Origin of the sequence: Streptococcus mitis subsp. hohhotensis, from assembly GCF_000722775.1 — a bacterium.
Taxonomy (GTDB): domain Bacteria; phylum Bacillota; class Bacilli; order Lactobacillales; family Streptococcaceae; genus Streptococcus; species Streptococcus carlssonii.
The window spans coordinates 172,530-287,872 of the sequence record NZ_JPFZ01000009.1; the positions used below are offsets into that span (position 1 = coordinate 172,530).

Consider the following 115,343-nt stretch of genomic DNA (forward strand, 5'->3'; position numbering starts at 1 on the left):
AGAATAAACAAAAATGGCATATTTATGCGGGACAATATCTAGGCACAGGCTTACTTGTAGGGGCGAGTTTAGTTGCTGCTTATGTCGTTAATTTCGTGCCTGAAGAATGGATGGTTGGATTGCTTGGTTTAATCCCTATCTATTTAGGGATTCGCTTTGCAATTGTTGGAGAAGGTGAGGAAGAAGAGGAAGAAGAGGAAGAAATTATTGAAAGATTAGAACAAAGCAAGGCAAATCAACTGTTTTGGACAGTTACATTGCTGACAATTGCGTCTGGCGGAGATAATTTAGGTATCTATATACCTTATTTTGCTTCGTTAGATTGGTCACAGACCCTCGTGGCCTTGCTTGTGTTTGTAATCGGCATAATTATCTTATGCGAGATTAGTCGGGTGTTATCCTCTATTCCGTTAATATTCGAGACAATTGAAAAATACGAGCGAATCATTGTGCCCTTAGTATTCATTCTACTTGGACTATACATCATGTATGAAAATGGCACGATAGAGACTTTTCTGACCGTGTAGATTTTTTTGTTTCACTAGGATTTTAGCCCTAGCTCAAATCAGCTCTCTGATTTTCAGAGGGCTTTTTACGTTGTCACCTTACCTCGATATACTCAAGTATTATCTTTACTTACGGTTCCTAGCACTATAAAACCAACTATATTCATTTGTTCTCATCTTGTTCCATTGTTGAAAATATGGTATACTTTTCATGAGAATTTTCTAAATTTTTAATATTCTATCAAAGGAGGTTTGCATGCTTTCCAAATTTTCTGGAAGCCGACAAGACCAGCAATTTGTGTTACTTTTAGTTATTTTGCTAGGTATTTTAGGGATTTCTCTCTTTCTAGCAGTTTCAATGGGATCTGTTGCGATTGATCTAGGAGATACCTATCGGATTATTTTGAGAAGGTTGGGATTTCCTCTTGAGATAGGAGAGGTGCCAAAGTCCACTCTTGCCATTGTATGGAACATGAGATTCCCCCGAGTATTGCTAGGCTTAATAGTGGGGGCTGGTCTTTCTATGTGTGGTAGCGTGATGCAGTCCACAGTGAACAATCCCATCGCTGAGCCCTATGTCTTAGGAATCTCTGCTGGTGCAACTCTAGGAGCAACCCTAAGCATTATTCTTGGTTTAAAAGTGATGATTAGCCTCGGCGCTTTTATTGGCGCTATTTTGGCAACAATTGCTGTCCTTATCATTGCCTCTATGCAGGGAAGGATGACGACTTCCAGTCTGATCTTATCAGGAACGGTGGTCAACGCTCTCTTTCTGGCTTTTTCCAACTTTATTATCTCAGTTGGCGCTAATGCGGATAGTGTGATGACCATTAAGTTTTGGACCATGGGCTCGCTCGCTGGGACTTCCTGGGCAGACTTGGTCCTGCCAACTATAGTAGTAGGAATAGCCTTTCTATTTTTCTCTACTCAGTATCGTGTTTTCAATGCGATGATGATGGGAGATGAGGCTGCTTTAACTTTGGGGATACCCTTACGCTTTTATTGGTATCTTTATGTGACCATGGTGGCTGTACTGACAGCTATTTTGGTGGCTACTTGTGGGATTATTGGATTTGTAGGTCTGATTACTCCACATTTAGCTCGAGGGTTAGTAGGAACGAGTTACAAGAGACTTTTTCCTGTTGCAACCTTGCTAGGTGCCCTCTTTGTCATTTGGGCAGACGTACTCTCTCGTATCATCATTCCAAACGCAGAGCTTCCTATTGGTATTTTCACAGCCTTAGTAGGTGCTCCCTTCTTTATCTACATTGTTGGAGGTAGGCGAAGGGAGGTGAGGGTCTGACATGGACTTGATTTGTAAGGATATCCATTTTGGATTAGGAGAGAAAAAAATCCTCAAAGGAGTCTCTCTTAAGGTTGAAGGGAATCAATTTCACACGATATTAGGACCAAATGGAAGTGGAAAAACCAGTCTACTTAAACTCCTTTATCGTCAGGAAAAGGTGGACAAAGGCTTGATAAGCCTAGATGGAAAGCTGCTGGAGCATTGGACGCTCAAAGAAACAGCCAAGCAAATGGCGGTCGTGACCCAGTTTAATCAATTGCAGTTTGATTGTACAGTTGAAGAAATCGTCTTGTTGGGAAGAACTCCCCACCTCTCTTTTTTACAGAAGGAAAAGGAAATAGATTATACCCTCGTTCAAGATGCCCTCGTCAAGGTGGATATGCTTGAGAAGAAAACTCGTCTCTATTCGTCTCTGTCAGGGGGAGAGAAACAGCGAGTCTTACTAGCCCGCGCCTTAGCTCAAGAACCGACTCTCTTACTCCTAGACGAACCAACCAATCACCTGGATATCAAGTATCAGTTAGACTTGTTGGCCATTGTGAAGGAGCTAAAGGTCAATGTTCTAGCTGTCCTGCATGATATTCAACTTGCTTGTCGCTATTCTGATTATCTCTATCTAATGAAAGAGGGAGAAATCCTTTACCAAGGGACTCCAAAGGAGACCATCACCCCTGAGTCATTGCAAACTGTATACGGAGTTCAAAGTCAGGTTACTTGGACCGAGGATCAGCAAGCCATGATTCACTATTTATAAGAATGAAAAGGAAAACAATATGAAAAAAACACTAGGCATTTTACTCGTAACAGTAGCTACCTTAACTTTGGCAGCTTGTGGTAACACTACTACAGAAAAAACTACCACACAGTCTAGTACAGAAACAAGTCAAAAGGCTAACGCAGAGACGACTTATCCGCTAACTATCAAAACTTATGATGCTAAAGGAAATGAAGTCGAACAAGTCTTTGACAAGGCACCTGAAAATGTTATCACCAATAATCTTTCAACCACGGAAATCTTATTGGAGTTGGGGTTGAAGGATAAAATTGTTGGCATGCTCAATCCAGACAATGCTGTGACGGACAAATACAAGGACGCGATTGCGACTATTCCTCAAATTGGGGATAAAAAAACAGTCTCACAAGAGGCAGTCCTCTCTTATGAGCCAGATGCTGTGATGGGTCGAAACATGATGTTTTCTGAAAAATCCTTGGGGACAGTTAGCACTTGGAATGAAAATAAAATCCCAGTTTATACGCAAAAAGCTTCTCTCTCAACAATTCAGCAAGATTTGGGGAATATCGTAGAAGATGTAAAAAATCTTGGAATGATTTTTAATGTGCAGGACAAGGCCAATGAATACGCAGCCCAATTACAAGCTAAAATTGACGCTGTTAAGAAAGCAAACCCAGCAAGCCAAGGTGAAAAGAAAAAGGCTTTGATTATGGTTGCTTATAATGATCAAACCTTCGGTGCCTACAAGTCTGCTTTGCAAGAAAGTTTGCTGAACCAACTTGGTTATACCAACGTTGCTACGGGGACATCAGGCTTGACCTTGGAAAATCTCGTGTCAATGGATCCTGAATTGATTATCTATGTAACCAGCGACCGCAATAAAAAATTGGATGAAAAAGCAGTAGAGTTGATGAAGGCAAATGCTGTTTTGGAAAGCGTTCCTGCTATTAAGAATCAAAAAATTATGACCATCTCTTACGATGAATTGATGGACTATGGTCCAGCAGTGATTGATTCCCTTGAGAAAATCAATGACTTTATCAATAAATAATGAGTTTGATTGGGAAGGAATTCAAGTCAAAATCAGCCTTCCTTCTAACTACGACCCCAATCAAACCTATCCGGCTATTTTATTGAATGATGGAAACTTGGATTTCTTATCGTCCCTTTCCGAATCTGTGATTTTAGTGGGCTTGATCTCTAAAGATCGCCTAGATGACTACACTCCATGGAAGGCGGCTGCTCTGAGAGATGGAGCTCCAGATTTTGGCGGTCAGGCCAGCGCCTATCATGATCATTTGTTTGGAGGTCTTTTAGACAAGTTGCAGTCGCTTTATCGGCTGGACGAAACTCGCTTTGCTTATGGAGGCTACTCACTAGGTGGTTTGGCGGCAGTTTACAGTCTTTTCAGCTTTGACAAGGTTTCCTGTGTCTTCTCCATCTGCGGTTCCTTTTGGTATCCTGATTTTGTGACTTACTGCAAGGAAGAAAATGTGGAAAATTTGGACTGTTTGCTGTATTTACAGAACGGTCAAACAGAAGGGGTCAATCATAGCAATCGCTTGGCTCAAGCACCAGTCTATGCTGAGAAAATCCATACCAGTCTTCAGAAACGCTATCCGAACAGCCAGTTTGTCTTTGATCCTTATGGACACCATGAACAAGTAGCTGAACGATTTCTAGCTTTTTCCAGCTGGTTGGCCCAAAAATGGAAAATCGAATAAAAAATTTATCCCTTGGCTTTTGCCAAGGGATTGTTGTATTTATTTAACCAAGTTTTTCTCTCTTTTTATCTGGATTCCAGACGAAGCTTGCGATAAAGCTAAAGATGATGGTTAGGATAGCGAGGATAATGGCAAGGATGAGGGCAGGGATGCGGATAAACCACCAGAGTGGGTTTGGTTTTTTATCATTGTGCCATTGTTTCGTTTCTTGGTCCAAGCGTTGAAATTCTGCTTGGATGCGATTGGCGACTGTTTCAATGCCTTCGTCATTCATTTTCTTGATATCTGAGATATCAATTGGATTTCCAAAGTTCATATCGACACGCTCACGGCTAACCAAACCTTTCAAGGTCATGGGACCTGTATAGGTAACCGGCATGATACGGACCTTGGCCATTTTGGCAATCAGGGCAACTCCACCCTTGACATCGTTTGAGTGACGGCTCCCACTTGGAAACATGATGAGAGAGCGGTCACTTTTTTTGAGAACATTGATAGGATATTTGATGGCAGAAGCGCTAGGATTTTCCCGGTCGATAGGAAAGGCGCCACACATACGAATCCACCAACCAAAGATACGGTTGGTAAAGAGTTCTTTTTTAGCCATAAAGATGAACTGTTTTGGCTTGGTCGCAAAGGCCATGTAAACAGGATCCCACCAGGTACGGTGAGGCGCAACCAAAATATAATTTTCATCTTGATTAGGAATTTTATCAGTATTATGATAGTGGGCATTGCCATTGATGGACCATAGGAGCAAGACAACCAATCCACGTAAATAAGTATAAAACATGCGATCTCCTTCGATTATTTTCTTGTTATTATTATACCTTATCAAAGGAGGGCTGGCAAACTTTTCCCTTGACCAGGTCCATATTTGGGATGAAATTAGAATTCTTTTAGAAAAAATGGTATGATAGAATTTATGGATAAAAATAAGATTATGGGATTAACCCAAATAGAAGTCAAGGAAAGACAGGCTAAGGGCTTGGTCAATGATTTTACTGCTTCGGCCAGTACCAGCACTTGGCAAATCGTTAAACGAAATGTCTTTACTCTTTTTAACGCTTTGAACTTTGCCATTGCTTTGGCCCTTGCCTTTGTGCAGGCTTGGAGCAATTTGGTCTTTTTTGCTGTTATCTGCTTTAACGCTTTTTCTGGAATTGTGACCGAGCTGCGGGCTAAACACATGGTGGACAAGCTCAATCTCATGACCAAGGAAAAGGTCAAAACCATTCGTGATGGCCAAGAAGTGACTCTGAATCCAGAAGAATTGGTGTTGGGAGATGTCATTCGTTTGTCTGCTGGAGAGCAGATTCCCAGTGATGCCCTGGTTCTGGAAGGTTTTGCGGAAGTCAATGAAGCCATGTTGACGGGGGAAAGTGATTTGGTGCAAAAGGAAGTTGATACCTTGCTTTTGTCAGGGAGTTTCTTGGCTAGTGGATCAGTTTTAGCTCGTGTCCATCATGTCGGTGCAGACAACTATGCTGCCAAACTCATGCTGGAAGCCAAGACCGTTAAACCAATCAACTCTCGTATCATGAAATCGCTGGACAAGTTAGCAGGTTTTACTGGAAAAATTATCATTCCTTTTGGTCTGGCTCTCTTGCTGGAAGCCTTGCTTTTAAAAGGCCTGCCTCTCAAGTCGTCCGTTGTAAATTCGTCGACAGCCCTTCTGGGAATGTTGCCCAAGGGAATTGCCCTTTTGACCATTACTTCGCTCTTGACTGCGGTGATTAAGCTAGGATTGAAAAAGGTCTTGGTACAGGAGATGTACTCTGTTGAGACCTTGGCACGCGTGGATATGCTCTGTTTGGACAAGACGGGCACCATCACCCAAGGAAAGATGCAGGTGGAGGCTGTTCTTCCACTGACGGCAACTTATGGTGAAGAGACTATTGCCAGCATTTTGGCCAGCTACATGGCCCACAGTGAGGATAAAAATCCAACTGCCCAAGCTATTCGCCAGCGATTCCAAGGCCAAGTAGCCTATCCTATGCTCTCTAATCTTCCCTTCTCCAGCGACCGCAAGTGGGGAGCTATGGAATTGGAAGGTTTGGGGACAGTTTTCTTAGGTGCGCCTGAGATGTTGCTGGACTCTGAAGCCCCAGAAGCCAGGGAGGCCTTGGAGAGAGGGTCACGTGTCTTGGTCTTAGCTCTCAGTCAGGAGAAATTAGACCATCACAAACCACAGAAACCATCTGATATTCAGGCTCTAGCCTTGCTAGAAATCTTGGACCCGATACGAGAAGGAGCAGCTGAGACGCTGGACTATCTCCGTTCTCAGGAAGTGGGGCTCAAGATTATCTCTGGTGACAATCCAGTTACGGTATCCAGCATTGCTCAGAAGGCTGGTTTTGCGGACTACCACAGCTATGTAGATTGCTCAAAAATTACGGATGAGGAATTGGTTGCTATGGCTGAGGAGACAGCTATTTTCGGACGTGTTTCCCCTCATCAAAAGAAACTCATCATCCAAACGCTGAAAAAAGCGGGTCATACAACGGCTATGACAGGGGACGGGGTTAATGATATCTTGGCTCTTCGTGAGGCGGATTGTTCTATCGTAATGGCTGAGGGAGATCCTGCGACTCGTCAGATTGCCAATCTGGTTCTCTTGAACTCTGACTTCAATGATGTTCCTGAGATTCTCTTTGAAGGTCGTCGCGTGGTCAATAACATTGCCCATATAGCCCCGATTTTCTTGATAAAGACCATCTATTCATTCTTGCTCGCAGTCATCTGTATTGCCAGTGCTCTTCTGGGACGGTCTGAATGGATCTTGATTTTCCCCTTTATTCCAATTCAGATTACCATGATTGACCAGTTTGTGGAAGGTTTCCCACCATTCGTTCTGACTTTTGAGAGAAATATCAAACCTGTTGAGCCAAATTTCCTCAGAAGATCCATGCTTCGTGCTCTACCAAGTGCACTGATGATCGTGTTCAGCGTACTCTTTGTGAAAATATTTGGAAGTAGCCAAGGTTGGTCTGAGTTAGAAATCTCAACTCTACTCTATTATCTCTTGGGATCAATTGGTTTCTTATCCGTATTTAGAGCCTGCATGCCATTTACCCTATGGCGTGTCCTCTTGATTGTTTGGTCAGTAGGAGGCTTCCTAGCCACAGCTCTCTTCCCAAGAATCCAAAAACTACTTGAAATTTCAACCTTAACAGGACAAACATTACCTGTTTATGGTGTCATGATGTTGGTCTTTACCGTAATTTTCATCCTGACAAGTCGCTATCAAGCCAGAAAATAAAGAAAGACTGCAATCTGTGGATTGCGGTTTTTTTAGGTGCAAGATTGCTAGCTGAAATGTGGTATAATAAGAGGTAATAGAGTTTTGGAAAGAGAGAGAAGATGATTTCAAAGAGATTAGAGTTAGTGGCTTCCTTTGTGCCACAGGGAGCCATTTTACTAGATGTGGGGAGTGACCATGCTTATCTGCCTATCGAGTTGGTCGAAAGAGGCCAAATCAAAAGTGCTATTGCGGGTGAGGTGGTGGAAGGTCCTTACCAATCTGCAGTCAAAAATGTTGAAAGTCACGGGTTAAAGGAGAAAATTCAAGTCCGTTTAGCAAATGGCTTGGCAGCCTTTGAAGAGGCAGACCAAGTGTCTGTCATTACCATTGCAGGTATGGGCGGCCGTTTGATTGCTAGGATTTTAGAAGAAGGCTTGGACAAGCTAGCTAATGTAGAACGTTTGATTCTCCAGCCCAATAATCGTGAAGACGACTTGCGTATCTGGTTACAAGACAATGGTTTTCAGATTGTAGCAGAAAGCATCCTAGAAGAAGCTGGCAAGTTTTATGAAATTCTAGTTGTGGGAACGGGACAAATGAAGCTATCAGCCAGTGATGTTCGCTTTGGTCCCTTCTTGTCCAAAGAGCTCAGTCCGTTTTTTGTACAAAAATGGCAAAAAGAAGCTGAGAAGCTAGAGTTTGCCCTCGGACAAATTCCAGAAAAAAATCTGGAGGAACGTCAAGTTCTAGTAGATAAAATTCAAGCCATCAAGGAGGTTCTCCATGCTAGCAAGTGAAGTAATTAACGTGTATGAAGCCTTTTGCCCTCAGGAATTTTCCATGGAGGGAGACAGTCGTGGTCTGCAAATTGGCACTTTGGACAAGGAAATCCAAAGGGTCATGGTGGCTCTCGATATTCGTGAAGAAACGGTGGCTGAAGCCATTGAAAAGGGTGTAGACTTGATTATTGTCAAGCACGCGCCAATTTTCCGCCCCATCAAGGACTTGGTATCTAGTCGTCCACAAAATCAGATTTACATCGACCTCATCAAGCATGACATCGCAGTTTATGTCAGCCATACCAATATTGATATCGTTGAAAATGGTCTCAATGACTGGTTCTGTCAGATGCTAGGCATTGAGGAGACGACTTATCTACAGGAGACAGGTCCTGAACGTGGAATTGGACGTATTGGGAATGTTCAGCCTCAGAATTTTGGGGATTTCGCCCAACATGTCAAGCAAGTCTTTGGATTAGATAGTCTTCGATTGGTGCATTATCAAGAGAGTGATTTGCAGAAGTCTATTTCAAGAGTGGCCATCTGTGGTGGTAGCGGGCAGTCTTTCTATAAGGATGCTTTAGCTAAGGGAGCTGATGTCTATATCACTGGTGACATTTACTACCACACTGCCCAGGATATGCTGTCTGATGGCTTGCTAGCATTGGACCCAGGTCACTATATTGAAGTGCTTTTTGTGGAAAAAATCGCAGCACTCCTTAATCAATGGAAAGAGGAAAAAGGCTGGGAACTAGAGATTTTACCTAGTCAAGCATCGACCAATCCTTTCCACCATATCTAGTTAGAAAGTGAAAACAATGAAAAAAGTTGCCATTATCGGAGCAGGGATTGTAGGTGCAACAGCTGCCTACTACCTCTCGCAAGAAAGTGACCTAGAGGTGACCGTCTTTGACCATGGACAAGGTCAGGCTACCAAGGCCGCAGCAGGAATTATCAGCCCTTGGTTTTCCAAACGCCGTAATAAGGCCTGGTACAAGATGGCGCGCTTGGGGGCTGACTTTTATGTGGATTTGTTGGCTGATTTAGAAAAGTCAGGACAAGAAATCGACTTTTATCAGCGTTCGGGAGTCTTTCTCCTGAAAAAGGATGAATCCAAGTTGGAAGAACTCTATCAACTAGCCTTAGAGCGCAGAGAAGAATCTCCCTTGATAGGCCAGTTAGCCATTCTAGACCAAGCATCAGCTAATGAATTATTCTCTGGCTTGCAGGGATTTGATCGCTTGCTCTATGCTTCTGGTGGAGCGAGAGTAGATGGTCAACTATTAGTGACTCGTTTGCTAGAAGCCAGTCAGGTCAAGCTGGTCAAAGAAAAAGTGACTCTGACACCTTTAGCATCAGGTTACCAGATTGACAAAGAGGTGTTTGATCAGGTTATTTTGGCGACGGGAGCTTGGTTGGGACACCTGTTAGAGCCTTTAGGTTATGAAGTAGATGTTCGTCCTCAAAAAGGGCAACTCCGAGATTATCAACTTGCCCAAGACATGGAAGATTCCCCTGTTGTTATGCCAGAAGGGGAGTGGGATTTGATTCCTTTTGCAGGTGGGAAATTATCCCTAGGTGCTACCCATGAAAATGACATGGGATTTGATTTGACGGTAGATGAAACCTTACTCCAACAAATGGAGGAGGCAGCCCTGCCTTGCTATCCTAGTTTAGTAGAAGCTACCAGAGCTGGTGAGCGTGCGGGAATCCGTGCCTATACCAGTGATTTCTCACCTTTCTTTGGGCAGGTGCCAGAATTGGCAGGTGTCTATGCAGCCAGTGGACTAGGTTCATCAGGCCTCACAACTGGTCCTATCATTGGTTACCACCTAGCACAACTGGTACAAAGCAGGGAAATGACCTTAGACCCTCTAAACTACCCAATTGAAAACTATGTCAAACGAGTAAAAAGCGAATAATACTCAATGAAAATCAAAGAGCAAACTAGGAAACTAGCCGCGGGCTGCTCAAAGCACTGCTTTGAGGTTGTGGATAGAACTGACGAAGTCAGTAACCATACCCATGGCAAGGCGAAGCTGACGTTGTTTGAAGAGATTTTCGAAGAGTATAAGCATTTTACTGAAATTTTATCCTACCCCCTAGGATTGTAAATGACATTCCCTATCAAAAATGGTAAAATAAGAAAAAATCTGAGAATCGAGGAAAGAAGATGCAAGAAAAGATGATGCAAGAAAAGATTTTGGTAACGGGTGGAGCAGGTTTTATCGGAACCCACACAGTTATTGAGTTAATCCAAGCAGGTCATCAGGTTGTTGTGGTGGATAACCTTGTTAACAGCAATCGAAAAAGTTTAGAAGTTGTTGAAAGAATTACAGGAGTTGAAGTGCCTTTTTATGAGGCGGATATCCGTGATACAGACACCCTCAGAGACATTTTCACACAAGAAGAACCAACAGGGGTCATTCACTTTGCTGGTTTGAAGGCTGTTGGAGAATCTACCCGTATCCCTCTTGCCTATTATGACAACAATATCGCAGGAACTGTTAGCCTTTTGAAAGTCATGGAAGAAAACAACTGTAAAAATATCATTTTCAGTTCTTCTGCGACAGTTTATGGAGATCCTCATACAGTGCCAATCTTGGAAGATTTCCCACTTTCAGTGACTAATCCATATGGTCGCACTAAGCTTATGCTAGAGGAAATTTTGACGGATATTTACAAAGCAGACTCAGAATGGAATGTAGTCTTGCTTCGTTACTTTAACCCAATCGGAGCGCATGAGAGTGGAGAGTTGGGAGAAAATCCAAACGGTATTCCAAACAACCTCTTGCCATATGTGACTCAAGTAGCCGTTGGAAAACTAGAGCAAGTGCAAGTGTTTGGAGATGATTACGATACGGAAGACGGAACGGGTGTTCGTGACTATATCCACGTTGTCGATTTGGCTAAAGGTCACGTTGCAGCTCTGAAAAAAATCCAAAAATGCTCAGGTCTAAACATTTATAACCTTGGAACAGGGAAAGGCTACTCAGTTCTTGAAATTATCCAAAACATGGAAAAAGCAGTGGGACGCCCAATTCCTTACCGTATCGTAGACCGTCGCCCAGGTGACATCGCAGCCTGCTATTCAGATCCTGCAAAAGCCAAAGCAGAACTCGGCTGGGAAGCGGAACTCGACATCACCCAAATGTGTGAAGACGCATGGCGTTGGCAAAGCAAGCATCCAAATGGATTCGAAGACTAAGATGGTGATATCAATCATTGTCCCCTGTTTAAACGAAGAGGAAGTACTTCCTCTTTTTTATCAGGCTTTGGAAGCGTTACTTCCAGATTTGGAAACAGAAATCGAGTATGTCTTTGTCGATGATGGATCAAGTGATGGAACCTTGAAACTCTTAAAGGCCTATCGGGAACAAAATCCGGCAGTGCATTATATTTCTTTCTCACGAAATTTTGGCAAAGAAGCTGCTCTATATGCAGGCTTGCAGCATGCGACTGGAGACCTAGTGGTGGTGATGGATGCAGACCTCCAAGATCCCCCTAGTATGTTGCTTGAGATGAAAAACTTACTAGACCAGAATGCAGATTTAGACTGTGTTGGAACACGAAGAACCAGTCGGGAGGGAGAACCCTTCTTTCGTAGTTTCTGTGCTGATATCTTTTACCGCCTTATGCAAAAAATTAGTCCAGTAGCCCTGCCGTCAGGTGTTCGTGATTTTCGTATGATGAGAAGGTCTGTAGTCGATGCCATTTTAAGTTTGACCGAGTCCAATCGTTTTTCTAAGGGACTATTTGCCTGGGTCGGCTTTAAAACCCACTATCTGGACTATCCAAATGTCAAAAGGCAGGCTGGCAAGACTAGTTGGAGTTTTAGGCAACTCTTTTTTTACTCCATTGAAGGGATTGTTAACTTTTCAGATTTTCCCTTGATTATCGCCTTTGCGGCTGGTCTCCTATCTTGTTTTATTTCTCTGCTTATGACCTTTTTTGTTGTGGTGCGGACTCTCATTTTGGGCAATCCGACATCAGGTTGGACCTCTCTGATGGCTGTTATTCTCTTTCTTGGAGGCATTCAACTCTTGACCATTGGGATTCTCGGCAAGTACATCAGTAAGATTTATCTAGAGACTAAAAAAAGACCACTTTATCTTATCAAAGAAAAAAGCGACCTTCCTTATTTTACAGAAAAAAATAAAGTGAAAAGACTATAATTTTACATGGAAATGTGCTAAACTAGAGGGAGTGGATTATCGCCATTGATTTAGGCTTCCTGGTTTCCAATCAGGGCACGAGTTGGGCAATTTTTAACAGCCTCTAAGACATCCTGACTAGGAGAAATTTCTTTTTCCAGTTGGTCGGGGTCATCGTAAAAACGCACGATTCCATTATCGTGGTAATCAAATAAATCAGAATAAGTTTGGCAAAGCCCACAGGCGATGCATCGTTCAGGTATAAGTGTGATTTTCATATTTATATTGTAATAAGAAAAGTAAAAAAAAACAAGGAGTAAGGTATGGCAAAAGAACCGTGGCAAGAAGATATTTATGAAAATCAAGAAGAAACAAGATCAGAACGTCGTAAGAGAACTCAAGGTAGAGATGTAGTGGCCAATCGTGTCTTGACGATCCTAGCCAGTATTTTCTTTGTAATTGTGGTGGTAATGATTATTGTTCTCATCTATCTATCATCGGGTGGGAGTAATCGCACAGCAGCCTTGAAAGATTTTCATGATTCTGATGCAAATGTAGTACAGATTTCATCTTCTAGTAGTTCCCATCCTGAACAGAGTTCAGAATCTTCTTCTGAACACTCGGAGGAAGCTACAGATCCAGAAGGGACGACAAAAGTCTTAGCTGGAGAAGGAGAAGCAGCCATTGCCGCTCGCGCTGGGATTTCGATTGCTCAGTTAGAAGCCTTAAATCCTAGTCATATGGCTACAGGGTCTTGGTTTGCTAATCCAGGTGACGTTGTTAAAATCAAATAGGAGCTGATATGAAAACAATTCAAATTGCTATTGATGGTCCTGCTTCCAGCGGTAAGAGCACAGTCGCAAAGATTATTGCCAAGGATTTTGGTTATACTTACCTAGATACAGGTGCCATGTATCGTGCGGCGACCTATATGGCTCTAAAACATCAATTAGATATTGAAAAAGTGGAGCAATTGTTGGAACTTCTTGACCAGCATCCAATCAGTTTTGGGCGCTCAGAAACTGGAGAACAGCTTGTCTTTGTAGGAGATGTGGATATTACCCATCCTATCCGTGAAAATGAAGTGACCAATCATGTTTCAGCTATTGCAGCAATTCCTGAAGTTCGTGAGAAACTAGTTTCCCTCCAACAAGAGATTGCCCAGCAAGGTGGGATTGTCATGGATGGTCGCGATATTGGAACGGTTGTATTGCCACAAGCAGAATTGAAAATTTTCCTAGTAGCTTCTGTTGATGAGAGAGCAGAGCGCCGTTACAAGGAAAATATTGCCAAGGGAATTGAAACAGACCTTGAAACCCTAAAAGAGGAAATTGCTGCGCGTGACTACAAGGATAGTCATCGTGAGACTTCGCCTCTCAAACAAGCAGAGGATGCTGTCTACCTTGATACAACTGGCTTGAACATTCAAGAAGTAGTTGAAAAAATCAAAGCAGAAGCTAAAAAAAGAATGTAGATGTAGAAAAGCCGATAGATTGATATCGGTTTTTTCTAAATTTGTCAAAATACTGATTTTAAGGTATAATAGTTGCTGTTCGAGAAATTTTGATTTTCAAAGAATAGTGAATGATGATAAGGAGAAAACATGAACAACCTACCAAATTGCCCAAAATGTAACTCAGAGTATGTCTACGAAGACGGTGCCCTACTGGTTTGCCCAGAGTGTGCTTATGAGTGGAATCCTGCTGAAGTTGCAGATGTAGAAGAGGGCCTTGTTGCTGTCGATGCCAACGGAAATAAATTGGCTGACGGTGATACTGTTACCCTCATCAAGGACTTGAAAGTAAAAGGTGCGCCAAAAGATTTGAAACAAGGGACGCGCGTGAAGAATATCCGCATCGTAGAAGGCGACCACAATATCGACTGTAAAATTGATGGCTTTGGTGCCATGAAACTTAAATCAGAGTTTGTGAAGAAAATTTAAGCATGTCAAAACACTATAAACTTGTATTTTATAGCCGTATCTTCTTGTTTCTAGCGGCTTTTACGGGAGTTTATCTTGAAATCGCCAAGCATGGTGGATTTGGGATGTTACTCTATTATACGGTTCTGTCAAATCTGTTAGTAGCGATTTTTACGCTCTATCTCCTAAAGGTTATGAGCCGTTTAGGTGAAAATTGGCAAAGGCCAAGTCTCTTGCGCTTAAAAGGTGGGCTCACCATGAGTATCATGATTACCTGTGTGATTTACCATTTCCTCTTAGCGCCCATTGCGACTAATTTCTATACTCTGGAAAATTTCCTTTGCCACTATATCGTTCCCCTTTGGTTTTTAGCGGATACCCTCTTTTTTGACAAACAGGGTCAATACAAGATTTGGGATCCAGTTGTGTGGACGATTTTACCCTTGCTGTATATGATTTTTGCTCTTTTCAATGGTTTGGTACTGAAACTTGATGTTCCTAATTCTAAGGTCAGTCCCTTCCCTTACTTCTTTTTGAATGTGAACAAGGGTTGGGATGTCGTGTTCAAGTGGTGTCTGATTATCTTTGTTGCCTATATGGTAGCAGGATTTATCTTCTACTTTATCAAGCAAATCAAGAGAAAGTCATCCTAATACTCTTCGAAAATCAAATTCAAACCACGTCAGTTTCGCCTTGCCGTACTCAAGTACAGCCTGCGGCTAGCTTCCTAGTTTGCTCTTTGATTTTCATTGAGTATAAGACACAAGGGATTCATTTTCGAGTTTAAGAAGGAGTCTATACACCAAAGAGGCTTCTTCTTTTCTTACTTGTTTGATAACTATCAAAAGAGACAGAAGATTAAGAGAAAATATAGAAAGAGATTTCATGAAACAATTTTTAGAACGGGCCAGTATTTTGGCTCTCTCCCTCGTTTTGATTACATCCTTTTCCATCTCGAGTGCCCTGCCAGCCATGTTTGACTATTATCAAGGCTATCCTAAGGAACAAATTGAGCTCTTGGCGAGCTTGCCTTCCTTTGGAATCATGATTATGTTATTACTAAATGGTTTCTTAGAAAAAATCTTTCCTGAGCGCTTACAAATTAGTTTGGGATTGCTGATTTTATCACTGAGTGGAACAGCACCCTTTTGGTATCAAGCCTATCCTTTTGTATTTGGAACACGGATTCTTTTTGGTTTGGGAGTTGGGATGATCAATGCCAAGGCTATTTCTATCATCAGTGAGCGTTATCAAGGGAAAACGCGGATTCAGATGTTAGGGCTACGCGGTTCTGCAGAGGTCGTTGGGGCCTCTCTCATTACCTTGGCAGTCGGCCAGTTGTTGGCCTTTGGTTGGACAGCTACTTTCTTAGCCTATAGTGCTGGATTTTTGGTGCTGACCCTTTATCTGCTCTTTGTCCCTTATGGAAAATCAAAGAAAGAAGTCAAGAAAAAAGCGAAGGAAGCAAGTCGCTTAACTCGGGAAATGAAAGGCTTGATTTTTATCCTAGCTATTGAAGCAGCAGTTGTAGTTTGTACCAATACGGCTATTACTATTCGTATTCCAAGTTTGATGGTGGAAAGAGGACTTGGAGATGCCCAGTTATCTAGTTTTGTTCTTAGTGTCATGCAGTTAATCGGGATTGTGGCTGGTGTGAGTTTCTCTTTCTTGATTTCTATCTTTAAAGAGAAACTGCTCCTCTGGTCTGGTATTACCTTTGGCTTAGGGCAAATTGTGATTGCCCTGTCTCCATCTTTGTGGATGGTGGTGGCAGGAAGCATTCTTGCTGGTTTTGCCTACAGTGTAGCCTTGACGACAGTTTTTCAACTTGTCTCTGAAAGAATTCCAGCTAAACTCCTCAATCAAGCAACTTCATTTGCTGTATTAGGCTGTAGTTTCGGAGCCTTTACGACCCCATTTGTTCTAGGTGCAATTGGCTTACTAACTCACAATGGGATGTTGGTCTTTGCTATCTTAGGATCTTGGTTGATTGTAACCTCTGTCTTTGTCATGTACCTACTCCAAAAGAGAGCTTAGGATTGGTTTCCTAGGTTTTTCTTTTGAGTTTTTTGTACCCAGACAATATTTATTTTAGAACCTTGTCTACAGATTAATTTCTTGATAAAATAGAAGTTATGACGAGATATAAAGCAACTATTTCCTACGATGGTTATGCCTTTGCTGGTTTTCAGCGCCAGCCCCATGCGCGTAGCGTTCAGGAAGAAATTGAAAAAACCTTGACCAGGTTAAATAAGGGGCAAGGTATTACTGTTCACGGTGCTGGTAGGACAGATAGTGGGGTTCATGCCCTGGGACAGGTGATTCATTTTGACCTGCCTTATCAAATGAATGAGGAGAAACTTCGCTTTGCTCTTGACACCCAGTCCTCTGAAGATATTGATGTGATTTCAATTGAGCTTGTGTCAGATGATTTTCATTGTCGTTATGCCAAGCATAGCAAGACCTATGAGTTTATCGTGGATAGGGGCCGTCCCAAGGACCCTATGCGCCGTCACTATGCCACTCACTTTCCCTACCCACTCGATGTGGAACGCATGCAGATTGCAATCAAAAAGCTAGAAGGAACCCATGATTTCACTGGCTTTACAGCCTCTGGGACTAGTGTAGAAGATAAGGTTCGTACTATTACAGAAGCTAGTCTTAGGGTTGATGAGACAGGCCAATTTTTGACCTTTACCTTTTCAGGAAATGGTTTCTTGTATAAGCAGATTCGTAATATGGTGGGGACACTGCTCAAAATCGGAAATAATCGAATGCCAGTAGAGCAGATTGACTTGATTTTGGAGAAAAAGGACAGGCAACTTGCAGGTCCCACTGCAGCACCAAATGGTTTATATTTAAAGGAGATTCGTTATGAAGAATAATCGTATTTTAGCACTTTCTGGAAATGATATTTTTAGTGGTGGTGGTTTGTCAGCTGATTTGGCTACTTATACCTTGAACGGCTTGCATGGCTTTGTAGCAGTGACTTGTTTGACAGCCTTGACAGAAAAAGGATTTGAAGTCTTTCCAACTGACGATACCATTTTTCAACATGAATTAGATAGCTTGCGTGATGTGGAATTTGCAGGGATTAAGATTGGTCTTTTACCAACTGTCAGTGTGGCTGAGAAGGCATTGGACTTTATCAAGAAACGCCCAGGAGTGCCTGTGGTTCTGGATCCTGTCTTGGTATGCAAGGAAACGCACGACGTAGCAGTTAGTGAACTCTGCCAAGAGTTGATTCGCTTTTTCCCTCATGTTAGTGTAATTACGCCTAATCTTCCTGAAGCAGAATTACTAGCAGATCAAGAGATTAAAACCCTTGAAGATATGAAAACTGCAGCACAGAAATTGCATGACTTAGGAGCGCCAGCAGTCATTATCAAGGGAGGCAATCGCCTTAGTCAGGACAAGGCTATGGATGTCTTTTATGACGGACAAACCTTTACAGTCCTAGAAAATCCCGTCATTCAAGGGCAAAATGCTGGTGCAGGTTGTACCTTTGCCTCTAGCATTGCCAGTCACCTAGTCAAAGGTGATGAACTTTTACCAGCAGTAGAAAGCTCTAAGGCTTTCGTTTACCGTGCCATTGCACAAGCAGATCAGTATGGAGTAAGACAATATGAAGCAAACCAAAACAACTAAAATCGCCCTTGTATCCCTATTAACCACCCTCTCTGTGGTTCTAGGCTATTTCTTAAAAATTCCGACACCGACAGGCATTTTAACTCTTTTAGATGCGGGTGTCTTCTTTGCGGCCTTCTACTTTGGTAGTCGTGAAGGAGCGGTAGTCGGAGGATTAGCAGGTTTCTTGATTGACCTCTTATCAGGCTATCCTCAGTGGATGTTCTTTAGCTTGATCAACCATGGCTTGCAGGGATTTTTCGCAGGATTTAAAGGAAAAACTCAGTGGTTAGGGCTTATCTTAGCAACGATTGCCATGGTAGGGGGCTACGCCTTGGGTTCAACTTTGATGAATGGCTGGGCAGCAGCTCTACCAGAAATCCTACCAAATTTCATGCAAAATATGGTAGGGATGATTGTAGGATTTATCCTTAGTCAAAGTATCAAGAAGATTAAGTAAAGAGGCTGAGTCAAAAGTCTTTCAAATAAGAAAAACGCATAGTATCAGGTGTTCAATACTATGCGTTTTATTGTGGGAAGATTTTATACTCTTCGAAAATCTCTTCAAACCGCGTCAACGTCGCCTTGCCATAGATATGGTTACTGACTTCGTCAGTTCTATCCACAACCTCAAAACAGTGTTTTGAGCTGACTTCATCAGTCTTATATGCAACCTCAAAACAGTGTTTTGAGCAACCTGCGGCTAGCTTCCTAGTTTGCACTTTGATTTTCATTGAGTATTAGATGAATATTAATCAAAATAAAGCAAGTCTTTGCTGGTACTTGTAAAGAGGTCAAAGCCATCCTTGGTAACAACACCGCAGTCTTCAATACGGACACCAACTTTACCAGGGATATAGATACCTGGTTCAACAGAGAAGCACATGCCTTCTTCGATGACCATGTCGTTTCCTTCCATGATAGATGGGAATTCATGGACATCCATACCGATACCGTGACCGAGACGGTGGTTGAAGTATTCACCGTAACCAGCTTTTTCGATGACCTCACGGGCAGCGCGGTCCACTTCATGGGCAGTCACACCTGGTTTGATAAAGTCAAGAGCAGCTTGTTGGGCTTCAAGAGTCAAGTTATAAATATCTTTCTTGAATTGGTCTGGTTTACCAACAGCGACTGTACGAGTCATATCTGAAGCATAGCCGTTGACCAGAACACCGAGGTCAAAGAGGAGAAGAGCATCATTTTCAACCTTATTAGCTGCTGGAATACCGTGTGGATTTGCAGCATTATCACCAGTCAAGACCATGGTATCAAAACTCATTTCATAGCCTTCACGTTTCATGGCAAAGTCGATTTGGGCGATGATATCTGTCTCAGTCTTATCAAGAGAAATATTGTCAAACCCCACTTTAACAGCCTTGTCCGCATAGAGACCTGCAACCATCATTTTTTGCACTTCGTCAGCTGATTTGATGAGGCGCATGCGTTGGATATGAGGTGTGAGATTTTCAAACTCAGCAGTTTCAAAAACGGTTTTTAAACCATGATATTTTGTCAAGATGAGATTGTCAAACTCAACAGCGACACGTTTGAAGTCAAGTTGTGGAAGAGCATGTTTCATTTTTTGCCATGGATTTTCAGAATCCACATAGCCCACAACTGGGAAGGAAACAGTGCTAGTAGCACGCTCCACTTCAAGGGCTGGGACAAAGAGGAGGGGTTCCTGATCCGCTAGGACAAAAAGGAACATCTGGCGTTCATGGGGATCACTGTAAAAGCCAGTGAGGTAATTGATTGTGACGGGGTCAGATACGACAGCGACGTCTAGTTTTTCTGATTCAAGATATGTTACGATTTGTTGTAATTTAGACATATGCTACCTTCTTTCTACCCCTCTATTTTGGCAAAAAAAGAGAGAAAATGCAAGAGAGAAGGGTAAAAGAAAAGACAAAAAGAACTCCGACATGATGGCGGAGTTCTTTGATAGAGTTTTCCTTGGTTTAAGAAAAGTCAGCCTTGCTTTTGACATCACTGTATTCTTCAGCGATTTCTTGGCTGAGAATATCTTCATAGGCAGGGAGTTGGATGTCCTGACCATATTTCTTCTTGAGGGCAGTAGTGACTAGGCGATAAGCTAGATTGGCATTACGAGAGAGGATAGGCCCGTGGAAGTAAGAACCAAAGACATTCTTATAATGAACCCCTTCGCCGACCTTTTCTTCGTTGTTTCCATTTCCATAGACAACCTGACCCAGTGGTTTTTGGTCATCTGAGAGGAAGGTACGGCCCTGATGATTCTCAAATCCATAGTAGGTTTCATTGAAATCTTCATTGTGAATCTTGATGTCACCGATAAAACGGTTATTGGTCTGGTTGAGGGTGTAGTGGCCCATGACACCTAGCCCTTCGATGCGTTTGCCTGAAGCTTCAATATAATATTGGCCCAATAGTTGGAAACCACCGCAGATAGCCAGAACCACACCGTCGTTTTGGATGTAGTTGTCAATGTTTTCTTTTTTAGCAGGTAGGTCGTCTGCAATAATACTTTGTTCAAAGTCTTGACCGCCACCGAAAAAGGCAATGTCGTAGTGATTTTCATCAAAGTCATCATGGAGAGAAACAATGTCAACCGTTACATAGGCTCCTAGTTTTTCAGCCACATACTTGAGCATGAGAATGTTTCCATTGTCCCCGTAGGTATTCATGAGATTTCCGTAGAGGTGGGCAATATTGAGCTGATAGGGGTAATTGCCAGCTTTTGAGGAAAGTGAAGTATAAACCATTAGTTCATCTCCTTTCTAACAATCTGACGACTAGCCAGGAGTTCGCGGAATTCAAGCATAGCAGTATAGGTAGCCAGAATATAAGCATGCTTGCAGTCTTGGTTCTCAATGGTTTTAAGAACTTGTTCCAGACTACTTGTTTCAGTAATTTTATCAGCTGGATAGCCAGTTACTCGTAGACGACGTGCGATTTCAGAATGGCGAACACCGCCAGCGTTGATTTCAGGGATGTCCATGTCAGTGATTTGTTCAAAATCAGCATCCCAGATCCAGCTGGTATCAATACCGTCAGCGTAGTTGGCATTGAGGAGAACAGATAGGCTAAATGGATAAGGAGCTAGTTTGATCATTTCGATAGCTTGGGTTGCACCGACTGGATTTTTAATCAAAACAAGGATGCATTCCTTGTCACCGATATGGAAGGTTTCTTGGCGTCCAAAGACTGCACGGCTCTTATCAAATCCTTGCTTGATTAGTTGTGAATCTGCACCAAGGAAACGGGCGATGGCAACCGCAGCTAGGGCGTTGTAGATATTGTAGAGACCACCGATTTGAATACCGTATTCTTGTCCGTCAATGACAAAGCGAGAGCGATTGTTGGTCAACTCAACTAGTTCTGTCAAACGATAGTCGAGATCAGGACGTTTACATCCGCAGCCTTCACAGATATAGGCACCCAAGTTTGCATAGGTATTATGCTCGTATTTGAGGATGCCTTGACAGTCAGGACAGAGAATCCCTTCTGTATTATAGTGAGCCAGCTGGGCTGGTCCTTTCTCCAAGTCAAAACCAAAATACTCTACAGGATTTGGAATAGCTGGCTTGTAGAAAAGTGGACTGTCTCCATTAAGGAGAACAGTGGCAGTAGGCACCTTACGAATAGCATCCAAAATCATCTTGTAAGTTGTGTAAATCTCACCATAGCGGTCCATCTGGTCGCGGAAGATATTCGTGATGACAAAAAGGCTTGGCTGGATATAGTCACAGATACGAGATAGACTGGCTTCGTCAATTTCAAGGACGGCAATATTTTTCCCAGTTTTAGAAGATTTGGCTGTTAAGAAGGTTGTCGCAATTCCTGTAATCATGTTGGCACCGCTTGGGTTGGTCAGAACTTGACCATAAACCTCTTTTAAAATGCCGACAGTGAGGGCAGTTGTCAGGGTTTTTCCGTTGGTTCCAGTGACCACGACAATCTCGTAGTTCTTAGCTAGTTTTTTTAAAATATCTTTATCAAATTGAAGGGCGAGTTTTCCTGGGAGCGTACTTCCACGGCCAAGACGGCTTAAAATGAAGTGGGAAGAACGCCCGGCAAGAAGGCCAAAAGTAGTTTTTAATTTCATGTTTCTATTATATCATAAAAGAGGGAAAAGACAGATTTGATACTCAATGAAAATCAAAGAGCAAACTAGGAAGCTAGCCGCAGGCTGTACTTGAGTACGGCAAGGTGAAGCTGACGTGGTTTGAATTTGATTTTCGAAGAGTATGAGATTTCGTAGAAATGAAAACAGCCCTCAGAGGGCTGTTCGATATGATTAAATCTCAACTTAAATCGCAAACAAGTCATTCAAGTTCTCAGCCAAGGTTGGGTGAGTGAAGATTTGTTTTGTAAAGTAAGTGTAAGGAATCTTGTTGTCCATAGCAACAGTGATGATGTTGATGATTTCTTGAGAACCTTCTGAGAAGATGCTTGCTCCAAGAATTTCTTTTGTTTCAGTATTAACAACAGCTTTGAAAGCTCCACGAAGGTCTCCATTTACGTGACCACGAGGCATTGCTGCAACAGGGATTTCCTTAACAGCGTATGGAAGTTTCAAATCAGCTGCTTGGCTTTCAGTCAAACCAACTTGTGAAAGTGCAGGTGTGATGAACATAGTGTTTGGTACATTGAGACGGTCTTCAAGTGTGTAGCTGCCATCTCCAGCAAGGTAGCTGTAGACAACACGGAAGTCATCAAGTGAAATGTAAGTAAATTGAAGGCCACCGTTGACATCCCCAACTGCAAAGACACCAGGAACGTTTGTTTGACAATGTTTGTCTACTTTAATAGCACCACGTTCAGTTAGTTCAATATCTGTATTTTCAAGTTGAAGTGGTTCTACATTTGGTTTGCGTCCAGTTGCGTAGAGAAGGGCATCGAAACGGTAAGTTTCGTTTTCAGTTACGACAAGGACTTGGTCACCGTCATTTTTGATTTCAGTAGTACGGATATTTTGAAGCAATTCAATACCGTCTTCTTCCATGTATTGTTTAGCAAGAGCTGCGATGGAAGGTTCTGCACGAGGAAGGAAAGTATCCAAGGCATCTAGGACTGTGACCTTGCTTCCAAGTTTGTTGTAAAGGCCAGCAAATTCAAGACCGATGTTTCCGCCACCAAGGACACCAAGGTTTTCAGGCAATTTGTCCAAGTTTTGGATACCTGTTGAGTCAAAGACGTTTTTGCTTGTAGCAAGTCCAGGGATTGGCAAGACGTTTGAAACAGCACCAGTGTTGATGACGATTGTTTCAGCAGTCAGTTCTTTCTTTTCATCACCAGCTTGGATTTCGATGACTTTATTTGAAAGGAAGTGAGCTTCCGCATCAAAGATATCTACGCCTGTACTAGCAACAGTAGCATAGTTTTTACCGTTGAGGCGACCAGTGATAGTGTTTTTGGTAGCAATCACTTCTTCAAAAGACAAGTCTTTCTCAGCAGCAACTAGCAAAGTTTTAGTTGGGATACAACCAATGTTGATACAAGTTCCACCGTACATATCTTTGCTACGTTCAACGAGGGCAACTTTTTTGCCAGCTGAAGCCAATTTACCTGCTAGTGTTTTACCAGCTTTACCAAATCCGATAACGATTAAATCATAAGTTAACATTTAGAGTTCCTCCTATTCGAATTTCATTCTAGCACAAGAAAAAAACTTTTGCACAATTCTGCTACGCTTTAAAAAAGTTTATGAAATAGTGGAAATTATAGCCTTACTTTCTCAGAAAAATCGTTTACATGATATTATCGATGGATTGGGCTATCTTTTGCTCTGTTCTTGTGTTATACTAGATAGGTTGCAAAGAAAACAGTACTTTTCTTTTGTGGAAAAGAAGCAACACGATTTTATATCCAGTATATGAAAATACGTCATAAAAAGAAAAGTATAAACTAAGCCCTATAGGGTGGCTTCGCACCACCTTTAGAAAGAAGAATAACGTGAAATTTAATGAATTAAACTTGTCTGCTGATTTGCTAGCAGAGATTGAAAAAGCTGGTTTTGTAGAAGCCAGTCCTATCCAAGAACAAACCATTCCATTGGCTCTTGAAGGTAAGGACGTTATCGGTCAAGCTCAGACTGGTACAGGAAAAACTGCAGCCTTTGGCTTGCCTACCCTTGAAAAAATCCGTACAGAAGAAGCGACCATCCAAGCTTTGGTTATCGCTCCAACACGTGAACTCGCTGTCCAAAGTCAAGAAGAACTCTTCCGCTTTGGTCGCAGTAAGGGAGTCAAGGTTCGCTCAGTATATGGTGGATCAAGCATTGAAAAACAAATTAAGGCTCTTAAATCTGGTGCCCATATCGTGGTGGGAACACCTGGTCGCCTTTTGGACTTGATTAAACGAAAGGCCTTGAAATTACAAGATATTGAAACTCTTATCCTTGACGAAGCGGATGAAATGCTCAACATGGGCTTCCTTGAAGACATTGAAGCTATCATCTCCCGTGTCCCTGAAAGCCGTCAAACCTTACTTTTCTCAGCAACTATGCCAGATGCCATCAAACGTATCGGCGTTAAGTTTATGAAAGAACCTGAACATGTCAAGATTGCTGCTAAGGAATTGACAACAGAATTGGTTGACCAATACTATATTCGTGTTAAAGAACAAGAAAAATTTGATACCATGACTCGTCTTATGGATGTGGAACAGCCTGAACTTGCTATCGTATTTGGGCGTACAAAACGCCGTGTAGATGAATTGACTCGTGGTTTGAAAATCCGTGGCTTCCGTGCAGAAGGAATTCATGGAGATTTAGACCAAAACAAACGTCTTCGTGTCCTTCGTGACTTTAAAAATGGTAATCTTGATGTTTTGGTTGCGACAGACGTTGCAGCGCGTGGTTTGGATATTTCAGGTGTGACCCATGTCTATAACTACGATATTCCACAAGATCCTGAAAGTTATGTTCACCGTATCGGTCGTACAGGTCGTGCTGGTAAGTCAGGTCAGTCGATTACTTTCGTTTCACCAAATGAAATGGGCTACCTCCAAATCATTGAGAATTTGACCAAGAAACGCATGAAAGGCCTCAAACCTGCAAGTGCAGAAGAAGCCTTCCAAGCTAAAAAACACGTAGCTCTCAAGAAAATTGAACGTGATTTTGCAGATGAGACTATCCGTGCCAACTTTGAGAAATTTGATAAGGATGCTCGTAAGCTAGCTGCCGAATTTACTCCAGAAGAATTGGCAATGTATATCTTGAGTCTGACTGTTCAAGACCCAGATAGTCTTCCTGAAGTGGAGATTGCACGTGAAAAACCACTGCCATTTAAGCCATCAGGTAATGGATTCGGTGGTAAAGCTAAGGGAGGTCGTGGAGGCCGTCGTGGGGATGACCGTCGAGACCGTGATCGCCGTGGCAATGGTCGTCGTGATGATTTCAAAAAAGGAAGTCGTGGCAATGATCGTTTTGATAAGGAAAAACGTTACCGTAAGGATAATAAAAAACCACGCACTACTTCAAGTGAAAAGCAAACAGGCTTTGTTATTCGTAACAAGGGCGATAAATAAGAAAAAGCGGTTCAAAATGAATCGCTTTTTTATATAAGGAGACCAAGGGTGAAAGAAGATGGTGATAGCAAAGGATAGGTGAAATGGAAAGGTATTATCCATCTATCTTATTATGACAATATAATATCAAAAATAAATTAGTTTGTCAATGATAAAAATATATTTTTCTAAAATATTTCAGCTAGTCTAAATTGCAATTAAATAAGCAATTTTCAGATAATAATTGAAAATTCAAGCTTTTTATGTTATAATGATAGCGATTAAATTCGAGGTGAAAAATGGCACATTTATTAGAAAAAACTAGAAAAATTACTTCTATCCTGAAGCGCTCAGAGGAGCAGTTGCAGGAAGAACTTCCATACAATGCGATTACCCGTCAATTGGCAGATATTATTGACTGTAACGCCTGTATCGTCAATAGCAAGGGACGTCTCCTTGGTTATTTCATGCGTTACAAAACCAATACAGATCGTGTAGAGCAGTTCTTCCAAACTAAGATTTTCCCAGATGACTACATTCAAGGTGCGAATATGATCTACGATACAGAAGCCAATCTGACAGTTGATCATGATTTGAGTATTTTCCCTGTAGAGAGTCGTTCGGATTTTCCAGATGGCTTGACAACCATTGCACCGATTCATGTATCAGGTATTCGCCTTGGTTCTTTGATTATTTGGCGCAATGATAAAAAATTCGAAGATGAGGATTTGATCCTTGTTGAGATTGCCAGTACCGTTGTTGGGATTCAGCTTCTTAACTTCCAACGAGAAGAAGATGAGAAAAATATCCGTCGCCGTACTGCCGTCACCATGGCGGTTAATACCCTTTCTTACTCCGAACTCCGTGCTGTTTCAGCAATTTTAGGGGAATTAAATGGAAATGAAGGGCAGTTGACTGCGTCAGTGATTGCAGACCGTATCGGAATCACCCGTTCTGTGATTGTCAATGCCCTTCGTAAACTTGAGTCCGCAGGGATTATTGAAAGTCGCTCACTTGGAATGAAGGGAACCTACCTTAAGGTCTTGATTTCAGATATTTTTGAAGAAGTGAAGAAAAGAGATTACTAATGACTAAGGCTTTAATTTCGATTGATTATACAGAAGATTTTGTTGCTGATAGTGGGAAGCTGACAGCAGGTGCTCCAGCTCAGGCGATTTCGGATGCCATCAGCAAGGTAACTCGATTAGCTTTTGAACGAGGAGATTACATCTTCTTTACCATTGATGCTCACGAAGAAAACGATTGTTTTCATCCAGAAAGTAAACTATTTCCTCCTCATAATTTGATTGGGACTAGTGGACGGAATTTATACGGAGATTTGGGGACCTTTTATCAAGAACATGGTTCAGACAGCCGTGTCTTTTGGATGGATAAACGCCATTACTCAGCTTTTTCAGGGACTGACCTGGATATCCGTTTGAGAGAACGTCGAATTTCTACAGTTATCTTAACAGGAGTCTTGACGGATATTTGTGTCCTGCATACAGCTATAGATGCCTATAATCTAGGATATGATATCGAGATTGTTAAACCAGCTGTTGCTTCCATCTGGCCTGAAAATCATCAATTTGCCCTAGGTCATTTCAAAAATACACTCGGAGCTAAGTTAGTAGATGAAACTCTAAATGAAATTTCAGAGTAATTTGGTTGATGAAATGAAAAAAATTGAAAAAAAGTGTTGACAAGCATCCTAAAAGTTGATATACTAGTAAAGTAATCGACGCGGGGATGGCGGAATTGGCAGACGCGCAGGACTAAGGATCCTGTGACCGCTTTAGGTCGTGAGGGTTCAAGTCCCTCTCTCCGCATAGGATAAGAGTTAGCTTAGGCTAGCTCTCTTTTTATCTAATTCAAGTAGAGCAAAAAATGTTTGCTCTTTGTCAACTGTAGTGGGTTGATGAAAAGCTAAGATCGAGAAAGGACAAATTTCGTCCTTTCTTTTTTGATATTTAGAGCGATGAAAATCCGTTTTTTGAAGTTTTCAAAGTTCCGAAATCCAAAGGCATTGCGCTTGATAAGTTTGATGAGATTATTGGTGGCTTCCAGTTTGGCGTTGGAATAGGGTAGTTGGAGGGCGTTGGCAATTTTCTCTTTATCCTTGAGGAAGGTTTTAAAGACAGTCTGAAAAAGAGGATGAACCTGCTTTAGATTGTCCTCAATGAGCCCGAAAAATTTATCCGGTTCCTTATTCTGAAAGTGAAAAAGCAAGAGTTGATAGAGATGGTAGTGATGTTTCAAGTCCTCTGAATGGCTCAAAAGCATGTCAAGAATCTCTTTATTGGTCAAGTGCGTACGAAAAGTAGGGCGATAAAAACGTTTATCGCTGAGTTTACGACTATCCTGCTGGATGAGCTTCCAGTAGCGCTTGATAGCCTTGTATTCATAGGATTTTCGCTCAAACTGATTCATGATTTGGACACGCACACGACTCATAGCACGACTTAAGTGTTGAACAATGTGAAAGCGATCAAGAACGATTTTAGCACACGGAAAAAGCTGTTTAGCCAAGTCATAGTAAGGGCTAAACATATCCATAGTAATGATTTTGACGCGACATCGGACGGCTCTATCGTATCGAAGAAAGTGATTTCGGATGACAGCCTGTGTTCTACCTTCAAGAACAGTGATGATATTGAGGTTATCAAAATCTTGTGCAATGAAGTTCATTTTTCCCTTTGTAAAGGCATATTCGTCCCAGGACATAATCTTAGGCAGACGAGAAAAATCATGCTTAAAACGGAAGTCATTGAGCTTGCGAATAACAGTTGAAGTTGAAATGGCCAGCTGATGAGCGATATCGGTCATAGAAGACTTTTCAATCAATTTTTGCGCAATTTTTTGGTTGATAATACGAGGGATTTGATGATTCTTCTTGACGAGAGAGGTTTCGGCAACCATCACTTTCGAGCAATGATAGCACTTGAAACGACGCTTTTTCAGAAGAATTCTAGTAGGCATACCAGTCGTTTTGAGGTAAGGAATCTTAGACGGTTTTTGAAAGTCATATTTTTTCATTTGACTTCCACAATAAGGACAAGATGGAGCATCGTAGTCTAGTTTTGCGATGATTTCTTTGTATGTATCCCTATTGATGATATCCATAAATTGGATATTAGGGTCTTTGATATCGAGTAGTTTTGTGATAAAATGTAATTGTTCCATATGATTCTTTCTAATGAGTTGTTTGATCGCTTTTCATTATAGGTCATATGGGACTTTTTTTCTACACAAAATAGGCTCCATAATATCCATAGGGGGTTACCCACTACAAATATTATAGAGCCAAAATTTTTGCTCTTTTTCGTATTTCATAAACATTTCATATTTGGGTTTTATAATAGTCTTACAAATATGGAGGTGACAAATGAATCCAATCCAAAGAGCTTGGGCTTATGTCAGCAGAAAACGACTGAGAAGTTTTATTTTATTTCTGATTTTATTGGTCCTATTGGCCGGAATTTCAGCCTGTTTGACGCTGATGAAGTCCAACAAAACAGTGGAAACCAATCTTTACAAATCACTCAATACATCTTTTTCGATTAAGAAGATAGAAAATGGGCAGACATTCAAGTTGTCAGACCTAGCATCTGTAAGCAAGATTAAGGGACTGGAAAATGTCTCTCCTGAACTCGAGACTATCGCAAAATTAAAAGAAAAGGAAGCAGTGAGTGGCGAGCAGAGCGTTGAACGTGATGATTTGTCAGCTACGGACAAGAACCTGGTTAGCTTAACGGCTCTGGATGATTCATCTAAGGATGTGACCTTTACCAGCTCGGCTTTCAATCTAAAAGAAGGGCGACACCTTCAAAAAGGAGATTCAAAGAAAATTCTCATCCACGAAGAGTTGGCTAAGAAGAACGGTCTTTCGCTTCATGACAAGATTCGCTTGGATGCTGGTCAGTCAGAAGCTGGAAAAGGGCAAACAGTTGAGTTTGAAATTGTCGGCATCTTTTCTGGTAAAAAACAAGAGAAATTCACGGGCTTGTCTTCCGACTTCAGTGAAAACCAGGTCTTTACAGACTATGAAAGTTGCCAAAGCCTTTTGGGAAATAGTGAAGCTCAAGTCAGTGCAGCACGCTTCTATGTAGAAAATCCTAAGGAAATGGACGGACTCATGAAGCAGGTAGAAAACTTGGCCTTGGAAAATCAAGGATATCAAGTTGAGAAGGAGAACAAGGCTTTTGAACAAATCAAAGACTCAGTTGCTACCTTCCAAACCTTTCTGACCATCTTCCTTTATGGGATGTTGATAGCAGGAGCAGGGGCCTTAATTCTTGTTTTGTCTCTCTGGTTGAGAGAAAGGGTCTACGAAGTGGGAATTTTACTGGCACTTGGAAAAGGAAAGAGCTCGATTTTCCTACAATTCTGTTTAGAGGTAGTTTTGGTATCTCTCGGTGCTTTGCTTCCAGCATTTATTGCAGGAAACACAATCACATCTTACCTACTCCAAACACTACTAGCAAGTGGAGATCAGGCAGCCCTACAAGACACTCTAGCTAAAGCAAGCAGTTTATCAACCAGTATCTTATCTTTTGCAGAATCCTATGTTTTTCTAGTTCTGCTTAGTTGCTTATCTGTAGCTCTTTGTTTCCTATTCTTATTTAGAAAATCGCCTAAAGAAATTTTATCATCTATTAGTTAAGAAGGAGAAATCATGACTTTATTACAATTACAAGATGTTACCTACCGTTATAAGAACACTGCTGAGGCAGTCCTATATCAGATCAATTATAATTTTGAACCCGGGAAATTTTACAGTATTATTGGTGAGTCAGGAGCAGGAAAATCCACACTCTTGTCTCTACTGGCTGGTCTAGATAGTCCTGTTGAAGGTTCTATCCTTTTCCAAGGAGAGGACATTCGTAAGAAGGGCTATTCTTATCATCGTATGCACCATATTTCCCTGGTCTTTCAAAATTATAACTTGATAGATTATCTTTCTCCACTGGAAAATATCCGCTTGGTCAATAAAAAGGCAAGTAAGGATACGCTGCTTGAGCTTGGTTTGGATGAAAGTCAGATCAAGCGGAATGTTCTCCAGTTATCAGGTGGTCAACAACAACGTGTTGCCATTGCTCGTAGTTTGGTCTCAGAAGCTCCAGTTATTCTAGCTGATGAACCAACAGGAAATCTAGACCCTAAAACTGCTGGAGATATTGTTGAACTGCTCAAATCACTTGCCCAGAAAACAGGTAAATGTGTGATCGTCGTCACCCACAGCAAAGAAGTGGCACAAGCGTCAGATATTACACTTGAATTGAAGGATAAGAAACTGACTGAAACTCGCAATACTACAAAATAAGATGAGCTTGTTTTGATAGAATTATAAAACAAAATCTAGAAAGGGAACCTATGTTACACAACGCATTTGCCTATGTTACAAGGAAGTTTTTCAAATCGATTGTCATCTTCCTGATTATTCTCCTCATGGCGAGCTTGAGTTTAGTCGGCTTGTCAATCAAGGGTGCAACTACCAGAGCTTCTCAGGAGACTTTTAAAAATATCACCAACAGTTTCTCCATGCAAATCAATCGTCGCGTCAATCAAGGGACGCCACGTGGTGCTGGGAATATTAAGGGTGAGGACATCAAAAAAATCACCGAAAACAAGGCCATTGAGTCTTATGTGAAACGTATCAACGCTATCGGAGATTTGACTGGATATGAACTTATCGAAACGCCAGAAACCAAGAAAAATCTGACACCTGACCGTGCCAAACATTTTGGAAGTAGCTTGATGATTACAGGTGTCAATGACTCTTCTAAAGAAGACAAGTTTGTCTCTGGTTCTTATAAGCTGGTCGAAGGTGAGCACCTAACAAACGACGACAAGGACAAGATCCTCATGCACAAGGACTTGGCAGCCAAACACGGCTGGAAAGTAGGGGACAAGGTCAAACTAGACTCTAATATCTACGATGCAGACAATGAAAAAGGAGCCAAGGAAACAGTCGAAGTGACAATCAAGGGACTCTTTGATGGTCATAATAAGTCAGCAGTAACCTACTCACAAGAACTCTATGAAAATACAGCTATCACAGACATTCACACTGCTGCAAAGCTTTATGGCTACACAGAAGACACAGCTATTTATGGGGACGCAACCTTCTTTGTAACAGCGGACAAGAACTTGGATGATGTTATGAAAGAGTTGAATGGTATCAGTGGCATCAACTGGAAGAGCTATACACTCGTTAAGAGCTCCTCTAACTACCCAGCTCTTGAGCAATCCATCTCTGGTATGTACAAGATGGCTAACCTCCTCTTCTGGGGCAGCTTGAGCTTCTCGGTCCTTCTCCTTGCCCTCTTGCTCAGCCTTTGGATCAATGCCCGTCGCAAGGAAGTGGGTATTCTCCTCTCTATCGGTCTCAAGCAGGCAAGTATCTTGGGTCAATTCATCACTGAATCCATCTTGATTGCCATCCCTGCTCTTGTTTCTGCTTACTTCTTAGCTACTTACACAGCGCGTGCAATCGGAAATACTGTTCTTGCCAATGTCACTTCAGGTGTTGCCAAGCAAGCTAGCAAGGCTGCTCAAGCCTCTAACCTTGGTGGTGGTGCAGAGGTAGATGGCTTTAGCAAGACCTTGTCGAGCCTAGATATTTCCATTCAGACATCAGACTTTATCATCGTCTTTGTCCTTGCCTTGGTTCTAGTGGTTCTCGTTATGGCGCTGGCTTCAAGCAATCTCCTAAGAAAACAACCAAAAGAGCTCTTGCTGGATAGTGAATAAATTTGAAAAAATTAGTCTAAAATAGAGACTACATCTTATTTTTCTATTCAAGAATGGTGGATAGAGAATGGCTATTTAACAATTCAAAATAGAGCCGAAAGCAGTGGTAAAAATCATTGCTTTCAGTTGCTTTCTTTGTACTTTTGATGGTTGATGTGATATACTAAAATCGTTGAATTCAGTGGAAGGATAATTTGCAATTTCTATATTCAAATATGCATAAAAATTTATCCATAATTTGTTTTTAAATAAATAGAAAACTTGTAGACACCTATCCATACTGCAAAGGTAGATGAGCCTGCTGTGGCTGACTTTGCCTTTTACAAATATAAAATAGTGAGGAAAACAATGAGACAAACAAATGTTAGAGGGACATTATCCCTACGTGGCTTTAGAAAATTGAGAACCGGTGCAATTGTTGCGACAGGTGTGATTTTATTGGGGCTGGGCTTTTTAGCTCCAACTGTTTCAGCTAATGAACAAGATGGTGTTTGGGTAGCCAGAACAGTTGCAGAAGTAAAAGCTGATATTCAAAATATAAACAATTTGTCACACTACACAATTAAGTGGGGAGATACACTAAGTGCTATTAGTGGAGCAACGGGGCTATCTGTTGATAGTTTGGTTGAGATAAATCGTATTGCAAATAGAGATTTGATTTTTGCTAATAATAAATTGTATTTTAGCGAAGAAGCTTTTCTAAAAGATGGAAATACAGAAGTCAAAAGACAGCGAGTGTCGATTGATAATTCTGGTAGCTGTCAAAGTTATGAAATTGAAACAAAGACAGATATTGTGACTGGGGAGCAAAGGACTACTGTTAAACAAACGACACCAGTAGTTGTGGAAACACCAGCAGTATCAGTACCGAAATCAGAAACCTCAGTCTCAGTTGCGCCAAAAGCGGAAGAGCCAGCAACACCGGCACCGAAAGAAGAGAAGCCAGCAACACCAGCGCCAAAAGTGGAAGAGCCAGCGACTCCAGCACCAAAAGCGGAAGAGCCAGCGACACCGGCACCGAAAGAAGAGAAGCCAGCAACACCAGCGCCAAAAGTGGAAGAGCCAGCGGCACCAGCGCCAAAAGCAGACGAGCCAGTGACACCAGCGCCAAAATCAGAAGAGCCAACGACACCAGCACCGAAAGTGGAGGAGCTAGCGGCTCCAGCACCGAAAGCAGAAGAACCAGCGACACCCGCACCAAAAGTGGAGGAGCCAGCGACACCAGCACCGAAAGCAGAAGAACCAGCGACTCCAACACCAAAAGCGGAAGAACCAGCGTCTCCAGCACCGAAAGCAGAAGAACCAGCTACACCGGCACCAAAAGTGGAAGAACCAGCTACACCAGCACCAAAAGTAGAGGAGCCAGCGGCACCAGCTCCAAAAGCAGACGAGCCAGTGACACCAGCGCCAAAATCAGAAGAACCAGTGACTCCAGTGCCAAAATCAGAAGAACCAGCGACTCCAGCACCAAAAGTGGAGGAGCCAGCTACACCGGCACCAAAAGTAGAGGAACCAGCGACTCCAGCACCAAAATCAGAAGAACCAGCGTCTTCAGCGCCAAAAGTAGATGATCCAGCTACACCGGCGCCGAAAACAGAAGAACCAGCGTCTTCAGCACCAAAAGTAGATGATCCAGCTACACCCGCACCAAAAGTAGATGATCCAGCTACACCGGCGCCGAAAACAGAAGAACCAGCGTCTTCAGCGCCAAAAGTAGAGGAGCCAGCTACACCGGCGCCGAAAACAGAAGAACCAGCGTCTTCAGCACCAAAAGTAGATGATCCAGCTACACCGGCGCCAAAAACAGAAGAACCAGCTGCACCCGCACCGAAAGCAGAGGAGCCAGTGGCACCCGCACCAAAAGCAGAGGAATCGGCGGTGCCAGCACCAAAGGTGGGTGAGTCAGTATCTCCAGCACCGGTAACCCCAAGTGAAGAAACACCGGTTGCCTCAGGTGAGTCCAATTCTACTACACAGCCAGCTGGAGAAACAGGTAAATCTGAAACAACTGCAGAACCTTCCAATACTCCATCTGCAGATGCTACAAATGAATCAGGGAATTCAGAGTCATCAAGTTCAGTAACAGATGATACTACTTCAAATGTGGAAACTACAGAACAACCTGAAACTTCAGCTCCAAAAACCGAAGCACCAGCGCCAAAAGTAGATGATCCAGCGACTCCAGAACCGAAAACTGAAGAAGAAAAGTTATTAGAGGAAACTAAACAGGATAGCATAAGAGAAAATATTGACGCAGTTGTTAATATTAAATTAGCGGAAATTGAAAAGATTGAGAATTCAGATGAAAAAGAAAAATTAAAAGCAAAATTATATGAGTTAAGAAAGAATGCAGTAGATGACATTAAAAATGCTAAAGATGAAGAAGAGGCATTAATACTTACAGAAAAACATCAAAATATAATTAATTCTCTTGAAATATCTGGTGAAAAATATACAAAACCAAATTTTGATAAAGATAATTTATCAAATGGACGTAATGATGGAACTACGATTGAAGGTGGTAGTACAGCAATAGGACATGGTTCAGGAGAAGCACCTTCAGGAGCAACGCAACCAGCCTCAGCAGAAGGGACAGATAACTCATCAGCACCAACAGCACAACCACAACCAGAAACAACATCATCAGGGACTTCAAGTTTTAGAAATGCTCCATCAGTTCAAGCAAGAGCAAGAAGAGTAGCACGTTCAACATCAGAACCAGATGGAACTGTAAATATCAGCTATAACTTCGCTGAAATGCCAGATATTCATGGTTTCCTATCTGACCCAGGAGAAGATAACACTGTTACAATTCCTGCTGGAACGAGTGAAGCACAGGCAAAAGAATTAGTAAAAGAAAAAATTCAAGCCAAGATAAAAGACCTAGCTGCTAGAGGGTATTATGTGAAAAATGACATTATTTTTGAACAAGATACTACTGTGAAAAATTATAACTACGTTGTCACATTCACTAAGGAGGCTACAGGAACTTCAGGTTTCAGAATGGCTCCAGCAGTTCAACCACGCGCTAGCAGAAATCGTAGAAGTCTAGAACAGCCAGCTCCTCAAAAGGTCAAAGTAAATGTATTTTATAACTTTGATAAAATGAAAGATATTGCAGGTTTCCTAGGAGATATCAATGGAACTTCTCTTGAAATTGCGGAAGGTTTATCAAATGAACAGGTTAAAGCAGCTGTCAAGAGCCAAGTTGATGCTAAGAAAGAAGAGTTGAGCAAACGTGGCTATACTTTCAAAGAGGACTATGTCTATCAAGCTAATGGGAAAGATTATAATTACGTCGTTACATTCACTAAGGAGGCTACAGGAACTTCAGGGTTCAGAATGGCTCCAGCAGTTCAACCACGCGCTAGCAGAAATCGTAGAAGTCTAGAACAGCCAGCTCCTCAAAAGGTCAAAGTCAATGTTTTTTATAACTTTGATAAAATGAAAGATATTGCAGGTTTTCTAGGAGATATCAATGGAACTTCTCTTGAAATTGCGGAAGGTTCAACAAATGAACAGGTGAAAGCAGCGGTCAAGAGCCAAGTTGATGCTAAGAAAGAAGAGTTGAGCAAACGAGGCTATACTTTAAAAGAGGACTATGTATATCAATCTAATGGGAAAGATTATAACTACGTTGTAACATTTTCAAAAGCAGCTAAATAATTTTCATTCTATAGAGAGTGAAATGCAAGCAGAGAGAGCGATAGGCTCTCTTTGTTTTATCTAGTGGTCAGTTGCTTACAGACAAAAGGCCAGTAAGAGGCTATAATAGAAAATAGAGTAGGTATTTATTCTAATACTCTTCGAAAATCTCTTCAAACCACGTCAGCGTCGCCTTACCGTAGGTATGGTTACTGACTTCGTCAGTTCTATCCACAACCTCAAAACAGTGTTTTGAGCTGACTTCGTCAGTTCTATCCACAACCTCAAAACAGTGTTTTGAGCTGACTTTGTCACTTCTATCTACAACCTCAAAGCAGTGCTTTGAGCAACCTGCGGCTAGCTTCCTAGTTTGCTTTTTGATTTTCATTGAGTATAAGAAAAATAAAAAATAGAGAGCAGTTAAAGTATGAAAATTTTAATTGTAGAAGATGAAGAGATGATCCGAGAGGGGATCAGCGATTATTTGACGGATTGTGGCTATGAAACCATTGAGGCGGCAGATGGGCAAGAAGCTTTAGAAAAATTTTCTAGCTATGAGGTAGCCTTGGTTTTACTGGATATCCAGATGCCTAAGCTCAATGGTCTAGAAGTCCTAGCTGAGATTCGCAAAACCAGCCAGGTTCCTGTCTTGATGCTGACCGCCTTTCAGGATGAAGAATACAAGATGAGTGCCTTTGCTTCGCTAGCAGATGGCTATCTGGAAAAGCCCTTCTCCCTCTCCCTCTTAAAAGTGAGGGTGGACGCGATTTTCAAGCGCTATTATGATATGGGACGAGTCTTCTCCTATAAGGATGCCAAGGTGGATTTTGAGAGCTACAGTGCCAGCCTTGCAGGTCAAGAAGTAGCCATTAATGCCAAAGAGTTGGAAATTCTGGACTATCTGGTAAAAAATGAAGGAAGAGCCTTGACTCGATCTCAGATAATCGATGCCGTCTGGAAAGCGACAGATGAGGTTCCCTTTGACCGTGTCATTGATGTTTATATCAAGGAACTGCGGAAAAAGCTAGACTTGGATTGTATCCTCACTGTGCGCAATGTTGGTTATAAATTGGAGCGAAAATGAAACGAACAGGTTTATTTACAAAGATATTTATATATACCTTCTCGATTTTTAGTGTTCTGGTTATTTGCCTTCATTTGGCTATTTATTTTCTTTTTCCGTCTACTTATCTGAGCCATCGTCAGGAAACCATTGGTCAGAAAGCGACAGCCATTGCCCAGTCCCTAGAAGGGAAGGATAGGCAGATCATCGAGCAAGTCTTAGACCTATATTCCCAGACTAGTGATATCAAGGGGGCTGTCAAGGGAGAGATGACCGAGGACAAGTTAGAAGTCAAGGACAGTCTTCCTCTGGACACAGACCGCCAGACTACCTCGCTTTTTATTGAGGAACGGGAGGTGAAAACGCAAGACGGTGGCACCATGACTCTCCAGTTTCTAGTTTCCATGGACTTGCAAAAGGAAGCAGAGCAGATTAGTCTTCAATTTCTTCCCTATACCTTGCTGGCATCCTTTCTGATTTCACTTTTGGTGGCTTACATCTATGCTCGGACCATTGTTGCCCCGATTTTGGAAATCAAGCGGGTGACCCGACGGATGATGGATTTGGATGCCAAAGTGCGATTGCGCGTGGATTCTAAGGATGAGATTGGTGATCTCAAGGAACAAATCAATAGCCTCTACCAGCATCTTTTGACTGTCATTGCGGACTTGCATGACAAGAATGAAGCTATTCTCCAGCTGGAAAAGATGAAGGTCGAATTCCTACGAGGGGCTTCTCATGAATTGAAAACACCACTGGCTAGTTTGAAAATCCTGATCGAAAACATGAAAGAAAATGTCGGTCGCTATAAGGATAGAGACCACTATCTGGGAGTTGCCTTGGGAATTGTGGATGAGCTTAATCACCACGTTCTCCAGATACTTTCTCTCTCGTCTGTGCAGGAATTACGAGATGATAGGGAACAAATTGACCTACACCAGATGACGCAAAGTCTGGTTAAGGATTATGCCTTGCTAGCCAAGGAAAGAGAGCTTCAGATTGATAATAGCTTGTCCCATCAGCAGGCTTATCTAAATCCATCAGTTATGAAGTTGATTCTTTCTAACCTCATCAGCAATGCTATTAAGCACTCTGTTCCAGGCGGCTTAGTTGGCATTGGAGAAAGAGAAGGGGAACTTTTTATAGAAAATAGCTGTAGTCTTGAGGAACAAGAAAAACTAGCCCAGTCTTTTTCTGACAATGCTAGTCGCAAGGTCAAGGGGGCTGGTATGGGGCTCTTTGTGGTTAAGAGTCTATTAGAACATGAAAAATTACCCTATCGTTTCGAGATGGCGGAGAATCTTTTAACCTTCTACATAGCTTTTCCAAAAGTCGCCCAAGACTAGGGATAGAAAGGGTTTACATAGAGGAAGCTAGAAGAAATTCAATCGAAACTGCGGGAAAAACTAGATTTTTTTGTCAAAAAGTGATAAAATGAACAATGTAAATGGGATGACCCATAAAAATATACAGGAGGCCTGATAAAATGGCAATCGTTTCAGCAGAAAAATTTGTCCAAGCAGCTCGTGACAACGGTTATGCAGTTGGTGGATTTAACACAAACAACCTTGAGTGGACTCAAGCTATCTTGCGCGCAGCAGAAGCTAAAAAAGCTCCAGTTTTGATCCAAACTTCAATGGGTGCTGCTAAATACATGGGTGGTTACAAAGTTGCTCGCAACTTGATCGCTAACCTTGTTGAATCAATGGGTATCACTGTACCAGTAGCTATCCACCTTGACCACGGTCACTATGAAGATGCACTTGAGTGTATCCGAGTTGGTTATACTTCAGTTATGTTTGATGGTTCACACCTTCCAGTTGAAGAAAACCTTGAAAAAGCTCGTAAAGTTGTAGAATTTGCTCATGCAAATGGTGTATCAGTAGAAGCTGAAGTTGGTACTATCGGTGGTGAAGAAGACGGAATCATCGGTGATGGTGAATTGGCTCCAATCGAAGACGCTAAAGCAATGGTTGAAACTGGTATCGACTTCTTGGCAGCTGGTATCGGTAACATCCACGGTCCTTACCCAGAAAACTGGAAAGGTCTTCACCTTGATCACTTGCAAAAATTGACTGAAGCTGTTCCAGGATTCCCAATCGTATTGCACGGTGGATCAGGTATTCCTGATGAGCAAATCCAAGCAGCTATCAAACTTGGTGTTGCGAAAGTTAACGTTAACACTGAATGCCAAATCGCATTCGCTAACGCAACTCGTAAATTTGCTCGTGACTACGAAGCAAACGAAGCAGAATACGACAAGAAAAAACTCTTCGACCCACGTAAATTCTTGGCTGACGGTGTAAAAGCTATCCAAGCATCAGTTGAAGAACGTATCGACGTATTCGGTTCAGAAGGTAAAGCTTAATCTAGCTGAATAATATAGAATAGAAACCTGCCCATTGGGTGGGTTTTTTGGTGTTTTAAGGGAACTATTATTTCTGTTTTAAACTAGAGGAAATTATTTTTTATAGAATATGATACTTGTAAAAAATCAATTTGAGGAGACAAGATGTTAAATCTTCCTATTCGTTCCATTGTATTCATTTTATGCGATTGAGATATTTGAATTATGTTAGTCACCATTTTATATAGGTGTTGATATAATTTAGACGATTCTATGAAATTAATTAGGATTAAGTTGGAGAGTTGCTCAATAAGTTCATGTAATTATGGAAATAGTTTTTAATATTTACTTATTAGGAAATGACCTTGAACTGCTTCTCCGTTTACGAACTCTATATGTAGATTTTTTATGAAGTTGGTAAGCTATTGACAGCAATTCTTTTTCATTATAAACTAATAATAATCAAAAAAATCGTTAACATTGGAAATGGAGTTTATTATGTCTGATTGTATTGTTGTAAATGATGAATTATATGTTATTTATCCTAATTATAGAACGTATACTCTTGATGCGGAGTATTGTTCAAGATATACATATTATCTTAAAAAAGGGAATTACTTTTTCTTGAATAATAATGGAAAATTAGTTGATTCGAATGAGGATGTAGAGGATAGAATTGCATATAAGATTGGAAAACTAGAGGGGAATTATTATTGTTTTGACAATGAGATTTTTGATTTACAACATAAATTTAGAATAGACGTTAGCCTAATTGATAATTTAAAGCATAAACATTTTTTAAAATATCCTTCACAGTTATCTATTCTAAAGAAAATTGATAGTTTGATAAATGAGGATTTTTATATTTTACCTGATGATACGATAAATGAAGAAGTTAGTTCAATCAGTTGGACAGAATATAACAATCTTGTTGCTTCATTTCCAACAACAACAACAGTAAAACATTATATTGATAAATTGGTAGCTGAAAAAATTGAAGGCTTCTTTGAGTTAAAAAAGAGCTATGATGATGAGTTTGAAAAACATCTCCAAAAAACAACTAGAATTCCCTCTTCTAACACACTATTCTCACCCAAAATAGATTATGAAGTCACTCAAGCAGAAATAAACAAATTTACTCATGCACTTTCTTTGCTAAAGGACATACTTGAAGAGGAAATTATAAGTGAAAAAGAGTGGCAGAATAAAATTTTAGATATTCTGTTACTGATATATCCCCAGTATCAAATTATAATCGATGAGGTAGGATTAAGTAATCGTAGAAGGGTTGATTTTGTTTTAGTTGACCTATTTAATAATATTGATATTGTAGAGATAAAGACTCCAGAAAAGAGATTATTAAAAAAATCAAAATATAGAGACCACTATGTTCCATCGCATGAATTTACTGGTACAGCTATGCAGATTGAGTATTATTTACGAGAGTTACATGAAAATTCAAGTGCTAACGTGCAAAAAATCAAACATAAGTTACTAGAGAAGGGTTTTAATAGTGAGGTTAAGATAAATAATGTTAAAGGGATTATTATTATGGGCCGAACAAATGGATTCAATGTAGAACAACAAGAAACATATCGGATTATGAAAAATCAGTATTCCAATATTATTAATATTATTAGTTATGATGAACTACTTGATATGTTAGAAAGAATTTTGGAACGCTTCAAAAAAAATGGTATTTCAAACAAATAGAATTAAGCATAATGTGACAAACCAAAAATAAATTTTACTCTCATTTTATACTCTTTTCAAAGAACAAAGAGTAATACTTAAGAAGCTTTCCTATATGATACGTTTGAATAAAAATCTATTTAAAGTGTTTTCGGTGTGCTAGGAAATACAGAGAGTTAATCAGCTATGTTCAGAAGGTAAAGCATAATCTAGCTGAATAATACAGATGAAACCTGCCCATTGGGTGGGTTTTTTTGGTGTTTTAAGGAGACTATTAAGCCAGAATTTTGGACTAATACTCTTCGAAAATCTCTTCAAACCACGTCAGCTTCGCCTTGCCGTATGTATGGTTACTGACTTCGTCAGTTCTATCCACAACCTCAAAACAGTGTTTTGAGCTGACTTCGTCAGTTCCATCTACAACCTCAAAACAGTGTTTTGAGCAACCTACGGCTAGCTTCCTAGTTTGCTCTTTGATTTTTATTGAGTATAAAAATACCACTTTAAGAGAAAAATTTTCAATTTCACAAATTTTAAGCAAACGCTTGCATTCTAGTTTTTATTGGATTATAATAGGTTGGTATAAAGCATTTTGTAATAATAAAATGTAGAAGGTGTAGAAAGTAAGGATTTAGAATACTTGTGTTTGAAAATACGATTTTCTATTCCTTACCATAGGGAGAGATTTATGGCAATGATAGAAGTGGAACATCTTCAGAAAAATTTTGTGAAGACTGTTAAGGAACCGGGCTTGAAGGGGGCTTTGCGCTCCTTTATTCATCCTGAAAAGCAGACCTTTGAAGCGGTCAAGGATTTGACCTTTGAGGTCCCAAAGGGGCAGATTTTAGGCTTCATCGGGGCTAATGGTGCTGGGAAGTCGACAACCATTAAAATGCTGACTGGGATTTTGAAACCGACATCTGGTTTTTGTCGGATTAACGGCAAGATTCCTCAGGATAATCGTCAAGATTATGTCAAAGATATTGGCGTAGTCTTTGGACAACGCACCCAGCTATGGTGGGATTTGGCCCTGCAAGAGACCTACACAGTCTTGAAGGAGATTTACGATGTTCCAGACTCGCTCTTTCATAAGCGCATGGATTTTTTGAATGAAGTCTTGGATTTGAAGGACTTTATCAAGGATCCCGTACGGACTCTTTCACTAGGACAGCGCATGCGGGCGGATATTGCAGCTTCCTTGCTCCACAATCCCAAGGTTCTCTTTTTAGATGAGCCGACCATTGGTTTGGACGTTTCGGTCAAGGATAACATTCGTCGGGCTATTACTCAGATCAATCAGGAGGAAGAAACAACCATTCTTTTGACTACTCACGACCTGAGCGACATTGAGCAACTCTGTGATCGAATTTTTATGATTGATAAGGGGCAAGAGATTTTTGATGGAACGGTGAGCCAACTCAAGGAGACCTTTGGTAAGATGAAGACTCTCTCCTTTGAACTGCTACCAGGTCAAAGTCATCTCCTTTCTCACTATGAAGGCTTTTCGGATATGACAATTGATAGACAGGGGAATAGCCTCAACATTGAGTTTGATAGTTCTCGCTACCAATCAGCTGATATTATTAAGCAAACCCTGTCTGATTTTGAAATCCGCGATTTGAAAATGGTGGATACAGATATCGAGGATATTATCCGCCGCTTCTACCGAAAGGAGCTCTAAGATGGTCAAATTGTGGAGACGTTATAAACCCTTTATCAATGCAGGTGTTCAGGAGTTGATTACCTATCGAGTCAACTTTATTCTCTATCGGATTGGGGATGTCATGGGGGCTTTTGTAGCCTTTTATCTCTGGAAGGCAGTCTTTGATTCCTCCCAGGAGTCTTTAATTCAGGGCTTCAGTATGGCGGATATCACCCTCTACATCATTATGAGTTTTGTGACCAATCTTCTTACTAGGTCAGATTCTTCTTTTATGATTGGGGAGGAGGTCAAGGATGGTTCCATTATCATGCGTTTGTTGAGACCAGTGCATTTTGCGGCTTCTTACCTCTTTACCGAGCTTGGTTCCAAGTGGTTGATTTTTATCTCTGTTGGTCTTCCATTTTTAAGTGTCATTGTTTTGATGAAAATCTTATCTGGGCAAGGGATTGCAGAAGTGCTGGGATTAACTGTCCTTTATCTTTTTAGCTTAACGCTGGCCTATCTGATTAACTTTTTCTTTAATATCTGTTTTGGATTTTCTGCCTTTGTGTTTAAAAATCTATGGGGTTCCAATCTCCTCAAGACTTCCTTGGTGGCTTTTATGTCTGGAAGTTTGATTCCCTTGGCTTTCTTTCCAAAGGTTGTTTCAGATATTCTGTCCTTCCTGCCTTTTTCATCCTTGATTTACACTCCGGTAATGATTATTGTTGGGAAATACGATGCTAATCAGATGCTTCAGGCACTCCTTTTGCAGTTCTTCTGGCTCTTAGTGATGGTGGGCTTGTCTCAGTTGATTTGGAAACGAGTCCAGTCATTTATCACCATTCAAGGAGGTTAGTATGAAAAAATATCAACGCATGCATCTGATTTTTATTAGACAATACATCAAGCAAATCATGGAATACAAGGTGGATTTTGTAGTTGGTGTCCTGGGAGTTTTTCTGACCCAAGGTTTGAATCTCTTGTTTCTCAATGTCATCTTTCAACACATCCCATCACTAGAAGGTTGGAGCTTTCAAGAAATCGCCTTTATATATGGTTTTTCCTTGATTCCCAAGGGCTTGGACCATCTCTTTTTTGACAATCTCTGGGCACTGGGCCAACGCCTAGTGCGAAAAGGAGAATTTGACAAATACCTGACTCGTCCTATCAATCCTCTCTTTCATATCCTAGTTGAGACCTTTCAGATTGATGCCTTGGGTGAACTCTTAGTCGGTGGTATTTTATTGGGAACAACCGTGACCAGTATTGCTTGGACTCTTCCAAAATTCCTGCTTTTTCTAGTTTGTATTCCTTTTGCGACCTTGATTTATACTTCCTTGAAAATCGCGACAGCTAGTATCGCTTTTTGGACCAAACAGTCAGGCGCCATGATTTACATTTTTTATATGTTTAATGATTTTGCCAAGTATCCCATTTCCATTTACAATTCATTTCTTCGTTGGTTGATTAGCTTTATCGTGCCTTTTGCCTTTACGGCCTACTATCCTGCCAGCTATTTCTTGCAGGACAAGGATGTAATCTTTAACATCGGAGGTTTGATTTTGATTTCCCTTGCTTTCTTTGTCATTTCCCTTAAACTCTGGGATAGGGGCTTGGATTCTTACGAAAGTGCTGGGTCCTAAGATGAATAAACTTAAAGCCTTGTCTTATGACAGGCTTTTTTAAATAGAGATGAAAATTCCTTGACATCTATTCTCAGAGTGCTATACTGTAAGTGTAATAGCCGATTTAGCTCAGTTGGTAGAGCAAGGCACTCGTAAAGCCTAGGTCACAGGTTCAATCCCTGCAATCGGCAAAGTGAAGGAACTCATTCTACTGGGTTTCTTTTTTTCTTAATTATTGAACCATTTAGACCGAGATAGAGACCAGATAGGCAAAAGAACTTGTTCTTGAAGTTGACCTCTGCTATAATGATTTTTGTAAGGGACGTGAGGCGTCACTATCAGATAACTCAAGTTCATAAAAAAGAAATCGGAGATAAAGAAATGAAAAAATTATTGGGGATTGTATTTTTAGTAGCAGCAGCGACAGTAGTGTATTTTGGTTCTGTTGGCTGGCCAAGTTTGGACATTAACCTTTGGTCATTGATTCCGGTAGGCTTGTTCCTCTTTTTCACTCTAGAGAATCTTTTGAAAAAGGATTACAAGGCTAGTCTGATGTGTTTCATTATTGCCTTTATCATCGCAAATGCAATTTTGGACCTGTTGCCAATTTCAAGTGGCTTGGTGATTGGAGCAGGTGTGCTAGCTTGCATTGGTATTGGATTTATCTTTCCTGATAAAGAAGGGAAATAATACTCTTCGAAAATCTCTTCAAACCACATCTGATTCCATCTGCAACCTCAAAACAGTGTTTTGAGCTGACTTCGTCAGTTCTATCTACAACCTAAAAGCAGTGCTTTTAGCAACCTGTGACTAGCTTCCTAGTTTGCTTTTTGATTTTCATTGAGTATAAGAATTATTAAAAAAGATATAAAGAAAAAACACTTCAATCATTGTATTTTAGTTTGATTGAGGTGTTTTCGATTTAGTTTTTTATTTCTGGGCCATCAATTCAACAATCATCTCGATATACATGACAAGGGTTAATAAGAATCCTGCACGCCAGAAGAATTTGATGAATTTAGGATAGTAAAAGCTACGTTTTTTCAAAAGAAAGAAAAAAACGAGAATAATGGCTAGGAGTGAGAGGGCTAGTCCTAGTCTAGGGAGAAAATTATGGGTAAAGGTTTTAGCTGTGATTAGGTAGTACTCAAATATCAAGACTGGAAAAGCCAAATCCGCAAAGTTTCGTCCTAGTTTTTTTAATCTAAAAAGTTTGGTTATGATAATGCAGACTACTAAAGTCAGTATCAATAATAAAATAGATGCTAATTTCATTAAAATCATACCCATATTGTATCATAAAAAAAGGCTAATGGAAACGAGAAACAGAGGAATTTATAGGAAAGTCAGGCTTTTGAGATTGTGGGTGATTTTTGTTATAATGAAAGTTATGAAATCTTATAATACCTTGAATGATTATTATCGAAAACTCTTTGGAGAAAAGACCTTTAAAGTCCCTATTGATGCGGGGTTTGACTGTCCCAATCGTGATGGAACTGTAGCTCATGGGGGCTGTACTTTTTGTACGGTTTCTGGTTCTGGAGATGCCATTGTGGCACCGGATGCGCCTATCCGTGAGCAATTTTATAAGGAAATTGACTTCATGCATCGTAAGTGGCCAGATGTGCAGAAGTATCTGGTTTATTTTCAAAATTTTACCAACACCCATGAAAAGGTGGAAGTCATCCGAGAGCGCTATGAGCAGGCTATCAATGAGCCAGGTGTAGTAGGAATCAATATCGGAACGCGACCAGACTGTTTGCCAGACGAAACCATCGAATATTTGGCTGAGTTATCGGAGCGCATGCATGTGACGGTTGAATTGGGCTTGCAGACCACTTATGAAACAACCTCTTACCTGATTAACCGCGCCCATTCTTATGAATTGTACGTGGAAACGGTCAAACGTTTGAGAAAGTATCCCAAGATTGAGATTGTTTCCCATCTGATCAATGGCTTGCCTGGTGAAACCCATGAGATGATGGTTGAAAATGTCCGTCGCTGTGTTACGGATAATGATATTCAAGGGATTAAACTGCACTTGCTTCACCTAATGACCAATACGCGTATGCAACGAGATTACCATGAAGGACGCTTGCAGTTGATGAGCCAGGACGAATATGTTAAGGTCATCTGTGATCAACTGGAAATCATTCCTAAACGTATTGTCATCCATCGAATCACAGGAGATGCACCTAGAGATATGCTGATTGGGCCTATGTGGAGCCTCAATAAATGGGAAGTCCTCAACAGCATTGAGATGGAAATGCGACGTCGTGGAAGTGTTCAAGGATGCAAGACTGTAAAACAGGAGTTTAAAAATGAAAAGACCACTTGAGATGGCACATGATTTTTTAGCTGAGGTAGTGACAAAAGACGATATCGTAGTGGATGCGACTATGGGAAATGGCCATGACACGCTTTTTCTGGCCAAGCTAGCCAAGCACGTCTATGCCTTTGATATCCAGGAGCAAGCCTTGGAAAAGACCCAAGAGCGTTTGCATCAGGCTGGCCTGACAAATGCCCAGTTAATCTTGCAAGGCCATGAGACACTGGCCCAGTTTGTGACAGAAGCCAAGGCAGGGATTTTTAATCTGGGCTATCTGCCATCAGCTGATAAGTCAGTCATTACCCGACCACAGACGACGATTGAAGCATTAGAAAAGCTGTGTCATTTGCTTGTCAAAGGGGGACGGATTGCTATCATGATCTACTACGGTCATAATGGAGGAGATCTCGAGAGGGATGCTGTCTTGGATTTTGTGAGCCAGTTGAACCAACAAGAGTACACAGCTGCCATTTACCGAACGCTTAATCAAGTTAACAACCCACCATTTTTAGTAATGATTGAAAAATTAGAGAGATATAGACATGGATAAACAATACCTACGTGAAAAGCTGGATGCCATGCGCCAGAATTTTGTCGAATCAACCCACCACGAACGAGCGGTGGGTGTGTTAGACCAAGCACATATGAGCAAAAAAATGCTTAAAATCAAGAAAAAATTAGTTGCTCTTGAAATGGAACGGTGCCAGAGAAAAATTGAGCACAAAGATTGTTCCAAGATTGACCAAAAAATCAAAGAGCAGAAGGAGATATTTGAATCCTGTTGTAAAAAAGATTAAGGAGGATGTGCGTGGAATTACTGATTTACCTAATCCTATTTTTACTGGTTTTGATTGTCTCAAGTACCACCAATAAGCTCCTACCCTTTTTGCCTCTCCCTTTGGTGCAGATTCTTTTGGGAATTGTGATTGGTCTCTTTTTACCCAATACTGACTTTCACCTCAATACAGAGTTGTTTTTGGCTCTGGTTATCGGGCCCTTGCTTTTCCGAGAGTCGGAAGAAGCGGATATTACGGCTATTTTAAAACACTGGCGAATCATTATTTACCTCATATTTCCAGTGATTTTTATCTCGACCCTGAGTTTAGGTGGCTTGGCCCATCTTCTTTGGTTCAGCCTCCCCTTGGCGGCTTGCTTGGCTGTTGGGGCAGCCCTTGGACCTACGGATTTGGTGGCCTTTGCCTCTCTTTCAGAGCGCTTTAGCTTTCCTAAGCGCGTGTCCAATATCCTTAAGGGTGAAGGACTCTTGAATGATGCATCTGGTTTGGTTGCCTTTCAGGTGGCCTTGACAGCCTGGACAACTGGAGCCTTTTCCCTTAGGCAAGCGAGTAGTTCGCTCATCTTTTCAATCCTAGGCGGTTTTTTGATTGGCATTTTAACAGCCATGACTAACCGTTTCCTACATAGCTTCTTGCTGAGTGTGAGAGCAACGGATATTGCCAGCGAACTTTTATTAGAATTGAGTTTGCCTCTGGTGACCTTTTTCCTGGCAGAAGAAGTCCATGTTTCAGGGATTATTGCCGTTGTAGTTGCTGGGATTTTAAAGGCAAGCCGTTTTAAGAAAATCACGCTCCTCGAAGCCCAAGTGGATACGGTGACTGAGACGGTCTGGCATACAGTAAACTTTATGCTCAACGGTTCTGTCTTTGTGATTTTAGGGATGGAGCTGGAAATGATAGCAGAGCCTATCTTAACCAATCCAATCTATAATCTCTTACTTTTATTGGGATCTCTTATAGCCCTTACCTTTGTCCTCTTTGCTATTCGTTTTGTCATGATTTATGGCTATTATGCCTATAGGACTAGACGTCTCAAGAAAAAGCTAAATAAGTATATGAAGGACATGCTTCTTTTGACCTTTTCAGGTGTCAAGGGAACGGTGTCGATTGCTACAATCCTTCTGATACCAAGTAATCTAGAACAGAAGTATCCTCTCTTGCTTTTCCTTGTTGCAGGTGTGACGCTTGTAAGCTTTTTAACAGGCCTCGTGGTCTTGCCTCATCTTTCTGACGAACAGGAAGAAAGCAAGGACTATCTCATGCATATCGCCATTTTGAATGAAGTAACGATAGAGTTGGAAAAAGAGTTGGAAGATACCAGAAATAAACTTCCCCTCTATGCGGCTATTGACAATTACCATGGACGAATAGAGAACCTTATCCTGAGTCAAGAAAATAAGGGGGCTCAAGAAGACTGGGAGGCCTTAAAACTTCTCATCCTCAGTATTGAAAGTGATGGTTTAGAACAGGCTTACGAAGAGGACAAGATGAGTGAGCGTGCCTATCGAGTCTACCAACGTTATTTGAAAAACATGGAACAAAGTATCAATCGTAAGTTTGCGTCACGATTGACCTATTATTTCCTTGTTTCCTTGCGGATTTTACGTTTTCTCCTTCACGAAGTCTTTACCTTAGGCAAGACCTTCCGTAGTTGGAAAAATGAAGAATCACAGAAACTTAGAGCCCTTGACTATGACCAAATTGCAGAGCTCTATCTAGAAAATACAGAGATGATTATCGAAAGTCTGGAGAATCTAAAAGGGGTTTACAAGAGTTCTTTAATCAGCTTCATGCAGGATTCTCGTCTCCGAGAAACAGCTATCATCACCAGTGGTGCCTTTGTCGAACGGGTTATCAATCGCGTCAAGCCCAACAATATCGATGAAATGCTGAGAGGCTATTATCTAGAGCGCAAGTTGATATTCGAATATGAAGAAAAACGATTGATTACGACCAAGTATGCCAAGAAGTTACGACAAAATGTCAATAACTTAGAGAACTATTCCTTGAAGGAAGCTGCCAATACCTTACCTTATGATATGGTGGAATTGGTAAGAAGAAATTAGTTAATACTCTTCGAAAATCTCTTCAAACCACGTCAGCTTTATCTGCAACCTCAAAGCTGTGCTTTGAGCAACCTGCGGCTAGCTTCCTAGTTTGCTCTTTGATTTTCATTGAGTATAAGATTGTAAGTGAAGGAGTGTGACATGAAGAAGTGGTGGAAAGAGCTGACAGACAAGCCTTTAGTAAAAGCTTTTTTGCATTATTATCAAGCATCAGATAGTGAGTTGACCAGTGTCGCAGTAGCCTACTATTGGTTGATTTCGATTTTCCCCCTGCTTTTGGTGGTGGTCAATATCCTACCTTATTTTCAGATTCCAGTTTCTAATTTTTTAAAGGTTGTCAATGAATTTTTGCCCGATACCATGTATGATGTGGTTGCAAAGATTATTACAGAAGTACTGACCCAACCGTCAACGGGTTTATTGAGTTTTGCGGTTTTATCAGCCCTTTGGACCTTTTCAAAATCTATGAATTTTCTACAGAAAGCCTTTAATAAAGCTTACGGAGTAGCAAAAAATCGTGGGATGATTTCTCATCAACTCATGAGTTTGTTTGTCAGTTTTGGTCTGCAGATTCTCTTTGCCTTAGCTCTTTTTCTCAGTGTCTTTGGGCGAATGCTTCTCAACCTTATCAAGAGCTACTGGAAATCGGATAGTCCTCTCTTTGATTATCTGCAAGATTTAACAGGCCCCTTGGTCTATGCCTTGATTTTTGCTATCTTGGTCATGCTTTATTATTTTCTGCCCAATGTCAAGGTGCGACGGATTCAACATGTATTACCAGGTAGTGCCTTTGTCTTGTTGACTCTGGCCTTACTGCTCAATATCTTTTCAGTCTATGTTAACAATTATGTCAATCACCTAGTGGACGTGCGTTTTTTCAGTTCCGTCGTCGTGGTGGTCATGATGTTCTGGTTTATTCTCATCGCTAAGATTTTGATTGTCGGTGCGGTGATCAATGCCAGTGTCCAGAGTTTGAAAGATCCGAGCTTGAGAATAAATTAACTCATTTTTTATCCATTACAAAACGCATACTATCAAGGTTTTATGCCTGATAATATGCGTTTTTTTCATTATGAAATTAATAGATAAACATGGCATCGCCAAAACTAAAGAAGCGGTAGTGTTCTTGAATGGCATGGTGATAAGCATCTAAGACTAATTCGCGACCTGCAAAGGCAGAAACCAACATGACCAGAGTTGATTTTGGCAGGTGGAAGTTGGTTGAGAAGGCATCCACGACCTTCCATTCATAGCCAGGTTTGATAAAGATATTGGTCCAGCCAGAATCTGCTTGGATTTTCCCATTAAATTTGGAACCAATAGTCTCCAAGGTGCGGATAGAAGTGGTTCCGACAGCGATGACACGGCCTCCATTTTCCTTGACAGATCGAAGAGTGGTGGCAGCTTCCTCAGAAAGCTGGTAAAATTCTGAGTGCATTTCGTGTTCGTCCAGATTGTCAACTGAAACGGGTCTAAAGGTTCCGAGTCCGACATGAAGAGTCAGATAGACTAGATGAACACCCTTAGCTTGGATTTCTGCCAGCAGTTCTTTGGTGAAGTGCAATCCAGCAGTCGGTGCAGCAGCAGAGCCACTTTCCTTGGCGTAAACGGTTTGATAGCGTTCACGGTCATCTAGTTTTTCATGGATATAAGGTGGCAGAGGCATTTCTCCCAGACTTTCCAAGACTTCTAGGAAAATTCCTTGGTATTCAAAGCGGACAATGCGGCCCCCGTGGGTTAGTTCTTCTGTAACGACAGCGCTGAGGCGACCATCACCAAAGCTGACACGTGTACCAACCTTGAGGCGTTTGGCAGGTTTTGCCAGAACCTCCCACTCATCTCCGGCAGTATTTTTGAGCAGGAGAAGTTCCACATGGCCTCCAGTTTCTTCCTTTTGACCATAGAGGCGGGCAGGGAGAACTCGGGTGTCGTTCATGACAAGGGCATCACCAGGTTCCAGCATATCAATAATAGAGTGGAAGTGTTTATCCTGCATTTCTCCCGTCTCACGGTTGACAATGAGGAGTTTAGAGGCATCCCGTTTTTCAAGGGGTGTTTGGGCAATCAATTCTTCAGGCAAGTGGAAATCAAAATCAGCTGTATTCATATATCTGTTCATTCTTTCTAAGTTCTAATCCTATCCATTATAACATGTTTCAAGTTTGGACGCTCTTTTTTTAGAAATTAAATCGTTTTCACTTGACAAAAATTGGTCTATACCATATAATAAATATAGACAGAAATGGAGGATGAAAAGATGAAAGTCATTAAAGTTGAAAACCAAGTTGAAGGTGGAAAAGTTGCTTTTGAGATTTTGAAGGATAAATTGGCCAATGGAGCTCAAACCCTAGGGCTTGCGACAGGAAGTAGCCCACTTGAATTTTACAAGGAAATTGTTGAGAGTGACCTTGATTTTTCAAATCTAACAAGTGTCAACCTTGATGAGTATGTAGGCCTTGATGGCGACAATCCTCAGTCTTACCGTCACTTCATGCAAGAAAACTTGTTCAACCAAAAACCATTTAAAGAAAGTTTCTTGCCTCGTGGGGTTAAGGATCATGCTGAAGCTGAAGTTGAACGCTACAACCAAATTTTGGCTGACCATCCAGTTGATCTCCAGATCTTGGGAATCGGTCGCAATGGACATATTGGATTTAATGAACCTGGTACTCCATTTGACAGTCAAACGCATCTAGTCGAACTGGACCAGTCTACTATTGAAGCCAATGCTCGCTTCTTTGACAAGATTGAAGACGTCCCAACTCAAGCCATTTCAATGGGAATTAAAAACATTTTGGATGCCAAGTCAATTATTCTCTTTGCTTACGGTGAGTCGAAAGCAGAAGCCATTGCTGGAACAGTGTCTGGCCCGGTGACTGAGAATCTACCTGCAAGTAGCCTCCAAAATCACCCTGATGTGACTATTATTGCAGATGCTGAAGCGCTTAGCTTGTTAGAAAAATAAAAAGTATAAAAACCACTTGCTCTTTGGAGTGAGTGGTTTTTTACTTCAAATGTTCACTATCCTGCTAAAAGAAATTTTTCTGTAAATCCCCGTAACAGTTGTCGATATTTCATATAAAAAGGTATCCAATAGAAAATTATTAAATGTCTGTAAACTGTGATATAATTGCATTGACTATTTTTTATGATACTATACGATTTTTATTAAGACAGTCGATAGTTGTTGATGCTGGAAACCATGATATAACTGGCAATTCCTGACATGTGAAGAAAGGTTGAAATCCAGCCTGTTATATTTGGTAGAAGCATGGTGAGAGATAGAACGATTAAAAGGATATAAAATAGTTTTAATCCTAAATTGAAATTTTTCCATATACTAAACATATTCATCACCCCACCTGTTACAAAAGCATAGCCAATAGCAGAGATACCCGATGCCTGAATTTCTTGATTCTGTGTTAATATATGGAATACAATTGAAGATATTACCATAGAAGTAATAAAAACTAAAAATACATATTTTGATCCCCTTTTATACTCCAATAGCCCACCAAAAGGAAGTAACATTAAAGTATTTAAAACTAAATGAAACCATATAAACCATACTGGTGCTTCTTTACTTCCATGCATAAATGTACCACTAAAGTATTGCCAACAATAAATTGGCTTTGAATGAAATGCAAATAAGTCATACATTACACTTCCCCAAAAGGTAGTAAGAATTCCTAGCAATAAACAAATTACAACTAAAATACTGACCACAGGGTAAATTTTTATGATTCTTTTCATGTTATAGATTCACTTCTAAATAATACTAATTTTTGCTAATCAATATGTGTCACTATTATATCATTTCCATCTATAAATGTTAATCAATTTTAACAAGATTAACAACAAGATTAAAATTGAAGATAATCAAAATTAACCTGCATTTTTTCTTGACAATTATTCCTTTTACGTGTAAAATAGAATAGATCTTGAACTTGAAGGGAGTGAAAAAAATGTCTAAAACAGTAGTACGTAAGAATGAATCTCTTGACGACGCACTTCGTCGTTTCAAACGTGCGGTTACTAAAGCTGGTACTCTTCAAGAAACACGCAAACGTGAATTCTATGAAAAACCTTCTGTAAAACGTAAACGTAAATCAGAAGCAGCTCGTAAACGTAAAAAATTCTAATTAGAAATGAAAGGCTGGAGAAATCTAGTCCTTTTTCTTTTAATACTCTTCGAAAATCTCTTCAAACCACGTCAACGTCGCCTTGCCGTAGATATGGTTACTGACTTCGTCAGTTTCATCTACAACCTCAAAGCAGTGCTTTGAGCTGACTTCGTCAGTCTTATCTGCTACCTCAAAACAGTGTTTTGAGCAACCTATGGCTAGTTTCCAAGTTTGCTCTTTGATTTTCATTGAGTATAAATAAATACTCCAAAGCCTGCAAAAATCTGAAACTTCCTCCCACAATTTGATATAATAGTAAAAAGAACTCGATTGAAGGAGGAAATGATGTCGGTTTTAGTAAAAGAAGTGATTGAAAAGCTTAGACTAGACATTGTCTATGGCGAACCAGAATTGCTTGAAAAGGAAATCAATACAGCGGATATTACGCGACCTGGTCTTGAAATGACAGGCTATTTTGACTACTATACGCCAGAGCGGATTCAACTTTTGGGGATGAAGGAGTGGTCTTATCTGATCAGCATGCCTTCTAACAGCCGTTATGAAGTTTTGAAAAAAATGTTTCTACCTGAGACACCTGCGGTCATTGTTGCCCGTGGTTTGGTGGTTCCAGAGGAGATGTTAAAGGCAGCCAGAGAATGTAAGATTGCCATTTTAACCAGCCGTACGGCTACTAGTCGTTTGTCTGGAGAGTTATCTAGCTATCTGGATTCACGTTTAGCAGAACGGACCAGTGTGCATGGAGTCTTGATGGATATCTATGGGATGGGTGTCTTGATTCAGGGTGATAGTGGCATCGGTAAGAGTGAGACAGGTCTAGAGCTTGTCAAACGTGGTCACCGCTTAGTAGCTGATGACCGTGTCGATATCTTTGCCAAGGATGAGATTACTCTTTGGGGTGAACCAGCTGAGATCTTGAGACACCTGATTGAAATTCGTGGGGTTGGGATTATCGATGTCATGAGCCTCTACGGTGCGAGTGCTGTCAAGGATTCTTCACAAGTTCAGCTGGCTGTTTACTTGGAAAACTATGATACACATAAGACTTTTGATCGTCTTGGAAACAATGCAGAGGAAATAGAAATTTCTGGCGTAGCCATTCCTCGTATTCGTATTCCAGTTAAAACAGGTCGTAATATCTCTGTCGTGATTGAGGCTGCTGCCATGAATTATCGTGCCAAGGAAATGGGCTTTGATGCGACGCGTTTGTTCGAAGAACGTTTGACAAATCTTATTGCTCAAAACGAGGTGCCTAATGCTTGATCCAATTGCTATTCATCTAGGTCCTCTAGCCATTCGTTGGTATGCCTTGTGTATTGTGACAGGTTTGATTCTTGCGGTTTATTTGACCATGAAAGAAGCGCCTAGAAAGAAGATCATACCAGACGATATTTTAGATTTTATCTTGATAGCCTTTCCCTTGGCTATTTTAGGAGCCCGTCTCTACTATGTCATTTTCCGTTTTGATTATTATAGTCAGAATTTGGGAGAGATTTTTGCCATTTGGAATGGTGGTTTGGCCATTTACGGTGGTTTGATAACTGGGGCTATTGTGCTCTATATCTTTGCTGATCGTAAACTCATCAATACTTGGGATTTTCTAGATATTGCGGCACCTAGCGTCATGATTGCCCAAAGTTTGGGGCGCTGGGGCAATTTCTTTAACCAAGAAGCTTACGGTGCAGCAGTGGATAATCTGGATTATCTACCTGGTTTTATCCGTGACCAGATGTATATTGAAGGGAGCTACCGTCAACCGACCTTCCTTTATGAGTCCCTATGGAATCTACTTGGATTTGTCTTCATTTTGATATTCAGACGAAAATGGAAGAGTCTCAGACGAGGTCATATCACTGCTTTCTACTTGATTTGGTATGGTTTCGGTCGTATGGTCATCGAAGGCATGCGAACAGATAGCCTCATGTTCTTTGGCCTTCGAGTGTCCCAATGGCTATCAGTTGTCCTTATCGGACTGGGTATTTTTATCATTCTATATCAAAATCGAAAGAAGGCCCCTTACTACGTTACAGAGGAGGAAAACTAAATGTTAGAAGTTGCATATATTCTTGTAGCCCTTGCTTTGATTGTCTTTTTAGTCTATCTAATCATTACTGTACAAAAGCTTGGACGTGTTATCGATGAAACAGAGAAGACGATTAAAACCTTGACTTCAGATGTGGATGTGACCTTGCATCACACCAATGAATTGCTGGCTAAGGTCAATGTCTTGGCAGATGATATCAATGTCAAGATGGCAACGATTGATCCACTCTTTAGCGCTGTTGCAGATTTATCTCTAACTGTTTCAGACCTCAATGACCATGCGCGTGTCTTGAGCAAGAAAGCTTCCTCAGCTGGTTCAAAAACACTCAAGACTGGTGCAAGTTTGTCAGCTCTTCGTCTTGCAAGTAAATTTTTCAAAAAATAAAAAGGAGAATCCTTATGGGTAAACTATCCTCAATCCTTTTAGGAACCGTTTCAGGTGCAGCTCTTGCCTTGTTTTTAACAAGCGATAAGGGCAAACAAGTTTGCAGTCAGGCTCAAGATTTTCTAGATGATTTGAGAGAAGATCCGGAGTATGCCAAGGAGCAAGTCTGTGAAAAACTGACAGAAGTTAAGGAGCAGGCTACAGATTTTGTTCTGAAAACCAAAGAACAGGTTGAGGCAGGAGAAATCACTGTGGACAGTGTCCTTGCTCAAGCTAAGTCATGTGCCCGTCAAGCGACAGAAGCATCAAAAAATCAATTCAATAATCTCAAGGAGCAATGGCAAGAAAAGGCCGAAACTCTTGACCAATCAGAAGAAATTGTGATTGATATCAAAGAAGAAAAAATCTAGATTTGATGAGACTGGGCAAAAACTCAATTCTCGGAGAAAATGAAGTAGATTTTCCCACAATAAAACGCATAGTATCAAGGCTTTCAAGACCTGATATTATGCGTTTTTTGATTTTGAAAACTTTTTGACAAACCTTTTTTAAAACACATGAGTGTTATGATTTTTTATGGTATAATGGCAGTGTTGGAAGTGAAATATTTATACTCTTCGAAAATCTCTTCAAACCGCGTCAACGTCGCCTTGCTGTAGATATGGTTACTGATTTCATCAGTCTTATCTACAACCTCAAAACAGTGTTTTGAGCAGCCTGCGGCTAGCTTCCTAGTTTGCTCTTTGATTTTCATTGAGTATTACATTTTTTTATATTTTACTGATATTTTAGTAATATTAAGCAATCCATTTTCTATGATTAGAAATCAATGTGGTAGTTTATGATGAAGTAGAGGAAAAGCTCTAAAATTTTAGTCAAGAAACGATTTAGTATTCTGTCTATGTAAAATATTAGAAGCCTCTATTTTGTAAAAAATAGTTAGAAAGAAAGTTGGTAAAATGAAAGATATTTTTAATAAACGTCAACGTTTTTCGATTCGAAAGTTTTCTGTTGGAGTGGCTTCTGTATTAATAGGAATTGCCTTGTTTACACCATCTCAGGGAGTGCTTGCTTCTACGGAAAATTCCCCATCTTCTGTGGAGAAAAGAGAAGCAGTTCAACCTATACCAGATAATCAAAATAATCCTGCTTCTGAGTTAGATACCAGAGATGTTCCAATAAGATCTACAAGGACTACAGAACTCGGTACATCTGGGGATAAGGAAAATAATAGCTTGATCACAAGGGCTTCCGTGGCGGGTGAAGACAGATCAAGCACTCCAGAGGTGAGAGCAGCATCCAATCCTTCCGAGGTTAAAAAGTATGAATTAACTGATGAGTATGCTAAGCAAATAAAAGCAGGAGTAATCGGTTCAGAAGGTAATAAGCTTGACAGTTTGTTACTAAACGGCCCTAAGTTAAGTCCAGAAGCTTATACAGATGAAGATTACTTGAAGGATAAAGAAGAACTTTATATTTATGAAAAGGACGGAAAAAAGTATGTAGGCTATAATAGTCATCCTATGTTAGAAGATACTGATGGTGATGGTATTATTGACAGTAAAGAAAAGCCAGATGAAAAATTAAAATGGAATGTCAGTGAGCGCGATATGATTATGTTCATGGAATTGTCTTACCGTGATGATGATTATATTGATAAAGTTTTAAATAATAAGAAGCAATTAACAGAGGCGGATTTATACAAAAAGAAAGGCGAAAGTAAACCACGCTATGAATACATGATGATGAATAGGGAATTAGCTCCTTATTGGAAAAGAAAGAAAAGCTATCATACATCCAGTGGACTAGATGCTGTCTTGTATGAAACTAAGAGTGATTTCTTATATTTACCAAATGGAACTGCACAAGTGTTAGCCTTTCGTGGAACAAGTGATGCCAAAGATATTGTGGCTGATGGAGTACTTGGAGTAGGAAGCAATCCTCAGCAAGGGAACGATGCAGAAAATATCATGCGCGAACTAGCTAAAGATAAGAGTATTACCAATCTTTATTTGACAGGACATTCTTTAGGAGGATACTTAGTACAACGGGCAATGGTTGAAGCCTATCAGTTGGCATATTCTGATAGCAGAGTCATGTCTCCTAAAGAACAGCGGGCTTATAGAAACTTTTATAATAATGTATTAAAAAAAGGAACAACATTCAATGCTCCAAAAGTTGTGACAAGTTGGGTTTCCCGTCGTGAATTTTGGCAAAAAGGTTTAGATAGCAAAAAAATAGCTAAGTCTGGTAAAATGACTCATTATATTGTTGATAATGATTCGACGATAAGAAAAGGTGTCAGCAATGATAGTGATGTTGTTATAAATGTTGGACGGACAAGCGGAGGTCATAGTTCACGTTCTTATTTTGAAGCCGATCTGATTAATAGACGATCAGAGTTTATGTCTGGGAAACGAATTTCCTTAGATGGGACAGGTTATCAAGATAAAAAAATTACAACAGTTAAATCTGTAGAAAAATTTGGAGAAACTACTGTATACAGTAAAAGCGGAGATGACATCATTAAGTCAACAACTGTGAGTATGAAAGATCCTGATACAGGACAGATTACTAAAAATACACTTGATGAAGTGTTTAAGAAAGATGGTGCCAAGGCTAAGGTTGTCGTTACACCACTTGATCCAAGTGTTCGTTATGAAAAAGACGCCACAAGGGCTAAAGAAGAAGCAAAAGTCACAGTATCTGGTACTCCAGGCACTAGTACAGTAACGACAACTTATACAGTAAATCCAAACAATGGAGAAGCTATTGCACATGTAGGACAACCAGTAGTTAAGCAACCGGCAATAGAAACAGTTGTCAAAGTCGCAGCCAAGGATGAAGTAGAATACATTAAAAAAGGAGCCGACGTTGTTAAGAAGACAACAAGCTACACAGTAAACTCAAAAACTGGCAGTCTTACTTCGACTGAGAAGGAAGAAGTAGTCAATAAAGGTGGCGCGAAGGATTTAGTTGAGTATAATTCAGTTGAACCCAAACCAGTTTATTTAAAAGATGAGAACAGTCCAAAAGGTACTGATACCGTTCAATTTCCAGGGAAATCAGGAAAAACTAAAGTCACCACAACCTATAGCGTAAATCCAGTAAATGGAACCCTAACTCCATCAAAAAGCAAACCAGAAGTCGTAACTATACCAATAGCTAGAGTTGTAAAAGTGGGAGCGAAAGATAAAGTAGAAGTAGAGACAATCCCATCCCCAGTAAAATACGAAAAAGATATTAGTCGAGAAAAAGGCCAAGACAATATTACTGTTGCAGGAAAAGACGGAAGTAAAACAACAACAACGACTTATACAGTAAATCCAAACAATGGAGAAGCTATTGCACATGTAGGAAATCCAGTAATAGTAAATCCAACAGAAACAATAGTTAAAGTTGCAGCGAAGGACAAAGTAGTAGAAACCCCGATTGAACCTGAAGTAGAATACGTTAAAGATGTTGAAGAAAACTTCGGTGCAACATCTCAGCGTACTGAGGGTAAAAAAGGTAAAACAGTTACTACAACTACTTACGATGTAGATCCAAAGGACGGTCATATCACAGAGCACGTTGGCAACCCAGTGGTCACCCCAGCTGGTAAAACAATCGTTAAGGTTGGGGCTAAAACTAAGGTTGAGCGTAGCAAGGATGACCAAGGTCGTGAAGTTATCAACACTACAACTTATGAAGTTGATTCAAAGACCGGTAAGGTGACTCCAACAACAGTAACTACTTACGGAACAAGGAAAGAAGCAACGGTTGAGAAGAAGGTAGTACCATCTCCAGTAGTTTACGAAAAAGATGATACAAAAGAAAAAGGTACTGAAGCAATCACTGTTAAAGGTGAAGATGGTGAAGATACAATCACAACAACGTACAAAGTAAATCCAACAACAGGGGAAATTACCCCAAGTGTAGGAAAACCAGTTCGTACGAAAGAACCAACTAATACGATCGTTAAAGTTCCAGCTAAGGATAAAGTAGACGTAGAAACAATCCCATCTCCAGTAAAATACGAAAAAGATACTAGTCGCGAAAAAGGTCAAGATAATATTACTGTCCCAGGAAAAGCTGGAAGTAAGACCACCACAACGACCTACACAGTAAATCCAAATAATGGGGAAGTTACTCCAAATGTAGGAGAGCCGGTAATAGTAAAACCAACGGATACAATTATCAAAGTAGCAGCAAAAGATAAAGTAGTATACTCTAAAGATGGGGATAACATTGTCAAAGAAGTTACTACATATATAGTAAATCCAACCAATGGAAACATCACAGGGCATACAACAAAAGAAACGTTTAAAGAAAACGGATTGAAGGATAAAGTAGAAGTAGAAACAATCCCATCTCCAGTAAAATACGAAAAAGATACTAGTCGCGAAAAAGGTCAAGATAATATTACTGTCCCAGGAAAAGCTGGAAGTAAGACCACCACAACGACTTACACATTAAATCCAAACAGTGGAGAAGCTATTGCACATGTAGGAGAGCCAGTAATAGTAAATCCAACAACTACTATCGTTAAAGTAGCAGCGAAAGATAAAGTAGTAACTTCTAAAGATGGAAATAACATTGTGAAGACAGCAACTTCATATACAGTAAATCCAGATAATGGAAACATAATAGAGCATACAACAAAAGAAACATTTAAAGAAAATGGATTGAAAGATAAAGTAGAAGTAGAAACAATCCCATCCCCAGTAAAATACGAAAAAGATGCTAGTCGTGATAGAGGTCAAGAAAATATTACTGTTGCAGGAAAAGACGGAAGTAAGACCACCACAACGACTTACACAGTAAATCCAGACAATGGGGAAGTTACTCCAAATGTAGGAAATCCAGTAATAGTAAATCCAACAGAAACAATAGTTAAAGTTGCGGCTAAGGATAAAGTAGTAGAAACACCAATTGAACCTGCAGTGGTTTATGAAAAAGATGACACTCGTGACTTCGGTACACCAGCTCAGCGTACTGAGGGTGAAAAAGGTAAAGCAGTTACTACAACTACTTACGATGTAGATCCAAAGGACGGTCATATCACAGAACACGTTGATAACCCAGTGGTCACCCCAGCTGGCAAAACAATCGTTAAGGTTGGGGCTAAAACTAAGGTTGAGCGTAGCAAGGATGACCAAGGTCGTGAAGTTATCAACACTACAACTTATGAAGTTGATCCAAAAACAGGTAAGGTAACTCCTACAACAGTAACTACTTACGGAACAAGGAAAGAAGCAACGGTTGAGAAGAGAGTAGTACCATCTCTAGTACGTTACGAAAAAGATGATACGAAAGAAAAAGGTACTGAAGTAATCACCGTTAAAGGTGAAGATGGTGAAGATACCATCACAACAACGTACAAAGTAAATCCAACAACAGGGGAAATTACCCCAACTGTAGGAAAACCAGTTCGTACGAAAGAACCAACAGAAACAGTTGTAAAAGTTCCAGCCAAAGACAAAGTAGTAGACACACTAATTGAACCCGCAGTGGTTTATGAAAAAGATGATACTCGGGACTTCGGTACACCAGCTCAGCGTACTGAGGGTGAAAAAGGTAAAACAGTTACTACAACCACTTACGATGTAGATCCAAAGGACGGTCATATTACAGAGCACGTTGGTCACCCAGTGGTCACCCCAGCAGGTAAGACAGTCGTTAAAGTAGGTGCGAAAACTAAGGTTGAACACTCTAAAGATCCTGAAGGTCGTGATGTGACTGATACCACTACCTATGAAGTTGATCCAAAAACAGGTAAGGTGACTCCAACAACAGTAACTACTTACGGAACAAGTAAAGAAGCAACGGTTGAGAAGAGAGTAGTACCATCATCAGTACGTTACGAAAAAGATGATACGAAAGAAAAAGGTACTGAAGCAATCACCGTTAAAGGTGAAGATGGTGAAGATACTATCACAACAACGTACAAAGTAAATCCAACAACAGGGGAAATTACCCCAAGTGTAGGAAAACCAGTTCGTACGAAAGAACCAACGAATACAGTCGTTAAAGTTGCAGCCAAGGACAAAGTAGTAGAAACACCGATTGAACCAGAAGTGGAATACGTTAAAGATGTTGAAAAAGACTTCGGTACACCAGATGAGCGTACTGAGGGTGAAAAAGGTAAAGCAGTTACTACAACCACTTACGATGTAGATCCAAAGAACGGTCATATCACAGCACACGTTGGCACCCCAGTAGTCAGCCCAGCAGGTAAGACAATCGTTAAAGTAGGAGCTAAAACTAAGGTTGAACACTCTAAAGATTCTGAAGGTCGCGATGTGATTGATACCACTACCTATGAAGTTGATCCACAAACAGGTAAGGTAACTCCGACAACAGTTCGAACTTATGGAATAACGAAAGAACCAAAAGTAGAGTTAGAACAAAATCCTAAGACAGGTGATGTTACAGTAACACCGAAGAAACCAGATGGCTCAACATACCCACCAGGAACTACGGTAGAAATCCCAGGTAAAGGTGATAAGCCAATCACAGTCACAATCGGTGAAGACGGTAAAGGTAAAGTACCAAACAGTGAATTACCAGAAGGTAAAGTTCCAGGTACAGGTAAGATTACTGAACCAGGTAAACCAGCTGTGGAAGTTCCAGTAGAAAATCCAGCTAAGGTAACAATTTTTGAAAATGGTGTATTACCGGCTTCAATTGAATTGCCAGAGCTAATGATTGAGGTTCGCTGGATTGATGAAGATGGAAATGTATTAAAATCATCCGTTAAGACAGGCAAGGAAAAGGATGCTGAACATGGATCAATTCCAGGATATGAATTTGTACGAACTGTGATAGCTGAAAATGAACCAGTAATGACCCACATTTTCAGAAAAGTAAGTGGAAGTACACATTCAAATCCAGCAACTCCACCTAAGGTAACAATTTTTGAAAATGGTGTATTACCGGCTTCAATTGAATTGCCAGAGCTAATGATTGAGGTTCGCTGGATTGATGAAGATGGAAATGTATTGAAACAATCTGTTAAGACAGGTAATGAAAAGGATGCTGAACATAGATCAATTCCGGGATATGAATTTGTACGAACTGTGATAGCTGAAAATGAACCAGTAATGACTCACATTTTCAGAAAAGTAAGTTCAAACACAAATACAATTCCAGTAACACCTGATACTAATGGAAATTCTGGTCACGATACACCTGAGCTAACAACTCCAACTCCAACTCCAATTCCAGTTGTGCCAGTAATGCCTGATGCTAATGGAAATTCTGGTCAAGATACAGCTGCACTAACAACTTCAATTCCAGATGCAGTTGCTCCGAATGCAGATCAGGTAGATACTAAGACTACTAATGATAATGGAGCTAAGTCAAATGATTCTCAAAATGTATTGCCAAATACAGGAACAGAATCAAATGCTGCTCTTGCATCTCTAGGACTTCTTGGTATGCTAGGTGGTCTCGGACTTGCTCTTGCAAAGAAAAAAGAAGACTAAAAATGTAGTCAAAATATGAATGGTTCATTGTTAAGTGGACAATAAATAAAAAAATAACAACAGCCTTGTTCCTCATTTCAAGAGGTGCAAGGCTGTTCTTGTATTCTCGGAAAAGTAGATAGTATTCGTAATAAGATATAGTGGATTGAAATAAAATGTACGCAAATCGATTGGTCAATTTCTAAAAATGAATTAGGAGTCGTGTTGGACTATTCCAACTTCAATCCGCTATACTCATTTGAAATCAAAGCCCCCTATTTGGTGATAGCCTATTCAAGAAATATCGTTGTATAAGGATATACTTTGAAATGATAGGCATAGTGAATCAATGATTGGATTTTCAATTAAAACTATCATCTGTTTGTTTATAAGACGTAAGTTTATGAATTTGATTTAAAATAATATAAATTTATATTCATGGTAGTTATTTGAAGAATATCTTAAAATTAAGGGTCGGATATCTATTGTTATGGATATTTATTTTTAATTATTATAAACAACTTGATTGCGCTTTCTTGAAACTTACTGAAAATTCGTGAAATTAGCCATATTTACACTATTTTGTTTGATTGAATATGTTAAAAGTGTTATAATCTAGCTGTAATAGCTGTAATAGCTGTAATAGCTGTAATAGCTGTAATAGCTGTAATAGCTGTAATAGCTGTAATAGCTGTAATAGCTGTAATAGCTGTGATGTCAAATATCCATCATAGTAGTTTTTATTGTTTTATTCCCAGTGGGAATATTGCTTTTAAATTTGGTTTTGTGTTTTAACATCAGGAGGGACAATGGAAAATAAATCAAATTCACTCAATAGAATAAAGCGTCATCAACGTGAAAAGGTGTTGCGCTTTTCTATTCGTAAATATAGTTTCGGTGCCGCTTCAGTTGCTGTTGCAGCACTGATGTTTTTAGGTGCGCGCGTTGTTAGCGCAGATACCGTAAGCGGAAGCAATTCACAATCTACGGCGGGTGTAGTACAACCTAACGATAAGGGCGACTCGCCTGTGGGTATTAAGGAACCTACTGAAAATAAATCAGAAGTAGTCAATAGTTCTTTAGAAAATAAAGAAACTGCACTTGTTGAAAATAGTAGTAATACGGTTGATAAAAGTCAGTTAAGAACAGTAGTTGAAGAATTAAATTCTCTTCTTTCAACTAAATTAAACCTTGACGACTCAGTGCTTTCTTCTGTAAAAGAAAGAGTTCAGAGAGCTCAGGCGTTACTAGATAAAGCTGATGCAGTTCAAAAAGATATTAATGAACTAAAAGAACTTTTGTCTGCTGATTTAGCTACTTTATCTAATGCGGTAAAAGAATCAAGTGAGGTTCGAGAAAGTAATACTGGAACTGAGGCTGAAAAACCAGCGATCCAACCTTCTTCTGAAGTAAGAGCAAGCGAAGAGAGTCAAACTGTTTCAGCTAAAAAAGATGCTTTGAAAGTATCTGTTGATCAGTTGAAAGCAGCAATTTCAGAAGTTCCTGAACATGATACTACGAAAGGAGTTCTTGAAAAAGCCAATGAACTATTAGGAGTGGCTCAAGTAGTCCTTGAAAATACAACAGTTTCTCTGAACGATGTTGAAGAAATGACAAAACGTGTGAAGAGAATGTTTATTTCTGTTAAAAACGCTACAACGCGTTTGACTTCAGGAACTCATGATCCGCGTAATGGTCAGAGAATAGCGAAGGGAACAGGGTTTAGAGCAGATCGTGAACGTGTAGAAGGTCCGTTGTACAATGTTAAAGAGTATATCTCAGAGCCTGCAGGAGGAGGTTCGACAGTTGAAGGAAATCGTCCGCGAACAATCGAAAAAGTATTCATGAAAGCAAAATATAGTACGGAGGGTAATCAGAAATTTATTACTTACGATGTTTACTTCCATAATGACGGTAAAGCATTGGGTGGGGAGTTTGTTGGCGATGCCTTTTGGTTCTATCCGCCTCGTGATCTTTTGTATAATGTTGGTGGCAATTATCCAGTAGGACTTGTTTCTGATGCTTACTATGAACGTTATGAAAAAAAACCAGGAACAACAGGGACGCTTTCTCAAAATCCAAATAATTTTACTCAAGTGGGAGGGAGATATACGGTTCCTCTAATCGCAGGGAAAAATCAGGATTACGGTTCACAAAGTTTGTGGGGCAGCGCAGGTGGTATTTTTGAGTTTGGTGGTGGTCCAACCAGACCTAATCAGAGACAGCAGATGTTGAAGAAATTGGAAAATAATCCAGACCTAAATCGTATTATTCGATTAAATAATGACCCTAATGGACCTTATCCTAGTGGATCTTATTCTCATCTATTAACTATATCAAAACATCAAAATTTCGCTTATAAATATCACGTTAAGATGCGTTTAAGAGATAATGTTACGGAAGCAGAAGCCCAAAGAGCGGGTGCAATGGCTGTAAGCGCTAAAGCGGGAGGTGGAACAACTGCGTATGAAGCGTATGTATATGCTGCTACTGGAACAAGGTTGGTAAGTAAGCCAGCAACTCCAAGGATTCCAACAAACTTGACGGGTAAAGCTGGCACTAGAACTCAAATAGAGGTAGATGCAGAAGCAGGCGTATCAGTTGTTGTATATGACCATGGAGGTAAAGAGCTAGGTCGAGGTGAAGCGAACGCAAGTGGTAAAGCGTTTATCACTCCAAGCAAAGACATTCCGAGCGGGAATGTGACAGCCAAGGCTAGAGATAAAGCAGGAAATGTTTCTGACCCAAGTAATCCTCAAGTTGCAACTGCTCCAGTACCAAACCCAATTACAGTTAGTCCATTTACACATGGAGATACCAGTGTTACCTTAAGACCGAATGGTAAGACAGATATTGTTTATGCATCTATTCAAGGTAAAGCGATTAAGTTTGAAAAACAAGCTAATAATCAGTATAAACAAATAACTAATGACGCTAAAATAACCTTCACACCCAAAGGAGATGGCAGTATCACTATCACCTTGCCGGCAGGTAAGCAGTTTAAGGCCGGTGATCGGGTAGTGACACGTGCTGAGAATAGCGATATAACGTCGAATACAGGTACCCGTGCTTCCACAGAAGCAGAAGTCTACGGTCAATTAAAACGAAGTGACAAAGTTCCTGTGAAAGATCCAAGCAATTTATCTCCGACTGATAAAGAACGTGTAAAAGCAGCCGTTTTAAAAGCTAATCCAGGTATTGAAGTTGCCGATCTAACAATTGCTAAAAATGGTGATGTAACCTATAATCATCGTGGTGAAGGTTCAAATGTCAAGCGAGAAATACAATTAAAAGATAATGTTAATCGAGATAATGTAGCTCCAGGTAAACCAACGATTGAAACACCATTATTAGGGAAAGCAGGAACAAGAACACCTATCACAGTTCAAACTGAAGCAGGTGCTAAAGTAGAACTTTTTGATTCAAAAAATAGAAAAATTGGAGAAAAAGTAGCTGACAATCGAGGTAGAGTGACCATTGAACCAACAGCAAATCTAGTAGCAGGAAATGTAACAGCAAAAGCAACAGATGAAGCAGGAAATATCTCACAACCAAGTGATGCTAAGGTTGCTACTTATCCGTTAGTAAAACAACCAATTATTAATATCAAACAAGGGGAAAGACTAACTCCTGAGGAAATTAAACAAACCGTTCTATTACAAAACGGAGCTGGAACAACTAACCTACCAAGTAATGTCCAAGTTACAGGTAACTTTGACACGTCTAGTGCTGGAGATAAGAAAACAACAGTTACTGTAACATTTCCAGATGCACCAGCACAACAAGTTGAGGTAACTTATAAAGTATTACCAACATTCCCGATAGCCCGTACGGTGTATGATTTCAAAGGTATGGACCATGGTAATGATGAATCAGGCTATTATGTGAATCCAAGAAACCTTCCAAGCGGAATGGTTTGGGTTGCTAAACGAAATGGTGAGCAGGAACAAAGCGCATCAAAATTAAGAGAGATGCTTAAGGCAGATCCAGTAGGCACAAAAACATATACATTCAGTGGTAAGTACAATCATGGAAGATTTACAAATAATCCTAATGATGCTCAAAAATTAGCACATACAGGAACATTTGAACATAAAGTGTTTGATGTAGAAGCAAATAGAACAAGAGTCACTGTTTCAAAAGGTGCTACTTTAACAGAACAAAATGCAAAAGATGCTGTAGCTAAGGTAGCTGTCTCAGAGGACTTACCGACTGGAACAACCTATGAATGGGTAAATGCTCAAGGTAATAAACAAACACTGATAGCAAATACTCCAGGTGTACAGAACTATAGAGTAAAAGTAACATTACCTATGTCTCAAACAGGGCAAAATCAGCCTGATGCGACACAAAAACGACCTTATAAGATAATTGATGTTAAAGTCAATGTTAAGCCAGAAGCACCTACTTATAATACAACAATAAATCCAAAAGGTAGTATAGGAGTGCCAACTGTAGCTTCAACAGATAGAGAATTAACTGGTACAGGACGTCCAGGTGCTAAGATAAAAGTAACAGTACCAGGTGTAACAATTAATGAAGTTACAGTAGGTAATAACGGTAAGTGGACAGTAACACTTCCTAAAGGATTAAATAGTAATCAATTAAATCAAACTCAATTAGTGCCACGTGATCAAGTCACTGTTACTCAAATTGTAGATGGTATTGAAAGTGATGCAACGAATGTGGCTGTATCATTAGGTGAAACTACAATTCAACCATCTGAAGAGAGAGGAAATAGCCTATTTGCGGGAGCTAAAAATATAGTAGTAAAAGCCCCACACGATGCAGGTATGGTTTATGTATCTTATACAGATAAAGCAACAGGTAAGGCACATGAGATAGGCCTAAAACGTGAAAATATTAATAGTCCATGGGTTTCAAATAAACCAACTCTAGGGGAGGTTAAGAATACAACAAAAGATGCATTTACGAATACAATCACTATTGAGATGAAAGAATCTATTGCAGAAGGAACTGCTAAGGCAATAGCTAATATTTCAGAAGGTAAGTATTCAAGTGCAGTTGATTGGAAAACAATTCAAGTTACAAACCAAGCCCCAACCGTTACATCTGCAGTTGCAGGAAATGAAAAAATAGTAGAATTCGGAGAAAATATAGATCTTAAGACTTTAGTTACAAAAGCTGACTATGAAGATGATAAAGATGCAACACGTGGTACTAAAGTACGAACAGAGATTGTATCAGTAAATGGACAAAATAATGTGAAAGATATTAATTCTAGAAAACCAGGCACATATATTGTCAAATACAAAGCAATTGATAGTCAAGGTAAAGAATCAGGAGAAATACAATTAACGGTTAAAGTTAGGGAAGATAAACCAACACCACCAACAGCAACTGCACCAAGTGATGGAACAGTAACAGTAACACCAACAGGGGATGCTGATAAAGTAATTGTTAATTACACAGATGAGAAAAATGCTCAAAAAACAGTAACCGTAGTTAAGGCTAAGAATGGAACATGGTCATCATCAGATAAGCCAGCAGGTGTAACAGTAGATTCAAGTACAGGGCAACTCCTTATTCCAGCTGAAGGTGTAAAAGATAAAAGTCAGGTAACGGCAACAGCTACGAAAGGTGACAGTCATCCATCAGAACCAACTACTGTGACGGCACAAGCAAAAGACTTCACACCAGTGAAACCAGATGAGAAGGTCGTTGTTCAAGACAAATCCCACTTAACTCCAGAAGAGAAAAAACAAGTGGAAGATAAGGTCAAAGCGAAGAACCCAGGTAAGACTGTCACAGTAGGTGACGATGGAACCGCCACGGTTACCGATCCAAGCACTAAGATCAGTCATCCAATCGCAGGAAAAGACCTAGTTAACGAAGACTTCACACCAGTGAAACCAGATGAGAAGGTCGTTGTTCAAGACAAATCCCACTTAACTCCAGAAGAGAAAAAACAAGTGGAAGATAAGGTCAAAGCGAAGAACCCAGGTAAGACTGTCACTGTAGGCGACGATGGAACCGCAACGGTTACCGATCCAAGCACTAAGATCAGTCACCCAATCGCAGGAAAAGACCTAGTTAACGAAGACTTCACACCAGTGAAACCAGATGAGAAGGTCGTTGTTCAAGACAAATCCCACTTAACTCCAGAAGAGAAAAAACAAGTGGAAGATAAGGTCAAAGCGAAGAACCCAGGTAAGACTGTCACAGTAGGCGACGATGGAACCGCCACGGTTACCGATCCAAGCACTAAGATCAGTCATCCAATCGCAGGAAAAGACCTAGTTAACGAAGACTTCACACCAGTGAAACCAGATGAGAAGGTTGTTGTTCAAGACAAATCCCACTTAACTCCAGAAGAGAAAAAACAAGTGGAAGATAAGGTCAAAGCGAAGAACCCAGGTAAGACTGTCACTGTAGGTGAAGATGGAACCGCAACGGTTACCGATCCAAGCACTAAGATCAGTCATCCAATCGCAGGAAAAGACCTAGTTAACGAAGGCTTCACCCCAGTGAAACCAGATGAGAAGGTTGTTGTTCAAGACAAATCCCACTTAACTCCAGAAGAGAAAAAACAAGTGGAAGATAAGGTCAAAGCGAAGAACCCAGGTAAGACTGTCACTGTAGGCGACGATGGAACCGCAACGGTTACCGATCCAAGCACTAAGATCAGTCACTCCAATCGCAGGAAAAGACCTAGTTATCGAAGACTTCACCCCAGTGAAACCAGATGAGAAGGTTGTTGTTCAAGACAAATCCCACTTAACTCCAGAAGAGAAAAAACAAGTGGAAGATAAGGTCAAAGCGAAGAACCCAGGTAAGACTGTCACTGTAGGCGACGATGGAACCGCAACGGTTACCGATCCAAGCACTAAGATCAGTCATCCAATCGCAGGAAAAGACCTAGTTAACGAAGACTTTGGTGTAAACGGTATTCCAGAAGTAACTCCAAGTCAACCAGAGTACACAGATCCAGTAGGCACAAGCAGTACAGATGGAAACGGGAACTTAATAGATCCTCCAGTAGTTGACATCCCAGAATTCAACGGTGGAGTAAATGGAGAACTTCCAGATCCTGTAGAATTACCAAAAGTTAAGTTAATCATCACTAAATGGATTGATGAACAAGGTAATGAATTGAAGCCAGCAGATGCGAAAGCTCCAGCAGTATTAGGTGAAGCGAATGAAGCATTTGAACATGGTGAAATTGAAGGTTACGTATTTGTAAGAACAGATGTTAATGAAGAAGGTGATGTTGTAACTCATGTCTTCAGAAAAGTTACTCCAACTAAACCAGAAGGTAATGGGGAACAACAAGGTGGAGATAACACACCACAACCAACACCTGAAGTACCAACTGATAACACAGAACGTAAACCTGAAACAGAAAAACCTACTGTGCCAGATACCAAACAGACTGAACAACCAACTCAAATAGTTGATGCTCAGGTAGCTCCTTCTCAAAATCAAGCAGTATTGCCAAATACTGGTACGAAAGCAGATCGTGCTACAGGTGCATTAGGTGCTCTCTCTCTTCTTGGAGCATTTGGTTTGCTATTTGCTAAAAAGAAGAAAGACGATGAAGAAGAAACACAAAACAATTAAGATGAGTCATTAAATTGAACTGAAAATAGGTTGTGTTAATTCTTGGAGGAAGTAACGGATAGAAAGAAGTTTAAAAGCTACTTTCTATCCGCCTTTCTTTAGAATAAATGTAAGCGCTTTAATCAAGGCGTAAAGGAGAAATTTTGATATGGTTGAATATAGATTAAGAGATATTTTGAGTGAAATAAACGGAACAAGTTGGTATTGGATTTATAGGCTTGAACGTGATAATAGGAGGACTACAGGACGTGTTAATGTGAGATATTACAATGGTGCCTTATTGATAAACTGGGATGTACATAGCCTTAGAGTGCGATTTGGAGATAATCCTCCATTAAGTTTTAGTGATAGAATAGTTGTGGATTTCGAAAATGATACGATTATTATCATAGATAGCGGTTGGAAAATTGATTTAGATACAAGATCATAGGATTTATTAGTTAACATTTCCGAGCTGATACACTAAAAGTAAAAGAGAATTTGAAAGGGAGACACTGTAAGTATGAAAAATAATTATGATGATTATTTAAACTTAATGTTTGATAAAGGCATAATTGCAGATTTAAAAGGAAAAAATCAAGAAGAGAATCCTAGTTTAAAAAATGTTGATGAATTAGCTGATTATCTTATAAATTATGTGAAAAGGCATTATACTATCTATGAATACTATGTTTCTCCAAATATCTCCAATTTTTATAGTAAGCATAGAAAGTTTACAAGATTCATTTTTATATGTCTTTCTTTGTTTGATTCTGAAAGTGATATCAGTAGTCTTTTAAAAAAATATAAATTTAATGAAGATTCGATATGGGAAATCGAACATATTGTTCCTCAAAATCAGTACTTCAATAAATTTAATAAAAAAATTCTAAGCTGAAAAATAGAATCGGTAATCTGACTTTGTTAACCAAAAAAACAAATCAAGAGATTAGTAATGGATCATTTGCTAAAAAGAAGGAAAGTTTAACTTGTGAGGAAAAATATTTAAAAATTAATGATATATTTAAAATAGATAAAGTGCATATTTCAAAAAAAGATATATGTGAGCGAGAGAAGGAAATAAATAAATCTATATATGATATCTTTATAAAAGATAGAGGAAAATTATTGCAAGATAAATTACATGAATTTATAGATTCCCAACAATAGAATCGGTGTTAATTGGCATTCAATTGCCTATAGATTTTAACTTTAACTTTTCTCATCTTTTATAAAATCCATATCTTTCATACAATTTGGTGAGGTTTTACATTTGCAGATTGTATAGAGTCAATGAAGATGCTGGGGAAAAAGTCTTGGAAATCAGAAGAACGCATAGTATCAGGTGTTGAACCTTGATATTATGCGTTTTATTGTTGGAAGATTTACTTCATTTTCTCCTGAAATTGAGTTTTTTGCCTAATATACCATTTGCTATAAAATAAGCGCAACCAAGTCATAACAAGGAATCTATCAGAATTTCCAAACTACCGGTAAATTAGATAAAAATAATTATCGGAGGAAAGGTATTATACTATGATGATTCAACTAAGCGATTTAGGTCAAGTTTACCTTGTTTGTGGCGAGACATATAGGTGGCAGAGAATAGACTCCTTAGTCTATTTAGTTAAAAGCTAATTGGAATTAGATCCCTTTTCAGGGCAGGGCTTGCTCTTTTGTGGTGGACGCATACGTTTTACCTGATATTTACTCGATATTCTCGAGAAAAATTCCAGGAGCTACAATGAATATAAATCAACTGATGTGATAGGAGATGATGGATTTATTTTATAGGTAGAGGAGGAATCGCTTTTTTGTTCTTGATTAAGTAATATAATAACATATTATACATATTAAAAATTTTTAATTTTATTTGATGAGATAAACGGGTTTATAGTTGTTTAATTATGTCAAAAATGGTATAATTGAGCTGTGATAGCTGTGATAGCTGTGATAGCTGTGATAGCTGTGATAGCTGTGATAGCTGTGATAGCTGTGATAGCTGTGATAGCTGTGATGTTATTTGCTGATAGCGATCATCATAGTGATTTTTATAGCTTAACTCTTTTTAAGGGGTTGAAGTTATAAAGATTGCTTTTTCTATATTATATTGCCCTTAGGAGGACAAATGGAACACAAATCGAATTCATATAAAGTAAATCGACAGCAACGTGAAAAAGTCTTGCGATTTTCTATTCGTAAATACAGTTTTGGTGCGGCTTCAGTTGCTGTAGCAGCGCTGATGTTTTTGGGTGCACGCGTTGCGAGTGCGGATAGTGTAAGCGAAACTACTGCACCATCTGCTGCGGGTGTAGTAAGTCCTAAAGATGAGGCTAAGTCGCCTCTAGGTATTACGGAATCTAATAAAAACAAAGTAGATGAAGTAAATAAATCTTTAGAAAATAAAGAACCTGCAATTGCTGAAAATAGCGCTAGTACAGTTGATAAAGCTAAGTTAAGAAAAGTCGTTGAAGAACTAAATTCTCTTCTTTCAACTAAATTAAACCTTAATGACTCAGTAGTCTCACCTATTAAAGATAGACTTCAAAAAGGGAAAGAAGCCCTAGAAAATTCTGACCTAGCTCAAAAGGATATTGATGAGCTTGTAGAACTCCTGTCTAAAGATGTGACAGTCTTATCAGCTGCTGCTAAGGAATCAACTGAGATTCAAGGGAATAAGACTGAAAAGCAGGCTGACAACCTAGCGAGCGCATCTTCTTCTGAAGTAAGAGCAAGCGAAGAGAGTCAAACTGTATCAGCTAAAAAAGAAGCCTTGAAAGTATCTGTAGATCAATTGCAGGCAGCTGTCTTGGAATTGCCTGAGCATGAGACAAGCAAAGAAGTTCTTGAAAAAGCCAATGAACTATTGGGATTGGCGCAAGAAGTTCTTGAAAACACAACAGTTTCTCTGAATGATGTTGAAGAAATGAACAAACTTGTGAAGAGAATGTTTAATTCTGTTAAAAATGCTACAACACGTTTGACTTCAGGTGCTCGTGACTCACGTAATGGTCAAAGTATGGGACAAGGTTCTAATCTAAGATCTGCACCTATTGATAAAACGACTAAACGTGGGAGTCTTGGGATAGTTGTAGCGGACTCTGGATTTATCACAGGATATGCAACGCCATCTTCAACAATTGAAATTAAGAGAAATGGCCAAAAGATACTTACGTCTAAACTAGATGATACTGGAGCTTTTAAATTAAATGCACCAGGTATTAAAGTGGGAGATAAAGTTGAATTAGTAGTCAATGGTCAAAGTGTTTATAATACTACAGTAAGTCAAGTAGACACAGTGGCATTCAATGATAGTTTAGCTGGTGTAGCTCAGGTTGATGGATATACAGCGTCAGAAGCTGATGTTGAAATATCAATTGGTGGGAAAAAATACACAACTAAATCTCAATCAAACGGATATTTTACAGTTAATGTAGACCCTAAGTTGATGGTGAAAGGTGCTACTATTACAGCCGTAGTCAAAAAGAACGGAAAAGAAGTAGGACGTGGAACAAGTAACGTTCGTGAAACAAGAAAAACAGACTTTGGTGTTGGTTGGAATAAAAACCCAATGCTTAACTATTCAGAGCGTGATGTATATTCACCAGATACCAAGCAATATGCCTTCGTAAGTGTAGGGACTGCTGATAAAGCCTACGATAATATTCGTGTGTATCGTGAAGAGCGTATCGAAAAAGATGGAAATAAATATTATTACTGGATCGTAGATTCAGGTCCAGCGGAAAATGCTCTTGCGGGTTCTTCTAAGAAAATATCACTTGCTATTCCGCGTACTGTAGGAGATCCGTATGACTTCACTTATACAAAATATAAAGATGGAAGTCAAATATCTCATCAAGAGTATGCAAGTGCATCAAAATGGGAGTATGAAAACACGTTTTCTCGAGCTTATGTTAAAAATGGTGAACGCCGTTCAGGGTCAACTTATGGTGAAAATATAGGTTCTTGGATGGATTATGCTCATCCTGATAATAGTTGGAGAAAAAATATTTATCGTGATTCTAGAAAAGATGGTACCGATCGTAATCCAGATGCAGCTTCACGTGTGAAAGATATGTACGGTATTACAACAGGTGGTTTAATTTATAACCTTGCTAGAGGGGTAATCGAAGATAAACTGAACGTTGTTGCTGGTCAACGTACAATTATTACTTTCAAAACAAAAATTCTTGAAGGTGATGAGTTAGATCAAAGCATTATGTCGGATTGGGGTAATAAAAATAAAAATAATCCGATGCTTGCGGATATTAAAAAACGTTTAGCGAATGATCCGTATCTTGCCTATGGCGGATACTCAACAGATGGGCTAATTCGATATAGAAACGGTCAAAACGCCATTATCGGTACCCTACCACTGAAACCAGAGGAAGCTGCTAAATATGACTTAAAACCAAAATCTAAACCGCAAAGTACTAAAGTAGGGGTCATTCCAGACGCTTACAACAGTATTGCGAATCCAAATGAATTACCTGCAGGTACAACATATCGTTGGTTTAAAGATCCAGATGTATCAAGACCTACAGCACCGAATGCACCTGTGTATGGTAAAGTGGAAGTCACTATTCCTGAACGTGGAAAATTTATTGTTGATGCTCCCGTGCATGTTGTAGATGACAAAGCTCAAACACCAGTAGCAACAGCTAAGGATAATGGGGATGTAACTGCAAAACCACAAGATCCAAAAAAAGTAGATAAAATCAAAGTAAGCTTTACAGGTGAAGATAACAAGCAAAAAACAGCTGAAGGAACTAAAGGAACAAACGGTAAATGGACTGTAAATAATCCAGATGTTCGAATTGATCCAAATACAGGGGAAATTACAATCCCAGCTAATAAAGTTAAAGATTTAACAGAAGTAACTGCAGTTACGAAGAATGGAAATGGTGCAGATTCAGATCCAGCTAAAGCAACTGCGAAAGATGTCCAAAAACCACAAGCTACTTTAAATGGTATTACGCTAACAGAGACAGCCAATACACCAATCTTTACAGTCTATCGTGGTGCCGACTTTAACCCAGAGCTTAAAGTATGGGATAACTCAGGAAAAATCTCAAAAGTAACAGTTGGAAATCTTCCTGGCGGAGTAAGTGCTTCTAACTTTACAGCCCAAACTGGTAAAGATGGAAGTTCAGAAGATAAGAAGTATAAAACTCGCTTGTCTTCGGGTAGAGTATTAGATACTCAGACATTAGGAGAACATACTGCTACTCTTCACGTAGAAGGAAGTAGTGCTACTGACAGTCGTGACTTGAAATTCAAGTACCGTGTTGTGGATATTACAACAAAAAATCTTGAAAATGGTGTCGCGAAAGTACCAGTAGGTTCAACTTTAAATGTACCAAATAGCCGTACAAATGTTGATGCTCATAATTATCTTAAAGTTGTAGATAGCCAAGATCAAAGCGATCGTGGGAATAGCCACTTGCCTCAAGGTATGACTTGGACGTGGAAAGCTGGAGACAACTTAGATCCAGGTACTACATTAGATAATTCAGGTAAATACACTCGAAATGCTACAGCGCAATTCCCAAGTTCTGTAACAGATAACAATAGTACAACTAGAACAACATTTGCACCGACAGAAATCAAGCGTCCAGTAGTTCTTGCGGTAACGCCGACAGCGCCTAGCGTAGTAGCCAATGAAAATGGTAGTGTAACAGTTACCCCACCAACACGTCCTAATGGTACTACACCGCAAGATATTGATACAATCACACTTACTTATACACCAACAGGTAAGACTACACCAGAAACTGTAACAGTTGCAAAATCAGGAAATAACTGGACAGTCAATGGTAAGACAACCGATAAAGTATCAGTAACTCCAGCAGGTGTTGTAACAATTTCTGATCTTGAAGTTGCGGATGCTAAAGAAGTAACTGCAAAAGTTTCTAAGAGAATTGATAATAATGTAGTTCTTGAAAGTCCAGTAGCTAAAGTAACATCAAAATCTTCTAAACCAGCTAAACCAGTAGCAACAGCAAAAGACAATGGTGATGTTACAGGTAAACCACAAGATCCAGCAAAAGCAGATAAAATTACTGTAAGCTATACTGGAGAAGATAATCAACCAAAAACAGCTGTTGGAACTAAAGATCCGAAAGGGAAATGGACAGTAAATACTCCAGAAGTACAAATCAATCCAAATACTGGAGAAATCACGATTCCGGAAAATAAAGTAAAAGACGGAACAGAAGTAACAGTAGTTACGAAAAATGGAAATGGTACTGATTCAGATCCAGCAAAAGCAACAGCGAAATTTTCTAAGCCAGCTAAACCAGTAGCAACAGCAAAAGACAATGGTGATGTTACAGGTAAACCACAAAATCCAGCAAAAGCAGATAAGATTACTGTAAGCTATACAGGGGAAGATAATACTCCGAAAACAGCTGTTGGAACTAAAGATCCGAAAGGAAAATGGACAGTAAATACTCCAGAAGTACAAATCAATCCAAATACTGGAGAAATCACGATTCCGGAAAATAAAGTAAAAGACGGAACAGAAGTAACAGTAGTTACCAAAAATGGAAATGGTGCTGATTCAGATCCAGCAAAAGTAACTGCAAAAGATGTGCAAAAACCACAAGCTACTTTAAATGGTATTCCATTAACAGAAACAGCTAATTCACCAATCTTTACAGTCTATCGTGGCGCTACATTTAACCCTGAATTGAAGGTATGGGATAACTCAGGTGTGATTTCTAAAGTAGAAGTTAAGGGAGGACTTCCAAAAGGAGTAACCGCTTCTACATTTACATCTCAAACAGGAAAAACTGAAGCAAATCCATATGCAACTCGCTTGTCTTCAGGTACTGTATTGAATACTGAAACTTTAGGAGAACATGAAGCTACTCTACATGTTGAAGGAAGCAGTGCTACTGATAGCCGTGATTTGAAATTCAAATATCGAGTGGTTGATATTGAGACTAGAAACCTTGAAAATGGTATCGCAAAAGTACCAGTAGCTTCAACGTTGAATGTAGCCAATAGTGGTAAAAATATTGATGCTCATAGATATCTTAAGGTTGTAGATAGTGAAGATAAAGCAGATCGTGGAAACAACTATTTACCAAGTGGTATGACGTGGACATGGAAAGCTGGAGATAAATTAGATTCAGGAACAACACTAGATAACTCAGGGAAATATACTCGAAACGCAACAGCAGTATTCCCGGATACCAGCAAAAATTCTATTACGGATGTAAATAGTACAACTAGAACAACATTTGCACCTGCAGAAATTAAGCGTCAAGTAGTGTTAGCAGTAACGCCAACAGTGCCTAGCGTAGTTGGACATGAGAATGGTAGTGTAACAATTACTCCACCAACACGCCCTAATAGTACTAATCCACAAGATATTGATACTATCACCCTTACTTATGTACCAACAGGTAAGACAACTCCAGAAACTGTAACAGTTACAAAATCAGGAAATACTTGGACTGTAAATGGTAAGACAGCTGATAAAGTGTCAGTAACCCCTGCAGGCGTTGTGACAATTTCTGATGCTGAGGTTGCAGATAAAACAGAAATAACTGCAAAAGTTTCTAAGAGAATTGATAATGTAGTTCTTGAGAGTCCAGTAGCTAGAGGAACAGCAAATGGTAGTTTGGGAGCTGAAGTTACTCCACCAGCACCAGTTCTGGAAAAAGAAAAAACTACGCCAGTTACAGTAGTAACACCAAACAAACCAGGTTCAACAATCACCACAGAAACACCAGTCAATGGATTAACAGTAGATGGCGATGGTAACTTAACTGGTACACCAACTGTCACAGATTGGGGACCAAAAGAAGAAGAACGTAAAGTTACGATCCCAGTTAAAGTTAAACATGGTGACGAGGTAGTTCCTGTAAATGTTCCAGTTACTATCCAACGCGATACAGATGGAGACGGTATTCCAGATGTGACCGATCCAGATGATGATAACGATGGTATTCCAGACAAGGATGATGCAAATCCAAAAGTAGCTGATAAATTAACAGGAGACACAACAGGAAAAACTGTAAAAGAAAAAACACCTGTCCCAGCAAATACTAAGGTAGTGACACCAAATAAACCAGGCACAACGATTACAGTAGATGGTCCAGTAAATGGTTTAACAGTGGATAACGGCGGAAATCTAGTGGGAACACCAAGCATCACAGATTGGGGACCAAAAGAAGAAGAACGTACAGTAGAGATTCCAGTTAAACTGAAACGTGGAACAGAAGAGACTGTTGTAAAAGTACCTGTAAATATCGAAAGAGATACAGATGGCGATGGAATCCCAGATAAAGTAGATCCAGATGATGATAACGATGGAATTCCAGACAAGGATGATGCAAATCCAAAAGTAGCTGATAAATTAACAGGAACAGTAACAGAAAAAACTGTCCCAGAAAAAACACCTGTCCCAGCGAATACTAAGGTAATCACACCAAACAAACCAGGTACAACGATTACAGTAGATGGTCCAGTAAATGGTTTGACTGTGGATCAAGGTGGAAATCTAGTAGGCACACCAAGCGTCACAGATTGGGGACCAAAAGAAGAAGAACGTACAGTAGAGATTCCAGTTAAACTGAAACGTGGAACAGAAGAGACTGTTGTAAAAGTACCAGTTAAAATTCAACGTGATACAGATGGCGACGGTATTCCAGATGTGACTGATCCAGATGATGACAACGATGGAATTCCAGACAAGGATGATGCAAATCCAAAAGTAGCTGATAAATTAACAGGTACAGTCACAGATCCAGGAAAAGTGAAAGAGAAAGCACCAGTACCGCCAACAAAAGTTGTGACACCAAATAAACCAGGTTCAACCATCACAACAGAAACACCAGTAAATGGTTTAACAGTAGATGGTGATGGTAACTTAACTGGAACACCAACCGTAACAGATTGGGGACCAAAAGAAGAAGAACGTAAAGTTACAATCCCAGTTAAAGTTAAGAATGGTGATGAAGAAGTTACTGTGGATGTTCCAGTTACAATTCAACGTGATACAGATGGCGACGGTATCCCAGATGTGACCGATCCAGATGATGATAACGATGGTATTCCAGACAAGGATGAAGAGAAAAATGGAACAGATCCTAAGACACCAACAACTCAAACTCCTACAATCGATATCACACGCAAACCAAATGGTGATGCAGTAATAACACCGAAGAAACCAGATGGCTCAACCTACCCACCAGGAACAGTAGTAGAAATTCCAGGTAAGGATGGTAATCCAATTGTCGTTACAATCGGTGAAGATGGTTCAGGAATAGTTCCAAATGACAAGTTACCTAAAGGTGATTTACCAGGAAAAGGTACAGTAACAGAACCGAATAAAGAACCATCACAACCAGTGCCAGTAACAACACCAGCTCGTAAGAACCCGACAATCAAAATTGAACAAGATCCTAAGACGGGTGATGTTACAGTGACACCGAAGAAACCAGATGGTTCAATCTACCCACCAGGAACAGTAGTAGAAATTCCAGGTAAAGACGGGAACCCAATCACAGTAACAATCGGTGAAGATGGTAAAGGTAAAGTACCAAACAGTGATCTGCCAGAAGGAGATATTCCGGGAACAGGTAAGATTATTGAAAAAGGGAAAACACCTGAAGAAGTTCAAGTGAAGACACCTAAAAAATTAGATCCAAATGAACCACAAACAGAGCAACCAGTCTCAATTGATATTACTAGAAAACCAAATGGAGATGCTATTGTAACACCGAAGAAACCTGGAGTGGGAGGAACATATCCACCAGGAACGAAGGTAGTTATTCCGGGTGATAATGATACTCCAATCGAGGTTATCATCGGAGAAGACGGTTCAGGAATAGTACCGAATGATAGTCTTCCAAAAGGAAAAATCGAAGGAGAAGGTACAGTAACAGAACCGAATAAGAGACCATCACAACCAGTGCCAGCAACAACTCCAGCACGTAAGACTCCAACCGTAGACTTGGAACAAGATCCTAAGACTGGTGATGTTACAGTAACACCGAAGAGACCAGATGGGTCAACATACCCACCAGGAACAGTAGTAGAAATTCCAGGTAAAGGTGACAAGCCAATCACAGTAACAATCGGAGAAGATGGTAAAGGTAAAGTACCAAACAGTGAATTACCAGACGGTAAGGTTACAAAACCAGGTAAGATTACCGAACCAGGCAAACCATCTGTTGAAGTTCCTGAGGTCACAACCCCAGCTAAAGTAACTCCAACCGTAGACTTGGAACAAGATCCTAAGACTGGTGATGTTACAGTAACACCGAAGAAACCAGATGGCTCAACATACCCACCAGGAACAGTAGTAGAAATTCCAGGTAAAGGTGACAAGCCAATCACAGTAACAATCGGAGAAGATGGTAAAGGTAAAGTACCAAACAGTGAATTACCAGACGGTAAGGTTACAAAACCAGGTAAGATTACCGAACCAGACAAACCATCAGTTGAAGTTCCTGAGGTCACAACCCCAGCTAAAGTAACTCCAACAGTAGACTTGGAACAAGATCCTAAGACTGGTGATGTTACAGTAACACCGAAGAGACCAGATGGCTCAATCTACCCACCAGGAACAGTAGTAGAAATCCCAGGTAAAGATGGCAAGCCAATCACAGTCACAATCGGTGAAGACGGTAAAGGTAAAGTACCAAACAGTGAGTTACCAGACGGTAAGGTTACAAAACCAGGTAAGATTACCGAACCAGGCAAACCATCAGTGGAAGTTCCTGAGGTCACAACCCCAGCTAAAGTAACTCCAACCGTAGACTTGGAACAAGATCCTAAGACTGGTGATGTTACAGTAACACCGAAGAGACCAGATGGGTCAACATACCCACCAGGAACAGTAGTAGAAATTCCAGGTAAAGGTGACAAGCCAATCACAGTAACAATTGGAGAAGATGGTAAAGGTAAAGTACCAAACAGTGAATTACCAGACGGTGAGGTTACAAAACCAGGTAAGATTACCGAACCAGGCAAACCAGCTGTTGAAGTTCCTAATGTAACAACACCAGCTCATAAGACACCAACACTAGATGTGAAACGAGATCCTGAGACAGGTGACGTTACATTAACACCGAAGAGACCAGATGGAACAACATATCCACCAGGAACTACGGTAGAAATCCCAGGTAAAGATGGCAAGCCAATCACAGTCACAATCGGTGAAGACGGTAAAGGTAAAGTACCAAACAGTGATCTACCAGATGTAGAAACACCAGGTACAGGTAAGATTACCGAACCAGGTAAACCAGCTGTTGAAGTTCCTAATGTAACAACACCAGCTAAATTCACACCAGAAACACCAGTAACTGAAAAACCAGGTAAGATTGAAATTACTCAACAACCAAATGGAAATGCGATTGTAACGCCTAAGAAACCAGATGGAACAACTTACCCATCAGGTAGCAGGGTAGAAATTCCAGGAGAAAATGGAACAACAATCACAGTAACAATTGGTGACAATGGGTCAGGTGAAGTACCAAATGACAACCTTCCTAAGACAAATGTCCCAGGTACAGGAACAGTAACAGAACCTAACAAGAAACCATCACAACCAGTGGATGTAACAACACCAGCTCGTAAGACACCAACACTAGATGTGAAACGAGATCCTGAGACAGGTGACGTTACAGTAACACCGAAGAAACCAGATGGCTCAATCTACCCACCAGGAACAGTAGTAGAAATCCCAGGTAAAGATGGCAAGCCAATCACAGTCACAATCGGTGAAGACGGTAAAGGTAAAGTACCAAACAGTGATCTACCAGATGTAGAAACACCAGGTACAGGTAAGATTACCGAACCAGGTAAACCAGCTGTTGAAGTTCCTAATGTCACAACCCCAGCTAAATTCACACCAGAAACACCAGTAACTGAAAAACCAGGTAAGATTGAAATTACTCAACAACCAAATGGAAATGCGATTGTAACGCCTAAGAAATCAGATGGAACAACTTACCCATCAGGTAGCAAGGTAGAAATTCCAGGAGAAAATGGAACAACAATCACAGTAACAATTGGTGACAATGGTTCAGGTGAAGTACCAAATGACAAGCTTCCAAAAGGAGACTTGCCAGGTACAGGAACAGTCACAGAACCTAACAAGAAACCATCACAACCAGTGGATGTAACAACACCAGCTCGTAAGACACCAACAATAGAGTTGGATCAAGATCCTAAGACAGGTGACGTTACAGTAACACCTAAGAAACCAGATGGCTCAACATATCCACCAGGAACTAAGGTAGAAATCCCAGGTAAAGATGGAAACCCAATTATCGTTACAATCGATAAAGAAGGTAAAGGTAAAGTACCAAACAGTGAATTACCAGACGGTAAAGTTCCAGGTACAGGTAAGATTACTGAACCAGGTCAACCAGCTGTAGAAGTTCCAGTAGAAACTCCAGCTAAGGTAACACCAGCAACACAAGTAACTGAAAAACCAGGTAAGATTGAAATTACTCAACAACCAAATGGAAATGCGATTGTAACGCCTAAGAAACCAGATGGAACAACTTACCCATCAGGTAGCAGGGTAGAAATTCCAGGAGAAAATGGAACAACAATCACAGTAACAATTGGTGACAATGGTTCAGGTGAAGTACCAAATGACAACCTTCCTAAGACAAATGTCCCAGGTACAGGAACAGTAACAGAACCTAACAAGAAACCATCACAACCAGTGGATGTAACAACACCAGCTCGTAAGACACCAACACTAGATGTGAAACGAGATCCTGAGACAGGTGACGTTACAGTAACACCGAAGAAACCAGATGGCTCAATCTACCCACCAGGAACTACGGTAGAAATTCCAGGTAAAGATGGCAAGCCAATCACAGTCACAATCGGTGAAGACGGAAAAGGTAAAGTACCAAACAGTGATCTACCAGACGTAGAAACACCAGGTACAGGTAAGATTACAGAACCAGGTAAATCAGCTGTTGAAGTTCCTAATGTAACAACTCCAGCTAAATTTACACCAGAAACACCAGTAACTGAAAAACCTGGTAAGATTGAAATTACTCAACAACCAAATGGAAATGCGATTGTAACGCCTAAGAAACCAGATGGCTCAACATACCCACCAGGAACTAAGGTAGAAATTCCAGGAGAAAATGGAACAACAATCACAGTAACAATTGGTGACAATGGTTCAGGTGAAGTACCAAATGACAAGCTTCCAAAAGGAGACTTGCCAGGAAAAGGAACAGTAACAGAACCGAACAAGAAACCATCACAACCAGTAGATGTAACAACACCAGCTCGTAAGACACCAACAATAGAGTTGGATCAAGATCCTAAGACAGGTGACGTTACAGTAACACCGAAGAAACCAGATGGCTCAACATACCCACCAGGAACTACGGTAGAAATCCCAGGTAAAGATGGAAACCCAATTGTCGTTACAATCGATAAAGAAGGTAAAGGTAAAGTACCAAACAGTGAATTACCAGACGGTAAAGTTCCAGGAACAGGTAAGATTACAGAACCAGGTAAAGCAGCTGTAGAAGTTCCAGTAGAAACTCCAGCGAAGGTAACACCAGCAACACCAACAGATACAATTCCAGTTGCACCAGTGACACCTGATACGCCAGTCAACCCTGACACTAATGGAGGTTCTGGTCAAGATACACCAGCACCAGCTACTCCAACTCCAAATGCAGTTACTCCGAATGCAGATCAGGTAGATACTAAGACTACTGTTGATAATGGAGCTAATTCAAATGATTCTCAAAATGTATTGCCAAATACAGGAACAGAATCAAATGCTGCTCTTGCATCTCTAGGACTTCTTGGACTATTGAATGGATTTGGACTTGTAGCTCGCAAGAAAAAAGAAGACTAAAAATTTAGTCAGATGAACATTCATTCTTTTGTGTTTTAACAAAGAACTAGATTGATTCTGATAGTTGTGTTATCCATAAAATACAAAGAATGATTAGATAAAGAAAGCGAACAATGCTAGGATTTTGTTAAACGGAATTCTAAGTATTGTTCGCTTTTGTGGTATAATAAGTACTATGCAGAAAAAACCAACGTCAGCCTATGTACACATCCCGTTTTGTACTCAAATTTGTTATTATTGTGACTTTTCAAAGGTCTTCATCAAGAATCAGCCGGTAGATAGCTATTTGGAGCATATGCTGGAAGAGTTTCGTTCTTATGATATTCAAAAGTTGTCAACCCTCTACATCGGTGGTGGCACACCGACAGCTTTGTCAGCTCCGCAACTGGAGGTGTTATTGGATGGCTTGACTAAAAACTTGGACTTGTCTGTCTTAGAGGAGTTGACCATTGAGGCCAATCCAGGCGACTTGGACGCGGATAAGATTGCTGTTTTGAAGAACTCGGCTGTCAATCGTGTTTCGCTAGGCGTGCAGACCTTTGATGATAAGATGCTGAAAAAGATTGGGCGCAGTCATTTGGAGAAGGATATTTATGAAAATATCGACCGTCTGAAACTGGCTGGTTTTGACAATATCTCTATTGATTTGATTTATGCACTGCCTGGTCAGACCATGGAGCAGGTCAAGGAAAATGTGGCTAAGGCCATTGGACTGGATATTCCCCATATGAGTTTGTATAGCTTGATTTTGGAAAATCATACGGTCTTTATGAACCGTATGCGACGAGGGAAATTGCCTCTGCCTAAGGAGGAACTGGAAGCTGAGATGTTTGAGTACATCATCGCAGAGCTAGAGCGAGCTGGTTTTGAACATTATGAGATTTCCAATTTCTCAAAGCCTGGTTTTGAAAGTCGTCACAATCTCATGTACTGGGACAATGCTGAATACTATGGCATTGGTGCTGGGGCGTCTGGCTATGTCAATGGAGTGCGCTATAAAAATCATGGCCCCATTCGTCATTATCTCAGTGCAGTTGAGGAAGGCAACGCTCGCATCACAGAAGAGCACCTGAGTCAAAAGGAGCAAATGGAAGAAGAAATGTTCCTAGGTCTCCGTAAGAAATCAGGGGTCTCTATGGCGCGATTTGAAGAAAAATTTGGACGGTCTTTTGATGGACTTTATGGAGAAATTGTCAAGGACTTGATTCAACAAGGTCTTATGCAAATAGACGGTGATCGCGTGCGCATGACAAAAAGAGGTATCTTTTTAGGAGACACCGTAGCAGAACGATTTATTTTGGAGTAGGATGATGGGCTTAACTTATCAAATGAAAATGAAAATTCCTTTTGATATGGCTGATATGAATGGTCATATCAAGCTTCCAGATGTGATTTTACTATCCCTACAAGTTTCAGGGATGCAGGCGATTGAACTGGGAGTTAGTGATAAAGCCATTTTGGAGGACTATAATCTGGTCTGGATTATCACAGAATACGATATTGAGGTGGTTCGTTTGCCTCGTTTTGCAGAAGAAATCACTATCGAAACGGAAGCTTTGAGCTACAATCGGCTCTTTTGCTACCGTCGCTTTACCATTTATGATGAAGCAGGACAGGACCTTATACACATGATGGCGACCTTTGTTCTCATGGATCGAGACAGTCGAAAAGTCCATGCTGTCGAACCTGAGATTGTGGCTCCGTATCAGTCTGATTTTGATAAAAAACTTATCCGCGGACCAAAGTATGAGACTTTGGAAGAGCCAATCAGCAAGGATTACCATGTCCGTTTTTACGATTTAGATATGAATGGTCATGTTAATAACAGTAAGTATCTAGACTGGATTTTTGAGGTTATGGGAGCGGACTTTTTGACCCAATATATTCCCAAGAAAATCAATCTCAAGTATGTCAAGGAAGTTCGACCAGGTGGGGTGATCACATCGGCTGTTGAACGGACTGGACTGGAAAGCAAGCATGAGATCACAAGCGACGGGGCTACCAATGCTCAAGCTATCATCACTTGGCAAGAAATAAAAAAGATTAGGGAGAAATAGATGAAATATAAAGGCTATTTAATTGATTTAGACGGAACCATTTATAAGGGGAAAGACAGAATTCCAGCAGGAGAGGCTTTTGTCCATGAATTGCAAAAGCGGGATATCCCCTATCTCTTTGTGACCAACAATACAACCCGCACTCCAGAGAGTGTTCAGGAGATGTTGGTTCAGAATTTTAATATCGATACGCCCCTATCGACTGTCTACACAGCGACTTTGGCAACGATCGACTATATGAATGACTTGGGGCTTGAAAAGACTGTCTATGTCATCGGAGAAGCTGGACTCAAGGAAGCCATCAAGGCGGCTGGTTATGTCGAAGACAAGGGAAATCCTGCCTATGTAGTAGTAGGATTGGACTGGCAAGTCGACTATGAAAAATTTGCGACAGCAACTCTAGCTATCCAAAAGGGAGCTCATTTTATTGGAACCAACCCTGACCTCAACATCCCGACAGAGCGCGGTCTTTTGCCAGGTGCTGGTTCACTGATTACCCTTCTTGAAGTGGCAACACGAGTGAAACCTGTTTATATTGGGAAACCAAATGCCATCATTATGGACAAGGCGGTTGAGCACTTAGGTTTGGAACGTAAAGAGTTAATCATGGTTGGGGATAACTACTTAACAGATATCCGAGCAGGGATTGACAATGGCATTCCAACGCTCTTGGTGACGACAGGTTTTACCAAGGCAGAAGAAGTGGCAGACCTGCCAATCGCACCGACTCATGTGGTTTCTAGCCTTGCGGAGTGGAACTTTGATGAAAACTAAACTGACCTTTTGGGGCTCTATGCTCTTTCTCCTCTCCCTCTCAATCCTTTTGACCATTTATCTGGCTTGGATTGTTTATCAGCTGGAAATTCAGTGGCTGAATTTAACAGATCGGGTCTATTTAAAACCAGAAACCATTCAGTACAACTTTCATATCTTGATGAATTATCTGACCAATCCATTTAGTCAGGTCCTAGAGATGCCAGATTTTCGTTCGTCAGCAGCTGGTCTGCACCATTTTGCGGTGGTTAAGAACCTCTTTCACTTGGTTCAGCTAGTAGCTCTAGTGACACTGCCAAGTTTCTATTTCTTTGTCAATAAGATTGTGAAAAAGGGCTTCTTGTCTCTATTTAGTAAAGGACTTTTGGCTCTAGTGGTTTTACCCTTACTGATTGGGCTTGGAGGAGTGTTGATTGGTTTTGACCAATTCTTTACCCTTTTCCATCAAATTCTCTTTGTGGGAGATGATACCTGGCTTTTTGATCCAGCCAAGGATCCAGTGATTCTGATTTTGCCAGAGATCTTCTTCCTTCATGCCTTCCTCCTCTTTTTTGCCCTCTATGAAAGCTTCTTTGGCTGTCTTTATCTAAAAAGTCGTAGGAAGTGAAACGAAAGATGTTCTTATTTCACATGTATAAATTAGGTATGTGATTCGAAACTATCGTTAAGAGTGAATTAACTAATTCAGAAATGTATTAATCGTTCGCAAACAGTCTATTTTTCTTGAAAAAATAGGCTTTTTTTCTAAAAATATCTAGTCAAGTGCTTTATTTTTTTGTATAATAGAAGTAGCAAAGTATAGATAAGAAGAGAAAAGCATGATTACACTATTCCTATCACCGAGCTGTACTTCATGTCGTAAGGCAAAGGCCTGGTTAGAGAAACATAAGGTGCCCTTTGAGGAGCACAATATTATGACCAGTCCCTTAACAAGAAAAGAATTGCAACACATTCTTTCCTTGACCGAAAATGGTACTGATGACATCATTTCAACTCGTTCAAAAATTTTTCAAAAATTAGATATTGATGTAGAAAGTATTTCGGTATCAGAATTGCTTCATTTGATTGAGCAGTATCCTAGTCTTTTGCGTCGTCCCATTATTATTGATGCCAAACGTATGCAGATCGGTTTTAATGAAGATGAGATTCGTGCTTTTCTCCCTCGTAGTTACCGTAAGCAAGAACTAAAAGAAGCAAGAATGAGAGCTGGTATTAGTTAATGAACAAACAGTATAGTTACCCACTAGATTTGTCGTGGAGCACTGAAGAACTTGCTTCAGTGCTTTCTTTTTTTAATGATGTTGAAGCTGCCTATGAGGGCAAGGTAGAGGCTAAAAAGTTACTGGACTCCTATAAGGGGTTCAAGGAGGTCGTGCCAAGCAAGAGTGAAGAAAAACGTTTGGGACGAGAATTTGAAACAGTGAGTGGTTATTCGCTTTACCGAGCAGTTCAGGCGGCTAAGGAAAAAGGGGAAGGAAAGATTTCTCTTGGAAAGTAAATTTGAATTTGCCAAAGAGCTTGTCAAGAAGGCGGGTCAGTACATTCTTGACCATATGCAGGAAGACTTGTGTGTTGAAACCAAGTCCTCTCCAACAGATTTGGTGACCAGACTGGACAAGGAAGTTCAGGAGCTCTTGGTTGGTGAGATTTTGTCCCGTTATCCTGAGGATAAGATTTGTGCTGAAGAAGGTTGTCTGCGAGCCTCGGTTCAAGAGGGCAAGGTTTGGGTCATTGATCCCATTGATGGGACCAATAATTTTGTGGCCCAGCAGGAAGATTTTGCTGTTATGATGGCTTATTTTGAAAATGGTCAGGGACAGTTTGGACTGATTTATGATGTGGTCAAAGGGGATTGTTATCATGGTGGTGGTAAGTTTCCAGTTTGTCGAAACGATAAGCCCCTAGCTCCTTTTAAAGCAAAACCACTTGGAGATTTTCTCATTGCAGGCAATAGTGGCATGCTGGAAACCAACGAATGGGGGCTGGCTGATTTGAGTCGAGCCGTCCTCGGTGTTCGTGTCTATGGGAGTGCGGCCATTAGTTTTGCCAAGATTTTGTCAGGGCGTTTGTTGACATATGTTACTTATCTGCAACCATGGGATTATGCTGCGGCTAGTATTTTAGGGGAAAGTCTGGGCTATCGGGTTGTGACTCTATCTGGTCAACCGCTTGATTTTCAAACCAGACAACCGGTCATGATGCTACCTCTTGAGATGCAGGAGGAAATTCAGTCCTATATTTACGAAAGGAAAAGAACTTAAATGCAATTTCCAGAAGGATTTGTTGAAAAATATGAAGAGATACTAGGAGATGAGGCAAGAGATTTTCTTGCCTCTTTTGAGGAGGAAGCGGTTTCGGCCTTTCGGGTCAATCCCTTAAAAGAAGCGCCAGTTTCCTTTTCTAATCCCATTCCTCAAACCCCTTGGGGTCACTACGGAAAGGTATCAGGGAAATCGCCTGAGCATGCTACAGGCTTGGTTTATTCGCAAGAACCTGCTGCTCAGATGGTTGCTCAGGTAGCCCAGCCCAGTCCTGGTATGAAAGTCTTGGATTTGGCTGCTGCACCGGGTGGAAAATCAACTCAGCTGGCAGCCTATCTAGCAGGGGAGGGTATTCTGGTTTCCAACGAAATTTCAAGCAAACGGGCTAAGATTTTAGTAGAAAACATGGAGCGCTTTGGAGCGACAAATGTCGTGGTGACCAATGAATCTGCTGACCGTTTGGCCAAGGTTTTTAAGGGCTATTTTGACCTCATTGTCCTTGATGCCCCTTGCTCTGGTGAAGGAATGTTTCGTAAGCAACCAGATGCTATGGACTATTGGAGCTTAGATTATCCGAGTCAATGCGCTAGCTTGCAAAGAGAAATTCTGGAAGATGCCGTTACCATGCTAGCTGAAGGTGGTCGCTTGGTTTATTCAACCTGTACCTGGGCCCCCGAGGAAAACGAAGAGATTGTCAAGTGGTTGCTGGAAGAGTATAATTTTGACTTGTTGCCAGTAGAGCATATCAATGGAATGGTAGCTGGTATTGACCTGCCAGAAACGGCTCGGATGTATCCTCATCATTTTAAGGGAGAGGGGCAGTTTGTCGCTCATTTACAATTTAAAGGTGAAAATCTAGCACCTAAACGTAAGGCAAGTAAGAGCAATCTCAGCCGAGAACAAGTTACTTTGTGGCAGGAATTTGCACAAAAACATTTGCAGGTCAATCTAAGGGGAATCTTGCAGACTTTTGGGGACCAACTCTATCTCTTGCCCGAATTCTTGCCAGATTTAGGGAAACTCAAGATTGCTCGCAATGGCCTGCATCTAGGGACCTTTAAGAAGAAACGCTTTGAGCCTAGTTTTGCTCTTGGTCTAGCCTTGAAACCGAGTCAGGTCAAGCAGTCAGTTGAAATTGCCCAAGAGGAGTTTGTAAAGTATGCGGCTGGAGAAACCGTTCAGCTGGCAGAAAGTCTGCCAAATGGTTGGTACCAAGTTTTGGTTCAAGGAAATGGTTTGGGCTTTGCTAAGGTGACGGGAAATGTTTTGAAAAATTATTTTCCAAAAGGACTCAGATTCAAGTGAAAATGCTAGTCAAAGTAGCTTGTCTATGTTATAGTGGAAGTATGGATTTTTTTCAAATTGTCTTTCATTTTAAGTCAAAATTGGTGGGCAAGGTAACTGAGCAAATGACTAGTAAAACTAAGCAAAGAACTTCAGTTGGCTCCCAATTTTAAAAAAGAAAAACATAAATAAATAGTTGAAAAAATTCACAGCATTCACCATTATTTTCAAGGAGAAAAACAGTGAACAAAAGGAAAAAACTCGCTCTATCCCTTGCAGCTCTTTTGCTGGTAGGTTCTTTGGCGGGATGTGCTAGCTGGATTGATCGTGGAGAATCCATGACAGCTGTTGGCTCAACGGCTCTTCAGCCCTTGGTCGAAGCAGCAGCAGATGAATTTGGCTCTATGCACGTTGGAAAAACAGTCAACGTCCAAGGTGGAGGATCTGGTACAGGTCTGTCTCAGGTTCAGTCTGGAGCCGTTGATGTAGGAAATTCAGACGTATTTGCCGAGGAAAAAGACGGTATCAACGCATCCGCTCTAGTGGACCATAAGGTGGCTGTAGCAGGCTTGGCAGTCATTGTAAATAAGGAAGTTGATGTTGAAAATCTGACAACTGAACAACTCCGTAGGATCTTTACAGGTCAAGTGACCAACTGGAAAGAAGTCGGTGGGAAAGACCTAGCCATTTCCATTATCAACCGTGCGGCAAGTTCAGGTTCGCGTGCCACCTTTGATAGTGTTGTCATGGATGGTCAATCTGCCGTGCAGAGTCAAGAACAGGATTCAAATGGGATGGTCAAAAACATTGTTTCCCAGACACCAGGAGCTATTTCTTACCTAGCCTTTGCCTATGTGGATGACTCAGTTAAACGTATGAAGTTGAATGGCTATGAGCCGATTGCAGAAAATGTTACAAGCAATAACTGGCCTTTGTGGTCTTATGAACACATGTACACCCTAGGTCAACCAAATGAATTGGTGGCAGAATTTCTCAACTTTGTCCTCTCAGATGAAGCGCAAAGTGGAATCGTTAAGGGAATGGGCTATATTTCTGTTAAGGAAATGAAGGTTGAAAAAGATGCTGTCGGAACGGTGACAGCACTAGAAGGGAGTCACTAATGAATCAAGAAGAATTAGCTAAAAAATTACTTTCTCCCTCAAAGAACTCCCGTCTAGAGAAATTAGGAAAAGGCTTGACCTTTGCCTGTCTGTCTTTGATTGTCATCATTGTGGCTATGATTTTGATTTTCGTAGCCCAAAAAGGTTTGTCGACCTTCTTTGTAAATGGAGTCAATATCTTTGATTTCCTTTTTGGACAAACTTGGAATCCTTCAGGTAAACAATTTGGTGCCCTTCCTATGATTTTGGGTTCCTTTATTGTCACAATCCTATCAGCCCTTATCGCAACTCCTTTTGCCATTGGTGCGGCAGTCTTTATGACGGAGGTCTCACCAAAAGGTGCTAGAATCTTGCAACCAGCTATTGAATTGCTGGTTGGGATCCCTTCCGTCGTGTATGGATTTATTGGTTTGCAGGTCGTAGTTCCCTTTGTCCGTAGTGTCTTTGGTGGAACTGGTTTTGGGATTTTGTCAGGGATTTTCGTTCTCTTTGTCATGATTTTACCGACGGTAACCTTTATGACAACGGACAGCTTACGTGCGGTGCCTCGTCATTACCGCGAAGCTAGTTTGGCTATGGGGGCAACTCGTTGGCAAACCATCTGGCGTGTGACCTTGAAGGCAGCGCGTTCAGGGATTTTTACAGCAGTGGTCTTTGGGATGGCGCGTGCCTTTGGTGAGGCCTTGGCCATTCAGATGGTGGTCGGAAACTCAGCCGTAGTCCCAACTTCATTGACAACACCTGCTGCGACCTTGACCTCTGTTTTGACCATGGGTATCGGAAATACCGTTATGGGAACAGTTGATAATAACGTTCTCTGGTCACTGGCCTTAGTCTTGCTCTTGATGAGTTTGGCATTCAACAGTGTGATTAAATTGATTACGAAAGAAAGAGGAAAGAAAAACTATGCACGCTAAGAAATTAGATAAAATTGCAACAGCTGTCCTCTACTCGATTGCAGGAATTATTGTTGCCATCTTGGCATCCTTGATTCTTTATATCTTGGTTCGTGGTTTGCCCCACATCTCTTGGTCTTTCTTGACTGGCAAATCCTCTTCTTACCAAGCAGGTGGAGGGATTGGAATTCAGCTCTATAATTCCTTCTTCCTTTTGGTCATTACCTTGATTATTTCTGTTCCCTTATCTATGGGGGCTGGGATTTTCCTAGCCGAATACGCCAAAAAAGGTCCTGTGACAAACTTTGTCAGAACCTGTATTGAAATCTTGTCTTCACTGCCATCTGTGGTTGTAGGTCTCTTTGGATACTTAATCTTTGTAGTTCAGTTTGAGTATGGATTTTCAATCATTTCAGGTGCCTTGGCCTTGACAGTCTTTAATCTTCCTCAGATGACTCGAAATGTTGAGGACAGCTTGAAACACGTTCACCATACGCAGCGTGAAGCTGGTCTGGCCCTTGGGATTTCTCGTTGGGAGACAGTGGTCCATGTGGTTATTCCGGAAGCTCTTCCAGGTATCGTGACGGGGGTTGTCTTGGCCTCTGGTCGTATCTTTGGTGAGGCGGCTGCACTTATCTATACAGCAGGACAATCTGCTCCAGCCCTTGACTGGTCTAACTGGAATATTCTCAGTGTGACCAGCCCAATCTCTATCTTCCGTCAAGCAGAAACCTTGGCTGTCCACATCTGGAAAGTCAATAGTGAAGGAACTATTCCAGATGGAACTATCGTATCAGCAGGTTCTGCGGCCGTGCTCCTCATCTTTATCCTCATCTTTAACTTTGGAGCTCGTAAACTCGGAAGTTACCTACATAAGAAATTAACCGCTGCCTAAAGGAGAAGCCATGTCAAAATATAATTGGGATGAAAAGCATATCATCACCTTTCCTGAAGAGAAAGTGGCCCTCTCTACTAAGGATTTACATGTTTACTACGGTAAAAAAGAATCCATAAAGGGCATCGATATGCAATTTGAAAAGAATAAAATTACAGCCTTAATTGGCCCATCTGGATCAGGAAAATCAACCTACCTCCGCAGTCTCAACCGTATGAATGATACCATTGATATTGCCAAGGTCACAGGTCAAATCCTCTATCAAGGGATTGATGTCAACCGTCCAGAAATCAACGTTTATGAGATGCGTAAGCACATCGGAATGGTCTTCCAACGACCAAATCCTTTTGCCAAGTCTATCTACCGCAATATCACTTTTGCCCATGAACGTGCAGGGGTTAAGGATAAGCAAGTCTTGGATGAAATTGTGGAAACCTCTCTTCGTCAAGCTGCCCTTTGGGATCAGGTCAAAGACGATTTGCACAAGTCAGCCTTGACTCTGTCAGGTGGTCAGCAGCAACGTCTCTGTATCGCTCGTGCTATCTCTGTTAAACCAGATATCCTCTTGATGGATGAGCCGGCGTCAGCCTTGGATCCAATTGCGACAGCCCAGCTGGAAGAAACCATGTTGGAATTGAAAAAGGACTATACCATCATCATCGTGACCCACAGTATGCAGCAGGCTGCGCGTGCTAGTGACTACACTGGATTCTTCTACTTGGGTGACTTGATCGAGTACGATAAGACCTCTAATATTTTCCAAAATGCCAAACTACAGTCAACCAATGACTACGTAACAGGACACTTTGGATAGAAAGGAAACAGTATGACAGAAGCGATTTTACAGGTGTCAGACCTGTCCGTTTACTACAATCAAAAGAAGGCCTTGAATAGTGTTTCCCTATCTTTCCAACCTAAGGAAATTACAGCCTTGATCGGTCCATCTGGATCAGGGAAATCAACCCTCCTCAAGGCTATCAACCGCATGGGGGATCTCAATCCAGAGGTAACCACAACTGGTTCGGTGGTTTATAACGGCCACAACATTTACAGCCCACGTACAGATACAGTTGAATTGCGGAAGGAAATCGGTATGGTCTTTCAACAACCCAACCCCTTCCCTATGTCTATCTACGAAAATGTTGTTTATGGGCTTCGTATCAATGGAGTGAAGGACAAACAGGTTCTGGATGAAGCGGTGGAAAAAGCCTTGCAACGGGCTTCTATCTGGGATGAGGTCAAGGACCGCCTGCATGATTCAGCTATCGGTCTTTCAGGTGGACAACAGCAACGTGTCTGTGTTGCCCGTGTCTTGGCAACCAGTCCTAAAATCATCCTCTTGGATGAACCGACTTCAGCCTTGGATCCTATCTCGGCTGGTAAGATTGAGGAAACCTTATATGGCCTAAAAGATAAATACACCATGCTCTTGGTTACGCGTTCTATGCAACAAGCCTCTCGTATCTCTGACAAGACAGGATTTTTCCTAGATGGAGATTTGATTGAGTTTAACGATACCAAGAAGATGTTCCTAAACCCACAACACAAGGAAACAGAAGATTATATTTCAGGAAAATTTGGATAAGGAGATAAATGATGTTACGTTCTCAATTTGAAGAAGATTTAGAGAAATTGCACAACCAGTTTTATGCTATGGGACAGGAAGTGCTATCCCAAATCAATCGTACAGTGCGTGCCTTTGTCACGCATGACCGTGATTTGGCCAAGGAAGTCATCGAAGACGATGCAGAAGTAAACGAATACGAAGTGAAATTAGAGAAGAAATCATTTGAAATGATTGCCCTTCAACAACCAGTTTCTCAAGACTTGCGTACAGTTCTAACAGTCTTGAAGGCTGTATCTGACTTGGAACGTATGGGGGACCATGCCGTTTCCATTGCCAAGGCGGCAATTCGTATGAAGGGTGAGCAACGTATCCCAGCTGTTGAAGAAGAAATCAAGAGAATGGGTCGCGATGTTAAGAATTTCGTTGAAGCAGCCCTTGAACTCTATCTGAATGGTTCAGTGGATCAGGCTTATGAAGTAGCAGCTATGGATGAAAAAATCAACCATTACTTTGATAGCATTCGTGACTTGGCTACAGAAGAAATCAAGAAAAATCCAGATGCCATCGTTACAGGTCGTGATTATTTCCAAGTGATTGCCTTCTTGGAACGCATTGGAGACTATGCTAAAAATATCTGTGAATGGGTTGTTTACTTTGAAACAGGTAAGATTGTCGAACTATAAAACAGGTTCATTCTGTATAAAAAGGAGCTTGAAATCAACTGATAGCTCCTTTTCTTGAATGAAAAAAATATTTTTAAGATAAAAATTCAAAAAACACTTGACAAGTAACTTGGATAGCGTTATAATTATACAAAATTAACAGAGAGGTTGTTTATTTATGAAATCAAAAAAATGGATATTTGTTTTATGTAGTTTTCTTGCAAGTTTCTTCTTGGTAGCTTGCCAGTCGGGTTCGAATGGTTCTCAGTCAGCTGTTGAGGCCATTAAGCAAAAGGGGAAATTAGTTGTGGCGACTAGTCCTGACTATGCACCTTTTGAATTCCAATCCTTAGTTGACGGGAAAAATCAGGTAGTCGGTGCGGATATTGATATGGCCCAGGCTATTGCTGATGAACTTGGGGTGAAGTTGGAAATTTCAAGCATGAGTTTTGATAATGTCTTGACCAGTCTTCAAACTGGTAAGGCTGACCTAGCAGTTGCGGGAATTAGCGCTACTGACGAGAGAAAAGAAGTCTTTGATTTTTCAATCCCTTACTATGAAAACAAGATTAGTTTCTTGGTTCGTAAGTCTGATGTAGAAAAATACAAGGATTTAACTAGCCTTGAAAGTGCTAATATTGCAGCCCAAAAAGGGACTGTTCCAGAAGCTATGGTCAAGGAACAATTGCCAAAAGCTCAATTAACTTCCCTAACCAATATGGGTGAAGCAGTTAATGAATTGCAGGCTGGAAAAGTTGATGCTGTTCACATGGATGAGCCAGTTGCCCTTAGCTATGCTGCTAAAAATGCTGACCTAGCTGTCGCAACTGTCAGCTTGAAGATGAAGGACGGCGAAGCCAATGCAGTTGCTCTTAGAAAAAATAGTGCTGATTTGAAAGAAGTGGTGGACAAAGTCATCCAAAAACTCAAGGATGACGGTACCTACCAAAGCTATCTTGAAAAGGCAGCAAGCCTAACAGAAGTTGAACAATAAGAAAAAAGCAGAGTTGGAAGTCAGTCCAATTCTGCTTTTAAATAGTTTAAAACCTTTTCCAGATTGTCTAAGGACACCTTGGCAAATTGATAAGGGCAGGTATCCAAGTAAGCCTCCTCAAAGAAGTCCAATTTCAGCTGACTGTGTTTGAGGCTGGCGATTTTAGGATACTGTCTCAGGTCTAGCAATAAACCATCATGAAGCGGAAAGTGAGGAAGGGGACAAGGTGTTTTAGTTAAGCTTTCCTCAAGTTGTTTTTGGTAGGTTTCCTGATTGGACAAGCGAGCTAGACGATTTTTCTCAAACAGTTGACTGTCGATATAGAGTGATAAGGCCTTTTGCATGATGAGGTTGCTGTCGTAGTCAAGGATATTTTTGTAGGCCACAAAGGCTTCCTTAATAGCATTTGGAAGAATGAGTGCTGTTATCCGCAGGGCTGGAAAGAGGCTGGTTGAGAAGGACTTGATATAAATGACGCGCTCCTCTGTATCTAGATAGTGGAAGGTCTGGCCCTTCTTGGAGTCCAAATCCCCCAGATAGTCGTCCTCTACGATATAGACTCCATACTTAGCTGCTAAGTCAAGAATAGCTCGTTTGTCCTGCTCAGAATAGGAATGCCCCAGAGGATAGTGAAAACGAGGAATGGTATAGAAAAACTTAATCTTTCCTGTCTTGAAATGGCTTTCCAGTTCCTCCAAGTCAATCCCATCAATGCCTCGTTCGATCGTTTGATAGTCCAGACCCTGAGCAATCAAGAGGCGATTCATCCGATGATAGGTCGGCTGTTCCACCAAGATTTCCTTGGCTTGGCTAGGAAAGGAAATTTGAGAGAGGATAAACAAGGCTTGTTGGGTTCCAGAAGTCAGTACAAGTTGATCAGCCTTGCAGTAGAGAGCTTGGTCAAAGAGGAGTTGGTGAATGGATTGTCTTAAGTCTTCTAATCCTTCTTGGTTGTCATAGTAGTTGAAGAGGTAGTTTTCCCGGCCAACCAAGGTTTCATTGACACAGAGTCGGAAATCGTCATAGGCGCTGGCATGTTCGTCGGTAACCTCAATTTCTAGGTCCTGATGTTGCCCTTGTTCTAGGACATAGTAACCACTCTGGGGCTTGGCATAGAGGTATTGTTCGTGCCGTAATTCCAACAGGGCTCGTTGAATGGTGTCCTTGCTGCAGTGAAAGTCAAGGCTCAGTTGACGAATAGAAGGCAGGCGGCTTCCCGTCGGAAATCGTCCAGACTCGATACCGTTTTTTAGATAGGAAACGACCTCTTGGTATTTACTTTGTCTCTTCATTCCAGACCTCCCTTGATTTTGTTACATTGTACCCTTTTTTTTCCTTCTTGGCAATGTCTAGGGTGTTTCTCTCGTTCACATCTAGGGGAAAATGTGGTATACTTAGGAGTAACATTTATAGAATAATACTCTTCGAAAATCTCTTCAAACCACGTCAGCTTCGCCTTGCCGTAGATATGGTTACTGACTTCGTCAGTTCTATCCACAACCTCAAAACAGTGTTTTGAGCTGACTTCGTCAGTCTTATCTACAACCTCAAAGCAGTGCTTTGAGCAACCTGTGGCTCTCTTCCTAGTTTGCTATTTGATTTTCATTGAGTATAACAGACAAGAAAGTGAATGGATAAGAACGTGCAGGAACCAGTGAAATTATTTCAATACAATACCCTTGGAGCCTTGATGGCAGGCCTTTATGGTGGTACCATGACAGTAGGAGAATTGCTAGAGCATGGTGACCTTGGTTTGGGAACCTTGGATTCCATTGATGGAGAATTGATTGTCTTGGATGGCAAGGCTTATCAGGCCAAAGGATCAGGAGAGCAACCAGAAATTGTAGAAGTATCACCAGATGCCCTTATTCCTTACGCAGCAGTAGTACCTCATCAGGCAGAGGTCATTTTCCGCCAGCGCTTTGAGATGACAGACAAGGAATTGGAAGAACGAATCGAGTCTTATTATGATGGGGAAAATCTTTTCCGCTCTATCAAGATTCGGGGGGAATTTTCGCATATGCATGTGCGCATGATTCCCAAGTCGACACCAGCTACCAAGTTTGCTGATGTCGCAACCCATCAACCTGAATATAGTCGTGACAATGTGGCGGGAACCATCGTTGGTTTCTGGACGCCTGAGATTTTCCATGGGGTCAGTGTGGCAGGCTATCATCTACACTTCATTTCAGATGACTTGACCTTCGGTGGACATGTCATGGACTTTGTTATCAAGGAAGGCATTATTGAGGTGGGAGCTGTTGACCAATTGGATCAACGTTTCCCAGTCCAAGACCGTCAATACTTGTTTGCTAAGTTCAATGTTGACGAGATGAAAAAAGATATTGAAAAGGCAGAATAGGAGAAGAAAATGACCATTCATATTATCATTACCATGGTACTGTTGCTGGCTTTCTTGATAGGGAGCACTTGGTATGCCAAAAAGAAATACCAGATTAATTTAGCTGTCTTGGGCTTGGGGGCTGTTGCCTTCTTTGTCTCTTCGCAGATTTTAGAAAAACTGGTGCATATCTTGGTTTTGCATCCTCAAAAAGACGGTAGTATTGCCCTCTTGCAAGAACATCCGCTTGTCTATATCATCTATGGCCTAGCCATGGCAGCATTTTTTGAGGAAACTGCTCGTCTTGTTTTCTTCAAATGGTTGGAGAAAAAGAGAAGTTTGGAAAAGGCAGATGCCTTGGCATATGGACTGGGGCATGGTGGCTTGGAATTAATTTTCCTAGGCCTTACTAGTTTACTCAATCTCTACTTCGTGCTTTCGGCGGTTCAAACTCAGGATCCACAGGTCATGCAATTGCTGTCTGAAAATATGTTGAAAACTATCCAGTCTCTATCAGACTGGCAGATTTATTTGCTTGGTTTTGAGAGAATCTTGGCGCTAGGTTTCCAATTACTATTGACTGTTTGGGTTTACCAAGCTGTTCGTCAGAAGAAATGGATTTATCTCCTAGCAGCCTATGGCCTACATGCCCTCTTTGACTTAGCACCATCTCTAGTCCAAGTTGGCTGGTTGACCAATCCAGTCTTGGTTGAAGTTGTCCTAGCACTTGAACTTGTTCTGGTTGCCTATGGAACCAAGGCTATCTTTTGCAAAAAATCATAAAAAGAGGGGAAACCTCTTTTTTGTTTAAAATAAGCCCAAGATTTTTTTTAGGGTCGTCAAATGGTCTTAAAAATGGTATAATGGAATGAATTTTGTAAAAGGAAGAGTGACATGTCTGTAAGAGAAAAAATGCTTGAAATCTTAGAAGGAATTGATATCCGTTTTAAGGAACCCTTGCATAGCTATAGTTATACAAAAGTAGGTGGAGAGGCCGATTATTTGGTCTTTCCACGAAATCGTTTTGAGTTGGCGCGCGTTGTTAAATTTGCCAATCAAGAAAATATTCCTTGGATGGTTCTTGGGAATGCCAGCAACATCATCGTTCGTGATGGTGGGATTCGTGGATTTGTTATCTTGTGTGACAAGCTTAATAACGTTTCCGTTGATGGCTATACCATTGAAGCTGAAGCAGGGGCTAACTTGATTGAAACAACTCGCATTGCCCTCCGTCATAGTTTGACCGGCTTTGAGTTTGCTTGTGGCATTCCTGGAAGTGTTGGTGGTGCTGTCTTTATGAATGCAGGTGCCTATGGTGGTGAGATTGCCCACATCTTGCAGTCTTGTAAGGTCTTGACCAAGGATGGAGAAATCGAAACCCTGTCTGCTAAAGACTTGGCTTTTGGTTACCGTCATTCAGCCATTCAGGAGTCTGGTGCAGTTGTCTTGTCAGCTAAATTTGCCCTAGCCCCAGGAACCCATCAGGTTATCAAGCAGGAAATGGACCGTTTGACGCACCTACGCGAACTCAAGCAACCTTTGGAATATCCATCTTGTGGTTCGGTCTTTAAGCGTCCAGTAGGGCATTTTGCAGGTCAATTAATTTCAGAAGCTGGCTTGAAAGGCTATCGTATTGGTGGCGTAGAAGTGTCAGAAAAGCACGCAGGATTTATGATCAATGTTGCAGATGGAACGGCTAAAGACTACGAAGACTTGATTGAGTCTGTTATCGAAAAAGTCAAGGAACACTCAGGTATCACGCTTGAAAGAGAAGTCCGTATCTTAGGTGAAAGCAAGTAGGAAGCTTTAGCTAAAAAGCTGCTGCTATGTCATGGAAAGGGGGTGAAAGCCTATCGTTAGTGCAGAAGAATGTAGGCAGTTCAATCTCCTACACGAGGTAGTGGCGGCCTGACAGAGCCCTGATCTGTTAATCTATGAAAAAGAAGGAATAAATGACAATTGAAAAAACCAATTATTGAATTCAAAAACGTCTCAAAAGTTTTTGAAGACAGCAACACCAAGGTTCTCAAAGATATCAACTTTGAGTTGGAAGAAGGGAAATTTTATACCCTTTTAGGCGCATCTGGTTCAGGGAAATCAACCATCCTAAACATCATTGCAGGTTTACTGGATGCGACGACAGGAGATATCATGCTAGACGGTGTCCGCATCAATGATATCCCAACCAACAAGCGAGACGTCCATACGGTCTTCCAATCCTATGCCTTGTTTCCACATATGAATGTGTTTGAAAATGTTGCCTTTCCGCTCCGCTTGCGCAAGATTGACAAGAAAGAAATCGAGAAACGCGTAGCGGAAGTTCTCAAGATGGTTCAGTTGGAAGGGTATGAAAAACGTTCCATCCGCAAACTTTCTGGAGGACAACGTCAGCGTGTGGCAATTGCCCGTGCCATCATCAATCAACCCCGTGTGGTTTTGTTGGACGAGCCTCTGTCAGCGCTGGACTTGAAATTAAGAACAGACATGCAGTACGAATTGCGGGAACTGCAACAACGATTGGGCATTACCTTTGTCTTTGTTACTCACGATCAGGAAGAAGCTCTTGCCATGAGTGACTGGATTTTCGTCATGAATGATGGCGAGATTGTCCAGTCTGGAACACCTGTGGACATCTACGATGAGCCGATTAACCATTTTGTTGCGACCTTTATCGGTGAGTCAAATATCTTGCCAGGAACCATGATTGAGGACTACTTGGTTGAGTTTAACGGCAAACGCTTTGAAGCGGTTGATGGGGGGATGAAGCCAAATGAACCTGTTGAGGTCGTGATTCGTCCAGAGGACTTGCGCATTACCCTTCCTGAAGAAGGCAAGCTCCAAGTTAAGGTCGATACCCAGCTCTTCCGTGGAGTTCACTATGAAATTATCGCCTATGACGAACTTGGGAATGAATGGATGATCCACTCAACCCGTAAGGCCATTGTTGGTGAGGAAATCGGTCTGGACTTTGAACCGGAAGACATCCATATCATGCGTCTCAATGAAACAGAGGAAGAGTTCGATGCTCGTATCGAAGAATACGTGGAAATCGAAGAGCAAGAAGCAGGTCTGATCAATGCAATCGAGGAGGAAAGAGATGAAGAAAACAAGATCTAAACTCTTTGTAGTGCCCTACATGCTCTGGATTGCCCTCTTTGTCCTGGCACCCTTGGTCTTGATTTTCGGTCAATCCTTTTTCAACATCGAAGGCCAGTTCAGTTTAGAAAATTATAAGTCCTACTTTGCGTCACAAAACTTGACCTACCTAAAAATGAGTTTCAACTCTGTACTCTATGCAGGAATTGTGACCTTTGTGACTTTGCTTATCAGCTATCCAACAGCCCTCTTTTTGACCCGTCTCAAGCACCGTCAACTCTGGCTCATGCTGATTATCCTGCCAACCTGGATCAATTTGCTCCTCAAGGCCTATGCCTTTATCGGGATTTTTGGTCAAAATGGCTCTATTAACCAATTCTTGGAATTTATCGGAATCGGTTCACAACAGTTGCTCTTTACCGATTTCTCCTTTATCTTTGTCGCAAGCTACATCGAGCTTCCCTTTATGATTTTGCCGATTTTCAATGTCTTGGATGATATGGATAATAACCTCATCAATGCCAGCTACGACCTCGGTGCGACCAAGTGGGAGACCTTCCGCCATGTCATCTTCCCTCTATCTATGAATGGGGTGCGAAGTGGGGTTCAGTCGGTCTTTATCCCCAGCTTGAGTCTCTTCATGCTGACCCGTTTGATTGGTGGGAACCGCGTTATCACCTTGGGGACAGCCATTGAGCAGAACTTCCTGACCAATGACAACTACGGTATGGGTTCAACCATCGGTGTAATTCTCATCCTGACCATGTTTATCACCATGTGGGTGACCAAGGAAAGGAGAGAACGATGAAAAAATTTGCTAATCTATATCTGGGACTGGTCTTTCTTGTCCTCTACCTGCCAATATTTTACTTGATTGGCTATGCCTTTAATGCAGGCAACGACATGAATAGCTTTACAGGCTTTAGTTTGAGTCATTTTAAAACCATGTTTGGCGATGGTCGCCTTATGTTAATTGTGACCCAGACCTTTTTCTTGGCCTTTCTGTCAGCATTGATAGCGACGATTATCGGGACTTTTGGAGCTATTTACATCTACCAGTCTCGTAAGAAATACCAAGAAGCCTTTCTTTCACTCAATAATATCCTCATGGTTGCGCCTGATGTTATGATTGGTGCCAGCTTCTTGATTCTCTTTACCCAACTCAAGTTTTCACTTGGCTTTTTGACTGTTCTTTCTAGTCACGTGGCCTTCTCCATTCCTATCGTGGTCTTGATGGTCTTGCCTCGTCTCAAGGAAATGAACGGTGACATGATTCATGCGGCCTATGACTTGGGAGCCAGTCAATTTCAGATGTTCAAGGAAATTATGCTTCCTTACCTGACTCCGTCTATCATTGCTGGTTATTTCATGGCCTTCACCTATTCGCTAGATGACTTTGCTGTGACCTTCTTTGTAACGGGAAATGGCTTTTCAACCCTGTCCGTCGAGATTTACTCTCGTGCTCGCAAGGGGATTTCGCTAGAAATCAATGCCCTGTCTGCCCTCGTCTTTCTCTTTAGTATTATCCTAGTGGTTGGATATTACTTTATCTCACGTGAGAAGGAGGAGCAAGCATGAAAAAACTCTATTCATTTTTAGCAGGAATCGTAGCCATTATTCTAGTCTTATGGGGAATTGCGACGCATCTAGACAGTAAAATCAATAGCCGAGATAGTCAAAAACTGGTTATCTACAACTGGGGTGACTATATCGATCCAGAACTCTTGGAGCAATTCACAGAAGAAACAGGAATCCAAGTCCAGTACGAGACCTTTGACTCCAACGAAGCCATGTATACCAAGATTAAGCAGGGTGGAACGACCTACGATATTGCCATTCCTAGTGAATACATGATTAACAAGATGAAGGACGAAGACCTCTTGGTACCGCTTGACTATTCAAAACTTGAAGGTCTTGAAAATATCGGACCAGAGTTCCTCAACCAGTCCTTTGACCCAGGCAATAAATTCTCCATCCCTTACTTCTGGGGAACATTGGGAATTGTCTACAATGAAACTATGGTAGATGAAGCGCCTGAGCATTGGGATGACCTCTGGAAGCCAGAGTATAAGAACTCTATCATGCTCTTTGATGGGGCGCGTGAGGTGCTGGGACTGGGGCTCAACTCCCTAGGCTACAGCCTCAACTCCAAGGATACCCAGCAGTTAGAAGAGACAGTAGACAAGCTCTATAAACTGACTCCAAATATCAAGGCCATCGTTGCCGACGAGATGAAGGGCTACATGATTCAGAATAACGCTGCAATCGGTGTGACCTTCTCTGGGGAAGCCAGCCAAATGCTAGAAAAAAATGAAAATCTACGCTATGTGGTTCCGACTGAGGCCAGCAACCTTTGGTTTGACAATATGGTTATTCCCAAAACAGTCAAAAACCAAGATGCAGCCTATGCCTTTATCAACTTTATGTTGAAACCCGAAAATGCCCTCAAAAATGCGGAGTATGTTGGCTATTCAACACCAAACCTACCAGCTAAGGAATTGCTCCCAGAGGAGAAAAAAGAAGACAAGGCCTTTTATCCAGATGCTGAAACCATGAAACACCTAGAAGTTTATGAGAAATTTGACCATAAATGGACAGGAAAATATAGCGACCTCTTCCTACAGTTTAAAATGTATCGGAAGTAGGAGTTAGCAATCACGAAACGAATCAGTTAAGCTGGTTCGTTTTCTTAATAGAAGGCAATTTTTGTAACTGTATGTTTTTCTATGGTAGTTGCTTATTTGCTTGCCCAGTAGTATACTAAGTTTAACCTTACAGAGAGCGGTAACAAATAATGAAAGTGTCTACTTTTTTCAAAAAAAGTTTCTGGCCAACCTTTTTGACTGTTCAGCAAACATATATACTATTTTATCTAAAGGATGGTTTGGATTGACAATACCTAACAACTGAGTCTATATATTTGGTGATAGGAAACTTTATATTTGCAAATATTTGCGTAGCTATATTTAGCAATTCGAAACTTTGGGATAAAAGTTGGGATAAAAAGAAAAATGGCAGTAAGAAAAAATATATCCTGAAAAAGTAATCTGAGATGTAGGGAATGGGTCTGATTCAACGGAGATGATTTCCAGTTGACGCAGACTTAAAAAAACGTTATAATAAGAAAGTTGAGAATTGATTTTCAGTTGTCTTAGTCCAGAGAAATGGCGGTGCTGCGAGCCATCTAAGCTAGGAACTCATGCTACTCAATCATACAATTGCATAATAATAAGAGAATGACAAGTTCATTGAATGAAGGTGGTACCGCGGTTTTTCGCCCTTCGTGATATGAGCTTGTCTTTTGATTTTTGGAGGTGTTGATGAAAACATTTCTTGTCAAACAAAAGTTTCGTCTTGGAGGCGAACGCTTCGCTATCAAGGATGACAGAGGAGAGATCGCCTATCAGGTGGAGGGATCATTTTTTAAGATTCCCAAAACTTTTACTATCTATGATGCTAATGGTGAACAGATCAGTCAGATTAGTAAAGAAATCTTGACCTTGCTTCCTCGTTTTGAGATTCAGCTTCGGGATGGCTCGAGTTTTGTCATTCGCAAGAAGTTGACCTTCTGGCGAGATAAGTATGAGTTTGATAATCTGGGTCTTCGTATCGAGGGCAATATCTGGGATTTGGATTTCAAATTGCTTGATGATCGCGATCAGCTGATTGCAGAAATTAAGAAGGAACTCTTCCATCTGACCTCTACCTATACCGTAACGGTTCTAGAGGACGCTTATGCAGACCTAGTCATTTCCCTCTGTGTCGCGATTGACTATGTGGAAATGCTGGAAAGCCAATCACATTAAACAAGTAAATAAGGAGACAATATGAAACAACTATCTAGTGCACAAGTACGCCAAATGTGGCTTGACTTCTGGGCGACCAAAGGTCACTCAGTAGAACCATCAGTAAGTTTGGTTCCTGTAAACGACCCAACTCTTTTGTGGATCAACTCTGGGGTAGCAACCCTTAAGAAATACTTTGATGGGACCATCATTCCTGAAAATCCACGTATTACCAATGCCCAAAAGGCTATCCGTACCAACGATATCGAAAACGTAGGGAAGACTGCACGTCACCATACCATGTTTGAAATGTTGGGGAACTTCTCTATCGGGGATTACTTCCGTGACGAAGCGATCACTTGGGCTTATGAGCTCTTGACAAGCCCAGAATGGTTTGACTTCCCAGCTGAGAAACTTTACATGACCTACTATCCAGATGATAAAGATTCATACAACCGCTGGATTGAAGTGGGAGTGGATCCAAGTCACTTGATTCCAATCGAGGATAACTTCTGGGAAATCGGTGCTGGACCTTCTGGACCAGATACAGAAATCTTCTTTGACCGTGGTGAAGCCTTTGACCCGGAAAATATCGGTCTTCGCCTGCTTGCAGAAGATATCGAAAACGACCGTTATATCGAAATCTGGAACATCGTTTTGTCACAATTTAACGCAGATCCTGCTGTTCCTCGTAGCGAATACAAGGAATTGCCACACAAGAACATTGATACGGGCGCTGGTTTGGAGCGTTTGGTGGCGGTTATCCAAGGGGCTAAGACAAACTTTGAAACAGACCTATTCATGCCTATCATTCGTGAAGTGGAGAAATTGTCTGGTAAGGTTTATGACCAAGATGGCGATAACATGAGCTTTAAGGTTATCGCTGACCACATCCGTTCTCTTTCGTTTGCCATCGGTGATGGTGCCCTTCCAGGAAATGAAGGTCGTGGTTATGTCCTTCGTCGTCTCCTTCGTCGTGCGTCTATGCATGGTCAAAAATTGGGTATCAACGAGCCTTTCCTTTACAAACTCGTTCCAACTGTTGGAAAAATCATGGAAAGCTACTACCCAGAAGTGCTTGAAAAACGTGACTTTATTGAGAAAATCGTGAAGAGCGAGGAAGAATCATTTGCCCGTACCCTTCACTCAGGTCAACACTTTGCCCAAGGCATCGTAGCTGACTTGAAAGAAAAAGGTCAATCTGTCATTGCTGGTTCAGATGTCTTCAAGCTTTATGACACTTATGGATTCCCAGTTGAATTGACTGAAGAAATCGCTGAAGAAGCTGATATGACTGTGGACCGTGAAGGTTTTGAAGCAGCCATGAAAGAACAGCAAGAACGCGCGCGTGCATCAGCTGTTAAAGGTGGTTCAATGGGTATGCAAAATGAAACCCTTCAAAACATCACAGTAGAAAGTGTCTTCAACTACAATGCTAGCCAATTGTCTTCTAAATTGGTGGCTATCGTGGCTGACAATGCAGAAGTAGAAGCTGTGTCAGAAGGAATTGCCTCTCTTATCTTTGCGGAAACGCCATTCTACGCTGAAATGGGTGGACAGGTAGCTGACCACGGTCAAATCTTGGATGCTGCAGGAAACCTTGTGGCTACTGTGACCAATGTTCAAAAAGCACCAAACGGACAAGCCCTTCACACTGTTGAAGTCCATGCACCACTTGCTTTGAACCAAGAATATACCTTGGCAATTGATACAAATCGTCGTCACCGTGTCATGAAAAACCACACTGCGACTCACTTGCTTCACGCTGCTCTTCACAACATCCTTGGAAACCACGCAACACAAGCAGGATCTCTTAACGAAGTTGAATTCCTTAGATTTGACTTTACCCACTTCCAAGCTGTAACTGCTGAAGAATTGCGTGCCATTGAGCAGCAAGTCAACGAAAAAATCTGGGAAGCTCTTGAGGTTAAGACAGTTGAAACTGATATTGACACTGCCAAAGAAATGGGAGCTATGGCTCTCTTTGGTGAGAAATACGGCAAGGAAGTCCGTGTTGTTACTATCGGTGACTACTCTATCGAGCTTTGTGGTGGTACCCACGTTGGCAACACTTCTGAAATTGGTCTCTTCAAGATTGTCAAAGAAGAAGGGATCGGTTCAGGAACTCGCCGTATCTTGGCAGTGACTGGTAAGGAAGCCTTTGAAGCCTACCGTGAACAAGAAGATGCTCTTAAAGCAGTCGCAGCAACCTTGAAAGCACCTCAACTTAAAGAAGTACCTCACAAGGTAGAAGGACTTCAAGAACAACTTCGTCAATTGCAAAAAGAAAATGCTGAGTTGAAAGAAAAAGCCGCAGCTGCAGCTGCAGGCGACATCTTCAAGGATGTGAAGGAAGTCAACGGTCACCGTTACATTGCTAGTCAAGTGTCTGTATCAGATGCCGGTGCCCTTCGTACCTTTGCAGATAATTGGAAACAAAAAGACTACTCTGATCTTCTTGTTCTAGTTGCCGCTATCGGTGACAAAGTCAATGTCCTTGTAGCAAGCAAGACAAAAGACCTTCATGCAGGAAACCTTGTCAAAGAATTAGCACCAATCGTCGATGGACGTGGTGGTGGTAAACCAGACATGGCCATGGCAGGAGGAAGCAACCAAGCTAAAATCCAAGAATTGTTGGATGCAGTAGCAGGTAAATTGTAATCAAGTAATACTCTTCGAAAATCTCTTCAAACAACGTCAGCTTCGCCTTGGATTTTATATGAGACTGACTTCGTCAGTCTTATCTACAACCTCAAAGCAGTGCTTTGAGCAACCTGCGGCTAGCTTCCTAGTTTGCTCTTTGATTTTCATTGAGTATAAAGATCTATCCATTTGGGTAGGTCTTTTTTTGACTACAAAAAAGCCAAATCCGATTGGATCTGGCTTGAATATTATGAACTATTAAATAGTATTGGCTGCCCAGACACTTACCGAAGCAGCTGAGACTGGGAATTGTCCATAACCTTCCTCATCAATTATAACTTGACCTTGGTGGTTTTCAAGTAAATCTACAAAGGTTTGGTTAGCCCATTCTTGGCCGACAAACATTGACTTGCTGTTTTCTTGGTCATTTGAGATAAGGACTGCGATTGGGGATTGATTTTCAGCACCTGAACGTACCCAACCGATACAGTTAGGGTCATCAAAGTAGTCATTTTGTTCTCCATAGGCCAAATTTTTTCGGATGGCTAGGAGGCGGTCAAGGACTTCTTTGAAATCTTGTTGAGCATATTGCCCTGAAATTCCATAGTAGTCGCCGTAAAAGACACATGGAAGGCCATTTTGGCGTAACAGAATGAGGGCATAGGCTGCTGGTTTGAACCATTCTTCAACAGTAGACTCAAGAGCCTGACCACGTTGGGTATCGTGGTTGTCGACAAAGGTTACAGCCTTGTAAGGTTTGAGTTCAACCAAGCTATCTGTAAAAATACCACGAAGGTCATAGTTGGAACCTGCTCGGCTAGCATCAAAGAGATTCTGGTGGAGACGAACATCGACAAGGTCAAAGCGTTCTTCCGTTTTTTCAAGATAGTCCAGATTGGCTTCCTTGTCTGGATTCCAAAATTCACCAAAAACATAGAAATCCTCACCGTATTTTTCCTTCATATCGCGGATAAAATTGCTCATGAAGAAAGAGTCAATGTGCTTAACGGCATCCAAACGGAAACCAGCAATACTAGTCGTCTCCATGAACCAGTCAGCCCAGTCATAGATATTTTGGATGACTTCAGGATGCTTAAAGTCTAGGTCGGCATACATGAGGTAGTCGTAGTTACCGTTTTCGTTATCGACCAATTCCTCGTTGGCCCAGCCCTTATTGTCCCCTTGGATCAGATAAATCCCAGACTTACGGCGTTTGGCATCGTAGTCTGTACCGGTGAAGTGGTACCAGTGCCAGTGGAAGTCATTGTAGGTATCTTGGCGACCATCGAAGGTAAAACTAGTCCAGCCATTGATGGTGAAGGGTTCTCCAAGTTCAACTGTACGGTCTACAGGATCCACTTCAATAACCTGAAAAGCTTCCATGTGATCGGCCGCAGCCTTGTGATTGAGTACCACATCGGCCATAGGCTGGATTCCCTGTGCTTTTAGGGTTTGAATAGCTTGAAGATAGTCTTCTTTAAAACCATACTTGGTGCGGACAGTACCTTTTTGGTTAAACTCACCAAGGTCAAATAGGTCATAGACCCCATAACCTACATCTTTTTCATTGGTAGCCTTGAAAGCTGGTGGCATCCAGACGTGGCTGATACCGAGATCAGCTAGGTGTGGAGCATCTTCAGCCAGACGCGTCCAGTGCTGACCATCGTGGGGCAGATACCATTCAAAGTATTGCATGAGTGTTTGATTTTGCATGATGTTTCCTCTTACTTGTCAATCTTGTTCTTTATTCTATCATAAAGTATTGGTTAGCGCCAACGTTTGCATAAAATAGAAGGAAACTATTTTAACTACTTAAAATAAAGTATTGATTTTTTTGTATCAAAGTGCTAGTATAATAGTATGTAATATAGATAAAGATAGGAGTCATCCCATGATTGAATTTCAAAATGTTAGTAAGTTGTATGGTGATAAAGAGGCTTTGAGCAATCTCAATCTGCAGATTGAAAATGGGGAGATTATGGGCTTGATTGGCCATAATGGGGCTGGAAAATCGACCACCATAAAATCCTTAGTCAGTATCATTTCGCCTAGCAGTGGTCGTATTTTGGTAGACGGTCAGGATTTATCGGAAAATCGCTTGGCGATCAAACGAAAGATTGGCTACGTTGCAGACTCGCCTGACTTATTTTTACGTTTAACGGCCAATGAATTTTGGGAATTGATTGCTTCATCCTATGATCTGACTAGCTCTGACTTGGAGGCTAGTCTAGCTAGGCTATTGAACGTTTTTGATTTTGCTGAAAATCGCTATCAGGTTATTGAAACCCTTTCTCACGGAATGCGTCAGAAAGTCTTTGTCATCGGGGCACTCTTGTCCGATCCCGATATTTGGGTTTTGGACGAACCCTTGACTGGTTTGGATCCCCAGGCTGCCTTTGATTTGAAGCAAATGATGAAGGAACATGCACAAAAAGGCAAGACAGTTTTGTTTTCAACCCATGTCCTAGAGGTAGCTGAGCAAGTCTGTGATCGGATTGCTATTTTGAAAAAGGGGCATTTGATCTATTGTGGTAAGGTAGAGGACTTGAGAAAAGACCACCCAGACCAGTCTTTGGAAAGTATCTACCTTAGCCTTGCTGGTAGAAAAGAGGAGGTTTCAGATGCGTCTCAAGGTCATTAAAAAATTAGTTGATATCAATATCCTCTATTCATCTCAAGAAGCGAATCTGGCTAACCTACGAAAGAAGCAGGCTAAGAATCCTGGGAAAAAAGTAAATGTTTCCGCTAGAGTCCTAAGTTCTTACATTTTTTCTAGTCTCTTGATGCTATTAATGTTTATAAATATAGCCTTTCGTTTTCCTTTTGATGAAATGCCAAGTTTTTTTAGTAGCATGGTTGCTATTTTACTGGTGCTTGCCTTTTCAACTTCTTTCACTGCATTTTACAATGTCTTTTATGAGAGTAAGGACTTGGCATCGTATAGGCCCTATGCCTTTAAAGAATCAGAGATTATAATTGCTAAAGGACTGTCTGTTCTCTTGCCAGCTCTAGCTGGAATTGTACCAATCCTAGCTTATTTTCTAGTCCTCTATATTAGGCTAGCTCCTTCTCTTTGGCTGGGCTTGCCTTTGATGTTGCTGTCCTTGGCCTTATTATTTGTCTCTGTTACTTTAGTGATGGTAGTGGCAGTACATTTCTTGGCTCAGACTAGGGTCTTCAGAAAGTATCAGTCTATTTTTTCGAATGTGATGATTGGGATAGGGGTTCTCATACCTTTAATATTTGTCCTCTTTCTACAGTCGACTTTTGGAAGTATTGTTGACAAAGTTAGAGACATTCCATTTCTCCTTTATCCTCTTCATATCTTTTACAAAATAGCAGTGGAGCCTTTTTCGACAGAAGCCATACTGGGTCTGTTAGCTTGGATAGCTTTAACTGTTTTCTTGCTTTACCTGACCAAAAAGAAGGTTCTTCCTCATTTTTATGACGTGATTCTGCTTAACAGTGAGGAGAAGGTCAAGAAAGAACGTCGCAATAAGGAGAGAATTTCAACTACTAATAAAAAGGGCTTTTTCCGTATGGTTTTACGCTACCACCTCACCCTCTTGGGACAGGGAACTGGCGTGATTACAGTGCTTTTTACAAGTGCTTTTCTTCCTTATCTCATGATGATTGGTCTGATTTCCAAAATCCGAGATTCTCAGATAGTTCCAGACATTCATCCTCCATACTGGTTACCCTTGTTTTTTATAGCTCTCTTTATAGCAGTTGTCAATAACAATATCACCAGCCTGCATTCAATTGCCTTGTCCTTGGAGAGGGAAAATGTTGATTTTCTTAAGAGTTTACCCTTTGACTTTGCTCGTTATGTGAAAGTGAAATTTTGGATTATATTTGCTGTCCAGTCCTTTTTACCAGTTCTGACTTTACTTGGTCTTTCTCTATATCTAGGCTTACCCATCCTTTCGATGATTTATCTCCTTGTGGCATGGATCCTTGCCAGTGTCATCCTTTCTTGCCACCATTACCTTAAGGACGTGAAAAATTTGTCAACCAATTGGAGTAACATTACGGACCTGGTGAACCGTTCAAATCGTATAGTAGCAATTGTTTTGATTTTTATTTATAGTGCAATCTTAATGGCCCTTGTAATAGGGAGCTTATTCTTGGTTCGGTCTCTCTCTTCTATCCTTGCCATCAGCTTGGGAGTAGGTGCTCTTATCCTTCTGCTTGGTCTTGCTATTTTTGGCTATCATTACTACCTGTCACGCATATTGACAGAAATAGAAAAAAGATGAGATAGTTGGTCGCTTGCTTGATACATTTTATAAAAAGAAATGAAGCTGAGCAAAAAACCACTTCTAACTAGCAAAAAAACGAGCATTTCCGTAGTTGGATATACTCGTTTTTCTATGCCATTTTTCTTATCATAAGAACAAAACGACTAGAAATTTTTAACAATGTATAAATCCTATAGCATCAATTGCTTAAATTTGGTACTAGATTTTATCTATGATGTTTTGAAGATTAATGGAGCTTGAGATGTTTGCTATTTATGGATAGTGTACAAAGTAAATTGTTACTGGCGAACTCTCTTATACTTCCGGGTCTACCTTTATCTAGTTATTCTTATAAAAATCTGTTTTATACTCAATGCAAAACAAAGAGCAAACTAGGAAGCTATCCTCAGGTTGCTCAAAGCACCGCTTTGAGGTTGCAGATAAAGCTGACGTGGTTTGAAGAGTATTAGACTAAATCCCACTTTGAGAAGTTAGCCTGAAATAATTCCTATTTGTAAAACTCTGATAAGTCTTGGCTGATTTTGGAGAAATGTGGTATAATTTTTCTTATGGAAAAGATTATCATTACAGCAACTGCTGAAAGTATTGAACAAGTTGAACAACTACTCGAAGCTGGCGTAGACCGTATCTATGTCGGTGAGAAAGATTTTGGCCTTCGTCTGCCAACAACCTTTAGTCATGACCAATTGCGTGAAATCGCTAAGCTGGTTCATGATGCTGGTAAGGAATTGATTGTTGCAGTCAATGCCCTCATGCACCAAGATATGATGGACCATATCAAGCCTTTCCTGGACTTCTTGGAAGAAATCAAGACAGATTACATTACAATTGGGGATGCAGGTGTCTTTTATGTGGTCAATCGCGATGGTTATTCCTTTAAAACCATCTACGATGCATCAACCATGGTGACAAGCAGTCGTCAGATCAACTTCTGGGGACAAAAGGCTGGCGCATCTGAGGCTGTTTTGGCGCGTGAAATTCCATCAGCTGAACTCTTCAAAATGCCAGAGATTTTGGAAATTCCTGCTGAAGTTTTGGTTTACGGTGCTAGTGTCATCCATCATTCTAAACGTCCACTCTTGCAAAACTACTATAACTTTACGCACATCGATGATGAAAAGACGCGCAAGCGTGACCTCTTCTTGGCTGAGCCAAGTGACCCAGAGAGTCACTATTCCATTTTTGAAGACAATCATGGTACTCACATCTTTGCCAATAACGACCTTGATTTGATGACCAAATTGACAGAATTGGTGGAGCATGGTTTCACTCACTGGAAACTAGAAGGGCTCTACACTCCAGGTCAGAACTTTGTTGAGATTGCAAAACTCTTTATCCAAGCGCGCAGCTTGATTCAAGAGGGTAACTTTAGCCATGACCAAGCCTTCTTGCTAGATGAAGAAGTACGCAAGTTACACCCTAAAAACCGTTTCCTTGATACAGGATTCTATGATTACGATCCTGACATGGTTAAATAAAGTAAATGGATAGTTGAGAGAGGGAAGATGCAAACATTTCTTCTCTCAATTTTTCTTATTCTCCAATATTTTCAAAAAATAAGTAGGCTAGGATGCTCTATTTACTAGGATTTTTAAGAAAAGTGACCTTCTTGAGTTTGAAAATTATCATATGTTTGCAGGTGCCAAATGGCCCTTTTTTTGGTATAATTTTTTATAATGAAAACGATTGGTAATCGCTATGTTGTGGTGGATTTAGAGGCAACTAGCACAGGTAGTAAGGCTAAAATTATCCAAGTGGGAATTGTTGTGATTGAGGATGGAAAAATCGTCGATCACTATACGACGGATGTCAATCCACA

Annotated in this window: 98 protein-coding genes, 2 tRNA genes and 1 pseudogene (2 of these 101 cut by a window edge); 84 read left to right on the forward strand and 17 right to left on the reverse strand. The window is 40.8% G+C overall.

All coding sequences use genetic code 11. The features are described 5' to 3' along the window. From SK608_RS03580 to SK608_RS03600, 5 genes are all read left to right on the forward strand, one after another. Nucleotides 1-527: the 3' portion of a CadD family cadmium resistance transporter gene (locus SK608_RS03580; RefSeq protein ID WP_000531713.1), read on the forward strand. The gene continues 94 nt to the left of window position 1, outside the view; only the last 527 of its 621 coding nucleotides appear in the window; the start codon falls outside the window, past its left edge; its stop codon occupies nt 525-527. Nucleotides 528-762: 235 nt separating this feature from the next. Next, nucleotides 763-1,809 carry a FecCD family ABC transporter permease gene (locus tag SK608_RS03585; RefSeq protein WP_033676654.1) on the forward strand — a complete coding sequence of 349 codons (1,047 nt, stop codon included), beginning with the start codon at nt 763-765 and terminating at the stop codon, nt 1,807-1,809. Nucleotide 1,810: 1 nt separating this feature from the next. Further along, complete coding sequence (locus tag SK608_RS03590; RefSeq protein ID WP_033676656.1) at nt 1,811-2,566, forward strand: ABC transporter ATP-binding protein; 756 nt, start codon at nt 1,811-1,813, stop codon at nt 2,564-2,566. Nucleotides 2,567-2,585: 19 nt separating this feature from the next. Then, nucleotides 2,586-3,596, forward strand: a complete 1,011-nt coding sequence (locus tag SK608_RS03595; protein WP_033676659.1) for an ABC transporter substrate-binding protein — start codon at nt 2,586-2,588, stop codon at nt 3,594-3,596. Then, nucleotides 3,577-4,269, forward strand: coding sequence for an alpha/beta hydrolase-fold protein (locus SK608_RS03600; RefSeq protein ID WP_033676661.1), 693 nt, complete (start codon nt 3,577-3,579; stop codon nt 4,267-4,269). Before SK608_RS03595 ends, SK608_RS03600 begins: the two co-directional genes overlap by 20 nt. 43 nt (nt 4,270-4,312) lie before the next feature. On the opposite strand, the gene SK608_RS03605 is transcribed toward SK608_RS03600, so the two are convergent. Continuing rightward, nucleotides 4,313-5,062 (reverse strand): lysophospholipid acyltransferase family protein, encoded by a 750-nt coding sequence (locus SK608_RS03605; RefSeq protein ID WP_033676663.1) that lies wholly within the window; start codon nt 5,060-5,062, stop codon nt 4,313-4,315. A gap of 132 nt (nt 5,063-5,194) precedes the next feature. Between SK608_RS03605 and SK608_RS03610 the strand changes: the two genes are divergently transcribed. The 7 genes from SK608_RS03610 (at nt 5,195) to SK608_RS03640 (ending at nt 12,467) form a co-directional block, all read left to right on the forward strand. Then, entirely contained in the window at nt 5,195-7,531 is a 2,337-nt protein-coding gene (locus SK608_RS03610) for a cation-translocating P-type ATPase (protein WP_033677754.1), read from the forward strand. A 101-nt stretch (nt 7,532-7,632) separates the two neighbouring features. After that, entirely contained in the window at nt 7,633-8,310 is a 678-nt protein-coding gene (locus SK608_RS03615; RefSeq protein ID WP_033676665.1) for a tRNA (adenine(22)-N(1))-methyltransferase, read from the forward strand. Then, complete coding sequence (locus tag SK608_RS03620) at nt 8,297-9,094, forward strand: Nif3-like dinuclear metal center hexameric protein (RefSeq protein WP_033676667.1); 798 nt, start codon at nt 8,297-8,299, stop codon at nt 9,092-9,094. Before SK608_RS03615 ends, SK608_RS03620 begins: the two co-directional genes overlap by 14 nt. Before the next feature lie 16 nt (nt 9,095-9,110). After that, nucleotides 9,111-10,214: an NAD(P)/FAD-dependent oxidoreductase gene (locus tag SK608_RS03625; protein WP_033676669.1), complete on the forward strand. Its 1,104-nt coding sequence runs from the start codon at nt 9,111-9,113 to the stop codon at nt 10,212-10,214. A 6-nt stretch (nt 10,215-10,220) separates the two neighbouring features. Continuing rightward, entirely contained in the window at nt 10,221-10,406 is a 186-nt protein-coding gene (locus SK608_RS11640; protein WP_033676671.1) for a hypothetical protein, read from the forward strand. Between the two features lie 74 nt (nt 10,407-10,480). Continuing rightward, nucleotides 10,481-11,500: a UDP-glucose 4-epimerase GalE gene (galE, locus tag SK608_RS03635; protein ID WP_033677755.1), complete on the forward strand. Its 1,020-nt coding sequence runs from the start codon at nt 10,481-10,483 to the stop codon at nt 11,498-11,500. A gap of 1 nt (nt 11,501) precedes the next feature. Further along, complete coding sequence (locus SK608_RS03640) at nt 11,502-12,467, forward strand: glycosyltransferase family 2 protein (RefSeq protein WP_033676674.1); 966 nt, start codon at nt 11,502-11,504, stop codon at nt 12,465-12,467. A gap of 50 nt (nt 12,468-12,517) precedes the next feature. Here SK608_RS03640 and SK608_RS10615 read toward each other — a convergent pair whose 3' ends face one another. Then, nucleotides 12,518-12,724, reverse strand: a complete 207-nt coding sequence (locus tag SK608_RS10615) for a ferredoxin (RefSeq protein WP_000705155.1) — start codon at nt 12,722-12,724, stop codon at nt 12,518-12,520. A gap of 45 nt (nt 12,725-12,769) precedes the next feature. Here SK608_RS10615 and SK608_RS03645 point away from each other — a divergent pair, with 45 nt between their 5' ends. The 8 genes from SK608_RS03645 (at nt 12,770) to SK608_RS03680 (ending at nt 18,454) form a co-directional block, all read left to right on the forward strand. Further along, nucleotides 12,770-13,240, forward strand: a complete 471-nt coding sequence (locus SK608_RS03645) for an SAG1386/EF1546 family surface-associated protein (RefSeq protein ID WP_033676676.1) — start codon at nt 12,770-12,772, stop codon at nt 13,238-13,240. Nucleotides 13,241-13,248: 8 nt separating this feature from the next. Beyond that, a complete protein-coding gene (gene cmk, locus SK608_RS03650; RefSeq protein ID WP_033676678.1) occupies nt 13,249-13,920 on the forward strand; it encodes a (d)CMP kinase in 672 nt (223 codons plus the stop codon). Between the two features lie 129 nt (nt 13,921-14,049). Further along, nucleotides 14,050-14,388 carry a zinc ribbon domain-containing protein YjdM gene (locus tag SK608_RS03655; protein WP_001061597.1) on the forward strand — a complete coding sequence of 113 codons (339 nt, stop codon included), beginning with the start codon at nt 14,050-14,052 and terminating at the stop codon, nt 14,386-14,388. 2 nt (nt 14,389-14,390) lie between these two features. Further along, entirely contained in the window at nt 14,391-15,020 is a 630-nt protein-coding gene (locus SK608_RS03660; protein WP_033676681.1) for a Pr6Pr family membrane protein, read from the forward strand. 232 nt (nt 15,021-15,252) lie between these two features. Then, nucleotides 15,253-16,404 (forward strand): MFS transporter, encoded by a 1,152-nt coding sequence (locus SK608_RS03665; protein ID WP_033676684.1) that lies wholly within the window; start codon nt 15,253-15,255, stop codon nt 16,402-16,404. Nucleotides 16,405-16,502: 98 nt separating this feature from the next. Next, nucleotides 16,503-17,252 (forward strand): tRNA pseudouridine(38-40) synthase TruA, encoded by a 750-nt coding sequence (truA, locus tag SK608_RS03670; protein ID WP_000199193.1) that lies wholly within the window; start codon nt 16,503-16,505, stop codon nt 17,250-17,252. Next, nucleotides 17,242-18,015, forward strand: coding sequence for a bifunctional hydroxymethylpyrimidine kinase/phosphomethylpyrimidine kinase (locus SK608_RS03675; RefSeq protein WP_000794758.1), 774 nt, complete (start codon nt 17,242-17,244; stop codon nt 18,013-18,015). The genes truA and SK608_RS03675 overlap by 11 nt, the downstream gene beginning before the upstream one ends. Continuing rightward, a complete protein-coding gene (locus tag SK608_RS03680) occupies nt 17,993-18,454 on the forward strand; it encodes an ECF transporter S component (RefSeq protein WP_000814999.1) in 462 nt (153 codons plus the stop codon). The genes SK608_RS03675 and SK608_RS03680 overlap by 23 nt, the downstream gene beginning before the upstream one ends. A 67-nt stretch (nt 18,455-18,521) precedes the next feature. Here the strand turns inward: SK608_RS03680 and SK608_RS10620 are convergent, their stop codons facing one another. The 5 genes from SK608_RS10620 to SK608_RS03700 all read right to left on the reverse strand — a co-directional run bounded on the left by SK608_RS10620 (nt 18,522) and on the right by SK608_RS03700 (nt 23,602). Continuing rightward, a complete protein-coding gene (locus SK608_RS10620; RefSeq protein WP_033630669.1) occupies nt 18,522-18,728 on the reverse strand; it encodes a hypothetical protein in 207 nt (68 codons plus the stop codon). A gap of 17 nt (nt 18,729-18,745) precedes the next feature. Continuing rightward, nucleotides 18,746-19,828, reverse strand: coding sequence for a M24 family metallopeptidase (locus tag SK608_RS03685; protein ID WP_000040938.1), 1,083 nt, complete (start codon nt 19,826-19,828; stop codon nt 18,746-18,748). Nucleotides 19,829-19,955: 127 nt separating this feature from the next. Continuing rightward, nucleotides 19,956-20,738, reverse strand: coding sequence for a lipid II isoglutaminyl synthase subunit GatD (gene gatD / locus SK608_RS03690; RefSeq protein WP_033676689.1), 783 nt, complete (start codon nt 20,736-20,738; stop codon nt 19,956-19,958). Then, on the reverse strand, nt 20,738-22,081 hold the full coding sequence (gene murT / locus SK608_RS03695; RefSeq protein WP_033676691.1) for a lipid II isoglutaminyl synthase subunit MurT: 1,344 nt from the start codon (nt 22,079-22,081) through the stop codon (nt 20,738-20,740). Before murT ends, gatD begins: the two co-directional genes overlap by 1 nt. Before the next feature lie 204 nt (nt 22,082-22,285). Beyond that, entirely contained in the window at nt 22,286-23,602 is a 1,317-nt protein-coding gene (locus SK608_RS03700; protein WP_033676693.1) for an FAD-containing oxidoreductase, read from the reverse strand. A 329-nt stretch (nt 23,603-23,931) separates the two neighbouring features. Between SK608_RS03700 and cshA the strand changes: the two genes are divergently transcribed. From cshA to SK608_RS03720, 4 genes are all read left to right on the forward strand, one after another. Then, the gene (cshA, locus tag SK608_RS03705) at nt 23,932-25,506 is read left to right on the forward strand and encodes a degradosome RNA helicase CshA (RefSeq protein WP_033676696.1); all 1,575 of its coding nucleotides are present in this window, start codon (nt 23,932-23,934) and stop codon (nt 25,504-25,506) included. A gap of 278 nt (nt 25,507-25,784) precedes the next feature. Beyond that, nucleotides 25,785-26,573 (forward strand): GTP-sensing pleiotropic transcriptional regulator CodY, encoded by a 789-nt coding sequence (codY, locus tag SK608_RS03710; protein WP_000940740.1) that lies wholly within the window; start codon nt 25,785-25,787, stop codon nt 26,571-26,573. Next, the gene (locus tag SK608_RS03715) at nt 26,573-27,148 is read left to right on the forward strand and encodes a cysteine hydrolase family protein (RefSeq protein ID WP_033676698.1); all 576 of its coding nucleotides are present in this window, start codon (nt 26,573-26,575) and stop codon (nt 27,146-27,148) included. The genes codY and SK608_RS03715 overlap by 1 nt, the downstream gene beginning before the upstream one ends. Nucleotides 27,149-27,228: 80 nt before the next feature. Then, nucleotides 27,229-27,314: transfer RNA gene (locus SK608_RS03720), tRNA-Leu, on the forward strand. Nucleotides 27,315-27,411: 97 nt separating this feature from the next. Here the strand turns inward: SK608_RS03720 and SK608_RS03725 are convergent. Further along, on the reverse strand, nt 27,412-28,668 hold the full coding sequence (locus SK608_RS03725) for an ISL3 family transposase (RefSeq protein WP_033676700.1): 1,257 nt from the start codon (nt 28,666-28,668) through the stop codon (nt 27,412-27,414). Between the two features lie 202 nt (nt 28,669-28,870). On the opposite strand from SK608_RS03725, the gene SK608_RS03730 reads away from it, so the two are divergent. The 4 genes from SK608_RS03730 (at nt 28,871) to SK608_RS03745 (ending at nt 35,904) form a co-directional block, all read left to right on the forward strand. Further along, a complete protein-coding gene (locus SK608_RS03730) occupies nt 28,871-30,148 on the forward strand; it encodes an ABC transporter permease (protein ID WP_033676702.1) in 1,278 nt (425 codons plus the stop codon). A 12-nt stretch (nt 30,149-30,160) separates the two neighbouring features. Further along, nucleotides 30,161-30,808 (forward strand): ABC transporter ATP-binding subunit Vex2, encoded by a 648-nt coding sequence (vex2, locus tag SK608_RS03735; RefSeq protein ID WP_000173751.1) that lies wholly within the window; start codon nt 30,161-30,163, stop codon nt 30,806-30,808. 50 nt (nt 30,809-30,858) lie between these two features. Further along, a complete protein-coding gene (gene vex3, locus SK608_RS03740; RefSeq protein ID WP_000903008.1) occupies nt 30,859-32,238 on the forward strand; it encodes an ABC transporter permease subunit Vex3 in 1,380 nt (459 codons plus the stop codon). A 348-nt stretch (nt 32,239-32,586) separates the two neighbouring features. Next, nucleotides 32,587-35,904 (forward strand): LysM peptidoglycan-binding domain-containing protein, encoded by a 3,318-nt coding sequence (locus SK608_RS03745; RefSeq protein WP_033676705.1) that lies wholly within the window; start codon nt 32,587-32,589, stop codon nt 35,902-35,904. A 130-nt stretch (nt 35,905-36,034) separates the two neighbouring features. On the opposite strand, the gene SK608_RS11645 is transcribed toward SK608_RS03745, so the two are convergent. Continuing rightward, the gene (locus SK608_RS11645; protein WP_033676707.1) at nt 36,035-36,271 is read right to left on the reverse strand and encodes a hypothetical protein; all 237 of its coding nucleotides are present in this window, start codon (nt 36,269-36,271) and stop codon (nt 36,035-36,037) included. Between the two features lie 39 nt (nt 36,272-36,310). Between SK608_RS11645 and vncR the strand changes: the two genes are divergently transcribed. The 4 genes from vncR (at nt 36,311) to SK608_RS03770 (ending at nt 41,006) form a co-directional block, all read left to right on the forward strand. Beyond that, complete coding sequence (gene vncR / locus SK608_RS03755; RefSeq protein WP_033676708.1) at nt 36,311-36,967, forward strand: response regulator transcription factor VncR; 657 nt, start codon at nt 36,311-36,313, stop codon at nt 36,965-36,967. Next, nucleotides 36,964-38,292 (forward strand): sensor histidine kinase VncS, encoded by a 1,329-nt coding sequence (gene vncS / locus SK608_RS03760; RefSeq protein WP_033676710.1) that lies wholly within the window; start codon nt 36,964-36,966, stop codon nt 38,290-38,292. Before vncR ends, vncS begins: the two co-directional genes overlap by 4 nt. A 140-nt stretch (nt 38,293-38,432) precedes the next feature. Beyond that, nucleotides 38,433-39,314: a class II fructose-bisphosphate aldolase gene (locus SK608_RS03765; RefSeq protein ID WP_001019006.1), complete on the forward strand. Its 882-nt coding sequence runs from the start codon at nt 38,433-38,435 to the stop codon at nt 39,312-39,314. Between the two features lie 477 nt (nt 39,315-39,791). Beyond that, nucleotides 39,792-41,006, forward strand: a complete 1,215-nt coding sequence (locus tag SK608_RS03770; protein WP_033676713.1) for a Shedu immune nuclease family protein — start codon at nt 39,792-39,794, stop codon at nt 41,004-41,006. A gap of 271 nt (nt 41,007-41,277) precedes the next feature. Here SK608_RS03770 and SK608_RS03775 read toward each other — a convergent pair whose 3' ends face one another. Beyond that, complete coding sequence (locus SK608_RS03775) at nt 41,278-41,487, reverse strand: hypothetical protein (RefSeq protein ID WP_200872049.1); 210 nt, start codon at nt 41,485-41,487, stop codon at nt 41,278-41,280. A gap of 186 nt (nt 41,488-41,673) precedes the next feature. On the opposite strand from SK608_RS03775, the gene SK608_RS03780 reads away from it, so the two are divergent. From SK608_RS03780 to SK608_RS03800, 5 genes are all read left to right on the forward strand, one after another. After that, a complete protein-coding gene (locus tag SK608_RS03780; RefSeq protein ID WP_001240787.1) occupies nt 41,674-42,666 on the forward strand; it encodes an ABC transporter ATP-binding protein in 993 nt (330 codons plus the stop codon). Between the two features lies 1 nt (nt 42,667). Continuing rightward, complete coding sequence (locus tag SK608_RS03785) at nt 42,668-43,486, forward strand: ABC transporter permease (RefSeq protein WP_033676716.1); 819 nt, start codon at nt 42,668-42,670, stop codon at nt 43,484-43,486. 1 nt (nt 43,487) lies between these two features. After that, a complete protein-coding gene (locus SK608_RS03790; protein ID WP_033676718.1) occupies nt 43,488-44,273 on the forward strand; it encodes an ABC transporter permease in 786 nt (261 codons plus the stop codon). Between the two features lie 100 nt (nt 44,274-44,373). Beyond that, nucleotides 44,374-44,446, forward strand: a tRNA-Thr gene (locus tag SK608_RS03795). 190 nt (nt 44,447-44,636) lie between these two features. Further along, nucleotides 44,637-44,945, forward strand: a complete 309-nt coding sequence (locus SK608_RS03800) for a hypothetical protein (RefSeq protein ID WP_033676721.1) — start codon at nt 44,637-44,639, stop codon at nt 44,943-44,945. A 240-nt stretch (nt 44,946-45,185) separates the two neighbouring features. Here SK608_RS03800 and SK608_RS03805 read toward each other — a convergent pair whose 3' ends face one another. Next, complete coding sequence (locus SK608_RS03805; protein ID WP_033676723.1) at nt 45,186-45,545, reverse strand: DUF3397 family protein; 360 nt, start codon at nt 45,543-45,545, stop codon at nt 45,186-45,188. Between the two features lie 91 nt (nt 45,546-45,636). Between SK608_RS03805 and mnmL the strand changes: the two genes are divergently transcribed. From mnmL to SK608_RS03830, 5 genes are all read left to right on the forward strand, one after another. Further along, a complete protein-coding gene (mnmL, locus tag SK608_RS03810) occupies nt 45,637-46,593 on the forward strand; it encodes a tRNA modification radical SAM protein MnmL/YtqA (RefSeq protein WP_033676725.1) in 957 nt (318 codons plus the stop codon). Continuing rightward, nucleotides 46,577-47,134: a tRNA 5-(aminomethyl)-2-thiouridylate-methyltransferase MnmM gene (gene mnmM / locus SK608_RS03815; RefSeq protein WP_000828406.1), complete on the forward strand. Its 558-nt coding sequence runs from the start codon at nt 46,577-46,579 to the stop codon at nt 47,132-47,134. The genes mnmL and mnmM overlap by 17 nt, the downstream gene beginning before the upstream one ends. Then, nucleotides 47,127-47,381, forward strand: coding sequence for a hypothetical protein (locus SK608_RS03820; protein WP_000361085.1), 255 nt, complete (start codon nt 47,127-47,129; stop codon nt 47,379-47,381). The genes mnmM and SK608_RS03820 overlap by 8 nt, the downstream gene beginning before the upstream one ends. Before the next feature lie 11 nt (nt 47,382-47,392). Then, nucleotides 47,393-49,447, forward strand: a complete 2,055-nt coding sequence (locus SK608_RS03825) for a cation:proton antiporter (RefSeq protein ID WP_033676728.1) — start codon at nt 47,393-47,395, stop codon at nt 49,445-49,447. Between the two features lie 141 nt (nt 49,448-49,588). Beyond that, nucleotides 49,589-50,449: a YihY/virulence factor BrkB family protein gene (locus SK608_RS03830; RefSeq protein WP_033676730.1), complete on the forward strand. Its 861-nt coding sequence runs from the start codon at nt 49,589-49,591 to the stop codon at nt 50,447-50,449. Between the two features lie 76 nt (nt 50,450-50,525). Here the strand turns inward: SK608_RS03830 and queA are convergent, their stop codons facing one another. Further along, entirely contained in the window at nt 50,526-51,554 is a 1,029-nt protein-coding gene (gene queA / locus SK608_RS03835; RefSeq protein ID WP_033676732.1) for a tRNA preQ1(34) S-adenosylmethionine ribosyltransferase-isomerase QueA, read from the reverse strand. Nucleotides 51,555-51,704: 150 nt separating this feature from the next. On the opposite strand from queA, the gene SK608_RS03840 reads away from it, so the two are divergent. After that, nucleotides 51,705-52,412, forward strand: coding sequence for a glucosamine-6-phosphate deaminase (locus SK608_RS03840; protein ID WP_033676735.1), 708 nt, complete (start codon nt 51,705-51,707; stop codon nt 52,410-52,412). 203 nt (nt 52,413-52,615) lie between these two features. On the opposite strand, the gene SK608_RS03845 is transcribed toward SK608_RS03840, so the two are convergent. Beyond that, the gene (locus SK608_RS03845; protein ID WP_023945626.1) at nt 52,616-53,200 is read right to left on the reverse strand and encodes a rhomboid family intramembrane serine protease; all 585 of its coding nucleotides are present in this window, start codon (nt 53,198-53,200) and stop codon (nt 52,616-52,618) included. Nucleotides 53,201-53,412: 212 nt separating this feature from the next. Between SK608_RS03845 and rpsU the strand changes: the two genes are divergently transcribed. After that, a complete protein-coding gene (gene rpsU, locus SK608_RS03850) occupies nt 53,413-53,589 on the forward strand; it encodes a 30S ribosomal protein S21 (protein ID WP_000048054.1) in 177 nt (58 codons plus the stop codon). 39 nt (nt 53,590-53,628) lie between these two features. On the opposite strand, the gene SK608_RS11650 is transcribed toward rpsU, so the two are convergent. Further along, nucleotides 53,629-53,820, reverse strand: a complete 192-nt coding sequence (locus SK608_RS11650; protein ID WP_033676739.1) for a hypothetical protein — start codon at nt 53,818-53,820, stop codon at nt 53,629-53,631. Nucleotides 53,821-53,916: 96 nt separating this feature from the next. Between SK608_RS11650 and hprK the strand changes: the two genes are divergently transcribed. From hprK to SK608_RS03875, 4 genes are read left to right on the forward strand one after another with little or no spacing between them, the layout of a single operon-like run. Then, the gene (hprK, locus tag SK608_RS03860; protein WP_033676741.1) at nt 53,917-54,852 is read left to right on the forward strand and encodes an HPr(Ser) kinase/phosphatase; all 936 of its coding nucleotides are present in this window, start codon (nt 53,917-53,919) and stop codon (nt 54,850-54,852) included. After that, a complete protein-coding gene (gene lgt / locus SK608_RS03865; RefSeq protein WP_033676743.1) occupies nt 54,845-55,633 on the forward strand; it encodes a prolipoprotein diacylglyceryl transferase in 789 nt (262 codons plus the stop codon). Before hprK ends, lgt begins: the two co-directional genes overlap by 8 nt. Next, nucleotides 55,634-56,017, forward strand: coding sequence for a DUF948 domain-containing protein (locus tag SK608_RS03870; RefSeq protein ID WP_033676745.1), 384 nt, complete (start codon nt 55,634-55,636; stop codon nt 56,015-56,017). It abuts the gene before it with no gap. Nucleotides 56,018-56,031: 14 nt separating this feature from the next. Continuing rightward, complete coding sequence (locus SK608_RS03875) at nt 56,032-56,427, forward strand: YtxH domain-containing protein (RefSeq protein WP_033676747.1); 396 nt, start codon at nt 56,032-56,034, stop codon at nt 56,425-56,427. Nucleotides 56,428-56,591: 164 nt separating this feature from the next. On the opposite strand, the gene SK608_RS11655 is transcribed toward SK608_RS03875, so the two are convergent. Next, nucleotides 56,592-56,771, reverse strand: a complete 180-nt coding sequence (locus tag SK608_RS11655) for a hypothetical protein (protein WP_033676749.1) — start codon at nt 56,769-56,771, stop codon at nt 56,592-56,594. A 205-nt stretch (nt 56,772-56,976) separates the two neighbouring features. Here SK608_RS11655 and SK608_RS03885 point away from each other — a divergent pair, with 205 nt between their 5' ends. The 22 genes from SK608_RS03885 (at nt 56,977) to SK608_RS03990 (ending at nt 97,397) form a co-directional block, all read left to right on the forward strand. Continuing rightward, nucleotides 56,977-63,486, forward strand: a complete 6,510-nt coding sequence (locus SK608_RS03885; RefSeq protein WP_033676750.1) for a G5 domain-containing protein — start codon at nt 56,977-56,979, stop codon at nt 63,484-63,486. Between the two features lie 788 nt (nt 63,487-64,274). After that, on the forward strand, nt 64,275-70,175 hold the full coding sequence (locus tag SK608_RS03890) for an Ig-like domain-containing protein (protein WP_033676752.1): 5,901 nt from the start codon (nt 64,275-64,277) through the stop codon (nt 70,173-70,175). Then, nucleotides 70,075-71,046 (forward strand): LPXTG cell wall anchor domain-containing protein, encoded by a 972-nt coding sequence (locus SK608_RS03895; protein ID WP_082242409.1) that lies wholly within the window; start codon nt 70,075-70,077, stop codon nt 71,044-71,046. Before SK608_RS03890 ends, SK608_RS03895 begins: the two co-directional genes overlap by 101 nt. A gap of 148 nt (nt 71,047-71,194) precedes the next feature. Further along, nucleotides 71,195-71,476, forward strand: coding sequence for a hypothetical protein (locus SK608_RS03900; RefSeq protein WP_033676754.1), 282 nt, complete (start codon nt 71,195-71,197; stop codon nt 71,474-71,476). 72 nt (nt 71,477-71,548) lie between these two features. Beyond that, nucleotides 71,549-71,923: a hypothetical protein gene (locus SK608_RS11660; RefSeq protein WP_235202150.1), complete on the forward strand. Its 375-nt coding sequence runs from the start codon at nt 71,549-71,551 to the stop codon at nt 71,921-71,923. Nucleotides 71,924-71,946: 23 nt separating this feature from the next. Next, nucleotides 71,947-72,195, forward strand: a complete 249-nt coding sequence (locus tag SK608_RS11665; RefSeq protein ID WP_235202151.1) for a hypothetical protein — start codon at nt 71,947-71,949, stop codon at nt 72,193-72,195. A gap of 958 nt (nt 72,196-73,153) precedes the next feature. Further along, nucleotides 73,154-84,886, forward strand: coding sequence for a sialoglycan-binding domain-containing protein (locus SK608_RS03915; RefSeq protein ID WP_033676756.1), 11,733 nt, complete (start codon nt 73,154-73,156; stop codon nt 84,884-84,886). A gap of 175 nt (nt 84,887-85,061) precedes the next feature. Next, on the forward strand, nt 85,062-86,192 hold the full coding sequence (gene hemW / locus SK608_RS03920; RefSeq protein ID WP_033676757.1) for a radical SAM family heme chaperone HemW: 1,131 nt from the start codon (nt 85,062-85,064) through the stop codon (nt 86,190-86,192). Nucleotides 86,193-86,196: 4 nt separating this feature from the next. Then, on the forward strand, nt 86,197-86,943 hold the full coding sequence (locus tag SK608_RS03925) for an acyl-[acyl-carrier-protein] thioesterase (protein ID WP_033677763.1): 747 nt from the start codon (nt 86,197-86,199) through the stop codon (nt 86,941-86,943). After that, nucleotides 86,944-87,717, forward strand: a complete 774-nt coding sequence (locus SK608_RS03930) for a TIGR01457 family HAD-type hydrolase (RefSeq protein WP_000875450.1) — start codon at nt 86,944-86,946, stop codon at nt 87,715-87,717. After that, on the forward strand, nt 87,707-88,324 hold the full coding sequence (locus SK608_RS03935; protein WP_000850635.1) for a TIGR01906 family membrane protein: 618 nt from the start codon (nt 87,707-87,709) through the stop codon (nt 88,322-88,324). Before SK608_RS03930 ends, SK608_RS03935 begins: the two co-directional genes overlap by 11 nt. A gap of 211 nt (nt 88,325-88,535) precedes the next feature. Continuing rightward, nucleotides 88,536-88,937, forward strand: coding sequence for a Spx/MgsR family RNA polymerase-binding regulatory protein (locus tag SK608_RS03940; RefSeq protein ID WP_000631254.1), 402 nt, complete (start codon nt 88,536-88,538; stop codon nt 88,935-88,937). Further along, nucleotides 88,937-89,215, forward strand: a complete 279-nt coding sequence (locus SK608_RS03945) for a UPF0223 family protein (protein WP_001041978.1) — start codon at nt 88,937-88,939, stop codon at nt 89,213-89,215. Before SK608_RS03940 ends, SK608_RS03945 begins: the two co-directional genes overlap by 1 nt. After that, nucleotides 89,205-89,978, forward strand: coding sequence for an inositol monophosphatase family protein (locus SK608_RS03950; protein WP_000444030.1), 774 nt, complete (start codon nt 89,205-89,207; stop codon nt 89,976-89,978). The genes SK608_RS03945 and SK608_RS03950 overlap by 11 nt, the downstream gene beginning before the upstream one ends. Beyond that, on the forward strand, nt 89,979-91,283 hold the full coding sequence (locus SK608_RS03955) for an RsmF rRNA methyltransferase first C-terminal domain-containing protein (protein ID WP_033676761.1): 1,305 nt from the start codon (nt 89,979-89,981) through the stop codon (nt 91,281-91,283). Nucleotides 91,284-91,504: 221 nt separating this feature from the next. Beyond that, nucleotides 91,505-92,383 (forward strand): phosphate ABC transporter substrate-binding protein PstS, encoded by an 879-nt coding sequence (locus SK608_RS03960; RefSeq protein ID WP_033676763.1) that lies wholly within the window; start codon nt 91,505-91,507, stop codon nt 92,381-92,383. Next, the gene (pstC, locus tag SK608_RS03965) at nt 92,383-93,300 is read left to right on the forward strand and encodes a phosphate ABC transporter permease subunit PstC (RefSeq protein ID WP_001070903.1); all 918 of its coding nucleotides are present in this window, start codon (nt 92,383-92,385) and stop codon (nt 93,298-93,300) included. The genes SK608_RS03960 and pstC overlap by 1 nt, the downstream gene beginning before the upstream one ends. Beyond that, on the forward strand, nt 93,290-94,174 hold the full coding sequence (gene pstA / locus SK608_RS03970; protein WP_000543046.1) for a phosphate ABC transporter permease PstA: 885 nt from the start codon (nt 93,290-93,292) through the stop codon (nt 94,172-94,174). Before pstC ends, pstA begins: the two co-directional genes overlap by 11 nt. A 10-nt stretch (nt 94,175-94,184) precedes the next feature. Beyond that, nucleotides 94,185-94,988: a phosphate ABC transporter ATP-binding protein PstB gene (gene pstB, locus SK608_RS03975; RefSeq protein WP_033676766.1), complete on the forward strand. Its 804-nt coding sequence runs from the start codon at nt 94,185-94,187 to the stop codon at nt 94,986-94,988. A 12-nt stretch (nt 94,989-95,000) separates the two neighbouring features. Next, a complete protein-coding gene (gene pstB, locus SK608_RS03980) occupies nt 95,001-95,759 on the forward strand; it encodes a phosphate ABC transporter ATP-binding protein PstB (protein WP_000133484.1) in 759 nt (252 codons plus the stop codon). Between the two features lie 11 nt (nt 95,760-95,770). Next, a complete protein-coding gene (phoU, locus tag SK608_RS03985) occupies nt 95,771-96,424 on the forward strand; it encodes a phosphate signaling complex protein PhoU (RefSeq protein ID WP_000946458.1) in 654 nt (217 codons plus the stop codon). A 157-nt stretch (nt 96,425-96,581) separates the two neighbouring features. Then, nucleotides 96,582-97,397: an ABC transporter substrate-binding protein gene (locus tag SK608_RS03990; RefSeq protein WP_033676769.1), complete on the forward strand. Its 816-nt coding sequence runs from the start codon at nt 96,582-96,584 to the stop codon at nt 97,395-97,397. A gap of 20 nt (nt 97,398-97,417) precedes the next feature. Here the strand turns inward: SK608_RS03990 and SK608_RS03995 are convergent, their stop codons facing one another. Then, nucleotides 97,418-98,689, reverse strand: coding sequence for an aminotransferase-like domain-containing protein (locus SK608_RS03995; RefSeq protein WP_033676772.1), 1,272 nt, complete (start codon nt 98,687-98,689; stop codon nt 97,418-97,420). 338 nt (nt 98,690-99,027) lie between these two features. Between SK608_RS03995 and budA the strand changes: the two genes are divergently transcribed. The 10 genes and pseudogenes from budA (at nt 99,028) to alaS (ending at nt 109,280) form a co-directional block, all read left to right on the forward strand. Next, nucleotides 99,028-99,759, forward strand: a complete 732-nt coding sequence (gene budA / locus SK608_RS04005; protein WP_033676774.1) for an acetolactate decarboxylase — start codon at nt 99,028-99,030, stop codon at nt 99,757-99,759. Nucleotides 99,760-99,768: 9 nt separating this feature from the next. Continuing rightward, nucleotides 99,769-100,521 (forward strand): YhfC family intramembrane metalloprotease, encoded by a 753-nt coding sequence (locus SK608_RS04010; protein WP_033676776.1) that lies wholly within the window; start codon nt 99,769-99,771, stop codon nt 100,519-100,521. Between the two features lie 111 nt (nt 100,522-100,632). Further along, nucleotides 100,633-101,538, forward strand: a complete 906-nt coding sequence (gene murB, locus SK608_RS04015) for a UDP-N-acetylmuramate dehydrogenase (protein ID WP_000116175.1) — start codon at nt 100,633-100,635, stop codon at nt 101,536-101,538. Nucleotides 101,539-101,697: 159 nt separating this feature from the next. Continuing rightward, a complete protein-coding gene (locus SK608_RS04020; RefSeq protein ID WP_000742908.1) occupies nt 101,698-102,855 on the forward strand; it encodes an ABC transporter ATP-binding protein in 1,158 nt (385 codons plus the stop codon). Then, complete coding sequence (locus SK608_RS04025) at nt 102,836-103,642, forward strand: ABC transporter permease (protein WP_000753657.1); 807 nt, start codon at nt 102,836-102,838, stop codon at nt 103,640-103,642. Before SK608_RS04020 ends, SK608_RS04025 begins: the two co-directional genes overlap by 20 nt. Beyond that, nucleotides 103,639-104,412 carry an ABC transporter permease gene (locus SK608_RS04030; protein ID WP_000712740.1) on the forward strand — a complete coding sequence of 258 codons (774 nt, stop codon included), beginning with the start codon at nt 103,639-103,641 and terminating at the stop codon, nt 104,410-104,412. The genes SK608_RS04025 and SK608_RS04030 overlap by 4 nt, the downstream gene beginning before the upstream one ends. After that, nucleotides 104,409-105,479, forward strand: a complete 1,071-nt coding sequence (locus tag SK608_RS04035) for an ABC transporter substrate-binding protein (protein ID WP_000737956.1) — start codon at nt 104,409-104,411, stop codon at nt 105,477-105,479. The genes SK608_RS04030 and SK608_RS04035 overlap by 4 nt, the downstream gene beginning before the upstream one ends. A gap of 149 nt (nt 105,480-105,628) precedes the next feature. Next, nucleotides 105,629-105,880, forward strand: a pseudogene (locus SK608_RS04040) (hypothetical protein). A gap of 274 nt (nt 105,881-106,154) precedes the next feature. Next, the gene (locus tag SK608_RS04045; RefSeq protein ID WP_033676782.1) at nt 106,155-106,640 is read left to right on the forward strand and encodes an LURP-one-related/scramblase family protein; all 486 of its coding nucleotides are present in this window, start codon (nt 106,155-106,157) and stop codon (nt 106,638-106,640) included. 21 nt (nt 106,641-106,661) lie between these two features. After that, nucleotides 106,662-109,280, forward strand: coding sequence for an alanine--tRNA ligase (gene alaS, locus SK608_RS04050; protein WP_000811760.1), 2,619 nt, complete (start codon nt 106,662-106,664; stop codon nt 109,278-109,280). Between the two features lie 240 nt (nt 109,281-109,520). Here alaS and SK608_RS04060 read toward each other — a convergent pair whose 3' ends face one another. Next, nucleotides 109,521-110,975, reverse strand: coding sequence for an alpha-amylase (locus tag SK608_RS04060; protein WP_001181040.1), 1,455 nt, complete (start codon nt 110,973-110,975; stop codon nt 109,521-109,523). A 178-nt stretch (nt 110,976-111,153) separates the two neighbouring features. Here SK608_RS04060 and SK608_RS04065 point away from each other — a divergent pair, with 178 nt between their 5' ends. From SK608_RS04065 to SK608_RS04080, 4 genes are all read left to right on the forward strand, one after another. Continuing rightward, complete coding sequence (locus tag SK608_RS04065; protein ID WP_033676786.1) at nt 111,154-111,903, forward strand: ABC transporter ATP-binding protein; 750 nt, start codon at nt 111,154-111,156, stop codon at nt 111,901-111,903. Further along, entirely contained in the window at nt 111,884-113,521 is a 1,638-nt protein-coding gene (locus SK608_RS04070) for a hypothetical protein (RefSeq protein WP_033676788.1), read from the forward strand. The genes SK608_RS04065 and SK608_RS04070 overlap by 20 nt, the downstream gene beginning before the upstream one ends. Before the next feature lie 551 nt (nt 113,522-114,072). After that, the gene (locus SK608_RS04075) at nt 114,073-115,002 is read left to right on the forward strand and encodes a peptidase U32 family protein (protein WP_033676790.1); all 930 of its coding nucleotides are present in this window, start codon (nt 114,073-114,075) and stop codon (nt 115,000-115,002) included. Between the two features lie 198 nt (nt 115,003-115,200). After that, nucleotides 115,201-115,343 carry the 5' portion of a bifunctional DnaQ family exonuclease/ATP-dependent helicase gene (locus SK608_RS04080; protein ID WP_033676792.1) on the forward strand. It continues 2,308 nt past the right edge of the window, so the window shows 143 of its 2,451 coding nt (coding positions 1-143); it begins with the start codon at nt 115,201-115,203; the stop codon falls past the right edge of the window.

Coding starts and splice junctions, on each gene's coding strand:
- SK608_RS03585 (WP_033676654.1), top strand. CDS start 763: ATGCTTTCCAAATTTTCTGGAAGCCGACAAGACCAGCAATTTGTGTTA.
- SK608_RS03590 (WP_033676656.1), top strand. CDS start 1,811: ATGGACTTGATTTGTAAGGATATCCATTTTGGATTAGGAGAGAAAAAA.
- SK608_RS03595 (WP_033676659.1), top strand. CDS start 2,586: ATGAAAAAAACACTAGGCATTTTACTCGTAACAGTAGCTACCTTAACT.
- SK608_RS03600 (WP_033676661.1), top strand. CDS start 3,577: ATGACTTTATCAATAAATAATGAGTTTGATTGGGAAGGAATTCAAGTC.
- SK608_RS03605 (WP_033676663.1), bottom strand. CDS start 5,062: ATGTTTTATACTTATTTACGTGGATTGGTTGTCTTGCTCCTATGGTCC.
- SK608_RS03610 (WP_033677754.1), top strand. CDS start 5,195: ATGGATAAAAATAAGATTATGGGATTAACCCAAATAGAAGTCAAGGAA.
- SK608_RS03615 (WP_033676665.1), top strand. CDS start 7,633: ATGATTTCAAAGAGATTAGAGTTAGTGGCTTCCTTTGTGCCACAGGGA.
- SK608_RS03620 (WP_033676667.1), top strand. CDS start 8,297: ATGCTAGCAAGTGAAGTAATTAACGTGTATGAAGCCTTTTGCCCTCAG.
- SK608_RS03625 (WP_033676669.1), top strand. CDS start 9,111: ATGAAAAAAGTTGCCATTATCGGAGCAGGGATTGTAGGTGCAACAGCT.
- SK608_RS11640 (WP_033676671.1), top strand. CDS start 10,221: ATGAAAATCAAAGAGCAAACTAGGAAACTAGCCGCGGGCTGCTCAAAG.
- galE (WP_033677755.1), top strand. CDS start 10,481: ATGCAAGAAAAGATTTTGGTAACGGGTGGAGCAGGTTTTATCGGAACC.
- SK608_RS03640 (WP_033676674.1), top strand. CDS start 11,502: ATGGTGATATCAATCATTGTCCCCTGTTTAAACGAAGAGGAAGTACTT.
- SK608_RS10615 (WP_000705155.1), bottom strand. CDS start 12,724: ATGAAAATCACACTTATACCTGAACGATGCATCGCCTGTGGGCTTTGC.
- SK608_RS03645 (WP_033676676.1), top strand. CDS start 12,770: ATGGCAAAAGAACCGTGGCAAGAAGATATTTATGAAAATCAAGAAGAA.
- cmk (WP_033676678.1), top strand. CDS start 13,249: ATGAAAACAATTCAAATTGCTATTGATGGTCCTGCTTCCAGCGGTAAG.
- SK608_RS03655 (WP_001061597.1), top strand. CDS start 14,050: ATGAACAACCTACCAAATTGCCCAAAATGTAACTCAGAGTATGTCTAC.
- SK608_RS03660 (WP_033676681.1), top strand. CDS start 14,391: ATGTCAAAACACTATAAACTTGTATTTTATAGCCGTATCTTCTTGTTT.
- SK608_RS03665 (WP_033676684.1), top strand. CDS start 15,253: ATGAAACAATTTTTAGAACGGGCCAGTATTTTGGCTCTCTCCCTCGTT.
- truA (WP_000199193.1), top strand. CDS start 16,503: ATGACGAGATATAAAGCAACTATTTCCTACGATGGTTATGCCTTTGCT.
- SK608_RS03675 (WP_000794758.1), top strand. CDS start 17,242: ATGAAGAATAATCGTATTTTAGCACTTTCTGGAAATGATATTTTTAGT.
- SK608_RS03680 (WP_000814999.1), top strand. CDS start 17,993: ATGAAGCAAACCAAAACAACTAAAATCGCCCTTGTATCCCTATTAACC.
- SK608_RS10620 (WP_033630669.1), bottom strand. CDS start 18,728: ATGAAAATCAAAGTGCAAACTAGGAAGCTAGCCGCAGGTTGCTCAAAA.
- SK608_RS03685 (WP_000040938.1), bottom strand. CDS start 19,828: ATGTCTAAATTACAACAAATCGTAACATATCTTGAATCAGAAAAACTA.
- gatD (WP_033676689.1), bottom strand. CDS start 20,738: ATGGTTTATACTTCACTTTCCTCAAAAGCTGGCAATTACCCCTATCAG.
- murT (WP_033676691.1), bottom strand. CDS start 22,081: ATGAAATTAAAAACTACTTTTGGCCTTCTTGCCGGGCGTTCTTCCCAC.
- SK608_RS03700 (WP_033676693.1), bottom strand. CDS start 23,602: ATGTTAACTTATGATTTAATCGTTATCGGATTTGGTAAAGCTGGTAAA.
- codY (WP_000940740.1), top strand. CDS start 25,785: ATGGCACATTTATTAGAAAAAACTAGAAAAATTACTTCTATCCTGAAG.
- SK608_RS03715 (WP_033676698.1), top strand. CDS start 26,573: ATGACTAAGGCTTTAATTTCGATTGATTATACAGAAGATTTTGTTGCT.
- SK608_RS03725 (WP_033676700.1), bottom strand. CDS start 28,668: ATGGAACAATTACATTTTATCACAAAACTACTCGATATCAAAGACCCT.
- SK608_RS03730 (WP_033676702.1), top strand. CDS start 28,871: ATGAATCCAATCCAAAGAGCTTGGGCTTATGTCAGCAGAAAACGACTG.
- vex2 (WP_000173751.1), top strand. CDS start 30,161: ATGACTTTATTACAATTACAAGATGTTACCTACCGTTATAAGAACACT.
- vex3 (WP_000903008.1), top strand. CDS start 30,859: ATGTTACACAACGCATTTGCCTATGTTACAAGGAAGTTTTTCAAATCG.
- SK608_RS03745 (WP_033676705.1), top strand. CDS start 32,587: ATGAGACAAACAAATGTTAGAGGGACATTATCCCTACGTGGCTTTAGA.
- SK608_RS11645 (WP_033676707.1), bottom strand. CDS start 36,271: ATGAAAATCAAAAAGCAAACTAGGAAGCTAGCCGCAGGTTGCTCAAAG.
- vncR (WP_033676708.1), top strand. CDS start 36,311: ATGAAAATTTTAATTGTAGAAGATGAAGAGATGATCCGAGAGGGGATC.
- vncS (WP_033676710.1), top strand. CDS start 36,964: ATGAAACGAACAGGTTTATTTACAAAGATATTTATATATACCTTCTCG.
- SK608_RS03765 (WP_001019006.1), top strand. CDS start 38,433: ATGGCAATCGTTTCAGCAGAAAAATTTGTCCAAGCAGCTCGTGACAAC.
- SK608_RS03770 (WP_033676713.1), top strand. CDS start 39,792: ATGTCTGATTGTATTGTTGTAAATGATGAATTATATGTTATTTATCCT.
- SK608_RS03780 (WP_001240787.1), top strand. CDS start 41,674: ATGGCAATGATAGAAGTGGAACATCTTCAGAAAAATTTTGTGAAGACT.
- SK608_RS03785 (WP_033676716.1), top strand. CDS start 42,668: ATGGTCAAATTGTGGAGACGTTATAAACCCTTTATCAATGCAGGTGTT.
- SK608_RS03790 (WP_033676718.1), top strand. CDS start 43,488: ATGAAAAAATATCAACGCATGCATCTGATTTTTATTAGACAATACATC.
- SK608_RS03800 (WP_033676721.1), top strand. CDS start 44,637: ATGAAAAAATTATTGGGGATTGTATTTTTAGTAGCAGCAGCGACAGTA.
- SK608_RS03805 (WP_033676723.1), bottom strand. CDS start 45,545: ATGGGTATGATTTTAATGAAATTAGCATCTATTTTATTATTGATACTG.
- mnmL (WP_033676725.1), top strand. CDS start 45,637: ATGAAAGTTATGAAATCTTATAATACCTTGAATGATTATTATCGAAAA.
- mnmM (WP_000828406.1), top strand. CDS start 46,577: ATGAAAAGACCACTTGAGATGGCACATGATTTTTTAGCTGAGGTAGTG.
- SK608_RS03820 (WP_000361085.1), top strand. CDS start 47,127: ATGGATAAACAATACCTACGTGAAAAGCTGGATGCCATGCGCCAGAAT.
- SK608_RS03830 (WP_033676730.1), top strand. CDS start 49,589: ATGAAGAAGTGGTGGAAAGAGCTGACAGACAAGCCTTTAGTAAAAGCT.
- queA (WP_033676732.1), bottom strand. CDS start 51,554: ATGAATACAGCTGATTTTGATTTCCACTTGCCTGAAGAATTGATTGCC.
- SK608_RS03840 (WP_033676735.1), top strand. CDS start 51,705: ATGAAAGTCATTAAAGTTGAAAACCAAGTTGAAGGTGGAAAAGTTGCT.
- SK608_RS03845 (WP_023945626.1), bottom strand. CDS start 53,200: ATGAAAAGAATCATAAAAATTTACCCTGTGGTCAGTATTTTAGTTGTA.
- rpsU (WP_000048054.1), top strand. CDS start 53,413: ATGTCTAAAACAGTAGTACGTAAGAATGAATCTCTTGACGACGCACTT.
- SK608_RS11650 (WP_033676739.1), bottom strand. CDS start 53,820: ATGAAAATCAAAGAGCAAACTTGGAAACTAGCCATAGGTTGCTCAAAA.
- hprK (WP_033676741.1), top strand. CDS start 53,917: ATGTCGGTTTTAGTAAAAGAAGTGATTGAAAAGCTTAGACTAGACATT.
- lgt (WP_033676743.1), top strand. CDS start 54,845: ATGCTTGATCCAATTGCTATTCATCTAGGTCCTCTAGCCATTCGTTGG.
- SK608_RS03870 (WP_033676745.1), top strand. CDS start 55,634: ATGTTAGAAGTTGCATATATTCTTGTAGCCCTTGCTTTGATTGTCTTT.
- SK608_RS03875 (WP_033676747.1), top strand. CDS start 56,032: ATGGGTAAACTATCCTCAATCCTTTTAGGAACCGTTTCAGGTGCAGCT.
- SK608_RS11655 (WP_033676749.1), bottom strand. CDS start 56,771: ATGAAAATCAAAGAGCAAACTAGGAAGCTAGCCGCAGGCTGCTCAAAA.
- SK608_RS03885 (WP_033676750.1), top strand. CDS start 56,977: ATGAAAGATATTTTTAATAAACGTCAACGTTTTTCGATTCGAAAGTTT.
- SK608_RS03890 (WP_033676752.1), top strand. CDS start 64,275: ATGGAAAATAAATCAAATTCACTCAATAGAATAAAGCGTCATCAACGT.
- SK608_RS03895 (WP_082242409.1), top strand. CDS start 70,075: ATGGAACCGCAACGGTTACCGATCCAAGCACTAAGATCAGTCACTCCA.
- SK608_RS03900 (WP_033676754.1), top strand. CDS start 71,195: ATGGTTGAATATAGATTAAGAGATATTTTGAGTGAAATAAACGGAACA.
- SK608_RS11660 (WP_235202150.1), top strand. CDS start 71,549: ATGAAAAATAATTATGATGATTATTTAAACTTAATGTTTGATAAAGGC.
- SK608_RS03915 (WP_033676756.1), top strand. CDS start 73,154: ATGGAACACAAATCGAATTCATATAAAGTAAATCGACAGCAACGTGAA.
- hemW (WP_033676757.1), top strand. CDS start 85,062: ATGCAGAAAAAACCAACGTCAGCCTATGTACACATCCCGTTTTGTACT.
- SK608_RS03925 (WP_033677763.1), top strand. CDS start 86,197: ATGGGCTTAACTTATCAAATGAAAATGAAAATTCCTTTTGATATGGCT.
- SK608_RS03930 (WP_000875450.1), top strand. CDS start 86,944: ATGAAATATAAAGGCTATTTAATTGATTTAGACGGAACCATTTATAAG.
- SK608_RS03935 (WP_000850635.1), top strand. CDS start 87,707: ATGAAAACTAAACTGACCTTTTGGGGCTCTATGCTCTTTCTCCTCTCC.
- SK608_RS03940 (WP_000631254.1), top strand. CDS start 88,536: ATGATTACACTATTCCTATCACCGAGCTGTACTTCATGTCGTAAGGCA.
- SK608_RS03945 (WP_001041978.1), top strand. CDS start 88,937: ATGAACAAACAGTATAGTTACCCACTAGATTTGTCGTGGAGCACTGAA.
- SK608_RS03955 (WP_033676761.1), top strand. CDS start 89,979: ATGCAATTTCCAGAAGGATTTGTTGAAAAATATGAAGAGATACTAGGA.
- pstC (WP_001070903.1), top strand. CDS start 92,383: ATGAATCAAGAAGAATTAGCTAAAAAATTACTTTCTCCCTCAAAGAAC.
- pstA (WP_000543046.1), top strand. CDS start 93,290: ATGCACGCTAAGAAATTAGATAAAATTGCAACAGCTGTCCTCTACTCG.
- pstB (WP_033676766.1), top strand. CDS start 94,185: ATGTCAAAATATAATTGGGATGAAAAGCATATCATCACCTTTCCTGAA.
- pstB (WP_000133484.1), top strand. CDS start 95,001: ATGACAGAAGCGATTTTACAGGTGTCAGACCTGTCCGTTTACTACAAT.
- phoU (WP_000946458.1), top strand. CDS start 95,771: ATGTTACGTTCTCAATTTGAAGAAGATTTAGAGAAATTGCACAACCAG.
- SK608_RS03990 (WP_033676769.1), top strand. CDS start 96,582: ATGAAATCAAAAAAATGGATATTTGTTTTATGTAGTTTTCTTGCAAGT.
- SK608_RS03995 (WP_033676772.1), bottom strand. CDS start 98,689: ATGAAGAGACAAAGTAAATACCAAGAGGTCGTTTCCTATCTAAAAAAC.
- budA (WP_033676774.1), top strand. CDS start 99,028: ATGGATAAGAACGTGCAGGAACCAGTGAAATTATTTCAATACAATACC.
- SK608_RS04010 (WP_033676776.1), top strand. CDS start 99,769: ATGACCATTCATATTATCATTACCATGGTACTGTTGCTGGCTTTCTTG.
- murB (WP_000116175.1), top strand. CDS start 100,633: ATGTCTGTAAGAGAAAAAATGCTTGAAATCTTAGAAGGAATTGATATC.
- SK608_RS04025 (WP_000753657.1), top strand. CDS start 102,836: ATGAAGAAAACAAGATCTAAACTCTTTGTAGTGCCCTACATGCTCTGG.
- SK608_RS04030 (WP_000712740.1), top strand. CDS start 103,639: ATGAAAAAATTTGCTAATCTATATCTGGGACTGGTCTTTCTTGTCCTC.
- SK608_RS04035 (WP_000737956.1), top strand. CDS start 104,409: ATGAAAAAACTCTATTCATTTTTAGCAGGAATCGTAGCCATTATTCTA.
- SK608_RS04045 (WP_033676782.1), top strand. CDS start 106,155: ATGAAAACATTTCTTGTCAAACAAAAGTTTCGTCTTGGAGGCGAACGC.
- alaS (WP_000811760.1), top strand. CDS start 106,662: ATGAAACAACTATCTAGTGCACAAGTACGCCAAATGTGGCTTGACTTC.
- SK608_RS04060 (WP_001181040.1), bottom strand. CDS start 110,975: ATGCAAAATCAAACACTCATGCAATACTTTGAATGGTATCTGCCCCAC.
- SK608_RS04065 (WP_033676786.1), top strand. CDS start 111,154: ATGATTGAATTTCAAAATGTTAGTAAGTTGTATGGTGATAAAGAGGCT.
- SK608_RS04070 (WP_033676788.1), top strand. CDS start 111,884: ATGCGTCTCAAGGTCATTAAAAAATTAGTTGATATCAATATCCTCTAT.
- SK608_RS04075 (WP_033676790.1), top strand. CDS start 114,073: ATGGAAAAGATTATCATTACAGCAACTGCTGAAAGTATTGAACAAGTT.